This window comes from Escherichia sp. E13S3, assembly GCF_004212325.1.
In the GTDB taxonomy this organism is placed as follows: Bacteria; Pseudomonadota; Gammaproteobacteria; order Enterobacterales; family Enterobacteriaceae; genus Escherichia.
Genome location: NZ_RHJR01000012.1, coordinates 115344 through 230686, shown reverse-complemented (window position 1 = coordinate 230686; position 115343 = coordinate 115344). Strand labels below are relative to the sequence as shown.

At 50.1% G+C, this 115343-nt stretch carries 108 protein-coding genes, 2 tRNA genes, 3 other RNA genes, 2 pseudogenes and 1 other annotated feature (2 of these 116 cut by a window edge); of the genes and pseudogenes, 54 read left to right on the top strand and 61 right to left on the bottom strand.

The genetic code is table 11. The features are described from left to right. Positions 1-300: the final stretch of a fatty acid metabolism transcriptional regulator FadR gene (gene fadR / locus D9597_RS13230; protein WP_130215962.1), read on the top strand. The gene continues 420 nt to the left of window position 1, outside the view; only the last 300 of its 720 coding nucleotides appear in the window; its start codon lies beyond the left edge, outside the window; its stop codon occupies positions 298-300. Between the two features lie 51 nt (positions 301-351). Here the strand turns inward: fadR and D9597_RS13225 are convergent, their stop codons facing one another. After that, positions 352-1884 (bottom strand): SpoVR family protein, encoded by a 1533-nt coding sequence (locus tag D9597_RS13225; protein ID WP_130205627.1) that lies wholly within the window; start codon positions 1882-1884, stop codon positions 352-354. A 329-nt stretch (positions 1885-2213) separates the two neighbouring features. Here D9597_RS13225 and dadA point away from each other — a divergent pair, with 329 nt between their 5' ends. Together dadA and dadX are read left to right on the top strand one after the other, a co-directional pair. Further along, positions 2214-3512, top strand: coding sequence for a D-amino acid dehydrogenase (dadA, locus tag D9597_RS13220; protein WP_130205629.1), 1299 nt, complete (start codon positions 2214-2216; stop codon positions 3510-3512). A gap of 9 nt (positions 3513-3521) precedes the next feature. Further along, positions 3522-4592: a catabolic alanine racemase DadX gene (gene dadX, locus D9597_RS13215; RefSeq protein ID WP_130222845.1), complete on the top strand. Its 1071-nt coding sequence runs from the start codon at positions 3522-3524 to the stop codon at positions 4590-4592. A gap of 56 nt (positions 4593-4648) precedes the next feature. On the opposite strand, the gene D9597_RS13210 is transcribed toward dadX, so the two are convergent. After that, positions 4649-6385: a potassium/proton antiporter gene (locus D9597_RS13210; protein ID WP_064528688.1), complete on the bottom strand. Its 1737-nt coding sequence runs from the start codon at positions 6383-6385 to the stop codon at positions 4649-4651. A gap of 94 nt (positions 6386-6479) precedes the next feature. Continuing rightward, the gene (gene ldcA, locus D9597_RS13205; protein ID WP_130222843.1) at positions 6480-7394 is read right to left on the bottom strand and encodes a muramoyltetrapeptide carboxypeptidase; all 915 of its coding nucleotides are present in this window, start codon (positions 7392-7394) and stop codon (positions 6480-6482) included. A gap of 99 nt (positions 7395-7493) precedes the next feature. Between ldcA and emtA the strand changes: the two genes are divergently transcribed. After that, positions 7494-8105: a membrane-bound lytic murein transglycosylase EmtA gene (gene emtA / locus D9597_RS13200; protein WP_130205637.1), complete on the top strand. Its 612-nt coding sequence runs from the start codon at positions 7494-7496 to the stop codon at positions 8103-8105. 1 nt (position 8106) lies between these two features. Here emtA and D9597_RS13195 read toward each other — a convergent pair whose 3' ends face one another. Continuing rightward, positions 8107-8841: a flagellar brake protein gene (locus D9597_RS13195; protein WP_130222841.1), complete on the bottom strand. Its 735-nt coding sequence runs from the start codon at positions 8839-8841 to the stop codon at positions 8107-8109. A 198-nt stretch (positions 8842-9039) separates the two neighbouring features. Here D9597_RS13195 and D9597_RS13190 point away from each other — a divergent pair, with 198 nt between their 5' ends. Beyond that, positions 9040-9294 carry a GlsB/YeaQ/YmgE family stress response membrane protein gene (locus D9597_RS13190; RefSeq protein ID WP_000511315.1) on the top strand — a complete coding sequence of 85 codons (255 nt, stop codon included), beginning with the start codon at positions 9040-9042 and terminating at the stop codon, positions 9292-9294. Positions 9295-9343: 49 nt separating this feature from the next. On the opposite strand, the gene D9597_RS13185 is transcribed toward D9597_RS13190, so the two are convergent. From D9597_RS13185 to dhaK, 10 genes are all read right to left on the bottom strand, one after another. Then, the gene (locus D9597_RS13185) at positions 9344-11314 is read right to left on the bottom strand and encodes a TonB-dependent receptor (protein ID WP_130222839.1); all 1971 of its coding nucleotides are present in this window, start codon (positions 11312-11314) and stop codon (positions 9344-9346) included. 25 nt (positions 11315-11339) lie between these two features. Next, positions 11340-12194, bottom strand: a complete 855-nt coding sequence (modD, locus tag D9597_RS13180; protein WP_130222837.1) for a ModD protein — start codon at positions 12192-12194, stop codon at positions 11340-11342. Further along, positions 12191-13003 (bottom strand): class I SAM-dependent methyltransferase, encoded by an 813-nt coding sequence (locus D9597_RS13175; protein ID WP_130222835.1) that lies wholly within the window; start codon positions 13001-13003, stop codon positions 12191-12193. The genes modD and D9597_RS13175 overlap by 4 nt, the downstream gene beginning before the upstream one ends. A 9-nt stretch (positions 13004-13012) precedes the next feature. Continuing rightward, positions 13013-13771 carry an ABC transporter ATP-binding protein gene (locus tag D9597_RS13170; RefSeq protein ID WP_130222833.1) on the bottom strand — a complete coding sequence of 253 codons (759 nt, stop codon included), beginning with the start codon at positions 13769-13771 and terminating at the stop codon, positions 13013-13015. Then, entirely contained in the window at positions 13768-14748 is a 981-nt protein-coding gene (locus D9597_RS13165; RefSeq protein WP_130215979.1) for an iron ABC transporter permease, read from the bottom strand. Before D9597_RS13165 ends, D9597_RS13170 begins: the two co-directional genes overlap by 4 nt. Then, positions 14748-15770 carry an iron ABC transporter substrate-binding protein gene (locus D9597_RS13160; RefSeq protein ID WP_130222831.1) on the bottom strand — a complete coding sequence of 341 codons (1023 nt, stop codon included), beginning with the start codon at positions 15768-15770 and terminating at the stop codon, positions 14748-14750. The genes D9597_RS13165 and D9597_RS13160 overlap by 1 nt, the downstream gene beginning before the upstream one ends. Before the next feature lie 337 nt (positions 15771-16107). Beyond that, positions 16108-17805 (bottom strand): alpha,alpha-trehalase, encoded by a 1698-nt coding sequence (locus D9597_RS13155; protein ID WP_130222829.1) that lies wholly within the window; start codon positions 17803-17805, stop codon positions 16108-16110. A 121-nt stretch (positions 17806-17926) separates the two neighbouring features. After that, entirely contained in the window at positions 17927-19345 is a 1419-nt protein-coding gene (dhaM, locus tag D9597_RS13150; RefSeq protein WP_130222827.1) for a dihydroxyacetone kinase phosphoryl donor subunit DhaM, read from the bottom strand. Between the two features lie 10 nt (positions 19346-19355). Next, positions 19356-19988 (bottom strand): dihydroxyacetone kinase subunit DhaL, encoded by a 633-nt coding sequence (gene dhaL, locus D9597_RS13145; RefSeq protein WP_130205657.1) that lies wholly within the window; start codon positions 19986-19988, stop codon positions 19356-19358. A 10-nt stretch (positions 19989-19998) separates the two neighbouring features. Continuing rightward, on the bottom strand, positions 19999-21069 hold the full coding sequence (gene dhaK, locus D9597_RS13140) for a dihydroxyacetone kinase subunit DhaK (RefSeq protein WP_130215987.1): 1071 nt from the start codon (positions 21067-21069) through the stop codon (positions 19999-20001). 227 nt (positions 21070-21296) lie between these two features. Between dhaK and dhaR the strand changes: the two genes are divergently transcribed. Then, the gene (gene dhaR, locus D9597_RS13135) at positions 21297-23216 is read left to right on the top strand and encodes a dihydroxyacetone kinase operon transcriptional regulator DhaR (protein WP_130222825.1); all 1920 of its coding nucleotides are present in this window, start codon (positions 21297-21299) and stop codon (positions 23214-23216) included. A gap of 37 nt (positions 23217-23253) precedes the next feature. On the opposite strand, the gene D9597_RS23125 is transcribed toward dhaR, so the two are convergent. The 3 genes from D9597_RS23125 to pth all read right to left on the bottom strand — a co-directional run bounded on the left by D9597_RS23125 (position 23254) and on the right by pth (position 25412). Then, positions 23254-23430: a hypothetical protein gene (locus D9597_RS23125; RefSeq protein ID WP_165383448.1), complete on the bottom strand. Its 177-nt coding sequence runs from the start codon at positions 23428-23430 to the stop codon at positions 23254-23256. A 189-nt stretch (positions 23431-23619) separates the two neighbouring features. Continuing rightward, entirely contained in the window at positions 23620-24711 is a 1092-nt protein-coding gene (gene ychF, locus D9597_RS13130; RefSeq protein ID WP_064528709.1) for a redox-regulated ATPase YchF, read from the bottom strand. Between the two features lie 116 nt (positions 24712-24827). After that, a complete protein-coding gene (pth, locus tag D9597_RS13125) occupies positions 24828-25412 on the bottom strand; it encodes an aminoacyl-tRNA hydrolase (protein ID WP_000152933.1) in 585 nt (194 codons plus the stop codon). Between the two features lie 277 nt (positions 25413-25689). Between pth and ychH the strand changes: the two genes are divergently transcribed. Next, on the top strand, positions 25690-25968 hold the full coding sequence (gene ychH, locus D9597_RS13120) for a stress-induced protein YchH (protein WP_064528711.1): 279 nt from the start codon (positions 25690-25692) through the stop codon (positions 25966-25968). A 59-nt stretch (positions 25969-26027) separates the two neighbouring features. Here the strand turns inward: ychH and dauA are convergent, their stop codons facing one another. From dauA to lolB, 4 genes are all read right to left on the bottom strand, one after another. Further along, positions 26028-27707, bottom strand: a complete 1680-nt coding sequence (gene dauA / locus D9597_RS13115) for a C4-dicarboxylic acid transporter DauA (RefSeq protein ID WP_130205665.1) — start codon at positions 27705-27707, stop codon at positions 26028-26030. Between the two features lie 124 nt (positions 27708-27831). After that, positions 27832-28779: a ribose-phosphate diphosphokinase gene (gene prs, locus D9597_RS13110; protein ID WP_001298109.1), complete on the bottom strand. Its 948-nt coding sequence runs from the start codon at positions 28777-28779 to the stop codon at positions 27832-27834. 150 nt (positions 28780-28929) lie between these two features. Beyond that, positions 28930-29781 (bottom strand): 4-(cytidine 5'-diphospho)-2-C-methyl-D-erythritol kinase, encoded by an 852-nt coding sequence (gene ispE, locus D9597_RS13105; protein ID WP_130222823.1) that lies wholly within the window; start codon positions 29779-29781, stop codon positions 28930-28932. Beyond that, positions 29781-30404: a lipoprotein insertase outer membrane protein LolB gene (gene lolB, locus D9597_RS13100; RefSeq protein WP_130222821.1), complete on the bottom strand. Its 624-nt coding sequence runs from the start codon at positions 30402-30404 to the stop codon at positions 29781-29783. Before lolB ends, ispE begins: the two co-directional genes overlap by 1 nt. Positions 30405-30617: 213 nt before the next feature. Here lolB and hemA point away from each other — a divergent pair, with 213 nt between their 5' ends. Genes hemA through kdsA form a run of 6 tightly spaced genes read left to right on the top strand, consistent with a single transcriptional unit; the run spans position 30618 to position 35922 of the window. Then, entirely contained in the window at positions 30618-31874 is a 1257-nt protein-coding gene (gene hemA / locus D9597_RS13095) for a glutamyl-tRNA reductase (RefSeq protein WP_130222819.1), read from the top strand. Between the two features lie 40 nt (positions 31875-31914). Continuing rightward, entirely contained in the window at positions 31915-32997 is a 1083-nt protein-coding gene (gene prfA, locus D9597_RS13090; protein ID WP_130222817.1) for a peptide chain release factor 1, read from the top strand. Continuing rightward, entirely contained in the window at positions 32997-33830 is an 834-nt protein-coding gene (gene prmC / locus D9597_RS13085; protein WP_130222815.1) for a peptide chain release factor N(5)-glutamine methyltransferase, read from the top strand. Before prfA ends, prmC begins: the two co-directional genes overlap by 1 nt. Then, positions 33827-34219 (top strand): invasion regulator SirB2, encoded by a 393-nt coding sequence (gene sirB2, locus D9597_RS13080; RefSeq protein WP_021580704.1) that lies wholly within the window; start codon positions 33827-33829, stop codon positions 34217-34219. Before prmC ends, sirB2 begins: the two co-directional genes overlap by 4 nt. A 3-nt stretch (positions 34220-34222) precedes the next feature. Continuing rightward, positions 34223-35032, top strand: a complete 810-nt coding sequence (gene sirB1 / locus D9597_RS13075; RefSeq protein WP_001764444.1) for an invasion regulator SirB1 — start codon at positions 34223-34225, stop codon at positions 35030-35032. 35 nt (positions 35033-35067) lie between these two features. Next, positions 35068-35922: a 3-deoxy-8-phosphooctulonate synthase gene (gene kdsA, locus D9597_RS13070; protein WP_000811058.1), complete on the top strand. Its 855-nt coding sequence runs from the start codon at positions 35068-35070 to the stop codon at positions 35920-35922. A gap of 149 nt (positions 35923-36071) precedes the next feature. Here the strand turns inward: kdsA and D9597_RS13065 are convergent, their stop codons facing one another. From D9597_RS13065 to chaA, 3 genes are all read right to left on the bottom strand, one after another. Continuing rightward, positions 36072-36179, bottom strand: a complete 108-nt coding sequence (locus D9597_RS13065) for a type I toxin-antitoxin system toxin Ldr family protein (protein WP_130216147.1) — start codon at positions 36177-36179, stop codon at positions 36072-36074. A 427-nt stretch (positions 36180-36606) separates the two neighbouring features. Further along, complete coding sequence (locus D9597_RS13060; protein ID WP_064528728.1) at positions 36607-36714, bottom strand: type I toxin-antitoxin system toxin Ldr family protein; 108 nt, start codon at positions 36712-36714, stop codon at positions 36607-36609. 408 nt (positions 36715-37122) lie between these two features. After that, positions 37123-38223, bottom strand: coding sequence for a sodium-potassium/proton antiporter ChaA (gene chaA / locus D9597_RS13055; protein ID WP_130215998.1), 1101 nt, complete (start codon positions 38221-38223; stop codon positions 37123-37125). Positions 38224-38491: 268 nt separating this feature from the next. On the opposite strand from chaA, the gene chaB reads away from it, so the two are divergent. After that, positions 38492-38722: a putative cation transport regulator ChaB gene (chaB, locus tag D9597_RS13050; protein ID WP_130216000.1), complete on the top strand. Its 231-nt coding sequence runs from the start codon at positions 38492-38494 to the stop codon at positions 38720-38722. A 157-nt stretch (positions 38723-38879) separates the two neighbouring features. Beyond that, complete coding sequence (gene chaC / locus D9597_RS13045; RefSeq protein ID WP_130216001.1) at positions 38880-39578, top strand: glutathione-specific gamma-glutamylcyclotransferase; 699 nt, start codon at positions 38880-38882, stop codon at positions 39576-39578. Positions 39579-39629: 51 nt separating this feature from the next. Here chaC and ychN read toward each other — a convergent pair whose 3' ends face one another. Continuing rightward, the gene (gene ychN / locus D9597_RS13040; RefSeq protein ID WP_130222813.1) at positions 39630-39983 is read right to left on the bottom strand and encodes a DsrE/F sulfur relay family protein YchN; all 354 of its coding nucleotides are present in this window, start codon (positions 39981-39983) and stop codon (positions 39630-39632) included. A gap of 184 nt (positions 39984-40167) precedes the next feature. Here ychN and D9597_RS13035 point away from each other — a divergent pair, with 184 nt between their 5' ends. Further along, positions 40168-41562 (top strand): YchO/YchP family invasin, encoded by a 1395-nt coding sequence (locus D9597_RS13035; RefSeq protein ID WP_130222811.1) that lies wholly within the window; start codon positions 40168-40170, stop codon positions 41560-41562. Here the strand turns inward: D9597_RS13035 and narL are convergent, their stop codons facing one another. Beyond that, positions 41563-42213 (bottom strand): two-component system response regulator NarL, encoded by a 651-nt coding sequence (gene narL / locus D9597_RS13030; protein ID WP_000070491.1) that lies wholly within the window; start codon positions 42211-42213, stop codon positions 41563-41565. Beyond that, a complete protein-coding gene (gene narX / locus D9597_RS13025) occupies positions 42206-44002 on the bottom strand; it encodes a nitrate/nitrite two-component system sensor histidine kinase NarX (RefSeq protein ID WP_130222809.1) in 1797 nt (598 codons plus the stop codon). Before narX ends, narL begins: the two co-directional genes overlap by 8 nt. 338 nt (positions 44003-44340) lie before the next feature. On the opposite strand from narX, the gene narK reads away from it, so the two are divergent. The 5 genes from narK to narI all read left to right on the top strand — a co-directional run bounded on the left by narK (position 44341) and on the right by narI (position 52788). Beyond that, the gene (gene narK / locus D9597_RS13020; RefSeq protein WP_130205687.1) at positions 44341-45732 is read left to right on the top strand and encodes a nitrate transporter NarK; all 1392 of its coding nucleotides are present in this window, start codon (positions 44341-44343) and stop codon (positions 45730-45732) included. Positions 45733-46125: 393 nt separating this feature from the next. Beyond that, positions 46126-49869: a nitrate reductase subunit alpha gene (locus D9597_RS13015; protein WP_130222807.1), complete on the top strand. Its 3744-nt coding sequence runs from the start codon at positions 46126-46128 to the stop codon at positions 49867-49869. Then, entirely contained in the window at positions 49866-51404 is a 1539-nt protein-coding gene (gene narH / locus D9597_RS13010; protein WP_130222805.1) for a nitrate reductase subunit beta, read from the top strand. The genes D9597_RS13015 and narH overlap by 4 nt, the downstream gene beginning before the upstream one ends. Then, on the top strand, positions 51401-52111 hold the full coding sequence (gene narJ, locus D9597_RS13005; protein ID WP_130222803.1) for a nitrate reductase molybdenum cofactor assembly chaperone: 711 nt from the start codon (positions 51401-51403) through the stop codon (positions 52109-52111). The genes narH and narJ overlap by 4 nt, the downstream gene beginning before the upstream one ends. Further along, complete coding sequence (narI, locus tag D9597_RS13000) at positions 52111-52788, top strand: respiratory nitrate reductase subunit gamma (RefSeq protein ID WP_001160110.1); 678 nt, start codon at positions 52111-52113, stop codon at positions 52786-52788. The genes narJ and narI overlap by 1 nt, the downstream gene beginning before the upstream one ends. Positions 52789-52971: 183 nt before the next feature. Here narI and D9597_RS12995 read toward each other — a convergent pair. The 7 genes from D9597_RS12995 to D9597_RS12965 all read right to left on the bottom strand — a co-directional run bounded on the left by D9597_RS12995 (position 52972) and on the right by D9597_RS12965 (position 55215). Continuing rightward, positions 52972-53102, bottom strand: a non-coding RNA gene (locus tag D9597_RS12995) — RtT sRNA. 46 nt (positions 53103-53148) lie between these two features. Next, positions 53149-53280: non-coding RNA, RtT sRNA (locus D9597_RS12990), on the bottom strand. 46 nt (positions 53281-53326) lie between these two features. Continuing rightward, positions 53327-53411 (bottom strand) — tRNA-Tyr (locus D9597_RS12985). Positions 53412-53444: 33 nt separating this feature from the next. Next, a non-coding RNA gene (locus tag D9597_RS12980) (RtT sRNA) lies at positions 53445-53576 on the bottom strand. 43 nt (positions 53577-53619) lie between these two features. Further along, positions 53620-53704 (bottom strand) — tRNA-Tyr (locus tag D9597_RS12975). Between the two features lie 160 nt (positions 53705-53864). Continuing rightward, positions 53865-54707 (bottom strand): formyltetrahydrofolate deformylase, encoded by an 843-nt coding sequence (gene purU / locus D9597_RS12970; protein ID WP_130208904.1) that lies wholly within the window; start codon positions 54705-54707, stop codon positions 53865-53867. 49 nt (positions 54708-54756) lie between these two features. Next, positions 54757-55215: a YchJ family protein gene (locus D9597_RS12965; protein ID WP_130208902.1), complete on the bottom strand. Its 459-nt coding sequence runs from the start codon at positions 55213-55215 to the stop codon at positions 54757-54759. 112 nt (positions 55216-55327) lie between these two features. Between D9597_RS12965 and rssA the strand changes: the two genes are divergently transcribed. The 3 genes from rssA (at position 55328) to galU (ending at position 58449) form a co-directional block, all read left to right on the top strand. After that, positions 55328-56239 carry a patatin-like phospholipase RssA gene (rssA, locus tag D9597_RS12960; RefSeq protein ID WP_130222801.1) on the top strand — a complete coding sequence of 304 codons (912 nt, stop codon included), beginning with the start codon at positions 55328-55330 and terminating at the stop codon, positions 56237-56239. 86 nt (positions 56240-56325) lie between these two features. Then, positions 56326-57339 (top strand): two-component system response regulator RssB, encoded by a 1014-nt coding sequence (gene rssB / locus D9597_RS12955; protein WP_130222799.1) that lies wholly within the window; start codon positions 56326-56328, stop codon positions 57337-57339. A 201-nt stretch (positions 57340-57540) separates the two neighbouring features. Continuing rightward, positions 57541-58449: a UTP--glucose-1-phosphate uridylyltransferase GalU gene (gene galU, locus D9597_RS12950; protein ID WP_130208896.1), complete on the top strand. Its 909-nt coding sequence runs from the start codon at positions 57541-57543 to the stop codon at positions 58447-58449. A 143-nt stretch (positions 58450-58592) separates the two neighbouring features. Here the strand turns inward: galU and hns are convergent, their stop codons facing one another. After that, positions 58593-59006 (bottom strand): histone-like nucleoid-structuring protein H-NS, encoded by a 414-nt coding sequence (gene hns, locus D9597_RS12945; protein WP_105289150.1) that lies wholly within the window; start codon positions 59004-59006, stop codon positions 58593-58595. A 601-nt stretch (positions 59007-59607) separates the two neighbouring features. Here hns and tdk point away from each other — a divergent pair. Beyond that, complete coding sequence (tdk, locus tag D9597_RS12940) at positions 59608-60225, top strand: thymidine kinase (protein WP_130208894.1); 618 nt, start codon at positions 59608-59610, stop codon at positions 60223-60225. 318 nt (positions 60226-60543) lie between these two features. Here the strand turns inward: tdk and adhE are convergent, their stop codons facing one another. Next, complete coding sequence (gene adhE, locus D9597_RS12935; RefSeq protein WP_130216022.1) at positions 60544-63216, bottom strand: bifunctional acetaldehyde-CoA/alcohol dehydrogenase; 2673 nt, start codon at positions 63214-63216, stop codon at positions 60544-60546. 478 nt (positions 63217-63694) lie between these two features. On the opposite strand from adhE, the gene ychE reads away from it, so the two are divergent. The 7 genes from ychE (at position 63695) to D9597_RS12900 (ending at position 71552) form a co-directional block, all read left to right on the top strand. Next, positions 63695-64342 carry an NAAT family transporter YchE gene (ychE, locus tag D9597_RS12930; protein ID WP_000616766.1) on the top strand — a complete coding sequence of 216 codons (648 nt, stop codon included), beginning with the start codon at positions 63695-63697 and terminating at the stop codon, positions 64340-64342. Between the two features lie 728 nt (positions 64343-65070). Continuing rightward, complete coding sequence (gene oppA / locus D9597_RS12925; protein WP_130208890.1) at positions 65071-66702, top strand: oligopeptide ABC transporter substrate-binding protein OppA; 1632 nt, start codon at positions 65071-65073, stop codon at positions 66700-66702. A gap of 85 nt (positions 66703-66787) precedes the next feature. Beyond that, on the top strand, positions 66788-67708 hold the full coding sequence (gene oppB, locus D9597_RS12920; RefSeq protein WP_001516507.1) for an oligopeptide ABC transporter permease OppB: 921 nt from the start codon (positions 66788-66790) through the stop codon (positions 67706-67708). Positions 67709-67722: 14 nt separating this feature from the next. Then, on the top strand, positions 67723-68631 hold the full coding sequence (gene oppC, locus D9597_RS12915; protein ID WP_000979659.1) for an oligopeptide ABC transporter permease OppC: 909 nt from the start codon (positions 67723-67725) through the stop codon (positions 68629-68631). 11 nt (positions 68632-68642) lie between these two features. Further along, positions 68643-69656 (top strand): murein tripeptide/oligopeptide ABC transporter ATP-binding protein OppD, encoded by a 1014-nt coding sequence (gene oppD, locus D9597_RS12910; protein ID WP_130208888.1) that lies wholly within the window; start codon positions 68643-68645, stop codon positions 69654-69656. Then, positions 69653-70657, top strand: a complete 1005-nt coding sequence (oppF, locus tag D9597_RS12905) for a murein tripeptide/oligopeptide ABC transporter ATP-binding protein OppF (protein WP_130222797.1) — start codon at positions 69653-69655, stop codon at positions 70655-70657. Before oppD ends, oppF begins: the two co-directional genes overlap by 4 nt. A 49-nt stretch (positions 70658-70706) precedes the next feature. Further along, positions 70707-71552: an ion transporter gene (locus tag D9597_RS12900; RefSeq protein ID WP_130222795.1), complete on the top strand. Its 846-nt coding sequence runs from the start codon at positions 70707-70709 to the stop codon at positions 71550-71552. 55 nt (positions 71553-71607) lie between these two features. On the opposite strand, the gene D9597_RS12895 is transcribed toward D9597_RS12900, so the two are convergent. Together D9597_RS12895 and cls are read right to left on the bottom strand one after the other, a co-directional pair. Continuing rightward, on the bottom strand, positions 71608-71937 hold the full coding sequence (locus tag D9597_RS12895) for an HI1450 family dsDNA-mimic protein (protein ID WP_000366958.1): 330 nt from the start codon (positions 71935-71937) through the stop codon (positions 71608-71610). Between the two features lie 34 nt (positions 71938-71971). After that, a complete protein-coding gene (gene cls, locus D9597_RS12890) occupies positions 71972-73432 on the bottom strand; it encodes a cardiolipin synthase (RefSeq protein ID WP_130222793.1) in 1461 nt (486 codons plus the stop codon). A 142-nt stretch (positions 73433-73574) separates the two neighbouring features. Between cls and D9597_RS12885 the strand changes: the two genes are divergently transcribed. Continuing rightward, positions 73575-73748: a YciY family protein gene (locus tag D9597_RS12885; RefSeq protein ID WP_122983112.1), complete on the top strand. Its 174-nt coding sequence runs from the start codon at positions 73575-73577 to the stop codon at positions 73746-73748. Between the two features lie 54 nt (positions 73749-73802). On the opposite strand, the gene kch is transcribed toward D9597_RS12885, so the two are convergent. Both kch and D9597_RS12875 read right to left on the bottom strand, forming a co-directional pair. Then, entirely contained in the window at positions 73803-75056 is a 1254-nt protein-coding gene (kch, locus tag D9597_RS12880) for a voltage-gated potassium channel protein (RefSeq protein WP_130222791.1), read from the bottom strand. Positions 75057-75358: 302 nt separating this feature from the next. Further along, positions 75359-75655, bottom strand: coding sequence for a YciI family protein (locus D9597_RS12875; protein WP_000967595.1), 297 nt, complete (start codon positions 75653-75655; stop codon positions 75359-75361). Positions 75656-75878: 223 nt separating this feature from the next. Between D9597_RS12875 and tonB the strand changes: the two genes are divergently transcribed. Next, on the top strand, positions 75879-76598 hold the full coding sequence (gene tonB, locus D9597_RS12870; RefSeq protein ID WP_064528843.1) for a TonB system transport protein TonB: 720 nt from the start codon (positions 75879-75881) through the stop codon (positions 76596-76598). A 40-nt stretch (positions 76599-76638) separates the two neighbouring features. Here tonB and yciA read toward each other — a convergent pair whose 3' ends face one another. The 4 genes and pseudogenes from yciA to D9597_RS23330 form a co-directional block, all read right to left on the bottom strand. After that, positions 76639-77037, bottom strand: a complete 399-nt coding sequence (gene yciA / locus D9597_RS12865; RefSeq protein ID WP_130208879.1) for an acyl-CoA thioester hydrolase YciA — start codon at positions 77035-77037, stop codon at positions 76639-76641. Positions 77038-77141: 104 nt separating this feature from the next. Then, positions 77142-77681, bottom strand: a complete 540-nt coding sequence (locus D9597_RS12860) for a septation protein A (protein ID WP_000808667.1) — start codon at positions 77679-77681, stop codon at positions 77142-77144. A gap of 29 nt (positions 77682-77710) precedes the next feature. Further along, positions 77711-78454: a YciC family protein gene (locus tag D9597_RS12855; RefSeq protein WP_130208877.1), complete on the bottom strand. Its 744-nt coding sequence runs from the start codon at positions 78452-78454 to the stop codon at positions 77711-77713. A gap of 27 nt (positions 78455-78481) precedes the next feature. After that, a pseudogene (locus D9597_RS23330) lies at positions 78482-78679 on the bottom strand (YkgJ family cysteine cluster protein); the annotation flags it as partial. Positions 78680-78897: 218 nt separating this feature from the next. Between D9597_RS23330 and ompW the strand changes: the two are divergent. Continuing rightward, on the top strand, positions 78898-79551 hold the full coding sequence (ompW, locus tag D9597_RS12850; protein ID WP_130222789.1) for an outer membrane protein OmpW: 654 nt from the start codon (positions 78898-78900) through the stop codon (positions 79549-79551). Between the two features lie 50 nt (positions 79552-79601). On the opposite strand, the gene trpA is transcribed toward ompW, so the two are convergent. The 6 genes from trpA to trpL form a co-directional block, all read right to left on the bottom strand. Then, positions 79602-80408, bottom strand: coding sequence for a tryptophan synthase subunit alpha (gene trpA / locus D9597_RS12845; RefSeq protein WP_130222787.1), 807 nt, complete (start codon positions 80406-80408; stop codon positions 79602-79604). Next, on the bottom strand, positions 80408-81601 hold the full coding sequence (gene trpB / locus D9597_RS12840) for a tryptophan synthase subunit beta (RefSeq protein ID WP_000209509.1): 1194 nt from the start codon (positions 81599-81601) through the stop codon (positions 80408-80410). The genes trpA and trpB overlap by 1 nt, the downstream gene beginning before the upstream one ends. Positions 81602-81612: 11 nt before the next feature. Further along, a complete protein-coding gene (gene trpCF, locus D9597_RS12835; RefSeq protein ID WP_205712911.1) occupies positions 81613-82974 on the bottom strand; it encodes a bifunctional indole-3-glycerol-phosphate synthase TrpC/phosphoribosylanthranilate isomerase TrpF in 1362 nt (453 codons plus the stop codon). After that, positions 82975-84570, bottom strand: coding sequence for a bifunctional anthranilate synthase glutamate amidotransferase component TrpG/anthranilate phosphoribosyltransferase TrpD (gene trpD, locus D9597_RS12830; RefSeq protein ID WP_000763524.1), 1596 nt, complete (start codon positions 84568-84570; stop codon positions 82975-82977). After that, entirely contained in the window at positions 84570-86132 is a 1563-nt protein-coding gene (gene trpE, locus D9597_RS12825; RefSeq protein ID WP_130222785.1) for an anthranilate synthase component I, read from the bottom strand. The genes trpD and trpE overlap by 1 nt, the downstream gene beginning before the upstream one ends. A gap of 21 nt (positions 86133-86153) precedes the next feature. Further along, positions 86154-86247: a sequence feature (Trp leader region), on the bottom strand. Beyond that, a complete protein-coding gene (gene trpL / locus D9597_RS12820) occupies positions 86224-86268 on the bottom strand; it encodes a trp operon leader peptide (RefSeq protein ID WP_001700591.1) in 45 nt (14 codons plus the stop codon). (Overlaps the previous feature by 24 nt.) Positions 86269-86405: 137 nt before the next feature. Here trpL and rnm point away from each other — a divergent pair, with 137 nt between their 5' ends. From rnm to D9597_RS12790, 6 genes and pseudogenes are all read left to right on the top strand, one after another. After that, on the top strand, positions 86406-87287 hold the full coding sequence (rnm, locus tag D9597_RS12815) for an RNase AM (protein WP_001285663.1): 882 nt from the start codon (positions 86406-86408) through the stop codon (positions 87285-87287). Then, positions 87284-87904 (top strand): L-threonylcarbamoyladenylate synthase, encoded by a 621-nt coding sequence (locus tag D9597_RS12810; RefSeq protein ID WP_001516499.1) that lies wholly within the window; start codon positions 87284-87286, stop codon positions 87902-87904. The genes rnm and D9597_RS12810 overlap by 4 nt, the downstream gene beginning before the upstream one ends. A gap of 27 nt (positions 87905-87931) precedes the next feature. Continuing rightward, positions 87932-89810: pseudogene (locus tag D9597_RS12805) on the top strand (DUF2207 domain-containing protein). A 210-nt stretch (positions 89811-90020) separates the two neighbouring features. Next, positions 90021-90896 carry a 23S rRNA pseudouridine(2605) synthase RluB gene (rluB, locus tag D9597_RS12800; protein WP_001291217.1) on the top strand — a complete coding sequence of 292 codons (876 nt, stop codon included), beginning with the start codon at positions 90021-90023 and terminating at the stop codon, positions 90894-90896. A gap of 169 nt (positions 90897-91065) precedes the next feature. Continuing rightward, on the top strand, positions 91066-92067 hold the full coding sequence (locus tag D9597_RS12795; protein ID WP_130222783.1) for a hypothetical protein: 1002 nt from the start codon (positions 91066-91068) through the stop codon (positions 92065-92067). Positions 92068-92077: 10 nt separating this feature from the next. Next, positions 92078-92386 carry a hypothetical protein gene (locus D9597_RS12790; protein WP_130216042.1) on the top strand — a complete coding sequence of 103 codons (309 nt, stop codon included), beginning with the start codon at positions 92078-92080 and terminating at the stop codon, positions 92384-92386. A gap of 52 nt (positions 92387-92438) precedes the next feature. Here the strand turns inward: D9597_RS12790 and cobO are convergent, their stop codons facing one another. Together cobO and D9597_RS12780 are read right to left on the bottom strand one after the other, a co-directional pair. Then, entirely contained in the window at positions 92439-93029 is a 591-nt protein-coding gene (gene cobO, locus D9597_RS12785) for a cob(I)yrinic acid a,c-diamide adenosyltransferase (RefSeq protein WP_130222781.1), read from the bottom strand. Continuing rightward, a complete protein-coding gene (locus D9597_RS12780) occupies positions 93026-93784 on the bottom strand; it encodes a YciK family oxidoreductase (protein WP_130222779.1) in 759 nt (252 codons plus the stop codon). The genes cobO and D9597_RS12780 overlap by 4 nt, the downstream gene beginning before the upstream one ends. Before the next feature lie 218 nt (positions 93785-94002). Between D9597_RS12780 and sohB the strand changes: the two genes are divergently transcribed. After that, positions 94003-95052 (top strand): protease SohB, encoded by a 1050-nt coding sequence (sohB, locus tag D9597_RS12775; protein WP_130216044.1) that lies wholly within the window; start codon positions 94003-94005, stop codon positions 95050-95052. 35 nt (positions 95053-95087) lie between these two features. Here sohB and D9597_RS12770 read toward each other — a convergent pair whose 3' ends face one another. Next, complete coding sequence (locus D9597_RS12770) at positions 95088-95339, bottom strand: YciN family protein (RefSeq protein ID WP_130208857.1); 252 nt, start codon at positions 95337-95339, stop codon at positions 95088-95090. Between the two features lie 379 nt (positions 95340-95718). On the opposite strand from D9597_RS12770, the gene topA reads away from it, so the two are divergent. The 6 genes from topA to acnA all read left to right on the top strand — a co-directional run bounded on the left by topA (position 95719) and on the right by acnA (position 103183). Beyond that, complete coding sequence (gene topA / locus D9597_RS12765) at positions 95719-98316, top strand: type I DNA topoisomerase (protein ID WP_130222777.1); 2598 nt, start codon at positions 95719-95721, stop codon at positions 98314-98316. 209 nt (positions 98317-98525) lie between these two features. Further along, a complete protein-coding gene (gene cysB / locus D9597_RS12760; protein WP_064527218.1) occupies positions 98526-99500 on the top strand; it encodes an HTH-type transcriptional regulator CysB in 975 nt (324 codons plus the stop codon). A 319-nt stretch (positions 99501-99819) separates the two neighbouring features. Beyond that, positions 99820-99960 carry a YmiA family putative membrane protein gene (locus D9597_RS12755; protein ID WP_214251104.1) on the top strand — a complete coding sequence of 47 codons (141 nt, stop codon included), beginning with the start codon at positions 99820-99822 and terminating at the stop codon, positions 99958-99960. Between the two features lie 2 nt (positions 99961-99962). After that, entirely contained in the window at positions 99963-100133 is a 171-nt protein-coding gene (locus D9597_RS12750) for a hypothetical protein (protein WP_130208853.1), read from the top strand. Between the two features lie 115 nt (positions 100134-100248). After that, complete coding sequence (ymiC, locus tag D9597_RS12745) at positions 100249-100344, top strand: small membrane protein YmiC (protein ID WP_130208851.1); 96 nt, start codon at positions 100249-100251, stop codon at positions 100342-100344. 163 nt (positions 100345-100507) lie between these two features. After that, complete coding sequence (gene acnA / locus D9597_RS12740) at positions 100508-103183, top strand: aconitate hydratase AcnA (protein ID WP_130222775.1); 2676 nt, start codon at positions 100508-100510, stop codon at positions 103181-103183. A gap of 62 nt (positions 103184-103245) precedes the next feature. Here the strand turns inward: acnA and ribA are convergent, their stop codons facing one another. Further along, positions 103246-103836 carry a GTP cyclohydrolase II gene (gene ribA / locus D9597_RS12735; RefSeq protein ID WP_130208847.1) on the bottom strand — a complete coding sequence of 197 codons (591 nt, stop codon included), beginning with the start codon at positions 103834-103836 and terminating at the stop codon, positions 103246-103248. A 168-nt stretch (positions 103837-104004) separates the two neighbouring features. On the opposite strand from ribA, the gene pgpB reads away from it, so the two are divergent. The 5 genes from pgpB (at position 104005) to yciH (ending at position 107658) form a co-directional block, all read left to right on the top strand. Further along, positions 104005-104769 (top strand): phosphatidylglycerophosphatase B, encoded by a 765-nt coding sequence (gene pgpB / locus D9597_RS12730; protein ID WP_130222773.1) that lies wholly within the window; start codon positions 104005-104007, stop codon positions 104767-104769. Positions 104770-104917: 148 nt separating this feature from the next. Further along, a complete protein-coding gene (lapA, locus tag D9597_RS12725; protein ID WP_130208843.1) occupies positions 104918-105226 on the top strand; it encodes a lipopolysaccharide assembly protein LapA in 309 nt (102 codons plus the stop codon). Between the two features lie 6 nt (positions 105227-105232). Beyond that, entirely contained in the window at positions 105233-106402 is a 1170-nt protein-coding gene (lapB, locus tag D9597_RS12720) for a lipopolysaccharide assembly protein LapB (protein ID WP_130222771.1), read from the top strand. Positions 106403-106594: 192 nt separating this feature from the next. Beyond that, on the top strand, positions 106595-107332 hold the full coding sequence (gene pyrF, locus D9597_RS12715) for an orotidine-5'-phosphate decarboxylase (RefSeq protein ID WP_130222769.1): 738 nt from the start codon (positions 106595-106597) through the stop codon (positions 107330-107332). After that, complete coding sequence (yciH, locus tag D9597_RS12710; protein WP_064527234.1) at positions 107332-107658, top strand: stress response translation initiation inhibitor YciH; 327 nt, start codon at positions 107332-107334, stop codon at positions 107656-107658. The genes pyrF and yciH overlap by 1 nt, the downstream gene beginning before the upstream one ends. A 125-nt stretch (positions 107659-107783) precedes the next feature. On the opposite strand, the gene osmB is transcribed toward yciH, so the two are convergent. The 4 genes from osmB to pdeR form a co-directional block, all read right to left on the bottom strand. Beyond that, positions 107784-108002, bottom strand: coding sequence for an osmotically-inducible lipoprotein OsmB (gene osmB / locus D9597_RS12705; RefSeq protein ID WP_000498252.1), 219 nt, complete (start codon positions 108000-108002; stop codon positions 107784-107786). A gap of 266 nt (positions 108003-108268) precedes the next feature. Further along, on the bottom strand, positions 108269-109018 hold the full coding sequence (locus tag D9597_RS12700) for a DNA-binding transcriptional regulator YciT (protein WP_130216058.1): 750 nt from the start codon (positions 109016-109018) through the stop codon (positions 108269-108271). 93 nt (positions 109019-109111) lie between these two features. After that, positions 109112-109285 carry a protein YciZ gene (yciZ, locus tag D9597_RS12695; RefSeq protein ID WP_130208833.1) on the bottom strand — a complete coding sequence of 58 codons (174 nt, stop codon included), beginning with the start codon at positions 109283-109285 and terminating at the stop codon, positions 109112-109114. Between the two features lie 148 nt (positions 109286-109433). Beyond that, the gene (gene pdeR / locus D9597_RS12690) at positions 109434-111419 is read right to left on the bottom strand and encodes a cyclic di-GMP phosphodiesterase (protein WP_130222767.1); all 1986 of its coding nucleotides are present in this window, start codon (positions 111417-111419) and stop codon (positions 109434-109436) included. 53 nt (positions 111420-111472) lie between these two features. Between pdeR and D9597_RS12685 the strand changes: the two genes are divergently transcribed. Then, positions 111473-111595, top strand: coding sequence for a hypothetical protein (locus D9597_RS12685; RefSeq protein WP_130222765.1), 123 nt, complete (start codon positions 111473-111475; stop codon positions 111593-111595). Positions 111596-111658: 63 nt separating this feature from the next. Here the strand turns inward: D9597_RS12685 and D9597_RS12680 are convergent, their stop codons facing one another. From D9597_RS12680 to fabI, 3 genes are all read right to left on the bottom strand, one after another. Next, a complete protein-coding gene (locus tag D9597_RS12680) occupies positions 111659-113593 on the bottom strand; it encodes an exoribonuclease II (RefSeq protein WP_130222763.1) in 1935 nt (644 codons plus the stop codon). Between the two features lie 67 nt (positions 113594-113660). After that, positions 113661-114788, bottom strand: coding sequence for a CMD domain-containing protein (locus D9597_RS12675; RefSeq protein ID WP_130222761.1), 1128 nt, complete (start codon positions 114786-114788; stop codon positions 113661-113663). 143 nt (positions 114789-114931) lie between these two features. After that, positions 114932-115343, bottom strand: partial view of an enoyl-ACP reductase FabI gene (gene fabI / locus D9597_RS12670; protein ID WP_000506490.1) — the 3' portion only. It continues 377 nt past the right edge of the window; only the last 412 of its 789 coding nucleotides appear in the window; its start codon lies off the right edge, out of view — the gene reads right to left on this strand; its stop codon occupies positions 114932-114934.

The following is a 115343-nucleotide window of genomic DNA, read 5'->3' as shown; positions in this document are numbered from 1 at the left end:
TTTGCTGACCTGGATTACAACATTTTCCGCGGTCTGGCGTTTGCTTCCGGTAACCCAATTTACGGTCTGATCCTCAACGGGATGAAAGGGCTGTATACGCGAATTGGTCGTCACTATTTCGCTAATCCGGAGGCGCGCAGTCTGGCACTGGGCTTCTATCACAAGCTATCGGCATTGTGCACTGAAGGCGCGCATGATCAGGTTTACGAAACAGTGCGCCGCTATGGGCATGAGAGTGGCGAGATATGGCACCGGATGCAGAAAAATCTGCCGGGTGATTTAGCCATTCAGGGGCGATAATCCCTTCCGTTTAAAAAGCAAACCCCTCAAACGAGGGGTTTTTTGTTGTTTTTACAGATTTCCCATTCTCGGCGGACAACGTTCCAGCAACTCGACGCTGCCGTCTTCGTTTTGCTGTTCGAGCATCACATCAAATCCCCACAGGCGATGCACATGCTTCAACACCTCTTTACGCCCCCGGTCCAGCGGAGCGCGGTTATGCGGAATGTAGCGCAGCGTCAGTGAACGGTCGCCGCGTAAATCCACGTTCCAGATCTGAATATTCGGCTCCAGATTACTTAAGTTATATTGCGACGATAATCGGTTACGGATCTCCCGATAACCTTCCTCATTATGAATGGCAGAAATTTCCAGATAATTATGGCGATCGTCGTCCAGAACGGTGAAGAAGCGAAAATCACGCATCACTTTCGGTGACAGGAACTGGCTGATAAAACTCTCATCTTTGAAATCACGCATCGCAAAATGCAATGTTTCCAGCCAGTCAGAACCGGCGATATCCGGGAACCAGTATTTGTCTTCTTCCGTCGGCGACTGACAAATCCGTTTAATATCCTGGAACATGGCGAAACCAAGCGCATACGGATTTATTCCGCTGTACCACGGGCTGTTATAGGGCGGCTGGAAAACCACATTGGTGTGGCTGTGCAAAAACTCCAGCATAAAGCGTTCGGTCACTTTCCCTTCATCGTACAGATGGTTAAGGATGGTGTAGTGCCAGAAGGTCGCCCAGCCTTCGTTCATCACCTGGGTCTGTTTTTGCGGATAAAAATACTGGCTCACCTTTCGCACAATACGCAGAATTTCACGCTGCCATGATTCCAGTAGTGGGGCATTTTTCTCCATAAAATAAAGCAGGTTTTCTTGCGGCTCGGAAGGATAGCGGCGCGCTTCGGCGACTGTTTTCTCTTCTTCGCGCTTCGGCAGGGTACGCCACAGCATGTTGACCTGACTTTGCAGATACTCCTCGCGACTTTTCTGCCGGGCTTTTTCCTCCTGGAGAGAGATTTTTTGCGGACGTTTGTAACGGTCCACGCCGTAGTTCATCAGGGCATGACAGGAGTCCAGCAGCTTTTCTACTTCATCAACGCCATAACGCTCTTCGCACTCGGTAATATATTTACGGGCAAAAATCAGATAATCGACAATCGAACTGGCGTCGGTCCAGCTGCGAAACAGGTAATTGTTTTTGAAGAAAGAGTTGTGACCATAGCAGGCATGTGCCATCACCAGCGCCTGCATGGTAATGGTGTTCTCTTCCATCAGGTAAGCGATACACGGGTTAGAGTTAATGACAATTTCATAGGCCAGCCCTTGTTGACCGTGCTTATACAGACGTTCGGTTTCGATAAACTTTTTACCGAATGACCAGTGCGGATAGTTAATCGGCATGCCGACGCTGGAGTAGGCATCCATCATCTGTTCCGAAGTGATCACTTCAATCTGGTGCGGGTAGGTATCCAGCCGATAGAGTTTCGCCACCCGGTCTATCTCTGCAAGGTAAACATCCAGCAGGTCGAACGTCCAGTCGGGTCCATCGCTCAAACGTGTGGTGTCCTTATTCATAGAATCGATCGTCGCCATACGCGCACCTCATTGTTGTCGGCGCTCTCTGTGTGGAGCACCTCATTTCAAGCATAGAACACCTGTTAAAAACCGCGTCGCCGGAGAATTTTTTTCTTTGCGATTTCTTATTATCGGAGTGCCAATAATTAGCTTCTCAACGGAATTTTCTGCTGGATAAAAAGCACGTTCAGCAGGAGATGCCAAAGACAGCATATTCCCGCTGTGTCAGGGAGATGTGAGCTGGCTCACCATAAAAAAGCTGTATGTTGAATAATATTTTCAACTGAGTTATCAAGATGTAATTAGATTATTATTCTTTTACTGTATCTACCGTTATCGGAGTGGCTATGCGAGTTGTCATACTGGGAAGTGGTGTGGTAGGCGTTGCCAGCGCCTGGTATCTGAATCAGGCAGGACATGAGGTCACCGTCATTGATCGGGAACCGGGGGCGGCTCTTGAAACCAGCGCAGCGAATGCCGGGCAAATCTCCCCTGGCTATGCCGCGCCGTGGGCAGCACCAGGCGTGCCTTTAAAAGCGATTAAATGGATGTTTCAGCGCCATGCGCCGCTGGCCGTTCGTCTCGACGGTACGCAGTTCCAGTTGAAATGGATGTGGCAAATGTTACGTAACTGCGACACCAGCCACTATATGGAAAATAAAGGGCGGATGGTGCGCCTGGCGGAATACAGCCGTGATTGCCTGAAAGCATTACGCGCAGAGACAAATATCCAGTATGAAGGTCGGCAGGGTGGGACGCTGCAACTGTTCCGTACCGAACAACAATATGAAAACGCCACTCGCGATATCGCCGTGCTGGAAGATGCTGGTGTGCCGTACAAATTACTGGAATCCAGCCGCCTGGCAGAAGTGGAGCCCGCACTGGCAGAAGTGGCGCATAAACTGACCGGCGGTTTGCAACTGCCCAATGATGAAACCGGAGACTGCCAGCTCTTTACCCAGAATCTGGCGCGGATGGCGGAGCAGGCGGGGGTTAAATTCCGCTTTAATACGCCCGTTGATCAACTACTTTGCGACGGCGAGCAAATCTACGGCGTGAAGTGTGGTGATGAAGTGATTAAGGCCGATGCGTATGTGATGGCGTTTGGTTCTTACTCGACGGCGATGCTCAAAGGCATTGTTGATATTCCGGTGTATCCGCTGAAGGGGTATTCCCTGACCATTCCAATTGCGCAGGAAGATGGCGCGCCGGTATCCACCATTCTTGATGAAACCTACAAAATCGCCATTACCCGTTTCGATAACCGTATCCGCGTTGGCGGGATGGCGGAAATTGTTGGCTTTAACACTGAACTGTTACAGCCGCGTCGTGAAACGCTGGAAATGGTCGTTCGCGATCTCTATCCGCGCGGCGGTCATGTCGAGCAGGCAACTTTCTGGACCGGTTTGCGCCCGATGACGCCAGACGGCACGCCGATTGTTGGTCGTTCACGCTTTAAAAATCTGTGGCTGAATACCGGTCACGGTACGCTCGGCTGGACGATGGCTTGCGGTTCCGGCCAGTTGTTAAGCGATCTGCTCTCGGGGCGCACGCCCGCTATCCCGTATGAGGATTTAAGCGTAGCGCGCTACAGCCGTGGATTTACGCCATCACGCCCGGGCCATTTACATGGCGCGCACAGCTAAGGAATCGAGATGACCAGACCGATACAGGCCAGCCTCGATCTACAGGCATTAAAACAGAATCTGAACATCGTCCGCCAGGCCGCGCCGCACGCGCGCGTCTGGTCGGTGGTAAAAGCGAACGCGTATGGGCACGGTATTGAGCGTATCTGGAGTGCGCTCGGGGCGACTGATGGCTTTGCCTTACTTAATCTGGAAGAGGCCATTATCCTACGTGAGCGCGGCTGGAAAGGGCCGATCCTCATGTTGGAAGGTTTTTTCCACGCCCAGGATCTGGAGATTTATGACCAGTATCGCCTGACTACCTGCGTTCACAGTAACTGGCAGCTCAAAGCGTTGCAAAACGCGCGACTAAAAGCACCCCTGGATATTTATCTTAAAGTGAACAGTGGAATGAATCGGCTGGGCTTCCTGCCCGATCGCGTGTCCACCGTCTGGCAGCAACTGCGGGCGATGGCGAATGTTGGCGAAATGACCCTGATGTCGCATTTTGCCGAGGCCGAGCATCCTGATGGGATTACCGAGGCGATGGCGCGTGTTGACCAGGCGGCGGAAGGGCTGGAGTGTCGACGCTCGTTGTCTAACTCGGCGGCGACGCTGTGGCATCCGGAAGCGCATTTTGACTGGGTGCGTCCGGGAATTGTTTTGTATGGTGCATCACCGTCCGGTCAGTGGCGCGATATCGCCAATACCGGATTACGTCCAGTAATGACGTTAAGTAGCGAGATTATTGGTGTCCAGACGCTGAAAGCGGGAGAGCGCGTGGGCTATGGCGGTCGCTATACCGCGCGTGATGAACAGCGAATCGGCATTGTCGCCGCCGGATACGCTGACGGTTATCCGCGGCATGCGCCAACCGGTACCCCTGTTTTAGTCGACGGCGTACGCACCATGACGGTAGGGACTGTCTCGATGGATATGCTGGCGGTCGATTTAACGCCTTGCCCGCAGGCGGGTATTGGTACCCCGGTTGAGCTGTGGGGCAAAGAGATCAAAATTGATGATGTCGCCGCCGCTGCCGGAACTGTTGGCTATGAATTGATGTGCGCGCTGGCGTTACGTGTGCCTGTTGTGACGGTGTAACTTGCTGTAGCCGGATGCGACCAGCGTCGCATCCGGCGATACAAGACGGATCAAACTTAAGATTCGGCTTCTTCCTCCGCTACCCGAACGCCAATCTTCAGTACTTCATTATCTTCTTTCTCGGCCACCGTCCAGATCATCCCGGCAAACTCCACCTGATCACCGACAACCGGAGCCGCGCCTAACAATTGCTGGACAATTTCCCCCAGCGTTTGCTGTTTATCGCGATACTCCCGACCGTCTTCCAGACCATATATCAGCGCCACATCGGCATATTTGGCACTGGCTTCAAGAATGAAGTCACCAAAGAAACGTTGATCCAGCGCGACTGGCGGTGACTGGCTGAACAGTTTACCGAGCGCCGGGAGATCGCGTTCCCGACCAATCACGCACAAGACGTCGCCTTCACGCAGTCGGGTGCTGCCAGTGGGATGAAGCAACTGGTTATCACGAAACAGTGCCGCAATACGCGTCTCTTTTGGCATATGCAGATCGCGCAGCGCCGCGCCCACGCACCATTTATCGGCACTCAACTGATAAACAAACTGTTCCCACGGGTTTTCCGGATGAATATCAAGGCCAACGCGTGATACCGGGCGTCCGACGGGCGGAACCACCACTTTGGCTTTTTTCGCCGCCCACGAGAGCGATGTTCCCTGTAACAACAGCGAAACCAGAACCACGAAGAAGGCGACATTAAAGAACAGACGCGCATTCTCCAGGCCCGCCATCATCGGGAACACCGCCAGGATAATCGGCACCGCGCCGCGCAGTCCGACCCAACTGATAAATACGCGCTCACGCAAATTGAAGCCACGGAACGGCAGCAATCCGGCAAATACCGAAAGGGGACGAGCGAAGAAAATCATCCATGCGGACAAAATGAGCGCCGGAATGGCAATAGGCAGTAAGTCGCTTGGGTTAACCAACAGCCCAAGTACCAGGAACATGGCGATTTGCGCCAGCCAGGCGAGGCCGTCGAAATTCTGCAGAATGCCGTAGCGGTTGCGAATAGGGCGATTACCCAGCAGAAAACCGCACAGATACACCGCCAGAATACCGCTACCTTCCAGTGCAGTAGTTAATGAGAAAATCAGAATACCGCCACTTAATGCCAGCAATGGATATAATCCGGCGGGCAGGGCGATGCGGTTGATCATTTGCAGTAGTAAATAACCGCCGCCAAGACCTATTACAATGCCCAGACCAAATTGTTGCAGAATATCGACAATGAACATCCAGCTAATATTGCTCTCATGATGCTGGATCATCGCAATCAGGGTAATGGTCAGAAACACGGCCATCGGATCATTACTGCCGGATTCTATTTCCAGCGTCGAGCCAACACGTTCGTTAAGCCCCTTGCCGCCAAGCAGAGAAAATACCGCAGCGGCATCCGTGGAACCGACAATAGCGCCGATTAATAAGCCTTCAATCAAATTGAGATTAAACAGCCACGCCGCCATCATGCCGGTTAAACCAGAAGTAATCAGCACGCCCACCGTCGCCAGTGACAGCGCCGGGCCTAACGCCACGCGAAATGAACTGGCCTGGGTACGCATCCCACCGTCGAGCAAAATAATCGCCAGCGCGAGGTTACTTACCATGTAAGCAAAAGGATAATTATCAAACGGGATGCCGCCGACGCCATCAACCCCCGCCAGCATGCCGATCGCCAGAAAAATAACCAGAATGGGAATGCCAAGACGGGAAGAAAATGAACTAAGTAAAATACTGCTGGTGACAAGGATGGATCCTAAGATGAAAAGGCTAATTATTGTTGTGGCATCCAACGGTCGGTTACTCCTGATTACGCTGTCTCTTATATAAACCCTACCATATTAGCGGCAGAAACAGCGTTTTACTTAGCCCTGAAACGTGATTTTTTTACACTTTAAGAACAGGATGACCACTAATCGTCAACTGTGTGCCTTCCTGGGTGTGATTAAGGATGGCATGTGCGCCCAACGGCAGCGTAACTGTGCGTTGTTCATGACCAAAATCGAGGCCAGTTATGAGTGGAATAGACAGGCGGGAACGCAAGAACGCGTACACCGACTCCAGGTTGTAACCCGCGTCATAATCATTGGGCGTGCTACCACTGAAGCTACCGAGGATAATCGCCTTTTGACGCGGTAAAATTCCGGCATGATAGAGCTGTAACAGCATACGTTCGACGCGGAAAGGGTGCTCGTTAATATCTTCCAGCACCAGAATACCGTTCTCAATTTGCGGCATCCACGGCGTACCAATCAGCGAAATCAGCATCGCGAGATTGCCTCCCCACAACGAGCCTTCGGTCCGACACGTCGGGCCTTCCCCTTGCCATTCAATGGTGAATGTTTCATTGCGTAATGCCAGCCAGAAATGGTGCTCGGTAAAGGCGTTCAGCTCTTCCGCGCCAAAATTCGCCACCAGCATCGGGCCGCTAAAGGTGATGACATTACCCTGGGTCAGCAGTCCACACTGGATGGCTGTGAAATCGCTATGCCCGCAGATCAGCAACGGATTATGTTGTTGGCGAGCAACCAGCGCCTGCCAGTCAATATCCGCCAGTAAGCGGCTGGCGCCGTAACCGCCGCGAACCGCCAGTACGATAGTGTTGGGTGATGTCAGCCCTGCAAGGGAATTAATATCCGCCAGCCGCTCCGTTTCCGTACCTGCAAACCGCTCACAGCGACGGGCAATGACCTCTACGTTATTGACCTGATGACCCGCATCCATCAGGCGTTGAATACCGCGCTGCGCGGCGTGCTGATTAATGCAGTAACCCGACGGGGCGATTAAGTGAAACTGAGACATGGCAATTCCTTGCTGACAACAGAAACGAATTGTATATCATGCCGCTTAGGTGTGCCGTTGTCACCTCAACGGCGATTCCAGGCTATAAGGATAGATGAAGTGAAATTGAGATGGTTTGCCTTTTTGATTGTGTTATTAGCGGGTTGTTCATCAAAACATGACTATACGAACCCTCCGTGGAATGCGAAAGTTCCGGTACAACGTGCAATGAAGTGGATGCCAATAAGTCAGAAAGCCGGTGCGGCCTGGGGTGTCGATCCACAATTGATCACGGCGATTATCGCTATCGAGTCGGGCGGCAACCCGAACGCGGTGAGTAAGTCGAATGCCATTGGTTTGATGCAGTTAAAAGCCTCCACGTCCGGACGCGATGTTTACCGTCGCATGGGCTGGAGCGGCGAACCAACGACCAGTGAGCTGAAAAATCCAGAGCGTAATATCTCAATGGGGGCAGCTTACCTGAATATTCTGGAAACCGGCCCGCTGGCAGGTATTGAAGATCCGAAAGTACTGCAATATGCGCTGGTGGTGTCATACGCTAATGGGGCAGGCGCACTGTTACGGACTTTCTCCTCAGATCGAAAAAAGGCGATCAGCAAAATCAACGATCTGGACGCTGACGAGTTCCTCGATCACGTCGCGAGAAATCACCCCGCGCCGCAGGCTCCACGCTATATCTATAAACTCGAGCAGGCTCTGGACGCAATGTAACTCAGTCGCGTACTTTGTCCGCTTTCTCACGGGCTTCCCGCTCCAGTGAGAAAATAATTCGCTGTAATTGCCGCTCCACCGTCGGGCTGACGTTAAGAAAACGAAAGCTCAGACGGGGAGTGGAGACGGTTTCATTTTTACCATCAATCAATTTACGCTCGCTGATCGTCAGTAACTGGGCATCAAAGTGAAAAATGCCCCATTGTCCCATGTTGACTTCAATCTGTGCGAAGCGCATGCCTTCTTGCAATCCGGCAGGCTTTGCCGTTTCCAGTAATGCGCCCATGCCGCCTAACGACAAATCATACAGGCGAAAACGTAACGTGCTGTTATCCGCCAGTTTGGTCTGGCAAAAATAAGGCGGATGGAGCGGGGCGGAGATGCGGAAATATCGGCGTCGTTGTACAAACCATAAGGTGGGAGGCGGTGCAGTAATAAAGGCCGGAAGCTGCAGGTATTCACTTTGCTGTAATTGTTCAACAGTAAACTCGACTTTCGCACCCTGAGTTTCGGCGGTTATGGTAATGTGCTGCGCCTTAAGCACAGCATTGTTGTCTTCTGCTTGACTGCCGTAATCCAGCACCAGTTTATCCGGGCTTATTGCCAGTATTTTGCTGATCAGTTGACCGTCAGTCCAACTGATACGCAAGGGAATTGCGGCTTTATGCAAATCGCGTAAAACGCCCAGTACTGCTAAAGGATTTTGTTTCAGGAACTGCTCATGGTAGTGACTCACGCGGAAAAACTCCTGACCGACAAACTGTCTTTGGTTTATCGGTGGCGATTAACAAAACTTTATACAAATGCGATTTTTTTTTACATGTCGACTGCAAATCAACCACCAGACGCCCGACATCAAACTTACCCTTGCCTATACTTAGAGCGTTGACGTAAGCATTTCTTGCGTCCTGTTCATAGAAACGAGGGCCTGAACATGGGAATTATTGCCTGGATTATTTTTGGCCTGATAGCCGGCATTATCGCCAAGCTAATCATGCCGGGGCGTGATGGTGGTGGATTTTTCCTGACCTGTATTCTCGGAATAGTCGGTGCGGTGGTCGGCGGCTGGCTGGCGACCATGTTTGGCATTGGCGGCTCCATCAGCGGTTTTAATTTGCACAGCTTCCTGGTGGCGGTGGTGGGAGCTATTCTCGTTCTGGGCGTATTCCGCCTCCTGCGAAGAGAATAAGATTTTCATAAGGCGGATAGCGATACAGATGCCGCTATCCGCTTTCACATCAGAACGTATACTCGACACCTGCCCAGAAATTGCGACCTTCTTCAATAAACCCTTCACTGTAGGCATATTGGGTATCAAACAGGTTATTGACCGACGCATTGACGCTGAAGCCATGACCTAAGGCGTAATCAGCTCGAATGTGGGTCACCGCAAAACCGGCGGCTTTTTGTGAACCGTCACTGTTGCTGTAGCTGGAGGAACGCGCCTCTTCCGACAGTGTTACGCTTAACGGCTCCCACGGTTTGAGAGTCACCCATGCGGTCATGGTCTGCGTTGGCAGATCGGTAATCTTGCCGATGTCTTTGCGTTTAGCGTCAGCGTGGATCAGGGCGTAGCTCAATCCTACATCCAGTATATTGCTGATTTTCCCCTTAATACCGGCATCCAGACCGCTGTAATCTACCGTGCCGCTGTTCTGGTTTTGAATGGTATCGGCATCGATATTGTGCGAGAGGATGGCATCACTCACCCGGTTATAGTAAACGCTGACCTCAAATCCCCAGTCGCGCGTGAAGGCACCATTCCAGGTTAAATCTACCCCGCGCGCGCGTTCCGGTTTGAGCTGTGGGTTAACAATCGCTATCTGGTTATACGCTGGTTTGGACGTGGTATAGCGTTCTTTCAGCGTCGGAAAGCGAGTGCGGTCATAGTACGAAAGCGCCAGCGTGTCTTCATTGGCAAAGTGGTATTTCCCCATCACCTGCCAGTTAAAAGCTGACTGATTGTTGTCGTCATAATGGGTGATGCTGCCATCGTTCTCATGTTTTTTCGCTTCTACGCTATCGCGCCAGTCATAGCTGATTCCCGCCACGACATCGACATTATCGGCGGCAGCCCATTGATATTCACTGGCGAGCGACCAGGTGCGATCTTCATAGCGATCGTAAGCGGCGTGCGGCGCACCTTTTTCCCGGTGTACGTCATCTTTCCAGTTAACGGCAAACGACAGCAGATCGTTTTCACGCACATCGGCTGCCAGTTGTAACCCGGCACCGTCGCTGTAATCGGAATAATGGCTGTAGCTGCCTTTTTTATTTTTCAAATCAGCCAGCGAGTTGTACATCATCAGCGTATTTTCAAAGGTGTCGCGATACAGCCGACTTTTCAAAGTAAAACGCTCGTTTAGCTGGGTCGTTCCCTGATAGTAAAAACTTTCTTTGTCATACTCCGGCCACTGCCAGTAGCGTGATTTCTGACCACTGTTTCCGCTGTATGGCGGGTTATCTTTTTCACCATCCTGCTTAATGTAAGTCAGTGTGTATTCATCGTTTTCGCGTGGTGTAAAACCGAGCTTCACAATGCCGCGTTTATCATCAGCCGATGAGTTAATCATCTTGCCGTGTTTGCCTGCAATATCGTTATTCACACCATGCGGCAGGCCGAGAAAATCCTGCTTTAGCTGGCTACCGCTGACTTGCAAATACCCCAGATCGCTGCTGGCGGCAAATGAAGCATGCATATCGTAGGCATTGTCCTGGCTACGGCTCCATCCCTGGCGATATCCCAGATTTGCTTCCAGAGGTTTCGTTGGCTTCTGGGTGGTGATATTAATGGCTCCGCCCATCTGATTAGGCCCCTGAAGCAGCGACGAATACCCCTTGGAAACTTCGACTGCCCCCAGATTGTTGGTCAGAATCCGCGCCAGATCGAGGTTGCCGTCATAGGGAACATAAATCGGTACGCCGTCGAAATAGACCGGTACCTGACGGCTATCAAAACCACGAACTTTGACCTGTTCTTCGTTGCGGCTGCCTGACTTTTGCAGCACTACGCCAGGGACGACGCTTAATGCCTTAGCGACATTCTGTTTATCCAGGGCCTTCATGGTGGGTTGATCGAGAACGGTGGTCGTCGTCGATGATACGGGGCTGGACCATACGGTCAGCGTGTCGCTCTCCTGAGCGGCTACGGCCTGCTGGGTAAAGGCAAGTGATAATGCTGTGCAGAGATAACGTTTTTTGAGTCTCATAGAATAAATTCCGTTTAACAAAGAATTAAATAGAGGCTGCGGGTTGCAGACTGACTTTGATGTCAGCCGGTGTCGCGTAATAAGGCGCGGAAGTAATAAAAAGGCGAATGCCGCAGTCGAGGTAATTTTTGAGTGTCGTCAGATTAATTCCGCCGGTCAGAGCCAGCGTACAGTGGGGAGCCAGCGACGGCGCTATTTGCGCAATTTCAGTTGCCTGCTGCGGACTAAATTTGTCGAGCTGAAGTACGTCTGGTTGCGCGTGTAACGCGGCGATAGCCTCTTTCGGCGTGTCGGCTTCAACAACAATTTTCTTCTCGGGGGCGTGGCGACGTAACTGAGCGATTGCGCCCGACCAGTCCTGATTGTCAGCAAGAAAATGACGGTGGTTGGCGAACAATAATATGGTTTCCGCACATCCGGCACGGTGAATCAGCCCGCCAGCGGCAATGACAGCTTGTGTTGCCAGCAACCGGGTTCCAGGGATAGCTTTTCGGGTGCAGGCGATATTGCCGTCAGGATAACGTTCACGAAGCAACGCCAGCATTTGCGCGAGATAATCTGAGACGCCGCAACTCCACTCCAGTACGTTCTGGACCGCTTTCCATCCCTGATGAAGTGCTGCAGCGTCGCCGTGGGCATGGATCAGCCGCTGACCTGCATCCGCTTGTGAACCGTCGCTGACCGCGTCATCAATGGTTAACCCCAGCGTGGTTAACATCTTACACGCGAGAGAAACGCCGCTGACGCAGCCGCCCTGGCGGTGAAAAAACGCAATATAGCCAGGCTGGTGTCCAATATTTAATGCCCGCGTGGTCAGGTCACCGCCCTGGATATCTTCCAGAAGTAACGCATCGATTTGTGCCTGAGAAATGAAGATCATCGCAGTGCCTCCGGCGGCACGCTATCCCACCAGATGAGCGCCCAGTCGCGGCTGGCAGGGGCGAGGGCACGAGCATCTTGTTGTTGATACCAGCGATATAACCGTTCACGCTCATCGTCGTTAAGCGCGCCAAGACTCCAGCTGACGTTCTGCTCAAAACGTTCCCAGGTGCTGTTATCCTGTTGGCAATTTTGTCCACGGATAAAATCGACGTGAGCATAAATTCCCATTTGATACAGGACGTTGAGCGCAAAGATATAGTTGGGTAATTCGATCACTTCCCGACCTGCCGCCCGCTGAATGGCCGGGGAGACGAACGAGGTGCTGACCAGATGGGTGGTGTAGACGCGCAGCCGTGCCTGATTATTCAGTTTGCTCATTGCCTGGCGCATATCAGCCACCAGAGTGGATCGGGAAGCCACGGCAATATCGCAGCGTGGCAGGTCACTCCAGTCCTCTTCCCAGGCGCGCTGGATCCAGTGGACATTGTCAGCCTTCAGTGCGGCGGCGCGGCGGGCGGCAACGTTCAGCATCCCCTGACTGTAATCAACGCCATAAACCGTAGTGAGTTTGTCAGCCAGCGCCAGCGATACGGTGCCTGGTCCGCAGCCCATATCGAATAAGGTCTGCGCGCCTTGCAGGTCAATTTTAGCGATCAGTTGTTGCAGGTAGCTGTCCGTTGGCGAGGCACAATTTTCAGCCATTTTCTCCGCCCGTTGATCCCAGTGATCGGGCGTTTTTTCTGTGCGGTGAGCCAGTTTGAGTTGCTGCAGATAAAGGTCTGCAAAATCAATATCATCAATGAGCATGATTGTTCCTTAGCGGCTAATTGCAGAGAGGTGATGATGAATTTGGTCGGCAGAAACCCGATACAGGGCCGCCAGTTTGTTCGTTGTTAACTGTTCGGTCGGTAAGCCTTGTGTTACTCGTCCATCTGGCTCTACCTGAATAATGCTGTCGGCAATGGCGTTGGCATGGAGCGGATGGTGAGTCGACATTAACATTGTCATGCCGTTATTTTTTAGCTGCGCCAGCGTGTCCAGAAGTTGGATCTGATGACCGAAATCGAGGCTGGAGGCGGGCTCATCCAGTAACAACAAGCGCGGTTGTTGGACGAGTGCACGGGCGATTAAAGCCAGCTGGCGTTCACCACCGCTAAGGGTATTCCAGCGTCTTGTCGCCAGATGCAAAATACCCAGCTTTTCCAGTTGTTCCGTTGCTTTCAGGCGTTCTTGCTTACCGGGAACGGAAAAAGCGCCTATGGTGGGGGCCAGGCCCATCAACACCATATCCAGCACACTGAAAGCAAAAATACCGTCGTGCGCCTGCGGTACCCAGGCAATTGCTTGCGCGCGCTGGCGATGGTTAAGTGTCTGAACAGGGATGCTATCCAGTAAGATCTCGCCCTTTAATAACGGAATAACGCCAAGAATGGAGCGCATGAGTGTGGTTTTGCCGCAACCATTGGCGCCAAGCAGACAACAAATTGTTCCTTGCGACAGGGCGAAGGAAACGTCACTTAGCACCGGATGGCGGGAGTAACCCAGAGACGCATGACGGACGGCAAGCAAAGTCACTGGCGACCTCCGCGTAACAACAAAAGCAGGAAAAACGGTGCGCCAACAAAAGCGGTCAGAATGCCGAGCGGGATTTCTGTTGTCCCAATGCTGCGCGCCAGCGTATCGGTAAGCAGGAGCAGAATCGCGCCAGTACACATTGCCATGGGCAACTGTTGCTGATGGTTATGACCGGTCAACAAGCGGGCAATGTGCGGAACGACCAGACCAACCCAACCAATAATGCCCGCTATTGCTACCGTGCTGGCGGTGATTAGTGTGGCGCAGACAATCAATCCTAATCGCAGACGCGCAACATTCAGCCCCAGCGAACGGGCTTCGTCATCAGAAAGCGTGAGTAAATTCATGCGCCAGCGGAGGAATAGCAGAGGAACGGTGCCAGCCAGAATGAGCGGTGCCGCGTAGTAAAGGTCGCGTAAGGTTACCGTAGACAGGCCACCGAGTAGCCAGAAGGTAATCGAGGGCAACTGGGTATAGGGATCGGCCAGCGTTTTAATTAGCGATATCCCCGCTCCACACAGCGTTCCTAACGCAATGCCGACCAGCACCAGCGTGAGCACCGGATCGTGACGAGTCACCCGACATGTAATCAGCCAGACGCCTGCGACCACCAGCAGACCGCCGCAAAATGCATAGAGTTGGATGTAAGCTATCGATAATCCCCACAGGATTGCAGCGCAGGCACCAAGTCCGGCACCGGCGGAGACGCCTAAAATATCCGGTGAAACTAAGGGATTACGAAACATCCCCTGATAGGTGGTTCCGGCGCCTGCCAGCGCAGCGCCCAGTAACAACGCCGCCAGAATGCGCGGCACGCGGATTTGCCAGAAGACAATTTGTTCCTGCACAGGAACATCTTCTTGACGAAGAATTAGCGCCAGCAGTTGCTGTATATCGAGATGATAAGCCCCATTTACGGCGGCAAAAGTGATACTGATAGCTGCCAGCAGCAGAATACATCCGTTCGCGGTTCTCATTAGCTCGCCACCATTTTTTGATAGTCGGCGTCACTTAATGGGCAATGCCAGAACAGTTGAGCGTAACGTTGCATATCGTTTTTAAACTGGCTGTTGACTGCGGGATCCAGCCAGGCGTGGAGTCTGCGCAATCCCAGAAGACGGTTGATTCCCGGCGGGGCATCCAGCCAGCCGAAAGGCAAGCCACTCAAAAACAGGATGCGATGTTCCGCAACGGCTTTTACGCCCTGCCAGAGAGGATCGTTACGGATAAAGTTTGCAGTCACAGCATCCTGAACCAGAATAATATCCGGCTGCCAGCGCAGTAGATTTTCCATGGAAACCTGTGCCAGGCCATGGCGATCGGCTATTTGCGCGACGTTGTGCAAACCTAATAATTCCGCCGCCTCGGTATGCAACGAACCCTGTAAGCCCGTTTCCAGCCCTCGGGGACCGCGCGCAGCATAAAAGCGGAGGTTAGCGGCGGGTGAGGTGGCGAATGCCTGAGCTTCACCAACGAAGCGGCTGGCGAGATTGGCTTGTTCTGCGGTGCAGTGCTCTTCGCCTAATGTTTTGCCCAGCGTTGTTAACTGTTCTGCCGATTGCTCCAGTTTTCCGTTAAGCAATAACCAGGGGATTTGTGTCTGTTCGCTAACCTGCCGTGCCTGGGAGAGCCAGGTTTCATCCGTATTGCCGCAATCAACGACCAAATCGGGCTGCAATGCCATAAGCCCTTCCATTGAAAGCGAACTGGCGCGCCCGGCGAGTCGTCCAAGTTTAGGTAAATGACGTATTGCCGGAGTTAATGGAATTGCCGCCTCGCGAGCAAAGTCAAAAGAAGAAAAACCGACCAGTTTTTCTGGCGCGACAGCCAGCAAAAGCAGATCGGCAGGCGCACCGGCACTGACAATACGCGTAATTTTTTTGGCTTCAGGAAGCGTCAATGAGGCCCAGAATTTAACTGATTGTGCAAAGGACGGCAGATGATGCAGGAACAAGGTAGACGCAAGAGCCTGCGTAAACATCCGTCTGGTTAGTGACATAAGTAATATCCTGACAATTAAAACCGCTATATATTTACATATATATCGGTAAAGATCATGTTTGATGTCAAGATTTGTCTAAAGAAACAGAATGATCTGCTTATTTGCTAAACAACGCTTTGTTCAACAAGAAAATTGTCAGGGAGAATGCGTGAGTGGCGGAAAAATATAAATAGAAGAGTAATGATTAATAAATTGATAATGTAAAATTAATATCTTCTCTGATATAAGAAAATTAAGACATAGACCGTATAATAATCGATGTTTGGTTTTTCGTGGAAAAAAAGAGCAATGCCAATTTTATGCGCACAATGGCATTGCCCGATATACAGTAAAGTTAAGACGTAGGTTCCGCCTCTTTTTGTTTAACCGGCGGTGTGGTTGATTTACTGGTCGGACGCGTTGCCGGAACGTTGTCACACGGTTGCTCTTTCGGGCAGATCAAATCGAGCATTTTCAGCGTGACGCCATTGGTCCAGCCAAAGCCATCCTGCAACGGGTATTCGCCACCGCCACCACCTGTTCCGGTGGTACTGACATCATATTTCTCGACCAGCTTCTTCTCCCGGTCATAAGTGTGCTGAACATTGGTCAGGAAGTGCCAGCTAATGTCCATCGCCACCTCGTTCTGCCCGTAGTTTTGCAACCCTTCTGTCGCGACCCATTGCAGCGGAGCCCAGCCATTTGGCGCATCCCATTGCTGTCCACTTTTCACCGATGTGGTGTTCAGTCCGCCTGGTTGCAACAGATGTGTTTTAGTGGCAGCAGCCATTTTGGTCGCGCGATCTTTTGCCGCTGCATTAACATAAAGCGGGAACAGGGCGGCGGCAGTTAACTGATTGCGCACTTTATCGCTCTTCAGGTCGTAGTCGGCATACCAGCCATGTTGATCGTTCCACAGGTATTTTTCGATCCCTTTCTGACGGGCATCGGCGAGTGTTTCATATTGGCTGGCCATCGCGTTATCCCCGGCGACTTTACTGGCGCGGGAGAGAATTTTCTCCATCTTATACATCAGACTATTGAGATCGACCGGTACGATGCTGGTGGTGCGTAACGTATTTAACTGCTGCGGGTTGTCCATCCAGCGTGAACTGAAATCCCAGCCAGACGCGGCGGCAGAACGCAGATCGCGGTAAATTTCAGTGGCAGGGCGGTTCGGATTACTTTTGGCGGTGGCAATATCTTCTACCCACGACTCCGGGCGCGGCGTATCGTGGTCATCCCAATAGCGGTTAAGAATAGTGCCATCCTTGAGTTTAACAACGCGCTTTTCCTGTTGTCCGGCCTGCAGATTTTCAATACCGTCCATCCAGTACGCGTACTCTTTTTGCAGTTGCGGCAGATATTGTTTCAACGCGTCGTCACCTTCGTGTTGCGCGAGTAACTCCACCATCAAGGCAAAAAAGGGCGGCTGCGATCGGCTCAAATAATAGCTGCGGTTACCGTTTGGAATATGCCCATAAGTATCTATTTCATGACCAAAGTTGGCCACCATGTCCGCCACTTTATCCCAGTGACCGCTTTCGGCAAGCCCCAGCATGGTGAAGTAACTGTCCCAGTAATACACTTCGCGAAAACGACCTCCCGGCACGACATAGGGTTTCGGCAACGGCAACAGAGAATCCCATTGTTCGGTACTTTCGGTAGAACGGGTTAACACCGGCCAAAGTCCGTCAATGTGTTCGCGCAGTGACTGCCCCTTTGGAGGCACATATTTTTCTCCCTCTTTCGGCAGGGTGAAATTGACGTTAACGAAATGGCGCAGATCGAACCCGCTCTGATTCTGCTGCATCCGGTAGTCTGCGAGGATCATTAATGGATCGCTGTTAGGAATGGCATCGGCAAAAGTTTTTTGATCAGGAAAAAGTTTGGCGTTTTGCACATCGTTAAACAGAGGGCCTAACAAAATATCAGGCGATTGTGGCGTCACCGGTGTTTCTTCTGCCTGTGCAGATAGCGCGGCGGCACACAATAATACGGCAGCAGGTATTAACGCCACTTTCTGCGAGCGACGAGGGACAAGTGGTTTCATCAATCATTCTCCTTTGGCGATACCGAACAAAACGGTATTCAAGTATCAGAAAACCTTAGTTCAGGATCGCCGTAAGAGCATGATTGAAATCTTTTTCTGCGAACTGACAGACAAATCTAATTTAACTCTGATGCCTGAAGCATTGTGCTTTTACATCCAGCGTTAGCGTCTCTTCAGGTTGAATCGAATACAGCTTCTCTCCCTGCTGACAAATCCAGCCAATACCCAGTTCACGGGCAATTAGAGCGCTGTGGGATACCGGACTTCCGGCACTAAGGCAGATGCCCTTAACGACTGTCGGATCCAGTTGAAGTACCGTGGAGGGATAAATGTTCTCCGCCAGTAAAATGGTCGGCGCGCTAAACTGAGGGAGTTCTTCTTTTGTCTGTGTCAGGTGGAGCAGGGTGCGATGCAGAAGATCGTCCACATCAATATAGCGAGCCTGCAAATATTCATCATCAATCTGCTGGTATTGCTGGCTAAGTTCTTTAAGAACCTGCTGCCAGGCATACTCCGCCGTGCAATGTTCATGCTGAAGGAGTTCGCTTGCCGCTACCCGCAGTTCAGGATCGTCTAATAGTGTATGGTGACCGGAAAAAATTGCTGCGATATCGTCGAGCCCGCTTGCTTCTGCCTTTGCCGTTAACGTCATCAGATCTAACAACGTGAAGTCAATTGCCTGGCGTAACCGTTCCTGTTCTTCTTCCACGCTCAGTGATGATTTCGCCTGTACTGTGCATAAAACCGGTTGATAATAAAAGGCTTTGCCTGTGACAGGCGGAACTGGACGCAGAGTTGGCGGTGCTATCTCTTCCATTTCACCAAAGTTATCTTCAGCCAACTGGCGAAAAGCGGCTAACGCCTCTTCAGCCTCTGGCCCTTTTGCAATCAGGCGCAGCGTATCGTTACAGCGGACTTGTAACAGCGCAATCTGGTTAATACTCTCCGGTGTTACGCACTTACCGTTTTTCTCCAACAACATGTCTGCATTAAATGTCGATAAGGTATAGACCAGCCGGGAAGCTGGACGGACGTGGAGTCCGTTACGGTTTTTAATCACCACTGCCAGAGAACGGGCTTCTTCATCGTACGAGGGGCATATGTCGGAGATTTCAGTAGCGGATGATGGTAAACCCAGTTGTTCTCGTTTGGCTTCCAGCGCATGCATGGCGTCATGGATGACTTTGTCGATAGCCGCCCCCGAGGCTGCGCTGACGGCGGCTGCTAACGTTCCTTCGACCAACGGTGCAGCGCACAAACGTACTCTCGCGGCGATCTCTGGCGCCAGCAATTCCAGTGCGGTTTCTGCACTCAATAACGCACTCCCCATATCCATCATGACCAACACATGGTCGGCATCGGCAACGGATTCGATGGCTTCCATCACTTTGACGGCATCTGTACCGATGGGATTCTGTGGATCGTCAATTCCTGCGGCAATGGCGATTTTACAACTATCGCCCATTAACATCTGGCGAGCTAATTCACCGACACCTTCTCCCAGTCGGGCGCTATGTGAAACTATGACCAGGTTTACCATCACCAATTCCTTACTCTTTTGCGGCTAACGCCAACATTTGCATCATAAACATCACGGAGGTTGCACCAGGATCCTGGTGACCAATACTGCGTTCACCGAGATAACTGGCGCGGCCTTTGCGGGCTTGCATCGTAATCGTGCTTTGTGCGGCGGATTCCGCGACGCTACTGGCGGCTTCGAGCGCCGCCGGAACAGAAAGGTTTTGCTCACTGGACTGGCGTAACGACTCAACCACTGGCCCCCAGACATCGCACATGGTTTTATCGCCTGGTTCTGCTTTCCCCCGACTGATTACGCCGTCTGCGCCATCACGGAACATCTGATAAAGCTCTATCAACGTCAGGCTTTGACGTGCCTGAGTTGCCTGTGCCGCACGGATAAAGAACGTACCGAACAGTGGGCCGCTGGCACCGCCGACGCTGGAAAGCAACGTCATGCCGGTATTCTTGAGAATGAAACCGATGTCTTTATCCGCGATGGCAGGGAGTTTTTCCACCACTTTGCTAAAGCCACGATTCATATTCAGCCCGTGGTCAGCGTCGCCGATTTCACGATCCAGCCCGGTAAGATAATCGCTCTCTTTGCTGAAAATTTCTCCACAGCGAGTGAGCCAGGTAACAATTTGAGTTCTGCTCAGTGACATGGTTATCTCCTTATTTACCCCAGTTAAGCGCCGGGGTGTGGACCGGGGCGTCCCATAACGCCAGCGTTTCGTCATCAACTTTCAGTAAGGTGATGGAAAAACCGGTCATGTCCAGTGAGGTGCAGTACGCGCCGATTAAATTACGCTCGATAGTCAAGCCAGCTTGCTGGCAACGCGTGGTCAGGCGGTTATAGACGCCATACAGTTCAGAAAGCGGTGTCGCGCCAAGATTGTTGACCAGCGCAATCACGCGATCGCCAGACTGAAGCGGTTGTTTAGTTTGCGTCTCTTCCTGCCAGCTACCTTGTCGATAATCCCAGAAGCGCAGCGTGCGGTGATATGTGCCATTTTCCAGCAGCGTGTCGAACATTTCATCGACAGTTTGATCAAGAGAGGAGAAGGGGCGGCGGTCAATACCCGGCTCACCATGAATGCCGACACCAAATTCCATTTCATTATCTGCCAGCGTAAAAGAAGGTTTGCCTGCAGCAGGAACGGTACAGGCACCGAGGGCGATACCAATAGAGTGGCCCTGATTGTTCAACTTACGCCCCAGTTGTGCACAAGCCTCCAGCGAGTCACCGCGTTCTGCCGCTGCGCCAACAATTTTTTCAATTAATACTGTATTGGCAACGCCGCGCCGCCCGGCGGTATAAAGACTGTCTTTTACTGCAACGTCGTCATCAATGACCACGGTGGTCACTTTTACGCCACTATCGTGCAGTAATTCGGTCGCTGTCTCGAAGTTAAGAATATCGCCGGTATAATTTTTGATAATCAGCAGTACACCTTCGCCACCATCGATTTGCATGGCACATTCAAAAATTTTATCGGGCGTCGGTGAGGTGAAAATTTCGCCAGGACACGCCCCCGAGAGCATACCCTGGCCAATATAACCACAGTGCATGGGTTCGTGTCCGCTGCCGCCTCCCGACAATAACGCCACTTTTCCTGCAATTGGCGCATCGGCTCGGGTGACATACACCGGATCCTGATGCAGTGCCAGCGAAGGATACGCTTTCGCCAGTCCCGCCAGTTGTTCGTTCAGTACGTCTTGCACATCATTGATCAATTTTTTCATTATTTTGCTCCAGCAATTAGGGTAGGGCATGGATGATGTTCAACGACACGGCGACCACTGACTGCCGGTAAATCCATTGTGCATCAGGGAGGGGAAAAGAAAATTAACCCAAATTATGTTTCACAATGAAACATATGCTTTAATAAATGTTCCATAACGGAACAATGCCGAATCTGGATAAGTAAATTTGCGATGCGGAACACCTTTTTGTCATAAGGGCAGCAAATATGAATGACGGTTTTAACAACCAGCAACAGAGCGTATCTCCCTTGATAGCAGCATCCTGGGAGCGATGCCGCAAGCTGATGAAACGGGAGTCATGGAGCGTACCGCATCAGGCTCGGGGCGTGACATTTGCTTCTATCTATCGGCGTAAGGAAGCGATGCTGGCACTCGGGCAAGCGGCACTGGAAGATGCCTGGGAATATATGGAATCGCGGGCGTGCGGACTGTTCATCCTTGATGAAACCGCCTGCATCCTTAGTCGTTATGGCGATCCACAAACGTTGCACCAGCTTAGTGTCCTGGGATTCAATGACGGCACGTATTGCGCAGAGGGAATTATTGGTACTTGTGCGCTATCGTTAGCGGCTATCTCCGGTCAGGCAGTGAAAACGATGGCCGATCAACATTTCAAGCAGGCGCTGTGGGATTGGGCATTTTGTGCAATGCCACTGTTTGACAGCAAGGGCCGATTAACGGGAACGATAGCGCTGGCGTGTCCGGTTGAGCAAACCACCGCAGCCGATTTGCCGTTGACGCTGGCAATTGCGCGCGAGGTAGGAAATTTACTGCTGACAGACAGTTTACTGGCTGAAACAAACCGGCATTTAAATCAGCTTAACGCCTTGCTGGAAAGTATGGACGATGGCGTGATTAGCTGGGATGAGCAGGGTAATTTGCAATTTATCAATGCCCAGGCAGCGCGTGTTTTGTGTCTGGACGCGACGGCAAGTCAGGGAAGGGCGATCACTGAGCTATTAACGCTACCAACCGTATTGCAACAGGCAATAAAGCAAGCTCATCCCCTCAAACATGTGGAAGCGACTTTTGAAAGTCAGCACCAGTTTATTGATGCGGTCATTACCCTTAAACCGATAATTGAAACGCAAGGGACCAGCTTTATTCTGTTGCTCCATCCGGTAGAACAGATGCGGCAGTTGATGACCAGTCAATTAGGAAAAGTCAGCCATACCTTCGCTCATATGCCACAGGACGATCCGCAAACCCGCCGGTTGATCCATTTTGGCCGCCAGGCGGCGCGCAGCAGTTTCCCGGTGTTACTCTGTGGAGAAGAAGGCGTTGGCAAAGCACTGTTAAGCCAGGCCATTCACAATGAAAGCGAGCGTGCGGCGGGTCCCTATATCGCGGTTAATTGCGAGTTATATGGCGATGCGGCGCTGGCGGAAGAATTTATTGGTGGCGATCGAACGGAGAATGAAAATGGTCGTCTGAGTCGGCTGGAACTGGCACATGGCGGCACGTTGTTCCTTGAAAAGATTGAATATCTGGCGGCAGAGTTACAGTCTGCGTTGCTCCAGGTCATCAAACAAGGCGTCATCACAAGACTGGATGCGCGGCGTTTAATACCCATTGATGTCAAAGTGATTGCCACTACAACAGCGGATCTGGCGATGCTGGTGGAGCAAAATCGCTTTAGTCGTCAGCTTTATTACGCGCTTCATGCATTTGAAATTACCATCCCGCCTTTACGGATGCGGCGCGACAGTATTCCGGCGCTGGTGAATAACAAATTGCGCAGTCTTGAAAAACGCTTCTCTACGCGTCTGAAAATTGATGACGATGCGCTTACTCGCTTGGTTTCTTGCGCATGGCCCGGCAATGATTTTGAACTTTACAGCGTCATCGAGAATCTTGCGCTGAGTAGCGACAACGGACGCATTCGTGTCAGTGATTTGCCGGAACACCTGTTTACTGAACAGGCGACAGATGATGCCAGCGCTACACGTCTTTCTACCAGTCTGTCATTCGCGGAAGTTGAAAAAGAGGCGATTATTAACGCGGCCCAGGTGACTGGCGGACGTATTCAGGAAATGTCGGTTTTACTCGGGATTGGTCGCACTACGCTGTGGCGAAAAATGAAGCAATACGGCATTGATGCAAGTCAGTTTAAGCGCCGTGGATAGCGGGAAAGTAGGCACTCTCCCGCGTATGACTTGCTAATTAATAGCGACCATGACTGCCATGATTTGGCCCACCATTTGAAGGTGGCATTGGCTTACCGGAAGCCGCAGGACCACGCGGGCCATCGTTGTGGCGGTGATGATGGTGAGGAACACAAGCACTTAACAGGCTTGCGAAGACAATTGCTAACAGACTGAAGGTAAATGTTTTTTTCATGACAAACTCTTGAACGGTTAATGCACTGTGATTGTTATCACATAAAAGCCGTATTGTTAATATTGCCAGGAGTCTGATTATGAGTTTCGGTAACTCAGAATTGAAAAAAGCAGCGTAGCAGGTGTAAAAAAGCCATTATGTGCGACTCACATAATGGCTCGTTATTAACCGCCAGGATATTACGCGGAATTAGACGTTGAACAGGAAGTTCATCACATCGCCATCTTTAACGATGTAGTCTTTACCTTCTGCACGCATTTTACCCGCTTCTTTCGCACCTTGTTCACCTTTGTAAGTGATGAAATCTTCAAACGAGATGGTTTGTGCGCGGATAAAGCCTTTTTCAAAATCGGTGTGGATTTTGCCAGCCGCTTGCGGTGCAGTTGCACCAACCGGAATGGTCCATGCACGCACTTCTTTCACCCCAGCGGTGAAGTAAGTTTGCAGATTCAGCAGTTTATAACCAGCACGGATCACACGGTTCAGGCCCGGTTCTTCCAGCCCCAGTTCCTGCATAAACTCGTCACGTTCTTCGTCGTCCAGTTCGGCAATGTCTGCTTCAACAGCAGCACAAACCGGAACTACAATAGAACCTTCTTTCGCCGCGATTTCACGTACCTGGTCAAGATACGGGTTGTTTTCAAAACCGTCTTCGTTGACGTTGGCGATGTACATCGTTGGTTTCAGCGTCAGGAAGCTCAGGTAACGAATCGCCGCTTTCTCTTCAGCGCTTAAATCCAGCGCGCGCAGCATGCCTGCGTTTTCCAGCTGTGGCAGGCATTTTTCCAGTACCGCCAGCTCGGCTTTCGCGTCTTTATCGCCACCTTTGGCTTTCTTCTGTACGCGGTGAATCGCACGTTCGCAGGTGTCGAGATCCGCCAGCGCCAGTTCGGTGTTGATAACTTCAATATCGTCCGCCGGGTTTACTTTGCCGGAAACGTGAATGATATTGTCATTCTCAAAGCAGCGAACAACGTGGCCGATCGCTTCGGTTTCACGAATGTTGGTCAGGAACTGGTTACCCAGACCTTCACCTTTCGACGCGCCTTTTACCAGACCGGCGATATCGACAAATTCCATGGTCGTGGGAAGCGTACGCTGCGGTTTTACGATTTCAGCCAGTTGATCCAGGCGAGGGTCAGGCATTGGTACGACGCCCGTGTTCGGCTCGATGGTACAGAATGGAAAGTTGGCCGCTTCAATACCGGCTTTGGTCAGCGCGTTGAACAGGGTAGATTTCCCGACGTTGGGCAAACCGACGATACCGCATTTGAATCCCATGATTTAAATCACCTTAATATCTTAATAATCAACCTGTTATCGCAAACAGATTGCAGAAATGGAAATAACTTTGCCTATTATACACGGCACTCGGCAAAAATGCCGCAGACAACGACTTATTGCGCTTTAAAGGCGTGCAATCGGTTCGTTGCTTTGGTCAAACCATCTGTAAACCACATTTCAGTACAACGCGCCGCTTCGTCGATGGCTTCATCAATTAACTTCTGTTCACTAACAGGTGGTTTGCCTAACACAAACCCGACAACTTTGTTTTTATCGCCCGGATGACCGATTCCGATGCGTAAACGGTGAAAGTTAGGGTTATTACCCAATTTACTGATGATGTCTTTCAGTCCATTGTGACCACCGTGGCCACCGCCCAATTTAAATTTGGCGACGCCCGGAGGCAGATCCAGTTCGTCGTGAGCCACCAGAATTTCGTCCGGATTAATGCGGAAAAAACTGGCCATCGCTGCGACGGCTTTGCCGCTGAGATTCATAAATGTAGTCGGGACTAACAGGCGGACATCTTCGCCTCCGAGGGTAACTCGCGAGGTATAACCAAAGAATTTAGCCTCTTCGCGCAGGGGAGCGCGTAAACGCTCCGCCAGTAAGTCAACGAACCAGGCGCCAGCATTATGTCGCGTTGCGGCGTATTCAGCGCCGGGGTTCGCCAGGCCGACAATCAATTTAATCGTCACGTTTTTTTGTCCTGAGTGAGTACATAACTGGCGCGTAGTTTACTGGTTGCGGCCCCGCTTGACAAAAAACAGCGTGTTAAACGCAGATAACATAATAATTGCCAGTGTCGACTATTAGAAAGTCAAGGTGTTCAGACGGTTATTTGTAAAGTTTTGTTGAAATAAGGGTTGTAATTGTGATCACGCCCGCACATAAGCCACAGGGTGTTGTCTATACTTTACACATAAGGAAGAGGGGTATTCCCTGTTACAACCCAGAAAGTTCCGGAGGTGACACATGAAACGCAAAAACGCTTCGTTACTCGGTAACGTGCTTATGGGGTTGGGTCTGGTGGTGATGGTGGTCGGCGTGGGGTATTCAATCCTCAACCAATTACCACAGTTTGATATGCCCCAGTATTTCGCACACGGTGCAGTGCTGAGTATTTTCGTCGGTGCCATTCTCTGGCTGGCGGGAGCCCGTGTTGGCGGGCATGAACAGGTGTGCGACCGTTACTGGTGGGTTCGCCACTATGACAAACGTTGCCGCCGTAGCGATAATCGCCGTCATAGCTAACAACTAAAGTAGTTTGCTGACCAGTCAGTTTGCGCTGACTGGTCAATTTAATGCCTTTCTTACAGATCAGCCATCGCTGCGCTGCGATTCGGGAAGAACGCCAGACGTCCCGGAATCGGTTGAATACCGGATCGGGCCATTGTACGCAGAGGCTGGAATTCCACGTTACACACGCGCAGTTCACACCCTTCAGGCAGGCGCTTCACAAAACGCTGGAACGCATCAAGACCACCGGCATCAAGCACCGGAACGGCATCCCACTTCAGAATAACAATCCGTTTTCCTTCCAGACGTGATTCCAGGTCGGTGAACAGACCTTCAGCCGCCGCGAAAAACAGCGGGCCAATAACACGCAAGACCAGCACATCATCAGGAACGTCTACTGCCACCGGCGCCAGACGAGTCATACGGGCGATACGGCGCATAAACAGCAACGATGCCAGAACAATCCCCACGCTGATGGCAATAACCATATCAAACAGCACGGTCAGTGACATACACAGCAGCATGACGATGATGTCATCTTTCGGCGCATGACGCAGCAAGTCGACCACTTTGTGCGCTTCACTCATGTTCCACGCCACCATCAACAGCAGGGCCGCCATGGCGGAAAGCGGCAGCCAGGAGAGCAGTGGTGCCAGTACCAGCAGGGCGAGAATAACCAGAATAGAGTGGATCACCGCCGAGATAGGGGAAGTTGCCCCAGCACGGACGTTAGCGGCAGAACGCGCGATGGCAGCAGTAGCGGTAATACCACCAAAGAATGGAGCGATGATATTCCCCAGCCCCTGACCGACCAGTTCACTATTCGCCTTGTGCTTAGTCCCGGTCATACCATCCAGTACGACGGCGCAGAGCAGAGATTCGATTGCCCCGAGCATTGCCATTGAGAAAGCCGCAGGCAGCAGGGTGCGAATAGAATCCCAGGTTAGTGTGAATTCTGAATTAGGCAGGTCCCACGGCAGCACCAGTTGCGGCAGCAGTTGCGGAATACCGTTACCCTGAGAACCATCGGCCAGAACGTAGTGGAATTGCGACCCGATGGTAGCAACATGTCCGCCAAGCAGGTTAACAATCCCCATCACCGCGCAACCAGCCAGCAAGGCCGGAAGGTGACCAGGTAAACGAATACCCAAACGTGGCCAGAAAATCAGAATGCCAAGCGTCACGATACCAATAGCAGCATCACCCACATTAATGGTCGGCAGCGCCATAAATAATGCGCCGACTTTTTGTAGATAATGTTCCGGGACATGAGCCATTTGCAGACCGAGAAAATCTTTAATCTGCATGGTACCGATGGTGATCCCGATACCCGAGGTAAAACCTAAGGTGACGGAAACCGGAATATATTCAATCAGACGACCAAAGCGCGCCAGACCCATCAGGATCAAAAAGATCCCCGACAACAACGTCGCAACCAGCAGGCCTGCCAGTCCAAACTGTTGCGAAACGGGATAGAGAATTACTACAAATGCTGCAGTCGGACCGGAAACGCTAAAGCGCGACCCACCCGTCAGAGCTATGACAATCCCCGCAACGGCAGCGGTATATAAACCGTATTGAGGAGCCACACCACTGCCAATTGCCAACGCCATCGCCAGAGGAATAGCAATAATCCCAACGGTTATCCCGGCAATCAGGTCACGGGTAAACCGTGCGGCAGTGTATTTTTCTTTCCAGCAAGCGTCGATCAGAGCGCGGAAAGGCATCACATGTGAGGAAAATATTTTGTTCACAATAATGTTTCATCCGTGAGCGCATCATCTGTCAACTAAATGGCAGGTGAAGGAGGCATAGGTCATACAAATGGATATTACAGACAAAAAAACCCGCCGCAGCGGGTCTTTGAGCCGGGTTCGATTAATGTTCGAACATGGCAGAGATCGATTCTTCGTTGCTGATACGACGAATCGCTTCGGCCAGCATACCTGACAGGGTCAGAGTACGCACGTTCGGCAGTGATTTGATTTCATCGCTCAGCGGAATGGTATCGCAGACAACGACTTCATCAATTACAGAGTTACGCAGGTTGTTCGCCGCGTTGCCAGAGAAGATCGGGTGAGTCGCGTACGCAAATACACGCTTAGCACCACGTTCTTTCAGAGCTTCAGCAGCTTTACACAGCGTACCGCCAGTGTCGATCATATCATCGACCAGTACGCAGTCACGACCTGCAACGTCACCGATGATATGCATCACCTGGGAAACGTTCGCACGCGGACGACGTTTGTCGATGATTGCCATATCGGTATCGTTCAGCAGCTTAGCGATAGCGCGGGCACGCACAACGCCGCCGATGTCCGGAGAAACCACAATCGGGTTATCCAGATTCAGCTGCAGCATGTCTTCCAGCAGGATCGGGCTACCAAATACGTTATCAACCGGAACGTCGAAGAAACCCTGAATCTGTTCAGCGTGCAGATCCACTGTCAGCACACGGTCAACACCGACGCTGGAGAGGAAGTCTGCAACCACTTTCGCAGTGATTGGTACACGAGCGGAACGGACGCGACGGTCCTGGCGCGCATAGCCAAAGTAGGGGATAACAGCGGTGATACGACCTGCGGAAGCACGACGCAGGGCATCAACCATCACGACTAATTCCATCAGGTTGTCGTTAGTAGGGGCACAAGTGGACTGGATGATGAAAATATCACCACCGCGTACATTTTCGTTAATTTGTACGCTGACTTCGCCGTCGCTAAAGCGACCTACAGCGGCGTCGCCGAGTGAAGTGTACAGGCGGTTGGCAATACGTTGTGCTAGTTCCGGGGTGGCGTTACCAGCAAAAAGCTTCATATCAGGCACGAGAAGAACCTCAGGCATGCGTCCATTGGTGGAAAGAATCTGCCGAAAACTGTGCGGGCCAGGCAATATTCTTTCCAGGCGGTGTATTAAAGAGCGCGATGCAACGTCTGGAACAAGGTGACGTTGTCACCGAAACTCAGCTTGCCCGGCTTAAAGCATGGCTCTGTGCAATGGGGAAAGATTGACACCTTTCGCCACAAAGCCATTGAGCCATTCCGGGGCTTGCTCTAGCACCTGGCGGGCTTCAGACTCTGTATCAAATTCAGCAAAGACACAGGCCCCTGTCCCAGTCAGGCGCGACGGGGCGTATTCTAACAGCCAGGAAAGCACCGCATCAACCTCGCGAAAACGTTTTCTTGCGATAACCTCGCAATCATTGCTGAATTCACATTTTAGCAACGTTTCTATTGACCTTTTTGGCGTGTTGCGCGGGAGTTCGGGATCTTTAAAAATCATTGGCGTAGGAATACTCACGCCAGGGTGCGCAACCAGATACCATTTTTCTGGTGGATTCACCGGCGTTAATATTTCGCCAACCCCTTCGGCAAAAGCAGCATGACCACGGACAAAAACCGGCACATCTGCGCCCAGCGTCAGACCGATTTCTGCCAACTCATCAACATTCAGTCCGCATTGCCACAGATGATTTAAAGCGACCAGAACTGTTGCGGCATTGGATGAACCACCGCCCAGACCACCACCCATAGGCAAACGCTTGTCAATGCTGATATCTGCACCACTTCCTTTCGGAAGACGCCCACTGGCGGCGGCTGCTTTCATCAACAACCGTGCCGCGCGAACAATCAGGTTATCTTCGTGTTCCACACCTTCAACGGGCGTTAACAGGCGGATTTCCCCATCGTTGCGAAGTTCAATGCTGATAGTGTCGCCGTAATCCAGAAACTGAAACAGCGTTTGCAGCGTGTGGTAGCCGTCCGCACGCTGACCGGTAATGTATAAAAACAGATTAAGCTTTGCCGGAGAGGGCCACTGAGTCCGCATTATTTCACTATCCAGTTATCCATTTTTAACTTGATGCGCTGACCGCCTTCGGTGAGTTCCATGTTGGCAGGCATCGCAGGTTGCGTTTTGGTGTCATAACCGCCGTATACCACTTTCCATTTTTTACCGTTCTGACTATAGGTAATTTCGCTCAGGCGGTACTGGTCGTCCAGTTTGTAGTCGGTTGCATCACCTGGCAAACCTAAAATCCACTGGCGCAAACTGTTGAGCGGAATCGGCATTCCGGTCAATTTGCCAATCATCTCTTCGGCGTCATCGGCGGTGTAACGCTGGCCTTTATTGTCCACTAACTGCACATTACCCGGCTGGACATTCAACTCCAGTTCAGTGCTGCCCAATGGGTTAGTCAGCAGCAGACGGTAGCGATCCTGGCCAGTTTGCTGCCAGAAGAAACGGGCATACACTTTTTGTTGGTCAGAAATATAGGCAAATGCACCGCGTGTCTGGTACTGATTCAGGTTGCGCACGTCTTGCTGATGCTGACGCCACTGTGGCGAATCCGGGCTTTTGCCTGGACCTTTAGGCGTCGTAACGGAACAGGCCGTGAGCACGAGAGCAGCCAGCGGTAGCAGGCGGATAAAGCGAAAATCGGGCAGGGGCATAATAATGACAAGTCCTTGAGATACGTTGCAGTTATAACCCTTAATGCTAGCGTTACCGTCAGCCATCGTCTATGTTCAAGTTGTCTTAATTGCCAGAATCTAACGGGTTTAGGCAATTACTCCAAAAGGGGGCGCTCTCTTTTATTGATCCCGCGCATCCTGTATGATGCGAGCAGACTAACCATATCAACGTTGGTATTATTTCCCGCAGACATGACCCTTTTAGCACTCGGTATCAACCATAAAACGGCACCTGTATCGCTGCGAGAACGTGTATCGTTTTCGCCGGATAAGCTCGATCAGGCGCTGGACAGCCTGCTTGCGCAGCCGATGGTGCAGGGCGGCGTGGTGCTGTCGACGTGTAACCGCACAGAACTTTATCTTAGCGTTGAAGAGCAGGATAACCTGCAAGAGGCGCTCATTCGCTGGTTGTGCGATTACCATAATCTCAACGAAGAAGATCTGCGTAATAGCCTCTATTGGCATCAGGATAACGATGCGGTCAGCCATTTAATGCGTGTTGCCAGTGGTCTGGATTCACTGGTATTGGGCGAGCCGCAAATCCTCGGTCAGGTAAAAAAAGCCTTTGCCGATTCACAAAAAGGCCATATGAAGGCCAGCGAACTGGAGCGTATGTTCCAGAAATCTTTCTCCGTGGCGAAACGCGTTCGCACTGAAACGGATATTGGCGCCAGTGCGGTATCTGTTGCATTTGCGGCTTGTACGCTGGCGCGGCAGATCTTTGAATCGCTCTCTACGGTGACCGTATTGCTGGTTGGCGCGGGCGAAACCATCGAGCTGGTGGCGCGTCATCTGCGCGAACACAAAGTACAGAAGATGATTATCGCCAACCGTACTCGCGAACGTGCCCAAATTCTGGCAGATGAAGTCGGCGCGGAAGTGATTGCCCTGAGCGATATCGACGAACGTCTGTGTGAAGCCGATATCATCATCAGTTCCACCGCTAGCCCGTTGCCGATTATCGGTAAAGGCATGGTGGAGCGCGCATTAAAAAGTCGTCGCAACCAACCGATGCTGCTGGTCGATATTGCCGTTCCACGCGATGTTGAGCCAGAAGTTGGCAAACTGGCGAATGCCTACCTTTACAGCGTTGATGATCTGCAAACCATTATTTCGCACAACCTGGCGCAACGTAAAGCCGCCGCAGTTGAGGCGGAAACTATCGTCGCCCAGGAAACCAGCGAATTTATGGCGTGGCTACGCGCACAAAGCGCCAGCGAAACCATTCGCGATTATCGCAGCCAGGCTGAACAAGTTCGCGATGAGTTAACCGCCAAAGCGTTAGCGGCCCTGGAACAGGGCGGCGACGCGCAAGCCATAATGCAGGATCTGGCATGGAAACTGACTAACCGCCTGATCCATGCGCCAACGAAATCACTTCAACAGGCCGCCCGTGACGGGGATAACGAACGCCTGAATATTCTGCGCGACAGCCTCGGGCTGGAGTAGCAGTACATCATTTTCTTTTTTACAGGGTGCATTTACGCCTATGAAGCCTTCTATCGTTGCCAAACTGGAAGCCCTGCATGAACGCCATGAAGAAGTTCAGGCACTGCTGGGTGATGCGCAAACCATCGCCGACCAGGAACGTTTTCGCGCATTATCACGTGAATATGCGCAATTAAGTGATGTTTCGCGCTGTTTTACCGACTGGCAACAGGTTCAGGAAGATATCGAAACCGCGCAGATAATGCTCGACGATCCGGAAATGCGTGAAATGGCGCAGGACGAGCTGCGTGAAGCCAAAGAAAAAAGCGAGCAACTGGAACAACAGTTACAGGTTCTTTTGCTGCCAAAAGATCCCGATGACGAACGTAACGCCTTCCTTGAAGTGCGTGCCGGAACTGGTGGTGATGAAGCGGCGCTGTTCGCTGGCGATCTGTTCCGTATGTACAGCCGCTACGCCGAAGCCCGCCGCTGGCGTGTAGAAATCATGAGCGCCAGCGAGGGTGAACATGGTGGTTATAAAGAGATCATCGCCAAAATTAGCGGTGATGGTGTGTATGGACGTTTGAAATTCGAATCTGGCGGCCATCGCGTGCAGCGTGTTCCTGCGACGGAATCGCAAGGGCGTATTCATACTTCTGCTTGTACCGTAGCGGTAATGCCGGAGCTGCCGGAAGCGGAACTACCGGATATCAACCCGGCAGATTTGCGTATCGATACTTTCCGTTCCTCAGGCGCGGGTGGTCAGCACGTCAACACCACCGATTCGGCAATTCGTATTACCCACTTGCCGACCGGTATTGTTGTTGAATGTCAGGACGAACGTTCGCAGCATAAAAACAAAGCGAAGGCACTTTCAGTGCTTGGTGCTCGTATCCATGCGGCGGAAATGGCAAAACGCCAGCAGGCAGAGGCTTCCACCCGTCGCAACTTGCTGGGTAGCGGCGATCGCAGCGATCGTAACCGTACCTATAACTTCCCGCAGGGGCGTGTTACCGATCACCGCATCAACCTGACGCTCTACCGTCTGGATGAAGTAATGGAAGGTAAACTGGATATGCTGATAGAACCGATCGTCCAGGAACATCAGGCCGACCAACTGGCGGCGTTGTCCGAGCAGGAATAATGGAATATCAACACTGGTTACGTGAAGCAATAAGCCAACTTCAGGCGAGCGAAAGCCCGCGGCGCGATGCTGAAATCCTGCTGGAGCATGTTACCGGCAAGGGGCGCACTTATATTCTCGCCTTTGGTGAAACGCAGTTGACTGAAGAGCAATGTGAGCAACTCGACGCGCTTTTAGCTCGTCGTCGTGCCGGTGAACCTATTGCTCATTTAACCGGTGTGCGTGAATTCTGGTCGTTGCCATTATTTGTTTCGCCAGCGACCTTAATTCCGCGCCCGGATACGGAATGTCTGGTGGAGCAGGCACTGGCGCGATTGCCTGAACAACCTTGCCGTATTCTCGATCTTGGAACTGGCACTGGGGCAATTGCGCTGGCATTGGCCAGCGAACGCCCGGATTGCGATGTTACGGCGGTTGACCGAATGCCTGACGCTGTCGCTCTTGCGAAGCGCAATGCGCAAAATCTGGCAATCAAAAATATCCACATCCTGCAAAGCGACTGGTTTAGCGCGCTAGCCGGGCAGCAGTTTGCGATGATTGTCAGTAATCCGCCGTATATTGACGAGCAGGATCCACATCTTCAACAAGGCGATGTCCGCTTTGAGCCACTCACTGCGCTGGTTGCGGCAGACAGCGGAATGGCAGACATCGTGCATATCATCGAACAGTCGCGTAACGCGCTGGTATCCGGCGGCTTTCTGCTTCTGGAACATGGCTGGCAGCAGGGCGAAGCTGTGCGACAGGCATTTATCCACGCGGGATATCATGAAGTCGAAACCTGTCGGGACTATGGTGATAACGAGCGCGTAACGCTCGGTCGCTATTATCGATGATAAGCTTTACTACGCTGCTTAGCGTTCATCTCATTAGCATCGCGCTTTCTGTTGGGCTCTTAACCCTACGATTCTGGCTACGTTACCAGGAGCATCCACTGGCATTCGCTCGTTGGACGCGCATTGTGCCGCCGGTTGTCGACACGGTGTTATTGCTTAGCGGCATCGCGCTGATGGCTAAAGCGCACATCCTGCCATTTTCCGGGCAGGCTGAATGGCTGACTGAAAAGCTGTTTGGAGTTATCATTTATATCGTTTTGGGTTTTATTGCACTCGATTATCGTCGGATGCACAGTCAGCAGGCGCGCATTATTGCCTTCCCGCTGGCGCTGGTGGTGCTGTACATCATCATTAAACTCGCCACCACAAAAGTACCGTTACTGGGGTAAGTCATGAGATCGTTAGCTGATTTCGAATTTAATAAAGCGCCGCTGTGCGAAGGCATGATCCTGGCTTGCGAAGCAATCCGCCGCGATTTTCCCTCGCAAGATGTTTACGACGAACTGGAGCGTCTCGTTAGTCTGGCGAAGGAAGAAATTAGCCAGCTTCTGCCATTAGAAGAGCAGCTGGAAAAATTAATCGCGCTGTTTTACGGCGAATGGGGGTTTAAAGCCTCACGTGGTGTTTATCGTCTTTCCGATGCATTATGGCTTGATCAAGTGCTAAAAAATCGGCAGGGCAGTGCGGTATCGTTAGGCGCCGTTTTATTGTGGGTTGCTAATCGTCTCGATTTGCCGCTATTGCCGGTGATATTCCCGACGCAGCTTATATTGCGCATAGAATGCCCGGACGGAGAAATCTGGCTGATTAACCCTTTTAACGGTGAATCATTAAGCGAACATATGCTGGATGTGTGGTTAAAGGGAAATATCAGCCCGTCTGCGGAACTGTTTTATGAAGACCTGGATGAAGCCGATAACATTGAGGTTATCCGTAAACTGTTGGATACGCTGAAAGCGTCGCTGATGGAAGAAAATCAGATGGAACTGGCGTTACGCACCAGCGAGGCCTTATTACAATTTAACCCGGAAGATCCGTATGAAATTCGCGATCGTGGGTTGATTTACGCGCAACTGGATTGCGAACACGTTGCGTTGAATGATTTAAATTATTTCGTTGAACAGTGTCCGGAAGACCCGATCAGCGAAATGATACGTGCGCAAATTAACAACATCGCGCATAAACATATTGTGCTGCATTAATTAATCGACACTTTACTTAAGATTAAGGCGATCCTATGAAACAAAAAGTGGTTAGCATTGGCGACATCAACGTAGCAAATGACCTGCCGTTCGTGCTGTTTGGTGGTATGAACGTGCTGGAATCTCGCGATCTGGCGATGCGCATTTGCGAACACTATGTAACCGTAACCCAGAAACTGGGTATCCCTTACGTGTTCAAAGCCTCTTTTGACAAAGCCAACCGTTCCTCCATCCACTCTTATCGTGGACCAGGACTGGAAGAAGGGATGAAAATCTTCCAGGAACTGAAACAGACATTTGGCGTAAAAATTATCACTGACGTTCACGAGCCAAGCCAGGCACAGCCTGTTGCTGATGTGGTAGATGTTATTCAGTTGCCAGCGTTTCTTGCTCGCCAGACTGACCTGGTGGAGGCAATGGCGAAGACTGGCGCGGTAATTAACGTCAAGAAACCACAGTTCGTGAGCCCAGGCCAAATGGGTAATATCGTTGATAAATTCAAAGAAGGCGGCAACGATAAAGTGATTCTTTGTGACCGTGGCGCTAACTTCGGTTACGACAACCTGGTCGTTGATATGCTGGGCTTCAGCATAATGAAGAAAGTCTCTGGCAACTCCCCGGTAATTTTCGACGTTACCCACGCACTGCAATGCCGCGATCCGTTTGGTGCAGCTTCTGGTGGTCGCCGCGCCCAGGTTGCCGAACTGGCACGTGCCGGTATGGCTGTAGGTCTGGCTGGGCTGTTTATTGAAGCGCATCCGGATCCGGAACATGCTAAATGCGACGGTCCATCCGCGCTGCCGCTGGCTAAACTGGAGCCGTTCCTCAAGCAGATGAAAGCGATTGATGATCTGGTTAAAGGTTTCGAAGAGCTGGATACCAGCAAGTAATCTTTTCTGCTTTGAAAACAAAGGCCTTATCGTTCTACGGTAGGGCTTTTTTCATGGTCAAAGAAGACAAAAAAGGCCGCAGGCTGTTACCCCTGCGGCCGGTTTCGGGCGCATATTGCCATCACGGCAGCCTGACGCCCGTTTTCACCTTACTTCCGACTACGCCACCAGCCAACAATCGCTGCGGTAATAATTCCCGCAAGGATCGGTGCTGCCAGGTCGTGCCAGAAAATCATGGCAAACTGCGCGAGCGTCATATAGCCGCCTTGTTGTAATGACAACATTTTGCGGCTATTCTTGAATTGTTGATGGTTCAAGATTAGCCCCCGTTCTGTTGTCAGGTTTGACCTCTCAACGTGCGGGGGTTTTCTCTTTCCAGCAACCAATGCCACCAGGGATAAAGCCCCCGCAACATTGCGCCTCACCGGATAACTCCGGCTTGGTGTCGATATTACGTCTCAATTTATATTCACTTCATCCCTGAAATGTTTGCAATGAAGAGTGCATTCCGGCTTTTCAACAGCAGTTGCAGTTGTTTCATGAGTGCACTGGATGAGCTTCCAGATCTGGTTGCCAGTGTCTACTTGTGGAAGAGATAAATACAAAAAAGGCCGCAGGCTGTTAACCCTGCGGCCGGTTTCGGGCGCATATTGCCATTACGGCAGCCTGACGCCCGTTTTCACCTTACTTCCGGCTACGCCACCAGCTGACAATCGCTGCGGTAATAATTCCCGCAAGGATCGGTGCTGCCAGGTCGTGCCAGAAAATCACGGCAAACTGCGCGAGCGTCATATAACCGCCTTTTTGTTGTAATGACAACATTTCGCGGCTATTCTTGAATTGTTCTGGTTCAAGATTAGCCCCCGTTCTGTTGTCAGGTTTGACCTCTCAACGTGCGGGGGTTTTCTCTTTCCAGCAACCAATGCCGCCAGGGATAAAGCCCCCACAACATTGCGCCTCACCGGATAACTCCGGCTTGGTGTGGATACTACGGCTCAATTTATATTCACTTCATCCCTGAAATGTGCGCAATGCTGTACGCGTTCCGGCTTTTCATCAGCTGTTGCAGTGGTTTCGTGCAGGTTGTGGTACAGGCTCGCAAATCTGATTAACGATCTGTTCAGGTAGTATGAAGAAATACTATAAGCAGATAATTTTTATTATCTCCTCCGATTTCCGCCATCGGAGGAGATATAAATGTCAGGCAAATATTGTCATTAAATAAGCTACAAACAGTGCCAGATGCGCCGCGCCGTTGAGTACGTTAGTACGGCCAGTCGAAAATGAAATATGGCACAGTACCAAAGAGGCTACCATTACCACCATCTCTGGTGCGCCCAGAGCAAACTGCAATTCATTACCCGTCATAAAGGCGATAAGCGTTACGACAGGTACGGTAAGCGAAATAGTCGCTAATACCGAACCAAAGAACAGATTCATCGCGCGCTGGACCTGGTTGCTTAAAACTGCTTTTAACGCGCCTAAACCTTCCGGCGACAGAATCAATAGCGCTACCAGGAAACCGGTAAAGGCCACCGGCGCATTCATGCTGGTGAGCAATGTTTCCAGCGGGCTGGCGTTCATTTTGGTGACCGCAATAACGGCAATTAGATGGATGATTAACCAGATGGCATGCCACAGGCTGCTATGAGCGGACGGTTTGCCATGATGCGGATCGTCATCATCGCTGTCATCTTCATGCTCATAGACAAACAGGCTTTGATGCGTTTTGGTTTGAATCAGCAAAAATACGCCGTACATCGCTGCGGAAATTAATGCCACAAGTAACGCCTGACCGGTCGAAAAATTCGCCGCAGGCAGCGCCATCGGAAATACCAGCACGATTATGGCTAATGGGAACAGGGCAATTAAATACTGTTTAATACCAAACAGATTCATATATTGGGTAGCAAATTTACGTCCACCCAGCAGTAATGAAAAACCAACCAGTCCGCCGGTAACAATCATAATGATTGAATAGAGCGTATCTCGCATTAACGTCGGCGCTGCATCGCCGGTCGCCATTAAGGCTGAAATCAAACTGACTTCAAGAATAACGACGGAAAGGCTAAGAATAAGCGAACCGTAAGGTTCACCCAGACGATGGGCTAGTACGTCCGCATGACGGACAACACTAAAAGCACTGCTTAAAATACCAATAAGAGCAAGAAGGTTGATGCCAATAACCACTGGTAGTGTTTGGCTGCTTCCCCACAGGGACAGCACTACCAGCGCCAGAACCGGGAAAATAAGTGAAGTCTCCTTGTGGCGGGTTTTTACCGCCTCGTGAGCATTTGTCATTATGGTTATCCTTTGCAGATGAATTTGTTGGAAATGTAATAAATAGGCAGGAAAAATAACAGAAAGTGTCAGGATATCGGTAACATTTTACGAAATTTTACCCCGTAGTCGTTTTTTTACTCTTCGGAGCATAAAAATAAGCTACGTGTTTAGACAATGTTTGTATTAGCGTCTCTTGAGGATAGTCTGATGTGAGAATTCTTATGTTCTGGCAAGAGGGGATATTGTTGACCACACTTAATGTTCAATTTTAATAAAGGAGTCAACAATGCCGTATAAAACGAAAAGCGACCTGCCGGAAAGCGTAAAACACGTTTTACCCACTCATGCCCAGGATATCTATAAAGAAGCATTCAACAGCGCCTGGGAGCAATATAAAGATAAAGAAGACCGGCGTGATGATGCCAGTCGCGAAGAGACAGCGCATAAAGTGGCCTGGGCTGCGGTGAAACATGAATATGCAAAAGGCGATGATGATAAATGGCATAAAAAATCGTAAAACTCAGCGGCGAGTTAAAGCTATTCGTGCGGTGTTGCCTTGCAAGTGGTCTGTGGATTGCATATTGTCCCAATAGTGGTTTCAAAATGAGCAGTAAAAATGTCCGGAAGACACCAAAAAGTTGTCACAGGGAAGTATGCAGTGGCGGAGGTGTAAGGTGATAACGCGTGATTTCTTGATGAATGCCGATTGTAAAACGGCATTTGGTGCCATTGAAGAATCACTCTTATGGTCGGCAGAACAACGGGCGGCCTCGCTGGCGGCGACGCTGTCTTGTCGACCTGATGAGGGACCGGTGTGGATCTTCGGCTATGGATCATTAATGTGGAATCCGGCGCTGGAGTTTACCGAGTCGTGCACCGGTACGCTGGTTGGGTGGCATCGTGCTTTCTGTTTGCGGCTTACTGCCGGGCGGGGGACTGCGCACCAGCCGGGGAGGATGCTTGCACTGAAAGAGGGCGGGCGTACCACGGGCGTTGCGTATCGTCTGCCGGAAGAGTCTCTGGAGCAGGAGCTGACCTTACTGTGGAAGCGTGAGATGATTACTGGCTGCTATCTGCCGTCCTGGTGTCAGCTTCATCTTGACGATGGCCGCACCGTCAATGCGCTGGTGTTCATTATGGACCCGCGCCATCCTGAGTATGAGTCCGATACCCGCGCTCAGGTGATTGCCCCGTTGATTGCTGCGGCGAGTGGGCCATTAGGAACCAACGCACAGTACTTGTTTTCCCTGGAACAAGCACTTAACAAACTGGGGATGCAGGATGACGGGCTGAGTGATTTACTGGTGTCGGTGAAAAAACTTCTGACGGAAAATTACCCGGATGGTGTGTTACGGCCCGGGTTTGCCCGATAAAACATGTTAGCAGTGGGGCATCTCTATTATCTTGAGCGCCCCATACTTACGTTAAAATGTGAGCACTTTATCGGCAAGCAGCGTCCATTGCGCCAGTTCTACCAGAGTACCAATTTCCACTCCATCAATCAGTGGTAGTGCGCTGATGCCACGACCATCGGTGCAGGTTTTGCACAATTTCACTGGCACATTTTGCGCCGTGAGGATCTCCAGCATTTGCTGAATGTTATAGCCTTCCCCAGGTTTTTGTCCGCGCAATCCGGCAGTGACCGCATCAGACATCAGGAATAGACGCAGATCCAGGTAGCTTTCCTGCTCTCGTAGCGCAATGGCCAGCCGCAGGCTGTTAAATAAGGATTCGCTCCCGTAGGGTGCGCCATTGGCAACGATCACGATTCTTTGCATTATTTACTCCTGTATTCAGGGAATTAGATGTTCAGTTTCTATCTTACAGCTTGTGTGCTGTCTGACCAATCCGTCACATTTTTTAGGATTTGTCATAAAGCATGCAAAAGTACAAGAAAAATTACCAGTAATCGTTATTCTATAAAGCTGTAGCTGTTCATTTTTATTGGAAATTACTGACGTTTTGAGCCGTTTCGTCCCCCGCATTATCGCAATTTGTTTACTCTTGCTGCTGGCAGGCGGTATAGCTAGCGCACAGTCCTCTTTTAAACAGCAAGCGGCAAATCCTTTTGATAACGACAGTGACGGTCTTCCTGACTTAGGAATGGCTGCGGAAAATCATGATGGTGAAAAACATTTTGCTGAAATTGTGAAAGATTTTGGTGAAACCAGTATGACTGATAAAGGTCAGGACACTGGCGAGCAGGCGAGAGCTTTTGCGTTGGGAAAAGTCCGCGATGCGCTTAGCCAGCAGGTCAATCAGCACGTGGAATCCTGGCTATCGCCGTGGGGGAACGCCAGTGTCGACGTCAAAGTGGATAACGAAGGACATTTTACAGGTAGCCGGGGGAGCTGGTTTGTACCGCTACAGGATAACGACCGTTATCTTACATGGAGCCAGATTGGGCTCACTCAGCAGGATGATGGTCTGGTCAGTAACCTTGGCGCAGGCCAACGCTGGGCGCGTGGCAACTGGCTGGTGGGATATAACACTTTTTATGACAACTTGCTGGATCAAAATCTCCAGCGAGCAGGTTTCGGTGCCGAAGCGTGGGGGGAATATTTGCGGTTGTCAGCAAATTATTATCAGCCTTTTGCCTCCTGGCGTGAACAGACCGCCACGCTCGAGCAACGAATGGCGCGTGGTTACGACTTGACGGCCCGGATGCGGATGCCGTTTTACCAGCATATCAACACCAGCGTTAGCCTCGAACAATATTTTGGTCAGAGTGTTGATTTGTTTAACACCGGCACGGGTTATCACAATCCCGTCGCCTTGAGTCTTGGACTAAATTACACACCTGTCCCACTCGTTACAGTAACCGCCCTGCATAAACAGGGGGAAAGTGGAGAAAGGCAAAATAACCTCGGACTGAATATTAACTACCGTTTTGGCGTGCCGCTCAACAAACAGCTTTCTGCTGGCGAAGTTGCTGAAAGCCAGTCGCTACGCGGTAGTCGCTATGACAATCCGCAGCGAAATAATCTGCCGACTATTGAGTATCGGCAGCGTAAAACCTTAACGGTGTTTCTGGCGACACCGCCCTGGGATCTTAAACCTGGTGAAACCGTGCCACTGAAATTACAAATTCGCAGTCATTACGGTATTCGGCAATTGATCTGGCAGGGAGATACGCAGATGTTAAGTCTGACATCGGGAGCGACAGCCAATAGTGCGGATGGCTGGACGTTGATCATGCCGGACTGGCAAAGTGGGGAAGGGGCGAGCAATCAATGGCGATTGTCGGTAGTGGTGGAGGATAACCAGGGGCAGCGTGTCTCCTCCAATGAGATCACGCTAACGCTTGCCGAACCTTTCGACGCAATGTCGAACGACGAACCGATCTGGGAACCGTAATCAGAAAATACGTTCCTGATGCACCCATACCGCAGCTTCTACACGAGATTTGAGCTTCATTTTTTTCAGCATGTGTTTCACATGCACTTTAACCGTGCTTTCAGTGATGTCCAGGCGACGGGCAATCATCTTATTCGGTAAGCCCTGAGCTATTAGTTTTAGAATGTCGCGTTCACGTGGCGTTAACTGGTTAACATCACGCTCAGTCGTAGCGCGGTTAGCGCGCAGGCTGGCGGCCAGAACAGGGGTTAACGCTTCGCTTAAGACCATTTCGCCAGCGGCAGCCTGATGCAATGCTTTCAGTAAATCTTCTGGCTCCATATCTTTTAACAGATAGCCATCTGCACCACGTTTCAATGCGGTTACCACGTCCTCTTCATGGTTAGAGACGCTGAACACCACAATGCGGCCGGAGAGGGACTTTTCGCGCAGTTTATCCAGCGTTTCCAGACCGTTCATGCCGGGCATATTGAGATCTAACAGGATCAGATCGGGATCAAGAGACTCCGCCAGTTCAATACCCTGTTCGCCATTACTCGCTTCGCCAACCACGGTGATATCTGGTGCCATACTAATAAGCTGTTTTACGCCAGTTCGCAGCATCGGGTGATCGTCAATCAGCAGGATAGTAGCCGGTTCCTGATTACTCATGGGTATCTCCTTGGACGTCTGTGAAAGTTTTTTCGGGAATAAAGGTGACCACCACTTCGGTGCCACCTGATTCACGACGGCGGACGCGGCAATCGCCTCGTAAACTTTGCGCACGGTCGCGCATTATTATCATGCCGTAGTGATTGCTGCGGATGGCATTTTCAGGCACGCCGCAGCCATTATCCTGAACGGTCAGTTTTACCTGATTATCGTTTTGCGCCACCGTAACCACCACCTCACTTGCTTGCGAATGTTTGAGGGCGTTACTTAATGCCTCACGGGCAATTTGCAACAGATGGATTGCCTGATGTGAAGGCACCAGACGTGGCGGCAATTGGTAATTCAGCTTCACCGGGAAGCCAAATTTGGCGCTGTACTCTTCGCAGCTCGCCTCCAGTGCGGGACGTAATCCTGGTTCGGTGAGCTGTAAACGAAATGTGGTGAGTAACTCACGCAACTGCGCCCAGGACGCATTCAGTTCGTTACGGATCTGGCTTAACAGTTCGCGGCTGCTTTCTGGCAGCGCGTCGCCTTGCATCTGTAAACAACTTACCTGCATTTTCATGCAAGAGAGCGATTGAGCAATAGAATCATGCAGTTCGCGCGCAATGGTGGCACGCTCTTCCATCACGATCAACTGCTGCTGGCGCTCCTGATGGCGATCCAACGCCAGCGTGGCGGTGAGCTGTTCAACCAGGGTATCCACCAGTTGTTGTTGATCATGGCTAAGATGACGCCCCTGCGGCAGGGTAGCCAGCAAAATACCATACTGCATATGAGAATCCGCTAACCGCCATTTCAACGTAGTGCCGCGATCGCCAACGGGTAAAACGCCGCGTGGGCAGAGATGGCAGCCTTTATCATCGCAAGTCATATCTGGCTGACAGGTGAACTCCTGATGGTTCTCTTCATCTTCCGTGTCATATACCCGTAGTTCGATATCACGCAACAAGGTTAAATTTTGCAGACCGTTAAGCACAGGCGACAGGCGTTCACACAGCGGAGCGCGGGAATGCAAACGGCGGTTGGCCTGCCACAAAAAAGAGAGAATCTGATTTTTATGCTCCAGTCCGGCAGTTTTCTCCTGTACCCGCTGCTCAAGCACGGCATAACTTTCCGCCAGTTCAGCAGACATATTGTTCAGTGCAGTCCCCAACATCGCCATCTCGTTGCGTCCGCTGATATTCGCTCTCTTGCTAAAATCGCGATGACTGACGGCGCTGGCCATTGCCAGTAATTGTCGCCACGGTTGAAGCAAACGCGCTCGCAGCCAGATAATGGTAAACACCAGTAAAAGCGCCATAAAGACCGCCATTACCCGGTGGACCAGCACAACTGTCTCAATACGCGTTTCGGTGGTGCGATCGAAACCAGAAACCAGCTTATCAAGCCCGGCAACAAACTGGCTGACGTCTGCCGACACCGTTTCGCGGTTTTGTGCACGCAACAGCGCAGGAATCAATTCATTGCGCCAGTAATCCTGTAGCCCCTGTAATTGCGCCAGTTGCCCGTCTCGTTCTGCCGCACGAGTTAACTCGGTGCTAAATGCCGTTTGTTCCATCTCTTTGATTAAGGGCTTGTCATTCTCGCTTAATGGCACAGCCGCCAGCAGACGGTAACTTTGCATGCGCAGCGATCCCGCTTTGTTGATCGCATGGGCGCTGCCCTGAACGCCTTGCACCAGCCAGCCAGAAACTGCCATCCCCGCCAGTCCAATGGCGGTAGAAAGCAAAACAATCAGCGCAACCTGATTAACCAGGGTGAGCGGAGAGAGACAACGTTTAAGCATATAAACCTCTTCCTTCAGGCTTTGAATGAGCAATAACCTTAATGAATGTGACGATACATTCTGGAATGGCAGTATTCTCGGCTATTGGCTGAAGTATACCCATACCCGGAAAGAGTTACTCCTTATTTGCCGTGTGGTTAGTCGCTTTACGTCAGTAAGGGTAGGGATTTTACAGTGTCGTGAAAAATCTCAAAATTTTTATGAAATCTCTGTACTCACTATGGGTAATGATAAATATCAATGATAGATAAAGTTATATTGTCGTTTGATTTACATCAAATTGCCTTTGGCTACAGACACTAAGGTGGCAGACATCGAAACGAGTATCAGAGGTGTCTATGAGTCACTCATCCGCCCCCGAAAGGGCTACTGGAGCAGTCATTACAGATTGGCGACCGGAAGATCCTGCGTTCTGGCAACAACGCGGTCAACGCATCGCCAGCCGTAACCTGTGGATTTCCGTTCCCTGCCTGCTTCTGGCGTTTTGCGTATGGATGTTATTCAGTGCCGTTGCGGTGAACCTACCGAAAGTCGGCTTTAATTTTACGACCGATCAGCTATTTATGCTGACTGCGCTACCTTCAGTTTCTGGCGCATTATTACGTGTTCCATACTCCTTTATGGTTCCAATCTTCGGTGGTCGTCGCTGGACAGCATTCAGCACCGGTATTCTGATTATTCCTTGCGTCTGGCTGGGTTTTGCCGTTCAGGATACCTCCACGCCTTATAGCGTCTTCATCATCATCTCTCTGCTGTGCGGCTTTGCTGGCGCGAACTTCGCCTCCAGTATGGCAAACATCAGCTTCTTCTTTCCGAAGCAGAAGCAGGGTGGCGCGCTGGGCCTGAATGGTGGTCTGGGCAACATGGGTGTCAGCGTCATGCAGCTGGTTGCTCCGCTGGTGGTATCACTATCAATTTTTGCTGCATTTGGTAGCCAGGGTGTAACACAGCCTGATGGCACCGAGCTGTATCTGGCGAACGCGTCCTGGGTATGGGTGCCGTTCCTCGCCATCTTCACCATCGCGGCGTGGTTTGGCATGAACGACCTTGCTACCTCGAAAGCCTCCATCAAGGAGCAGTTACCGGTACTCAAACGTGGGCATCTGTGGATTATGAGCCTGCTGTATCTGGCAACCTTCGGCTCCTTCATCGGTTTCTCTGCGGGCTTTGCCATGTTGTCAAAAACGCAGTTCCCGGACGTGCAGATTCTGCACTACGCCTTCTTCGGACCGTTTATTGGCGCACTGGCGCGTTCTGCTGGTGGTGCATTGTCTGACCGTCTTGGCGGTACCCGTGTCACGCTGGTGAACTTCGTGCTGATGGCGATTTTCAGTGGCTTGCTGTTCCTCACCTTACCGACTGACGGGCAGGGCGGAAGCTTTATGGCGTTCTTTGCGGTCTTCCTGGCGCTGTTCCTGACCGCAGGGCTGGGTAGCGGTTCTACCTTCCAGATGATCTCCGTGATCTTCCGTAAACTGACGATGGATCGTGTGAAAGCAGAAGGCGGTTCTGACGAACGTGCTATGCGTGAAGCGGCAACCGACACAGCGGCGGCGCTGGGTTTCATCTCTGCGATTGGCGCTATCGGTGGCTTCTTTATCCCGAAAGCGTTCGGTAGCTCACTGGCATTAACGGGTTCGCCAGTCGGTGCAATGAAAGTATTTTTGATTTTCTATATCGCCTGCGTGGTGATTACCTGGGCGGTATACGGTCGGCATTCTAAAAAATAAATCGTAATATTTGATTATCCTTTGCGCGGCGTAATGTCGCGCTTTTTTTATTTGTCATTTAGTTACAACATACTTTGAGGGCGATAATTATTTTCAATTGCGTCAATTAAGCACCATTAATATGTCATCCATGGGGGATACTCCTTAATACCCACCTGTATAAAAATCCGAAATGTATAAATGTGAGATAGCATAAAAACCATTAATTTACAGTCTGTTAGATATAAGCCATTAATTACCCTTAAGGAGTATCTTAGGAATTTACTTTATTTTTCATCCCCACCACTCTTGATCGTTATCAATTCCCACGTTGTTTCAGAGCGTTACCTTGCCTTTAAACATTAGCAATGTCGATTTATCAGAGAGCCGACAGGCTCCCACAGGAGAAAACCGATGAGTAAATTCCTGGACCGGTTTCGCTACTTCAAGCAGAAGGGCGAAACCTTTGCCGATGGGCATGGCCAGCTTCTCAATACCAACCGTGACTGGGAGGATGGATATCGCCAGCGTTGGCAGCATGACAAAATCGTCCGCTCTACCCACGGGGTAAACTGCACCGGCTCCTGTAGCTGGAAAATCTACGTTAAAAACGGTCTGGTGACCTGGGAAACCCAGCAGACTGACTATCCGCGTACCCGTCCGGACCTGCCAAACCATGAACCTCGCGGCTGCCCGCGCGGTGCCAGCTACTCCTGGTATCTTTACAGCGCCAACCGCCTGAAATACCCGATGATGCGCAAACGCCTGATGAAAATGTGGCGTGAAGCGAAGGCGCTGCATAGCGATCCGGTTGAGGCATGGGCTTCTATTATCGAAGACGCCGATAAAGCGAAAAGCTTTAAGCAGGCGCGTGGACGCGGTGGTTTTGTTCGTTCTTCGTGGCAGGAAGTGAACGAACTGATCGCCGCCTCTAACGTTTACACCATCAAAAACTACGGCCCGGACCGTGTCGCTGGCTTCTCGCCAATTCCGGCAATGTCGATGGTTTCTTACGCATCGGGTGCGCGCTATCTCTCGCTGATTGGCGGTACTTGCTTGAGCTTCTACGACTGGTACTGCGACCTGCCTCCTGCGTCTCCGCAAACCTGGGGCGAGCAAACTGACGTTCCGGAATCCGCTGACTGGTACAACTCCAGCTACATCATCGCCTGGGGTTCAAACGTGCCGCAGACGCGTACCCCGGATGCTCACTTCTTTACTGAAGTGCGTTACAAAGGCACCAAAACTGTTGCCGTAACGCCGGACTACGCTGAAATCGCCAAACTGTGCGATCTGTGGCTGGCACCGAAACAGGGCACCGATGCGGCAATGGCGCTGGCGATGGGCCACGTAATGCTGCGTGAATTCCACCTCGACAATCCAAGCCAATATTTCACCGACTATGTGCGTCGCTACACCGACATGCCAATGCTGGTGATGCTGGAAGAGCGCGACGGTTACTACGCCGCGGGTCGTATGCTGCGCGCTGCCGATCTGGTGGATGCGCTGGGCCAGGAAAACAATCCGGAATGGAAAACTGTCGCCTTTAATACCAATGGCGAAATGGTTGCGCCGAACGGTTCTATTGGCTTCCGCTGGGGCGAGAAGGGCAAATGGAATCTTGAACAGCGCGACGGCAAAACTGGCGAAGAAACCGAGCTGCAACTGAGCCTGCTGGGTAGCCAGGATGAGATCGCTGAAGTGGGCTTCCCGTACTTTGGTGGCGACGGCACGGAACACTTCAACAAAGTAGAACTGGAAAACATTCTGCTACACAAACTGCCGGTGAAACGCCTGCAACTGGCTGACGGCAGCACCGCCCTGGTGACCACCGTTTATGATCTGACGCTGGCAAACTACGGTCTGGAACGTGGCCTGAACGACGTTAACTGTGCAACCAGCTATGACGATGTGAAAGCTTACACCCCGGCCTGGGCTGAGCAGATTACCGGTGTTTCTCGCAGTCAGATTATCCGCATCGCCCGTGAATTTGCCGATAACGCTGACAAGACGCACGGTCGTTCGATGATTATCGTCGGTGCGGGTCTGAACCACTGGTATCACCTGGACATGAACTACCGTGGTCTGATCAACATGCTGATTTTCTGCGGTTGTGTCGGTCAGAGCGGGGGCGGCTGGGCGCACTATGTAGGTCAGGAAAAACTGCGTCCGCAAACCGGCTGGCAGCCGCTGGCGTTTGCCCTTGACTGGCAGCGTCCGGCGCGTCACATGAACAGCACCTCTTATTTCTATAACCACTCCAGCCAGTGGCGTTATGAAACCGTGACTGCGGAAGAACTGCTGTCGCCGATGGCGGATAAATCCCGCTATACCGGACACCTGATCGACTTTAACGTCCGTGCAGAACGCATGGGCTGGCTGCCATCTGCGCCGCAGTTAGGCACTAACCCGCTGACTATCGCTCGCGAAGCAGAAAAAGCCGGGATGAATCCGGTAGATTACACCGTGAAATCCCTGAAAGACGGTTCCATCCGTTTTGCGGCAGAACAACCAGAAAACGGTAAAAACCACCCGCGTAACCTGTTCATCTGGCGTTCTAACCTGCTCGGTTCTTCCGGTAAAGGTCATGAGTTTATGCTCAAGTACCTGCTGGGGACGGAGCACGGTATCCAGGGTAAAGATCTGGGGCAGCAGGGCGGCGTGAAGCCGGAAGAAGTGGACTGGCAGGACAATGGTCTGGAAGGCAAGCTGGATCTGGTGGTGACGCTGGACTTCCGTCTGTCGAGCACCTGTCTCTATTCCGACATCATTTTGCCGACGGCGACCTGGTACGAAAAAGACGACATGAATACTTCGGATATGCATCCGTTTATTCACCCGCTGTCTGCGGCGGTCGATCCGGCCTGGGAAGCGAAAAGCGACTGGGAAATCTACAAAGCTATCGCCAGGAAATTCTCCGAAGTGTGCGTCGGTCATCTGGGTAAAGAAACCGACATCGTCACGCTGCCTATCCAGCACGACTCTGCCGCTGAACTGGCACAGCCGCTGGATGTGAAAGACTGGAAAAAAGGCGAATGCGACCTGATCCCCGGTAAAACTGCACCGCACATTATGGTCGTAGAGCGCGATTATCCGGCAACTTACGAACGCTTTACCTCTATCGGTCCGTTGATGGAGAAAATCGGTAACGGTGGTAAAGGGATTGCCTGGAACACCCAGAGCGAGATGGATCTGCTGCGTAAGCTCAACTACACCAAAGCGGAAGGCCCGGCGAAAGGTCAGCCGATGCTGAACACCGCCATTGATGCGGCGGAGATGATCCTGACGCTGGCACCGGAAACCAACGGTCAGGTAGCCGTAAAAGCCTGGGCTGCCCTGAGCGAATTTACCGGTCGTGACCATACGCATCTGGCGCTGAATAAAGAAGACGAGAAGATCCGCTTCCGCGATATTCAGGCACAGCCGCGCAAAATTATCTCCAGCCCGACCTGGTCTGGTCTGGAAGATGAACACGTTTCTTACAACGCCGGTTACACCAACGTTCACGAGCTGATCCCATGGCGTACGCTCTCTGGTCGTCAGCAGCTGTATCAGGATCACCAGTGGATGCGTGATTTCGGTGAAAGCCTGCTGGTTTATCGTCCGCCGATTGACACCCGTTCGGTGAAAGAAGTGATGGGGCAGAAATCCAACGGTAATCCGGAAAAAGCGCTCAACTTCCTGACGCCGCACCAGAAGTGGGGGATCCACTCCACCTATAGCGACAACCTGCTGATGCTGACTTTAGGTCGCGGTGGTCCGGTGGTCTGGCTGAGTGAAGCCGATGCCAAAGATCTGGGTATCGCCGATAACGACTGGATTGAAGTCTTCAACAGCAACGGTGCACTGACTGCCCGTGCGGTTGTCAGCCAGCGTGTTCCGGCAGGGATGACGATGATGTACCACGCGCAGGAACGTATCGTTAACCTGCCTGGTTCGGAAATTACCCAACAGCGTGGTGGTATCCATAACTCGGTCACCCGTATCACGCCGAAACCGACGCATATGATCGGCGGCTATGCCCATCTGGCATACGGCTTTAACTACTACGGCACTGTAGGTTCTAACCGTGATGAGTTTGTTGTAGTGCGTAAGATGAAGAACATTGACTGGTTAGATGGCGAAGGCAATGACCAGGTACAGGAGAGCGTAAAATGAAAATTCGTTCACAAGTCGGCATGGTGCTGAATCTCGATAAGTGCATCGGCTGCCACACCTGTTCAGTTACCTGTAAAAACGTCTGGACCAGCCGCGAAGGCGTGGAATACGCGTGGTTCAACAACGTGGAAACCAAGCCGGGCCAGGGCTTCCCGACTGATTGGGAAAACCAGGAAAAATACAAAGGTGGCTGGATCCGTAAAATCAATGGCAAACTGCAGCCGCGCATGGGTAACCGCGCCATGCTGCTGGGTAAAATCTTCGCTAACCCGCATCTGCCGGGGATCGACGATTATTACGAGCCGTTCGATTTTGACTATCAGAACCTGCATACCGCGCCGGAAGGCAGCAAAGCGCAGCCGATTGCCCGTCCGCGTTCGCTGATTACCGGCGAACGGATGGCAAAAATCGAAAAAGGGCCGAACTGGGAAGATGACCTGGGCGGTGAGTTTGACAAGCTGGCGAAAGACAAGAACTTCGACAACATCCAGAAGGCGATGTATAGCCAGTTCGAAAACACCTTCATGATGTATTTGCCGCGCCTGTGCGAACACTGCCTGAACCCGGCATGTGTGGCGACCTGCCCGAGCGGTGCGATTTACAAGCGTGAAGAAGATGGCATCGTCCTGATCGACCAGGACAAATGCCGTGGCTGGCGTATGTGCATCACCGGATGCCCATACAAAAAAATCTACTTCAACTGGAAGAGCGGTAAGTCTGAGAAGTGCATCTTCTGTTATCCGCGTATTGAAGCCGGTCAGCCGACGGTGTGTTCAGAAACCTGTGTCGGTCGTATCCGTTATCTCGGCGTGCTGCTGTACGATGCGGACGCCATTGAACGTGCGGCCAGCACCGAGAACGAAAAAGATCTCTACCAGCGTCAGCTGGACGTGTTCCTCGATCCGAACGATCCGAAGGTCATCGAGCAGGCGATTAAAGATGGTATCCCGCTGAGCGTTATTGAAGCTGCGCAGCAGTCGCCGGTTTATAAAATGGCGATGGAATGGAAACTGGCGCTGCCGCTGCATCCGGAATATCGCACACTGCCGATGGTCTGGTACGTGCCGCCTTTGTCTCCGATTCAGTCTGCAGCAGACGCTGGCGAGTTGGGCAGCAACGGTATTTTGCCAGACGTCGAAAGCCTGCGTATCCCGGTACAGTATCTGGCGAACCTGCTGACCGCAGGCGACACCCAACCGGTACTGCGTGCGCTGAAACGCATGCTGGCGATGCGTCATTACAAACGTGCTGAAACCGTTGACGGTAAAGTTGATACCCGTGCGCTGGAAGAGGTCGGTCTGACCGAAGCCCAGGCGCAGGAAATGTATCGTTATCTGGCGATTGCTAACTACGAAGATCGTTTTGTGGTGCCGAGCAGTCATCGTGAACTGGCGCGGGAAGCCTTCCCGGAGAAAAATGGCTGCGGCTTTACCTTTGGTGACGGCTGCCACGGTTCAGATACCAAATTCAATCTGTTCAACAGCCGTCGTATCGATGCCATCGATGTGACCAGCAAAACGGAGCCGCATCCATGATCGAACTCGTGATTGTATCGCGTCTCCTTGAATATCCGGATGCTGCCTTATGGCAGCATCAACAGGAGATGTTCGAGGCGATTGCCGCGTCGGAAAATTTGTCGAAAGAAGATGCCCATGCACTGGGCATTTTCCTGCGCGATTTAACGGCGATGGATCCGCTGGATGCCCAGGCGCAGTACAGCGAACTGTACGATCGTGGTCGCGCCACGTCACTGTTGCTGTTCGAACATGTTCACGGTGAATCCCGCGATCGTGGTCAGGCGATGGTGGATTTACTGGCGCAGTACGAGCAGCACGGCTTGCAGTTAAACAGCCGCGAATTGCCGGACCATCTGCCGCTGTATCTGGAATACCTGGCGCAGCTGCCGCAAAGCGAAGCCGTGGAGGGTTTGAAAGACATTGCGCCGATTCTGGCATTGCTGAGCGCGCGTCTGCAACAGCGTGAAAGCCGTTATGCCGTGCTGTTTGATCTGCTGCTGAAACTGGCGAATACCGCTATCGACAGCGACAAAGTGGCGGAAAAAATTGCCGATGAAGCGCGCGACGATACGCCGCAGGCGCTGGATGCTGTCTGGGAAGAAGAGCAGGTTAAATTCTTTGCTGACAAAGGCTGCGGTGATTCAGCAATCACTGCTCATCAGCGTCGCTTTGCCGGTGCCGTCGCGCCGCAATATCTGAATATCACCACCGGAGGACAGCACTAATGCAATTCCTGAATATGTTCTTCTTTGATATCTACCCGTACATTGCCGGGGCGGTCTTCCTGATTGGTAGTTGGCTGCGTTATGACTACGGGCAGTACACCTGGCGCGCGGCATCCAGCCAGATGCTGGACCGTAAAGGAATGAACCTGGCGTCGAACCTGTTCCATATCGGGATTCTGGGGATTTTTGTCGGTCACTTCTTCGGTATGTTGACGCCGCACTGGATGTATGAAGCCTGGCTGCCGATTGAAGTGAAACAAAAAATGGCGATGTTTGCTGGTGGTGCCAGCGGCGTGCTGTGTCTGATTGGTGGCGTGCTGTTGCTGAAGCGTCGTCTGTTCAGCCCACGCGTGCGTGCAACCACTACCGGAGCGGATATCCTGATCCTGTCGCTGCTCGTTATCCAGTGCGCGCTGGGCCTGTTGACCATTCCGTTCTCCGCCCAGCATATGGACGGTAGCGAGATGATGAAACTGGTTGGCTGGGCGCAGTCGGTAGTGACCTTCCACGGTGGCGCTTCTCAACACCTTGATGGTGTCGCGTTTATCTTCCGTCTGCACTTGGTGTTGGGGATGACGTTATTCCTGCTGTTCCCGTTCTCGCGTCTGGTGCACATCTGGAGCGTACCGGTGGAGTATCTGACACGTAAGTATCAGCTGGTGCGCGCTCGCCACTAAGCGAATTTTAGTTCACATAGACCCTGCTTCGGCGGGGTTTTTTTATGGGCACGGTGCGGGGTGAGTTGTCGGATGCGCTTCGCTTATCCGACCTACAGGGGAGGATATTGTAGGTCCGGTAAACGCGGTGCCATTGGGCAAAATTAGCTCGGAGTAACAGGTTTTGAGTATTTCAGGAAGCGATGGTGGTGGGGGAGGATTACTCAGCGCTACGCGCTTCGCCCTGCGGGTCGTAGCCTGCGGCAACGCTCTCTCGCTGACGCTCGAGTCGAACCTTGGTCGAAGCTTCTCATCCTTCCCCGCATGGGCAGAATATGAAACGATATCGATAAGTTTGAAATGAGTTTTATCAGGAAGTAATGGTGGTGGGGGAAGGATTACTCAGCGTTACGCGCTTCGCCCGGCGGGTCGTAGCCTGCGGCAACGCTCTCTCGCTGACGCTCGAGTCGAACCTTGGTCGAAGCTTCTCATCCTTCCCCGCATGGGCAGAATATTTAATTATGGATTTGTAAGGGAATTCAGGGGTTTTTGAAAGTGATGGTGGTGGGGGAAGGATTCGAACCTTCGAAGTCGATGACGGCAGATTTACAGTCTGCTCCCTTTGGCCGCTCGGGAACCCCACCAGAGGTAATTCATATTGTAGGTAATGCTTGAGATGGTGGTGGGGGAAGGATTATTCGTCGCCTCGCTCCTCACCCTTCGGGCCGTTGCCTGCGGCAACGTTCTCTCGCTTTCGCTCGAGTCGAACCTTAGTCGAAGGTTCTCACCCTTCCCCGATGAGTGCAAACTTTCACAATCTCACCGAAGTTACCACATCGCTGTGGTGAATAATGGTGGTGGGGGAAGGATTCGAACCTTCGAAGTCGATGACGGCAGATTTACAGTCTGCTCCCTTTGGCCGCTCGGGAACCCCACCACGGGGTAATGCTTTTTACTGGCCTGCTCCCTCACTGGGAAGCGGGGCGCATCATATCAAATGACACGCCGCTGTAAAGAGTTACGTTGAGAAAAATGAACTGGTTGCGTAATTTTCATCCGTAACGGATTAAAGCCAACCAGTTCTATTTTGCCAGCGATTAAAGAATAATCGTCCGGTTACCGTAAACAAATACACGCTGTGCCAAAACCTGGTAAAGCGCGCGGCTTAATACGTTTTTCTCAACATCACGACCTGCACGCATCATGTCTTCGGCAGTGTAGGTGTGATCCACATGAATGACATCCTGCATGATGATTGGACCTTCATCCAGATTGTCATTTACATAGTGTGCTGTTGCGCCAATAATCTTCACGCCGCGTTCATAAGCCTGATGATAGGGACGTGCGCCGATAAACGCTGGCAGGAATGAATGGTGAATGTTGATGATTTTGTTCGGAAAGCGAGCGACAAACTCCGGCGTCAATACCCGCATATATTTCGCCAGCACCACATAATCAGGTTGATGCGCTTCAATGGCATCCGCCATCTTCTGATCGTGCTCGTTGCGGCTTAACCCTTCATGGCTCACCAGTTCAAACGGAATATCAAAACGTTCCACCAGAGAACGTAAGGTCTCGTGGTTACCAATAACCGCAGCGATTTCAACATCCAGTCCACCGTAGTTGGCTTTCATCAGCAGATCGCCCAGGCAATGCGCTTCTTTGGTCACCAGAATGACTATGCGGCGGCGACCTGCGGGATTCAGTTCACGCACCGAACCTTCTGGCAAAGCGCTATCGAGATCCGCCAACAGGGTGGAATCATTAAAAATACCCTCCAGTTCCGTGCGCATAAAAAAGCGCCCGGTACGGTGGTCAACAAATTCATTGTTCTGCACGATATTTAACTCGTGCTTGTAGCAAATATTAGTAATACGCGCGATCAGACCTTTTTGATCCGGGCAAATAGTACGCAGAACTTTACGTTGGAGTGAATGCATTGCTGGAAAAACCTTGTTGAGAGTGTTTGCTAAACCGTACCGTCAACCTTTATTGGCCGCAGCACTTTTTAAATTTTTTACCTGAACCACAAGGGCAGGGATCGTTGCGACCAAACTGCGGACGTGTACCATCAATATAGTACCATTGACCGTTTTCTTTCAAAAATCGCGAACGCTCAATAATCGCCCCGGATTTACCCTTCTCAGTAAAACGAGCGACAAAACTGACATAACCTACGTCGTCACCTTCATGATATGAACGTTCAAATACGGTCAAACCTAACCATTCGGTATGTGCAAATCCGGCAATTAATTCAGCACGTAACACAGAGGCGCCACAGGATGGATGCCAGGTTTTAATTAAATAATCTGCGTCGTGCATCACAAAAGCGCAGTAACGCGAACGCATAAGACGTTCGGGATCTGGTGCAACCTTTTCACCAGACACATAAGGGTGGCAACATAGGCTATACTCGACAGCACTACCACAGGGACAAAGCTTAGACACAAATAATCTCCCTGGAAACAATAACGGCGTTTTAACCGCCGGAGTAGCACTATGTTAACCGAGCGGTAGCGATGTGGCTACGGCTGCATTCCAGGGGACGCTTTCAGGAACAATGAGAAAAGTAAAAATAGGGCTGGCGCTGGGATCCGGTGCTGCACGAGGATGGTCGCATATTGGCGTCATTAACGCGCTTAAAAAAATGGGCATTGAAATTGATATCGTCGCAGGATGTTCAATTGGTTCGCTGGTAGGCGCAGCCTATGCCTGTGGTCGATTATCTGCGCTGGAAGAGTGGGTTACCTCTTTTAGCTATTGGGATGTTTTACGACTTATGGACCTCTCCTGGCAGCGCGGTGGACTGCTGCGCGGAGAGCGTGTGTTCAATCGATATCGTGAAATAATGCCAGAAACAGAAATCGAGAATTGTTCACGCCGCTTCGCTGCAGTCGCCACCAATCTAAGCACAGGGCGCGAATTATGGTTTACCGAAGGTGATCTCCATCTCGCTATTCGTGCATCCTGCAGTATTCCGGGCTTGATGGCACCGGTCGCACATAACGGCTACTGGCTTGTTGATGGCGCAGTCGTTAATCCCATTCCTATCTCTCTTACTCGTGCGTTGGGCGCAGATATCGTAATTGCGGTTGATCTCCAGCACGACGCTCACTTAATGCAGCAAGATCTTCTTTCATTTAATGTCAGTGCTGAAAATGGCGAGAGTGAAGATGATCTACCCTGGCATGCGCGGCTGAAAGAGCGGCTAAGTAGTATTACTGCGCGTCGAGGCGTCACGGCACCGACAGCAACAGAGATTATGACGACCTCTATTCAGGTATTGGAAAACCGCCTTAAAAGAAACCGTATGGCAGGGGACCCGCCTGATATTCTGATTCAACCCGTTTGCCCACAGATTTCCATGCTCGATTTTCATCGTGCGCAGGCTGCCATTTCGGCAGGACAATTGGCGGTTGAGAAGAAAATGGATGAGCTTTTACCGCTAGTTCGAACTAACGTTTTGACCTGATTTTTTATCTACACTTAAGTTAATTCTGACAGGCACTGATGGCAATAGCATGCCACTATTGAATAAAGCCAGTCAGGGGAGAGAACATGACGCAGCCATTGGCCGGAAAACAGATTCTCATAGTTGAAGATGAGGCGGTATTTCGCTCGCTTCTGGATTCGTGGTTTTCCTCATTGGGAGCGACAACGGTACTGGCGGCTGATGGGGTGGATGCCCTTGAGCTACTGGGCGGTTTCACACCCGATCTAATGATATGTGATATTGCAATGCCGAGAATGAACGGCCTGAAACTATTGGAACATATTCGCAACCGGGGTGACCAAACGCCTGTCCTGGTGATTTCCGCTACGGAAAACATGGCAGATATCGCCAAAGCGTTACGTCTGGGCGTGGAAGATGTTTTGTTAAAACCAGTTAAAGATCTCAACCGTCTGCGCGAGATGGTTTTTGCGTGTCTCTATCCCAGCATGTTTAATTCGCGTGTAGAGGAAGAAGAACGGCTTTTTCGCGACTGGGATGCGATGGTGGATAATCCCACCGCGGCTGCTAAATTATTGCAAGAATTACAACCTCCGGTTCAGCAGGTGATTTCCCATTGCCGGGTTAATTATCGCCAACTGGTGGCCGTTGATAAACCGGGGCTGGTGCTTGATATTGCAGCTCTTTCGGAAAACGATCTGGCTTTTTATTGTCTCGATGTAACTCGCGCCGGACATAATGGTGTCCTTGCCGCCTTGTTATTACGCGCGCTGTTTAATGGGTTATTACAGGAACAGATTGCCCACCAAAATCAGCGTTTGCCAGAGTTGGGTGCGTTATTGAAGCAGGTAAATCATTTACTGCGGCAGGCCAATCTGCCTGGTCAGTTCCCGCTATTAGTCGGCTATTATCATCGTGAATTAAAAAATCTCATTTTGGTTTCCGCTGGTCTGAATGCAACGTTAAATGCTGGTGAACACCAGATTCAAATCAGTAATGGCGTTCCGTTAGGAACATTAGGCAACGCCTATTTGAATCAATTGAGCCAGCGATGTGATGCCTGGCAATGTCAAATTTGGGGAACAGGTGGAAGACTGCGCTTGATGTTGTCTGCGGAATGAGCAAACGATTATATGGGATAAAATTGCATTACGCGCTGGTGTCGGCTGGTGGTACTATCGTCGCCATTCGTTTAAGTAATTGTCTTAATTATGTTAACTCGCCTCCTTTTCAGAACCAGGCCTCGTCAGGGTACTGATATACTGGGATGCGACACAGAAATATGAACACGTTCAATACACGAACAGTCCAGGAGAATTTAAATGGCTGCCATTAATACGAAAGTCAAAAAAGCCGTTATCCCCGTTGCGGGATTAGGAACCAGGATGTTGCCGGCGACGAAAGCTATCCCGAAAGAGATGCTGCCGCTTGTCGATAAGCCATTAATTCAATACGTCGTGAATGAATGTATTGCGGCTGGCATTACTGAAATTGTGCTGGTCACTCACTCATCTAAAAACTCTATTGAAAACCATTTCGATACCAGTTTTGAACTGGAAGCAATGCTGGAAAAACGTGTAAAACGCCAGTTGCTTGATGAAGTGCAGTCCATTTGTCCACCACACGTGACTATTATGCAAGTTCGTCAGGGACTGGCGAAAGGTTTGGGACACGCAGTATTGTGTGCCCATCCGGTAGTTGGTGATGAACCTGTGGCTGTTATTTTGCCTGACGTTATTCTGGATGAATATGAATCCGATTTATCGCAGGATAACCTTGCAGAGATGATTCGTCGCTTTGATGAAACTGGCCACAGCCAGATAATGGTGGAGCCTGTTGCTGATGTGACGGCATATGGTGTTGTGGATTGCAAAGGTGTGGATTTAGCGCCTGGCGAAAGTGTACCGATGGTCGGTGTGGTAGAAAAACCGAAAGCAGATGTAGCGCCGTCTAATCTTGCTATTGTCGGCCGTTATGTTCTCAGTGCTGATATTTGGCCGCTGCTGGCAAAAACCCCTCCGGGAGCAGGTGATGAAATTCAGCTCACCGACGCGATTGATATGCTGATCGAAAAAGAAACGGTTGAAGCCTATCATATGAAAGGGAAGAGCCATGACTGCGGTAATAAATTAGGTTACATGCAGGCCTTCGTTGAATACGGTATTCGCCACAACACTCTGGGTACTGAATTTAAAGCCTGGCTTGAAGAAGAGATAGGCATTAAGAAGTAACATCTATCACGATGTTTTCTACGAAACGGCATTGAGTGATCAATGCCGTTTTTTTATAGCGTATTCTTATCAGAGAGTCTTAAAACGGACAATAAAAAATCCCGCCAATGGCGGGATTTTAAGCAAACAGAATCAAGAAAAGATTATTGCTTGATCAGGAAATCGTCGAGGGATTTACCTTGCTCATCCATTGCTTTTTTGATTACAGCTGGAGTACGGCCCTGGCCAGTCCAGGTTTTGGTTTCGCCGTTTTCGTCAACGTAGCTATATTTAGCCGGACGCTGTGCGCGTTTAGCTTTGGTGCCAGATTTAACAGCAGCAATGCTATTCAGCAGTTCGTTCGGGTCAATACCGTCAGCGATCAGCATTTCACGATATTGCTGCAGTTTACGAGTACGCTCTTCAACTTCAGCAGCAGCTGCGCTTTCTTCTTCGCGACGTTCGTTAACAACAACTTCTAATTTTTCCAGCATTTCTTCCAGCGTTTCAAGTGTACATTCTCTTGCCTGCGCACGAAGAGTACGGATGTTGTTCAGAATTTTAAGTGCTTCGCTCATTGTAGTAATCTCAAACTTATATTGGGGTGGTTTGTTGAGGTAATAATAGAGCCTTAAATTCAGTTGTGCAATAGCCAGGAATGTAAGGAATTCAAAAATGTTCTTTATTTCGTACCGACAATAAATATCTTTTCATAAAATTAGCCAGAAATGACGTGGCATATAGCCCTATTTACATCGATGCTTTCGCATCACTTAAGGTTAAAACTTCCTGATTCATGTCACATTTTATGTGGAGATTAACATGCGCTGGAGCCTTTTCACTCTTGGGTATTAGCCCTGTTTATGAAAATCCCCTATTAAGTGAATGATGAAAAGTAGAACAGTCGCAATAAGTGCAAGGACTTCGTATTGCTCTTTCCTGGAGGCCAACAGGGGTTATTACGTGCGCAACAGGTTAAAGATTGTGAATAGTTACCAAGAGTCATTTACGCGTTTATAACAAGCAAGGCCGTGGTAAAGATAGCTCTGAAGGATTATGCCAGCCATTCGTAATGGATGACGAATATACTACTTCTGTGCGCACTGTTACGCTGTAAAACTGACGAATTATGATAAACTCCTGCCAACTTTATTTCATATCATTGAGGGCCTGTGGCTGATGGCGCAGCTATATTTCTACTATTCCGCAATGAATGCGGGTAAGTCTACGGCATTGTTGCAATCTTCATACAATTACCAGGAACGCGGTATGCGCACTGTCGTATATACGGCAGAAATTGATGATCGTTTCGGGGCAGGGAAAGTCAGCTCGCGTATAGGTTTGTCATCACCTGCAAAATTATTTAACCAAAATTCATCATTATTTGATGAGATTCGTGCGGAACACGAACAGCAGACAATTCATTGCGTACTTGTTGATGAATGCCAGTTTTTAACCAGACAACAAGTATATGAATTATCGGAGGTTGTCGATCAACTCGATATACCCGTACTTTGTTATGGTTTGCGTACCGATTTTCGCGGTGAATTGTTTGTTGGTAGCCAATACTTACTGGCATGGTCAGACAAACTGGTCGAATTAAAAACTATTTGTTTTTGTGGCCGCAAAGCAAGCATGGTGCTACGTCTTGATCTGGCGGGTAGACCTTATAACGAAGGTGAGCAGGTGGTTATTGGTGGTAATGAGCGTTACGTCTCGGTTTGCCGTAAACACTATAAAGAAGCGTTAGAGATTGGCTCTTTGACGGCGATTCAGGACAATCATCGGCACGACTAATAAATTTTTCTTTACTGACAGGGTGAATAGGGCGCTTTTCTCCTGTCAGTCCGTTTTACTAACTTCTTCCGAGTCATCATCCTTTCTCTATTCTTAATCATCACTCAACGTACCACAGAACGATTTTAGTGCGTCGATGCCTCATTACCTACGAGGTAGAGTTATTTGTCGACAATCTCGCTTTGTGCTCGTTTTCCGACAATACAAACATGATGAATTAATACAGCTGGATTATTTGACTTTACATAGCCGTTCTTTGTCTGAAACAAAAAAACGGCCCCGAATGGGACCGTTTATGATGTTATACAGAGCTACCGATTAAGCGGATTTTTTCGCTTTTTTCTCTGCTTTAGCCGGAGCTGCTTCTTTAGCAACGGTTGCGCCTTCTACGTAATCACGACCGTAGTAGGTGTCCAGTAGAATCTGTTTCAGCTCGGAGATCAGCGGATAACGCGGGTTAGCGCCGGTGCACTGGTCATCGAATGCATCTTCAGACAGTTTATCAACGTTTGCCAGGAAGTCTGCTTCCTGAACGCCAGCTTCACGGATAGATTTCGGAATACCCAGCTCAGCTTTCAGCGTTTCCAGCCATGCCAGCAGTTTCTCGATCTTAGCAGCAGTACGGTCGCCCGGAGCGCTCAGACCCAGATGGTCTGCAATTTCAGCATAACGACGACGAGCTTGCGGACGGTCGTACTGGCTGAATGCAGTCTGCTTGGTCGGGTTGTCATTCGCGTTGTAGCGGATAACGTTACAAATCAGCAGGGCGTTTGCCAGACCATGCGGAATGTGGAACTGAGAGCCCAGTTTATGTGCCATTGAGTGACATACACCCAGGAAGGCGTTAGCAAACGCGATACCTGCGATAGTTGCCGCACTGTGAACACGTTCACGCGCTACCGGGTTTTTAGACCCTTCGTGGTAGGACGCTGGCAGATATTCTTTCAGCAGTTTCAGCGCCTGCAGAGCCTGACCATCAGAGAACTCAGAAGCCAGTACAGAAACATATGCTTCCATGGCGTGAGTTACTGCGTCCAGACCACCGAAAGCACACAGGGACTTCGGCATATCCATAACCAGGTTGGCGTCAACAATCGCCATATCCGGGGTCAGAGCATAGTCTGCCAGCGGATATTTTTGGCCAGTTGCGTCATCGGTTACAACCGCGAACGGTGTAACTTCAGAACCGGTACCGGAAGTTGTGGTGACTGCGATCATTTTCGCTTTCACGCCCATTTTCGGGAACTTGTAGATACGTTTACGGATGTCCATAAAGCGCAGCGCCAGTTCTTCGAAATGAGTTTCGGGATGTTCGTACATAACCCACATGATTTTCGCAGCATCCATCGGGGAACCACCACCCAGCGCGATAATCACGTCTGGTTTGAAGGAGTTCGCCAGTTCTGCACCTTTACGAACAATGCTCAGAGTCGGGTCAGCTTCAACTTCGAAGAACACTTCAGTTTCTACGCCAGCTGCTTTCAGTACAGAAGTGATCTGGTCAGCATAGCCGTTGTTGAACAGGAAGCGGTCAGTCACGATGAGCGCACGTTTGTGGCCATCAGTAATCACTTCATCCAGCGCGATTGGCAGAGAGCCACGGCGGAAGTAGATAGATTTCGGAAGTTTGTGCCACAACATGTTTTCAGCTCGCTTAGCAACGGTTTTCTTGTTGATCAGGTGTTTCGGACCAACGTTTTCAGAGATGGAGTTACCACCCCAGGAACCACAACCCAGAGTCAGGGAAGGCGCGAGTTTGAAGTTGTACAGGTCACCGATACCGCCCTGAGAAGCCGGGGTATTGATCAGGATACGGGCAGTTTTCATTTTCTGACCGAAGTAAGAAACGCGTGCCGGCTGGTTATCCTGGTCGGTGTACAGGCAAGATGTGTGACCGATACCGCCCATAGCAACCAGTTTCTCTGCTTTCTCTACCGCGTCTTCAAAATCTTTCGCACGGTACATTGCCAGAGTCGGGGACAGTTTTTCATGAGCGAATGGTTCGCTTTCATCAACAACAGTCACTTCACCGATCAGAATCTTAGTGTTTTCTGGTACAGAGAAGCCTGCCAGTTCAGCAATTTTATAAGCTGGCTGACCAACGATAGCTGCGTTCAGCGCGCCATTTTTCAGGATAACGTCCTGAACAGCTTTCAGCTCTTTGCCCTGCAGCATGTAGCCGCCGTGGGTGGCAAAACGCTCACGTACAGCATCATAAACAGAATCAACAACAACAACAGACTGTTCAGAAGCACAGATTACGCCGTTGTCGAAGGTTTTGGACATCAGCACGGATGCAACTGCACGTTTGATATCAGCAGTTTCATCAATAACAACTGGGGTGTTGCCTGCGCCTACGCCGATCGCCGGTTTACCGGAGCTGTATGCAGCTTTAACCATGCCTGGACCACCGGTCGCAAGGATCAGGTTAATGTCAGGGTGGTGCATCAGTGCGTTGGAGAGTTCAACAGACGGTTGATCGATCCAGCCAATCAGATCTTTTGGTGCACCAGCAGCAATAGCAGCCTGCAGAACGATATCAGCAGCTTTGTTGGTTGCATCTTTAGCACGCGGGTGTGGTGAGAAAATGATGGCGTTACGGGTCTTCAGGCTAATCAGAGATTTGAAGATAGCGGTTGAAGTCGGGTTAGTTGTTGGAACGATACCGCAGATAATACCGATTGGTTCAGCGATAGTGATGGTACCGAAAGTGTCGTCTTCAGACAGAACACCGCAGGTCTTTTCATCTTTGTAGGCGTTATAGATATATTCAGAAGCAAAGTGGTTTTTGATCACTTTATCTTCAACGATACCCATGCCGGATTCGGCAACGGCCATTTTTGCGAGTGGGATTCGAGCATCTGCGGCAGCCAGAGCGGCGGCGCGGAAGATTTTGTCTACTTGCTCTTGAGTGAAACTGGCATATTCACGCTGGGCTTTTTTTACACGCTCTACGAGTGCGTTAAGTTCAGCGACATTAGTAACAGCCATAATGCTCTCCTGATAATGTTAAACTTTTTTAGTAAATCATCTGCTCGAATACGAGAGTATAGTCAGTGCGATGATGATTTGCTTAACCTTTGAAAATCAAAATCTTACTCGTGCTCACACTCACTTGTGATTTACTAAAAGAGTTTAAACATTAGAGTCATTAATCTCTAATGCGTCACTTCCAGGTGGCGTAAGCAAGATTACTCACTTCTGGGTACCGATTAAGTGATCCAGATCAAAATTTCGCGAAGCTGACACCTTTCAGCTCCGCTTTTAGCCATAATAGCTAATAGTTAATAAATTGTAGTATTAATTGTTGGCTACCTTAGCATGTTTTGTACGACTAGATAACAATAATGAATGATAGTAATTTTAGATAGTTAGGAGGTGAAAAATGCTGACAAAAGGCGTATTGTCAGCACGTATTTTTACCCTTGTTTAAAGATAACATTATCCGGCTTTTGCTTCGGAGCTAACCGTGATTCAGACACTTTTTGATTTTCCCGTTTATTTTAAGTTTTTCATCGGGTTATTTGCGCTGGTTAACCCGGTAGGGATCATCCCCGTGTTCATCAGTATGACCAGCTATCAGACTGCGGCAGCGAGAAACAAAACAAATCTGACCGCCAACTTGTCTGTAGCCATTATTTTGTGGATCGCACTGTTTCTCGGCGACACGATTCTGCAACTTTTTGGAATATCTATTGATTCGTTCCGCATCGCAGGCGGCATACTGGTCGTGACAATTGCAATGTCGATGATCAGCGGTAAGCTTGGTGAGGATAAACAGAACAAACAAGAAAAATCAGAAACCGCAATTCGTGAAAGCATTGGCGTTGTACCGCTCGCATTACCTCTGATGGCAGGACCAGGGGCAATCAGTTCAACCATCGTATGGGGAACGCGTTATCACAGCATTGGTTATCTGTTCGGTTTTTTTGTAGCAATCGCGTTGTTCGCTTTATGTTGCTGGGGGCTATTCCGCATGGCACCCTGGCTGGTGAGGGTTCTGCGTCAGACTGGCATCAACGTCATTACCCGGATTATGGGGTTATTGCTAATGGCATTAGGGATTGAATTTATCGTCAATGGTATCAAAGGGATTTTCCCTGGTCTGCTCAATTAATTCCTTTCATATGAAACGGAGTCATGATGCTCCGTTTCTTTCATCATTATTTTTACTGCAACCCAACGCAGTTAACAAAAGAAATAGATAATTTTTTTCCCATTTTACAGATGGTTATAAGACTATCCTTATCTGGCGATCCGCATCATCATGTTATTTTCATCACATCATAATCCTGGGCCTTGCTGAAGAATAATTGAAATGATATTAGTAATTCTACTGCCTTTGGCAGAGAAAAGTGCTAAATAGCATTCAATTGTTAAATTATTGTGCGCATTTTCTGTCTGGACTATAACCGGAAAAGGCAGTATTGCTTTCTTTAGTTATATCCCTTTGTTTTTAAATTATTTTATTGATTGGATAACGAGGGGTATACGTACTGGTATGGTTAGTAAAAGAGAATTGCGTAACAATTTTGCAAAATGTATTGGCGGGCAAGAAGGGCATTTGATACTTTTCGGCCAACCGTTTGGCGATTTTTATTGGCAATGAGAATGATTTGCGATTAAAAGACGCTGCAAAAAATAATGTGTCTCGACAGGGGAGACACAGTAAGAATCGACATAAGGTGGTCATCTGAATCACCAGAATAAATAAAGTCGGTGATAGCAATTAGTAACGATAAAGCAACCTGGCAGCAAAAAGTCTCCGAGCTGTACAGGTATCCTAATCCGGGATTACACATGCTGGTAAAAACCAGTAATTATAATGAGGGAGTCCAAAACACAATGACCAACATCACCAAGAGAAGTTTAGTGGCAGCAGGCGTTCTGGCTGCGCTTATGGCAGGGAATATCGCACTGGCAGCTGATGTACCTGCAGGAGTCACACTAGCGGAAAAACAAACGCTGGTACGCAACAATGGTTCTGAAGTTCAGTCATTAGATCCGCACAAAATTGAAGGGGTTCCTGAGTCTAATATCAGCCGTGACCTGTTTGAAGGTTTGCTGGTTAGCGATCTTGATGGTCATCCGGCCCCTGGCGTGGCTGAATCCTGGGATAACAAAGACGCTAAAGTCTGGACGTTCCACCTGCGTAAAGATGCGAAATGGTCTGACGGCACGCCAGTCACGGCACAAGACTTTGTGTATAGCTGGCAACGTTCTGTTGATCCGAACACCGCTTCTCCCTACGCAAGCTACTTACAATACGGGCATATTGCGGGTATTGATGAAATACTGGAGGGGAAGAAACCAATTACCGATCTCGGTGTTAAAGCCCTCGATGACCACACATTAGAAGTCACCTTAAGTGAACCTGTTCCGTACTTCTATAAGTTACTGGTTCACCCATCTACTTCCCCGGTGCCAAAAGCCGCTATTGAGAAATTTGGCGAAAAATGGACCCAGCCAGGCAATATCGTTACTAACGGCGCCTATACATTAAAAGATTGGGTTGTTAACGAACGTATCGTTCTTGAGCGCAGCCCGACCTACTGGAATAACGCTAAAACGGTAATTAACCAGGTGACCTATTTACCGATCGCTTCTGAAGTCACCGATGTTAACCGTTATCGTAGCGGCGAAATCGATATGACTTATAACAACATGCCGATCGAACTGTTCCAGAAACTGAAAAAAGAAATCCCGAACGAAGTTCACGTTGATCCATACCTGTGCACTTACTATTACGAGATTAACAACCAGAAACCGCCATTCAATGATGTGCGTGTGCGTACCGCACTGAAACTGGGTATGGATCGCGATATCATTGTTAATAAAGTCAAAGCGCAGGGCGATATGCCGGCCTATGGTTACACGCCACCATATACCGATGGCGCAAAACTGACGCAACCAGAATGGTTTGGCTGGAGCCAGGAAAAACGTAACGAAGAAGCGAAAAAACTGCTGGCAGAAGCGGGCTATACCGCAGACAAACCGCTAACGATTAATCTGTTATATAACACGTCCGATCTGCATAAAAAGCTGGCGATTGCCGCCTCTTCACTGTGGAAGAAAAATATCGGCGTGGACGTTAAACTGGTTAACCAGGAATGGAAAACATTCCTCGATACCCGCCACCAGGGTACTTTCGATGTGGCCCGTGCAGGCTGGTGTGCAGACTATAATGAACCAACTTCCTTCCTGAACACCATGCTGTCGAACAGTTCGATGAACACCGCGCATTATAAGAGCCCGGCCTTTGACAGCATTATGGCGGAAACCCTGAAAGCTACAGACGAGGCGCAGCGCACGGCGCTGTACACGAAAGCAGAGCAACAGTTGGATAAAGATTCGGCCATTGTTCCGGTTTATTACTACGTGAACGCGCGTCTGGTAAAACCGTGGGTTGGGGGTTATACCGGTAAAGATCCGTTGGATAATACCTACACCCGAAATATGTACATTGTGAAGCACTAATGGCAATGCGTGGGGCAGGTGTATCCTGCTCCACGGTGTCTGCTTTTTATCGCATTACAGAAGGCACAGGCCAGAAGGTACGGCAATGTTAAAATTTATTCTACGTCGCTGTCTGGAAGCGATTCCGACGCTATTTATTCTTATTACTATTTCGTTCTTTATGATGCGCCTCGCGCCGGGAAGTCCCTTTACCGGCGAACGTACGTTACCGCCAGAAGTAATGGCCAATATTGAAGCGAAATATCATCTTAATGATCCCATCATGACGCAGTATTTCAGCTATCTGAAACAACTGGCTCATGGCGATTTCGGCCCTTCATTTAAATATAAAGATTATTCGGTCAATGACCTGGTCGCATCCAGTTTCCCCGTTTCAGCAAAACTGGGCGCTGCTGCATTTTTCCTCGCAGTGGTACTGGGCGTTAGTGCTGGCGTTATTGCCGCATTAAAACAAAACACCAAATGGGACTATACCGTCATGGGATTGGCTATGACGGGAGTGGTTATACCAAGCTTTGTCGTTGCGCCATTATTAGTCATGATATTCGCGATCATTTTGCATTGGCTACCGGGCGGTGGCTGGAATGGTGGGGCGCTGAAATTTATGATCCTGCCGATGGTTGCCTTATCACTGGCTTATATCGCCAGTATTGCGCGTATCACCCGTGGATCGATGATTGAAGTTTTACACTCGAACTTCATTCGTACCGCACGCGCGAAAGGTCTGCCCATGCGGCGCATTATTTTCCGCCACGCATTAAAGCCCGCGTTGCTACCGGTGCTTTCTTATATGGGACCCGCATTTGTTGGCATTATCACCGGTTCTATGGTTATCGAAACCATTTACGGTTTGCCGGGCATCGGACAATTGTTTGTTAATGGTGCCTTGAACCGTGACTATTCATTGGTGTTAAGCCTGACCATTCTGGTTGGTGCTTTAACCATTTTGTTCAATGCCATTGTCGATGTGCTATATGCGGTTATCGACCCGAAAATCCGTTACTGATACTGGAGCTCGCGATGATGTTAAGTAAGAAAAACAGCGAGACGCTGGAGAATTTCAGTGAAAAGCTGGAGGTCGAAGGCCGCAGTTTATGGCAGGACGCACGTCGACGTTTTATGCATAACCGTGCAGCAGTGGCCAGTCTGATTGTACTGGTGCTTATTGCACTGTTTGTTATCCTGGCGCCGATGCTCTCGCAATTTGCCTATGACGACACCGACTGGGCGATGATGTCCAGCGCCCCGGATATGGAATCTGGTCACTACTTTGGTACTGACTCTTCCGGTCGCGATCTGCTGGTGCGCGTTGCCATTGGTGGGCGCATCTCATTAATGGTTGGTGTTGCTGCAGCGTTGGTGGCAGTAGTCGTAGGAACGCTTTATGGTTCACTTTCCGGTTATCTTGGCGGCAAGGTGGATTCCGTAATGATGCGCCTGCTGGAAATCCTCAACTCCTTTCCGTTCATGTTCTTCGTCATTTTGCTGGTGACCTTTTTCGGCCAAAACATCCTGCTGATTTTCGTAGCGATTGGGATGGTTTCCTGGCTGGACATGGCACGTATCGTGCGTGGTCAAACCCTTAGTCTGAAGCGCAAAGAGTTTATTGAGGCGGCACAAGTTGGCGGTGTATCTACGCCCGGCATTGTGATTCGCCACATTGTGCCGAACGTGCTTGGTGTGGTAGTGGTCTATGCCTCTCTGCTGGTACCCAGCATGATCCTCTTTGAGTCTTTTCTTAGCTTCCTGGGACTGGGTACGCAAGAGCCATTAAGTAGTTGGGGCGCATTGCTCAGTGATGGTGCGAACTCGATGGAAGTCTCTCCGTGGTTGCTGCTATTTCCGGCAGGTTTCCTTGTGGTGACACTGTTTTGTTTCAACTTTATCGGCGATGGCTTGCGTGATGCCCTCGACCCGAAAGATCGTTAAGGAGTGCAGCCATGAGCGTAATTGAAACTGCAACCGTGCCGCTCGCACAGCAACAGGCTGACGCACTGCTGAACGTGAAAGATTTGCGAGTGACATTTAGTACCCCGGACGGTGACGTCACGGCGGTCAATGATTTAAATTTTTCCCTGCGTGCCGGGGAAACGCTGGGTATCGTTGGCGAATCTGGCTCCGGTAAGTCGCAAACCGCGTTTGCTTTAATGGGGCTGCTGGCGGCTAACGGACGCATTGGTGGATCGGCAACCTTTAATGGGCGCGAAATCCTCAATCTGCCAGAACGTGAACTTAATAAACTGCGCGCTGAACAAATCTCGATGATTTTTCAGGACCCGATGACCTCGTTAAATCCATACATGCGCGTCGGCGAGCAGTTGATGGAAGTGCTGATGCTGCATAAAGGTATGGGCAAGGCCGAAGCGTTTGAAGAATCGGTACGAATGCTCGATGCGGTGAAAATGCCAGAAGCGCGTAAGCGCATGAAGATGTTCCCTCATGAGTTTTCTGGCGGCATGCGTCAGCGTGTGATGATTGCGATGGCGTTGCTGTGTCGACCTAAATTGCTGATTGCCGATGAACCGACTACTGCGCTGGACGTGACAGTACAGGCGCAGATCATGACGCTATTGAATGAACTGAAGCGGGAATTTAATACTGCCATTATCATGATCACCCACGATCTCGGTGTGGTTGCGGGGATCTGTGACAAAGTTCTGGTGATGTACGCTGGGCGCACGATGGAATATGGCAACGCGCGCGATGTCTTTTATGAACCCGTTCATCCTTATTCTATCGGTTTACTCAATGCGGTGCCGCGTCTTGATGCGGAAGGTGAAACTATGTTGACCATCCCGGGTAACCCGCCAAACCTGCTACGTTTGCCGAAAGGTTGCCCGTTCCAGCCGCGTTGTCCGTATGCGATGGAGATTTGCAGTAGCGCGCCGCCGCTGGAAGAGTTCACGCCAGGCCGACTGCGTGCCTGCTTTAAACCGGTGGAGGAACTGTTATGAATGCTGTAACCGAAGGAAGAAAAGTCCTCCTCGAAATTGCCGATTTGAAAGTGCACTTTGAGATCAAAGATGGCAAACAGTGGTTCTGGCAACCGCCGAAAACCCTTAAGGCCGTTGATGGTGTGACGCTCAGGTTATATGAAGGGGAAACGTTGGGCGTCGTAGGGGAATCAGGTTGTGGAAAGTCCACCTTTGCCCGTGCCATCATCGGTTTGGTCAAAGCTACCGACGGTCATGTTGCCTGGTTAGGTAAAGAGTTGCTGGGCATGAAGCCCGATGAATGGCGTGCCGTTCGCAGTGATATTCAGATGATTTTCCAGGACCCGTTGGCATCGCTAAACCCGCGTATGACCATCGGCGAGATCATCGCTGAACCGCTGCGTACCTATCATCCGAAAATGTCACGCCAGGAAGTTCGCGAGCGCGTGAAGGTGATGATGATGAAAGTCGGCTTGCTACCTAACCTGATTAACCGCTATCCGCATGAGTTCTCAGGCGGTCAGTGTCAGCGTATCGGGATTGCGCGTGCGCTTATCCTCGAACCGAAGCTGATTATCTGCGACGAACCGGTGTCGGCACTGGATGTGTCAATCCAGGCGCAGGTGGTGAATTTACTCCAGCAGTTGCAACGTGAGATGGGATTGTCATTAATTTTTATCGCTCACGATCTGGCCGTGGTAAAACACATTTCCGATCGCGTGTTGGTGATGTATCTCGGCCATGCGGTAGAGTTGGGGACGTATGATGAGGTCTACCACAATCCGTTGCATCCCTATACCAAAGCATTGATGTCGGCAGTCCCCATTCCAGACCCTGATCTGGAGAAGAATAAATCTATCCAGTTACTGGAAGGGGAATTACCGTCGCCCATCAACCCGCCTTCTGGTTGTGTGTTCCGCACTCGTTGCCCGATTGCCGGTCCGGAGTGTGCCAAAACACGACCTGTGCTGGAGGGGAGTTTCAGACATGCCGTTTCTTGCCTGAAAGTCGATCCGTTATAAACCGTTTAAGGGCTGGCAAATTGCCGGCCCTTTTTCATGGGAGGCGCAGGTGACAGGATATCTTTCAGGCTATCGCCAGCGGGTTTATCATTTTCTTTTTGATCGGCATACAAAAACCGGGAGAAGATGCGAGGCACTGTTTGGTTTCCTCGCACTGTTAAGCGTAGGCGTTGTTTTCATAGAATCCGGCATTGGATCGCAATTTCAGTTAACCTACGACGAATGGCATGTCTTTGTCTGGATAGAACTGTTCTTTACCTTCGTCTTCACGATCGAGTATTTCCTGCGAATATTAACCTGGCCGAATCCGGTACGTTATGTTTTTAGCTTTTGGGGATTTATCGATCTGACCACCATTTTGCCGCTGTATGTCATCTGGCTATGGCCTGAAATTGGTTTTACTTATTTATTTGCCTGGCGAGCGATGAGAGCTATTCGCGCGTTGCGAATTTTACGCCTTCTTCGTTTTATGCCAGCCTTAAACAGTTTATGGCGGGCGATAAAAAATGCCCGACATCAGTTGATTCTTTTTTATGCTTTTATTGCCATTGTGATGATCGTCGCTGGGGCGTTAATGTATGCCATAGAAGGCGCATCAAACGGATTTAACTCGCTGGGTACAGCGGTTTACTGGGCGATAGTGACCGTGACCACCGTTGGATATGGCGATATTACGCCGCATACTGAGGCAGGAAGGATGGTGGCCTCGGTATTAATCTTGATTGGCTACTCAGTCATTGCAATTCCGACGGGGATTATTACTGCGCAACTCACCAGTGAACTTGAACAGACTAAAAAACTTCTCTGTTGTCCTAAATGCAATACCCAACATCATGCACACGATGCGAAGTATTGTCGTATTTGTGGCAATGAACTGGGAGGAGGGGAAAGGTAGATGTGTAAAAGGAAGAACGGATGTGACGCAGCTACGTCACATCCGATGGCAAGCGTTATTCCCGCCAGATAATATGGCATAGTTTGTGATCTTTTTCGCGGCATAACAAAATACGGGCGAAAATATCGTTGATTTCGCCATCTTCACTGTCTGCCAGACCAATCACCACTTCGGCAAAAAAGTCCGGGTTCAAGTCGAAATCAACATGTTCCTGCCAGTCTTCCGCCGGATCAAATAACTCTGCACCACCGCGCTCTTCAAACTGCAGATTGAACAACAGAACATCAGCCGGATCGAGATTATCAGCGGCCAGTTCGAGAAAAATATCGTAGGCCTGCTCAAGCGTTTCATCTTCAGTCAGGCGATTGTTTAAATCCATATCCATAGTCACTACCTGTTTAATCTCTGTTGGCGACGTTTTACAGCAACGGGCTGAAGAAGTAAAACAGTCGCTCGGCGACACGTTGCCAGAGTGGACGTTTTAACCACAGCCGCGCATCGAGCAGACGCGAACGAGAAATGTAGTCGTCCTGAACGGCAGCCAGATCGGCACCAAAACCTTTATCGTCGATAGCCAGCGTGATTTCAAAATTCAGCCACAGACTACGCATGTCGAGGTTAACGGTGCCAACCAGACTTAATTCGCCATCGACCAGCACGCTCTTGGTATGCAGTAACCCACCTTCAAACTGATAAATCTTAACCCCAGCAGCAAGTAGTTCTGTAAAGAATGCGCGACTGGCCCAGCCTACCAGCATTGAGTCATTTTTCCTCGGCAAAATAATACTGACATCAACCCCGCGTTGCGCCGCCGTGCAGATTGCGTGAAGTAAATCATCGCTGGGGACGAAGTAGGGCGTCGTCATGATTAAATATTCACGAGCTGAATAAGCTGCAGTCAGCAAAGCCTGGTGGATCAGGTCTTCCGGGAATCCCGGGCCGGAAGCGATGGTATGAATCGTATGACCGCTGGCCTGCTCGAACGGCATAATATTGACATCAGGCGGTGGTGGTAAAATACGTTTTCCCGTCTCAATCTCCCAGTCGCAAGAGTAGATAATTCCCATCGCGGTGGCGATAGGGCCTTCCATGCGAGCCATCAGATCAATCCATTGTCCTACGCCCGCATCCTGTTTGAAGAAGCGCGGATCGACCATATTCATGCTGCCGGTGTAGGCAATGTAGTTATCGATCATGATCATCTTGCGGTGCTGGCGCAGGTCCATGCGGCGTAAGAATACGCGCATCAGGTTAACCTTTAAGGACTCGACCACTTCGATACCGGCATTTCGCATTAACTCTGGCCACGGGCTACGGAAAAAAGTAACACTCCCTGCAGAGTCGAGCATTAATCGGCAATGAATACCGCGTCGTGCTGCGGCCATCAAAGATTCTGCCACCTGGTCTGCCATACCGCCTGGTTGCCAGATATAAAACACCATCTCAATGTTATGGCGAGCGAGTTGAATGTCGCGGATTAACGCCTGCATCACATCATCAGACTCGGTCATCAGTTGCAGTTGATTACCCTTGACCCCGGCGATCCCCTGACGACGCTCACAGAGCTTGAATAACGGTCCAGCGACGCTGCTATTTTCTTCAGCAAAAATATGCTTACAGGCTTTAAGATCGTTAAGCCATTTCGCCGTGGAAGGCCACATCGCTCTGGCGCGTTCGGCACGGCGTTTGCCTAAGTGGAGTTCGCCAACAGCCAGATAAGCAATAATTCCGACCAACGGCAGAATGTAAATGATCAACAGCCAGGCCATGGCGGAGGGAACTGCGCGTCGTTTCATTAGAATGCGTAAAGTTACGCCTGCAATGAGCAACCAGTATCCCAGAATGGCCAACCAACTCACCAACGTATAAACGGTTGTCATAGATTAGAAATCCTTTTGAAAGCGCATTGTTATGAGTTTACGCATATGGATTCATCTGGCAAATAAAAACGCGGTAAAAGCACTGGTCAGCGTCGGGACCGGGGGTATAATGACCGCTCTGTTATTGCATAGAGTAGTTAACATGAAGCGGAGTAGAACGGAAGTGGGGCGCTGGCGCATGCAGCGTCAGGCTAGCCGACGGAAATCGCGTTGGCTTGAGGGGCAGTCACGCCGAAATATGCGGATCCACAGCATCAGGAAGTGCCTTCTAAACAAACAGCGAAACTCGTTATTGTTTGCGATCTACAATATCTAAATGTTCTGGGCACCAACGCGGTGCCCATTAAGATTATCTTTCCGCCGTTAAAATCTATTTTTGCGCAGATTCATTGTTGTCAGTTTTGGCTTCGTCGTCATTGTTATCGCTGAAAATGCCATGCCCGGAGTTCAGCAACATCGAGACGAGCATGTCATTATTAATTTCTTCCCCATTGAGAATACGCGCCAGTATCTCGCTACCAAATAGCTGCGGTGAAAGAATAATATCCGGATGCACCATCTTAATCTTATTCAGGTTTTTGCTATCACTGACGGCAAGCACGGTTTTAACATCTTTGCTCATATCTTTCGCCGACAGAACGACAAAAGCATTATCGGCGTCATTATCACTTAACGCCAGAATAGCCCGACAGTGATCAATTCCCGCTTTTTTTAGTACTGAACTGTCATTGCTGTCACCGGGGATAACATCGGCATTGTCACCGAGTCTTTGTTCAAGCTGTTTTATGTCATCCTCTGGCAGGTTGCTGATAACCGTGACGTTTTGTCCGCGTTGATTCAGTTGCAGAATCGTGTTGATTGCCAGAATGGAATGCCCGCAAACAATAAAGTGATCTTTACGACGCATTGTATGATTGTTTCCTTTCACAAGTTTATTGAATCCTCCGCGGATAAGCGGGCCGAAAATCGAGGTCATGGAGGTGGCAAAAACGGTAATACCGGAAATAATGACCGAAATAGTAAACAGGCGCGCTGATTCAGAAACCGGGACGATATCGCCGTAGCCCACGGTTGACATAGTTTCTATCGAAAAATAGAACGCGGTCATTAGACTCTCTATTCGCGGATTAAAACCTTCGCTTAAATAAAGGGCGCCGTAGGTAGAGTAAAACAGTAACGTCGTAAAACTAATAAAAGCAAAAATTGTCCCGGCTGCAGCACTACTGTGAGAGAAGTCTTTACGCAGCACCAACAAAATTATCAAGGTAAAGATGCAAAAACCAATGCTGAATTTCAGCCAGGGATAAAAGTGCAGGGTGTAAATCAGCGTTATCAGCAATAAAATGATACTGATAGCCCATGCCAGCTTTGCCCGAAATAGCAAGCCGATCGAGTTCAAAACAAGAAAGACGCCGAGCATAAACAGTGGCGCATTGGCCAGCAAGGAGAGGTCAAGTTCTGAAAACGCCTGGATATGGAAAATATCGAGCAGATTGACCGACATGCCATAAATTGTTTTAAAAATAAGCAATCCATTTGAAAGGACCGCCAGCGCGATAACATCGTGCCGCAGGGTCACCCATAAATTTACCGCTGTTTGCTTGAATGTAGCCCAGTGACTCACTGATACCTCTGTAACCACAATTTTGTTTAATTATCTTCACGCGTACAGAATGTGAAAAACATGCGGCACGTGAATGTGTTAAACCATAGTAGATGACTTTATCCGCAGCAATCAAAGGTTTTGATTGATCAAAACCGAATCAGGCAGAGAAATTTTGTCATTTTTAGACGGAGATGCCGAGGGTATATAGGGAGATACAGATAAAGTTATTATCTGTTTGTGGTGGTGGATTGGGGGCATCGGTAAATATAAAGAAAAAACAAGAGCACGGTTTCTGTCACCGCGCCCCTGGATGTTGATATTCAGAACACTTTCTTAAAGGGTTTCACGGAAACGTGCTCATAGACTCCCGCTGCCACGTACGGATCGGCATCTGCCCATGCCTGGGCTGCTTCCAGCGATTCAAATTCAGCAATAACGGTTGAGCCAGTAAATCCTGCGGCGCCTGGATCGTTACTGTCTACCGCTGGCATTGGACCGGCGGTCAGCAGACGCCCTTCATCATGCAGTAACTGCAAACGCGCTAAATGTGCCGGACGAACGGAAAGGCGCTTTTCGAGGCTATCGGCTTTGTCTTGAGCGTAAATAACATACAACACGGGCACAACTCCTTGTTCGGAAAAGTTATAAAGTACGTTATTTGAAAGGGCGAAGATCTGCAACGGAAAGATGATGTCTTTGTTAAGGCGTCACTAAAAGTAAGGTTAACAGCGCCAAAAATTGCGTTTTCACTGATCCTGATCGCCTTGCCTTATTGAATATGATTGCTATTTGCATTTAAAATCGAGGCCTGGTTTTTTTACTGAAACGATTATGACTTCAATGACCCTTGATTTACCTCGCCGCTTCCCCTGGCCGACGTTACTTTCGGTCTGCATTCATGGTGCTGTTGTGGCGGGTCTACTCTATACCTCGGTACATCAGGTTATTGAACTACCTGCGCCCGCGCAGCCGATTTCTGTCACCATGGTTGCCCCGGCCGAACTTGAGCCGCCACAAGCCGTTCAACCGCCGCCGGAACCAGTGGTGGAGCCAGAACCGGAGCCTGAGCCGATACCAGAACCGCCAAAAGAAGCTCCGGTAGTCATTGAAAAGCCGAAGCCGAAACCTAAGCCAAAACCGAAGCCGGTGAAAAAGGTACAGGAGCAGCCGAAACGTGATGTCAAACCGGTAGAGTCACGTCCGGCGTCACCGTTTGAAAATACGGCACCAGCTCGCCCGACATCAAGTACGGCAACGGCTGCAACCAGCAAACCGGTCACAAGTGTCGCGTCTGGTCCACGGGCATTAAGCCGTAATCAACCGCAGTATCCGGCGCGCGCGCAGGCACTACGCATTGAAGGGCAGGTTAAAGTTAAATTTGACGTCACACCGGATGGTCGCGTGGATAACGTACAAATTCTTTCAGCCAAACCGGCGAACATGTTTGAGCGCGAAGTGAAAAACGCGATGCGCAGATGGCGTTATGAGCCGGGCAAACCCGGAAGTGGGATTGTGGTAAATATCCTGTTTAAAATTAACGGCACCACCGAAATTCAATAACCTGAAAATCAAAAGCCTCCAACCTGGAGGCTTTTGACTATTACTCTACAGGTAAGGCACGAGGCTTTCCTTCAGGGTCGACGGCAACATACTTAAATAACGCTTCCGTCGCTTTATAGCGCTGCCCAATCGGCTCAGACGCCACTTTTTTCACCCATACTTCAATATTAATGCTGACTGATGTCGTCCCTTTTTGGAGACAGCGCGCATAGCAGCACACCACATCACCAACCGCAACTGGTCGTAAGAAAGTCATTCCTTCAACCCGCACGGTCACGACGCGACCGTGGGCAATTTCTTTTGCCAGAATGGCACCGCCAATATCCATCTGCGACATCAACCAACCACCAAAGATATCGCCATTGGCATTGGTATCGGCAGGCATGGCTAAAGTACGTAAAACAAGATCGCCCTGAGGGACGTTAGGTGTTGTAGACATGGTAAAACCGACATAAAAGGAAAATCACAGGCGCGATGCTACTATGATTTTCCAAATGAGAACAGAGGATATGCAGCGCCGGCCCCGAAGGGCCGGCAGACAGATTATGATTTATCTTCCTGCGGCATATGGCGGTAGATATAAATACCGCTTAACAGTGTGAAGATTAAGGTGAGGGCGGTCAGACCGAACACTTTGAAGTTGACCCAAATGTTTTGCGGTAGCCAGAATGCGATGTAGATATTCGCCAAGCCGCAAAGAATAAAGAAGACTGCCCAGGCCAGATTCAGTTTCGACCACACCGGCTGCGGTAGAGTGAGTTCTTTACCCAGCATGCGCTGAATCAGCGGCTTTTTCATTACCCATTGGCTAACCAACAAAGCACCGGCAAACAGAGCGTAGATGACAGTGACCTTCCATTTAATAAACTCATCATTGTGGAAGAACAGCGTCAGACCACCGAAAACAACCACCAGAACGAAGGTGATCAGGGCCATCTTCTCAACTTTCCGGAAGCGAACCCAGCTATAAATAAGCACAATCGCCGTGGCGACGATGAGCGCCGCAGTTGCCGCATAGATGTCATAAATTTTGTAGAACGCGAAGAAGACAACCAGCGGTAAAAAATCAAGAAACTGCTTCATTTTACGATTCCGTAATCAAATACTTCAGGTTATTGGCGAATCAACATGTACAGGCGGAACAGATAGATAAGCAATACGGCTGAAATCAGGTTGCTTAAGGTATTCGCCAGTACGGCACCAATTTCCGGGGTTAATGCGGCAAACGAAGAGGCAAACAGCAGCAACAGTGTTTTTGCCAGTAACCAGCTTAGTACTGCAGGTGCCACCAGACGCATATTCGCCCATGTCAGCCGCATACTGCTGCGCATAGAGGCGAAAACGCCCATTTTATCCTGCACCAACATCACCGGCGCCAGTGCCAGTAAAATGGCCATTAAAATTCCCGGAACGACCACCAGCATGATGCCAATCTGTACTAAAAGGGTAGTCAGAAAAATCAGAATAAATAACTTTGGCAATATCGGCGCACTGGCACCAATAGCGCGTAGCGCACTGACTCTCTGACCCGCGGACACCAGTTGGATGATTAATATTACGCCTCCGGCGAGTATGGCGTTACCGATTAATCCTGAAAAAGTGGACGCAGCGGAAGCACGCAGCAAAATTTGTTGCTGTTCCGGGGACATATTTTGCACCAGATCGAACAACCCACCGCCGCCACTAACGGGCGCGCCGTCATTGAGCTGCGCAAGCTGTGCGTCACTGGGTGAGAAAACATGTCCTAACACCACTGTGATAAATGCACAAAGCAACGATACCAACAGAATGGTCATAAATTGATTACGGAAGAAATTTCCGGTGTCACGGTATACGGACTGCGCCGTGATAGACATGCACTCTCCTTGAGTTTTATGCAGGTGTTAATTAGCGGGCAATTGTACCCTGGTTATCCCTTCAGTGGCAGCATCACGACTTGTATGGAAAAGCATATCTTTGTAAAGCGCAGGTAATCCACAGCGTGCGTGGGTGCGATCACAGGATCCATTGCTTTCTCCGGACACGACAAATTCCTGACAAGCAGAAGGGCTGTTTGCATAAATACCGCAACTTACCGCCTGCTTAAAAGGCCAATAAGGTAGCAAAAGAATACTTTTGGAGATGGAAAGCATTCAAATTGATTTGAATCACATTAACCAGGATTTGCGATACAACTTCTAAATTAATCCAGATCAATAAATGGTCATTTAGCGAATGCAATGTGATCTATGTAGGATCATTTGTTACTCCAATGTAGGTATATTCGTCACGTTTTTATAACCATAACGACGGAGCGAATATGAAAAAATTAACAGTGGCGGCATTGGCAGTCAGTACACTTCTCTCTGGTAGCGTCTATGCTCACGAAGCAGGCGAGTTCTTTATTCGTGCAGGTTCGGCAACGGTACGTCCAACGGAAGGCGCGGATGGAACTCTGGGAAGCCTGGGTGGCTTTAGCGTGACCAATAACACCCAACTGGGCCTGACCTTCACCTATATGGCGACTGATAACATTGGTGTGGAATTGCTGGCGGCATCGCCGTTTCGTCATAAGGTTGGCACAGCCACAACTGGAGATATTGCGACAGTCCACCATTTACCGCCAACACTGATGGCACAATGGTATTTTGGCGATTCCGGCAGTAAATTCCGTCCTTACATTGGTGCGGGTATTAACTACACTACCTTTTTTAATAATGACTTCAATGACACCGGTGAAGGTCTTGGTTTATCCGACCTTAGTCTGAAGGATTCATGGGGCGTGGCGGGACAAGTAGGTCTGGATTATCTCATCAACCGTGACTGGTTGCTTAATATGTCGGTCTGGTACATGGATATCGACACTGAGGTGAAATATAAATCCAATGGCGCAGTGCTGCCTGCAGGACGCTATTCTGACAACGTACGCCTCGACCCATGGGTATTTATGTTCTCTACGGGTTACCGCTTCTAATTTTTTACCATCAATAAACCGCCAGATATATTCTGGCGGTTTGTCTCAAATTAACTTCGTGTAGCTGCTTTCATCGGTTGTACAAAAGCTTTCAGTGCTTCCAGCATTTTTTCTGGCTGATTAATATGTTGCTCGATGATTTTAACAATTGCAGAACCAGAAATCGCGCCCGCAGCTCCTGCATCAATTGCTGCTTTTACCTGATCTGGGGCGAAAATACCAAAGCCCTGCAATGGAGGCGCAGCATTGTATTCTTTCAGCTTCGTGACCAGATGATTGAGCGGTAATGCCGCGCGGTTTTCCGCTCCGGTCACGCCCGCACGCGACAGTAAATAGGTGTAACCACGACCGTAAGAGGCAATCTGGCGTAGCAAATCATCATCAGCATTCGGCGGGCAGATAAAGATAGGCGCGACATTATGACGGAGTGCTGCCTGGCGGAAGGGCGCAGACTCTTCCACTGGCACGTCGGCAACCAGCACCGAATCGACGCCGACTTTTTCACATTGAGCGTAAAACTCATCAATGCCTTTGTTAAACACCAGGTTGGCATACATCAGCAGGCCAACAGGAATGGTCGGATGTTTTTGACGAATCAGTGCCAGCATCTCAAAGCACTGCGCCGGGGTCACACCCGCCGCAAAGGCACGCAGTGTGGCGTTTTGAATCGTCGGGCCATCTGCCAGTGGGTCGGAGAAGGGGATGCCTAACTCCAGCGCGTCAGCACCGGCTTCGATCAACGTATCGATAATTTTCAGCGACTGCTCAATGCCCGGATCACCGAGTGTGACGAAAGGAACAAATGCGCCTTCTTTGCGCTCCTTCAGCTGGGCAAACAGAGATTCGTAGCGTTCCATCAGATTTCCCCTCGTGCTTTCAAAATATCGTGAACGGTGAAGATGTCTTTATCGCCGCGACCGGAAAGGTTAACCACCAGTAGCTGCTCTTTTTCCGGGTTTTCGCGCATCATTTTCAGCGCATGGGCCAGAGCGTGGGAGGATTCCAGCGCCGGGATAATCCCTTCGTGCAGGCACAGCGTTTTAAAGGCTTCCAGTGCTTCATCATCGGTAATTGAAACATAATCAGCGCGACCGATGCTGTTGAGATATGCGTGTTGCGGGCCGACGGACGGGAAATCCAGCCCGGCAGAAATGGAGTAAGATTCTTCAATCTGCCCGTCTTCGGTCTGCATCATCGGCGCTTTCATACCGAAATAAATGCCCACGCGACCATGTTTTAATGGTGCGCCGTGCTCGCCGGTTTCGATACCGTGACCACCAGGCTCTACGCCAATCAGGCCGACGTCGGTTTCGTTGATGAAATCAGCAAACATGCCAATGGCATTCGAACCGCCGCCAACACAGGCGATAACGGCATCCGGCAGGCGACCTTCTCTTTCCAGAATCTGTGCTTTGGTTTCTTCGCCAATCATCCGCTGAAACTCACGCACAATGGTCGGATAAGGATGCGGGCCGGCTGCGGTGCCCAGCATATAGTGCGCGGTTTCATAACTGCCGGACCAGTCGCGTAGCGCCTCGTTACAGGCATCTTTCAGCGTCGCGGAACCGCTATGTACCGGGATCACTTCCGCCCCCATTAAGCGCATACGAAAAACGTTAGGCGACTGGCGTTCAACGTCTTTGGCACCCATATAAATACGGCATTTCAGGCCGAGCAGGGCGCTGGCAAGTGCCGAGGCCACGCCATGCTGACCAGCACCGGTTTCGGCGATGATTTCGGTTTTACCCATCCTCTTCGCCAGTAAAGCCTGGCCCAGCACCTGGTTGGTTTTATGCGCGCCGCCGTGCAGCAAATCTTCGCGCTTCAGATACAGCGTGGTGTTCGTGCCAGCCGTAATGTTCTGGCATTTGGTCAGCGCGGTTGGGCGCCCGGCATAGTTTTTCAGCAGGTCGTTGAACTGGGCCTGAAATTCAGGATCTTTTTGCGCGCTGACAAAAGCTTCTTCCAGCTGGCGCAGAGCAGGCATCAGGATTTGTGGCACGTACATGCCGCCAAACTCACCAAAATACGGGTTAAGTAATGTTGTCATTGTTCCTTTCCTTAATATGCGCGCAGCGTCTGGAAAACCGAGGCCAAAAGACGTGCGTCTTTGATGCCCGGTTGCGACTCTACAGCAGAATTAAAATCAAGCCCGGCGCAGCCGGTTTGTGCCGCTTCCACGCAGTTATCTGCGCCTAAGCCACCCGCCAGCAGGACGTTGCCAAGCGATTGACCGTTTAACAGTGACCAGTCGAAACGTTGCCCGCTTCCACCCTGGCCGTTGTCGAAAACATATTTATCGACGTGCTGAAAATCGCGCGCGGGAAGAGTTTCACCGACGCTCAATGCTTTCCAGATGGCAACGTTAGCGGGCAGCACGTCACGCAGTGCGTCGATATATTGCTGATCTTCATTACCATGCAGTTGCACTGCTGCCAGCGATAACGCGTTAGCTTTGTCCACCACATCGGCAATATCGTGATTGCGGAATACGCCAACGTATTGCAACGGTGCCGCAGCCATCACTTCCTGCGCCTGTTCAACGCTGACGCAACGCGGTGACGTTGTAACAAATATCAATCCACCGTAAATCGCGCCCGCGTCATAAGCGGCTCTGGCATCTTGTGGGCGAGTCAGGCCACACACTTTATTCTCACCCAGCAACACCCGGCGCACGGCGGCGTTCAAATCGTCATGGGCCATCAACGCCGAACCAATTAAAAAGCCGTTAGCGAAGTGGCTTAACTCACGTACCTGAGCGTAAGTATTGATGCCGGATTCGCTGATTACCGTCACGTTGTGTCCCAGTTTCGGCGCAAGCTCGCGGGTACGGTTGAGATCAATCGACAAATCACGCAGATCGCGGTTGTTGATGCCGACAACTTTTGCCCCCAACGCAATGGCGCGATCCAGCTCCTCTTCATTACTGACTTCGGTCAGTACGCCCATTTCCAGACTGTGGGCGACGGCAGCGAGCTGGCGATATTGTTCGTCGTCCAGCACAGAAAGCATTAATAAGCAGGCATCGGCCTGGTAATAGCGCGCCAGATAGATCTGGTAAGGGTCGATAATAAAGTCTTTACATAAAATCGGCTGCGGGGCGATTTGGCTGACGATGGGGAGGAAATCAAAGCTCCCCTGGAAATATTTCTCATCGGTCAGCACCGAAATTGCCGAAGCGTAATGTTTATAAATCGAGGCAATGCGTGCCGGATCGAAATCATCACGAATCACGCCTTTTGACGGCGACGCTTTTTTGCACTCCAGAATAAACGCCGTGCGCGCGCCTTGTAGCGCATCATAAAAATGTCGCGTGCTCGGCTGAACCTCATTCTGAAAACTGGCCAGCGGTTGCTGCTGTTTGCGGGCTTCTACCCAAATCGCCTTGTCTGCGACGATTTTCGCTAAAACGGTTTGCATCATTTACCCTCGTGCCGCCAGTGCGGTGACTCTGTCGTAAGCGGAACCACTGCGCAGTACCTCAAGAACGGTTTGCGCATTGGCTTGCAGATCTTCATGGCCATGCAGGCGCATTAACATGGCGACGTTCGCAGCGACGGCTGCTTCATGGGCGGCGTCGCCTTTACCTTGTAACAAGCGTGTTAAAATGTCACGGTTTTCTTCCGGTGTTCCGCCTGCCAGTTGCTCCTGGTGGTAGGGCGTCAGGCCAAAATCTTCAGCGGTCAATTGATAGCTCTTAATTTCGCCGTCATGCAGCTCGGCAACGATTGTCGGCGCGTGTAATGAAACTTCATCCATCCCGCCGCTGTGCACCACCGCCGCGCGTTGATACCCCAGCACGCGCAAGGTTTCGGCAATCGGCAGCACCAGTTCCGGGCTGTAGACACCAATTAACGCCAGTGGAGGATGCGCCGGGTTAATCAGTGGCCCCAGCACGTTGAACAGGGTGCGAGTTTTCAGTTGCTGGCGAACCGGCATCGCGTGGCGGAATCCGGTGTGATATTTCGGCGCAAAGAGGAAACAGACGCCTAACTCATCCAGCGCCTGGCGCGATTTATCGGCATTCATATCAAGATTAATACCGAACGCCGCCAGCAGATCCGACGAGCCAGATTTACTGGAGACGCTGCGGTTACCGTGTTTCGCCACTTTCAGCCCACAGGCCGCGGCGACAAACGCACTGGCGGTAGAAATATTGATACTGTTGCTGCCGTCACCGCCGGTACCGACGATATCGGCAAACAGATAATCAGGGCGCGGGAACGGCGCGGCGTTTTCCAGCAGCGCGGTTGCTGCTCCGGCGATTTCGTTTGGGTGCTCGCCGCGAATTTTCATGCTCACCAGCGCCGCCGCCAGCTGTTCTGGCTTCAGCTCGCCACGCACCACCGCTGAAAAAAGCTGGTGGCTTTCTTGTTGGCTAAGCGTCTGCGCCTGATACAGTTTTTCCAGAATCGGTTGCAGCGTGTTGGTTGGCTCTAGTTTCTGCTGCGCCCAGGCCAGCGTTTGTTCCAGCAGGCGAGCGCCCTGGGTAGTGAGAATGGATTCCGGATGGAACTGGAATCCGCAAACGCGATCCGCATCGTGACGCACCGCCATCACCATGCCATTAAAATGGGCGTTGATGGTTAAACCTGCCGGAATGTTACTGCCAACCAGCGAGTGATAACGCGCCACCGGCAGCGGGTTTGTTAATCCGGCAAACATCGCCTGACCGTCATGTTCAATGCTCGACGCTTTACCGTGAAGAATTTCGCCCGCCTGACCGACATAGCCCCCGTAAGCTTCGACAATCGCCTGATGTCCGAGGCAAATGCCAATGATTGGCAGCTTGCCACGCAAGCGGGTGAGCAGTTCTGGCATACATCCCGCTTCACTCGGCACCCCTGGCCCCGGAGAAAGCATCAGCACCGGATTGCTCATGGTCGCCAGACGTTCAATTAAGGTCTGCGCCGGAATATGGTTGCGGTAAATCACCACGTTATGACCATTGCTGCGCAACTGATCTGCCAGGTTGTAAGTAAAAGAGTCGATATTATCGAGCAGCAGAATGTCAGCCATTAGAACGTCTCCTGTGCATGATGCGCGGTGGCAATAGCGCGCAGTACAGCGCGGGCTTTATTACGGGTTTCGTCGGCTTCCGACTGCGGAACAGAATCAAGGACTACGCCAGCACCGGCTTGCACGGTGGCGATACCGTTTTCCACCAGCGCCGAGCGGATGACAATGCAGGTGTCGAGATCGCCATGCGCGGTGAAATAACCTACCGCGCCGCCGTAGCTGCCGCGGCGACGACCTTCCGCCTCGGCAATTAACTGCATAGCGCGTACTTTCGGCGCACCGCTTAACGTCCCCATATTCATACAGGCGCGATAAGCGTGCAGGGCGTCAAGATCGTGACGCAGTTCGCCGACTACGCGAGAGACGAGGTGCATCACATAGGAATAACGGTCAACCTTGGTGAGATCGGCGACGTAGCGGCTGCCAGGGGTGCAAATGCGTGCCAGATCATTACGGGCGAGATCCACCAGCATCAGATGTTCAGACAGCTCTTTATGGTCGGTACGCATCTCCAGTTCGATGCGGCTGTCGAGATCTCTGTCCAGTGAACCATCGGCGCGACGACCGCGTGGGCGTGTTCCGGCAATCGGGTAGATCTCAATCTGGCGGTTGGTGGCGTCATACTTGAGCGAACTTTCCGGCGACGCGCCAAACAGGGTGAAATCATTATCCTGCATAAAAAACATGTACGGGCTGGGATTACTCTTTTTCAGCACGTAATAGGCCGCCAGCGGTGACGGGCAGGGCAGAGAGAAACGGCGAGATGGCACCACCTGGAAAATTTCTCCGGCGCGAATCGCTTTTTGCAACAAACGCACTACGCCACCGAACTCTTCATCGCTCTGATTACATTCACAACGCATATGCGGCACGGAAACCACCGGCAGCGGCGGCGCGGCTTCGGTCAGTTGCTGACGTAGTTCGTTCAGGCGAGCAGTGAGACGTTGTTTTTCTTCTTCATTCGGAGCAAACAGGCTGGCCTGAATGCGGGTGCTTTTTTTCTGATGGTCAATCACCATCAGCGTTTCAGCGAGATAAAAACAGAAATCAGGGCAGTTATTTTCCGCTGACAATTGCGGTAAATCTTCAAACCCCGCAACAAGGTCGTAAGAGAACAGGCCGCCGAAGAACATTGCTTCTCGTTCTTCCTTCGGTACATTCAACAGATTCTGCAATAAGCGGAAAGCGTCAAAAACCGAAAGGGAGCATAAGCGAGCGTCTTCATCCAGCAGTGGACTGACAGGGGGGAAGCGCAGCACACGGCAGTTTGGTGATTGTTCATTTTCCACACCCGCAGGCAGGGCGTTATCCAGTAGTGTCAACAGGGCTTCGCCATTGCGTGAGAGTGCTTTAATTGTGACAGTGTCACCTAATGCTGTAATGCGTAGCGCACTGTCTACCAGCAGCAGGCTTTTTAAATCATCTTTGCTGTCGATATCTGCGGATTCCAGCAGCAGCGTTGCCGGACGATCCCCACACATCTGGTGAAAAAGCGCGGTCGGGTTGTCGCGATAAGCGCCTTCGCAGGTTAGCAGTTCGAGAGTCGGTTTTTGTGTTTGCATTGTTATTCTCTAATTTTGTTCAAAAAAAAGCCCGCTTATAAGGCGGGCTGGGTATCTGATTGCTTTACGCATGGTGAATACACTGCCCGTTTCAGGAAGTGCGCCACCAACCTTTCAGTACGAAAATCGCTTTCATTGTCGATACCCTTTTTACGTGAACTTGCGTACTAGTTAACTAGTTCGATGGTTAATTGTCAACAGCTCATTTCAGAATATTTGCCAGAACCGTTATGATGTCGGTGCCAAAAACATTATCCAAAACGGGAGTGCGCCTTGAGCGACACGAATTACGCAGTGATTTACGACCTGCACAGCCACACCACAGCTTCCGATGGCTGCCTGACGCCAGAAGCATTGGTGCACCGTGCAGTCGAGATGCGCGTTGGCACCCTGGCGATCACCGACCATGACACCACAGCTGCAATCGCGCCAGCAAGAGAGGAAATTTCACGTTCGGGACTGGCGCTGAATCTTATTCCCGGCGTGGAAATTTCCACGGTCTGGGAAAATCATGAAATTCATATTGTCGGGCTGAATATTGATATTACTCATCCGCTAATGTGTGAGTTCCTCGCGCAGCAGACAGAACGGCGCAATCAGCGGGCGCAGCTAATTGCCGAAAGACTTGAAAAAGCGCAAATACCAGGGGCGCTGGAAGGCGCGCAACGACTGGCGCAGGGCGGCGCGGTGACGCGCGGTCATTTTGCGCGTTTCCTGGTGGAGTGCGGCAAAGCCAGTTCAATGGCGGATGTCTTTAAAAAGTATCTGGCGCGCGGGAAAACCGGATACGTTCCGCCACAGTGGTGTACAATAGAACAAGCTATTGATGTCATTCATCATTCTGGCGGTAAGGCGGTGCTAGCTCATCCTGGGCGGTACAATCTTAGTGCTAAATGGCTGAAAAGATTGGTTGCGCATTTTGCCGAACACCACGGCGACGCGATGGAAGTCGCGCAGTGCCAGCAATCGCCCAATGAACGCACCCAGCTGGCGACACTTGCCCGCCAGCATCATTTATGGGCATCACAAGGATCTGATTTTCATCAGCCATGCCCGTGGATCGAACTGGGTCGTAAACTCTGGCTGCCCGCAGGCGTTGAAGGCGTCTGGCAGCTATGGGAACAGCCGCAGAACACCACAGAGAGGGAATTATGAGCCAGTTTTTTTATATTCATCCTGATAACCCGCAGCAACGTCTGATCAACCAGGCGGTGGAGATCGTGCGTAAAGGCGGGGTGATTGTTTATCCAACTGATTCCGGCTATGCGCTCGGCTGTAAAATTGAAGATAAAAACGCGATGGAGCGTATTTGTCGTATTCGCCAGCTGCCGGACGGTCACAACTTTACCCTGATGTGTCGCGATCTTTCTGAACTCTCGACCTATTCATTCGTGGATAACGTTGCGTTTCGTTTAATGAAAAACAACACGCCGGGCAACTATACCTTCATCCTGAAGGGGACGAAGGAAGTGCCACGCCGTCTGTTGCAGGAAAAACGCAAAACCATTGGGATGCGTGTGCCTTCTAACCCGATTGCGCAGGCGTTGCTTGAAGTTTTGGGCGAACCGATGCTTTCCACATCGCTGATGCTACCGGGCAGCGAATTTACCGAATCCGATCCGGAAGAAATTAAAGACCGTCTGGAAAAACAGGTGGATTTGATTATCCACGGCGGCTATCTCGGGCAGAAACCGACAACGGTCATTGATCTTACCGATGATACGCCGGTCGTGGTGCGTGAAGGCGTAGGTGATGTGAAGCCTTTCTTATAACAAATTGCGTTCCACGGATGGAAGACTATGGCAGGGATATATCGCTGCATTTTGCTGTTGATAGTTGGGCTTTTTTTCTCTTCGTTGAGTTATGCGAAAAACACGGAGCTCCCTTCATATGAAGAAGGGAGCTCGCTCTTTGGTGTTGAAGCCACTCTGCAACTGGATGGGGTGCTCGACATCAAAGAGAACATTTATTTTCAGGCGCGAGCAGCTTAAGCACGGATTTTCTCGTGATTTACCGCGACTATGGATGCAGTCTAATGGGGACGCTGCACTGCTGAACTATCGTATTGTTGGCGTCACCCGTGACGGCGTTCCTGAACCCTGGCATCTTGACTGGCATATCGGGTTAATGAGTATTGTCGTGGGCGATAAACAACGTTTCTTGCCTCAAGGCGACTATCATTATCAAATTCATTATCAGGTTAAAAATGCTTTCCTGCGCGAGGGTGATTCTGACCTGCTAATCTGGAACGTGACCGGTAACAACTGGCCGTTTGAAATCTATAAGACTCGATTTTCACTCAAGTTCTCTAATATTGCGGGTAATCCATTTAATGAAATCGATCTCTTTACCGGAGATGAGGGCGACACATATCGAAATGGCCGCATCCTTGAGGACGGAAGAATTGAATCCCGCGATCCGTTTTATCGTGAAGACTTCACGGTACTCTACCGCTGGCCTCATGCCTTGCTGGATAATGCCCCGGCACAACACACGACGAATATTTATAGCCATCTTTTTTGGCCCTCAACATCGTCTCTTATCATTTGGTTACCGTGTTTGCTCCTGGTATGTGGATGGTTATATCTCTGGATGCGCAGGCCGCAATTTACGCCGGTAGATGTGATTGAAACCGATGTCATTCCGCCAGATTACACGCCCGGCATGTTACGTCTCGATGCGAAACTGGTTTACGACGATAAAGGTTTTTGTGCCGATATCGTAAATCTGATTGTGAAAGGAAAAATTCATCTGGAAGATCAGTATGACAAAAATCAGCAAACCCTGATTCGTGTTAATGAAGGCGCGACCAGAAATAATGCGGTATTACTGCCCACCGAACAGTTATTACTGGAAGCGCTATTTCGTAAAGGCGATAAGGTCGTCCTTACGGGGAGGCGCAACAGAGTCTTACGCAGAGCATTTTTACGGATGCAGAAATTTTATCTGCCGCGTAAAAAGTCTTCGTTTTACCGACCTGATGCGTTTTTGCAATGGGGCGGAATGGCGATATTGGCGGTCATTCTCTACGGTAACCTGAGTCCCGTAGGTTGTGCAGGAATGAGTCTGGTGGGCGATATGTTTATTATGATCTGCTGGCTTCTTCCTTTTTTATTTTGTTCCCTTGAGCTTTTGTTTGCCCGCGATGATGACAAGCCTTGCGTTAATCGTGTAATCATCACTTTGTTTTTACCACTGATTTGTTCAGGCGTGGCCTTCTATTCTCTCTATATCAATGTCGGAGATGTATTCTTTTACTGGTATATGCCAGCGGGTTATTTTAGCGCTGTTTTCCTGACCGGTTATCTCACTGGCATGGGGTATATTTTTCTGCCAAAGTTTACTCAAACTGGGCAGCAACGTTATGCCCACGGTGAAGCTATCGTTAACTATCTTGCGCGTAAAGAGGAGGCAACACACAGTGGGCGGCGGCGGAAAGGGGAAACACGGAAACTGGATTACGCGTTGTTAGGTTGGGCTATATCGGCAAATTTGGGGAGGGAATGGGCGTTACGCATTGCCCCTTCGCTTTCTTCGGCGATTTGTGCCCCAGAGATTGCCCGTAACGGCGTTTTATTATCATTGCAGACGCACCTGAGTTGCGGGGCCTATACCAGTTTGTTGGGGCGGAGCTATTCCGGTGGTGGTTCTGGCGCTGGTGGCGGAGGCGGTTGGTAACCAAATCGACGTTAATCGAAACAAGCTTTAACCATAAAGATAGTGTAGTATGTTGCGCCTCAAAGCCAGGCCGATAAACGTCGAGTCGTTTACTTAAGGCCTGAAGAGTTCAAACAGACTTTACTATCAGTGAGTCAGATGTAAGTTCTGACTCATTGTTGCACAAAAGCATATCAGACGCCTGGGAAGGCGACACCAAAAGGAAGCTCAATGAGCGAAAAGTTACAGAAAGTGCTGGCGCGTGCCGGCCACGGTTCTCGCCGTGAAATCGAATCTATTATTGAAGCCGGTCGTGTGAGTGTTGATGGCAAAATTGCTAAACTCGGCGATCGCGTTGAAGTTACCCCTGGGCTGAAAATCCGTATCGATGGTCATCTGATTTCGGTACGTGAGTCCGCTGAACAAATTTGTCGCGTTCTGGCCTATTACAAGCCGGAAGGTGAGTTGTGTACACGTAATGACCCGGAAGGGCGTCCGACCGTGTTCGATCGTCTGCCGAAGCTGCGCGGTGCGCGCTGGATTGCCGTGGGTCGTCTGGACGTTAATACCTGCGGTCTGTTGCTGTTTACCACCGATGGTGAACTGGCAAACCGTTTAATGCACCCCAGCCGTGAAGTTGAACGTGAATATGCCGTGCGTGTATTTGGTCAGGTTGACGACGCGAAACTGCGCGATTTAAGTCGTGGCGTGCAACTGGAAGATGGTCCGGCAGCCTTTAAAACCATCAAGTTCAGCGGTGGTGAAGGGATTAACCAGTGGTACAACGTGACTCTGACCGAAGGTCGTAACCGTGAGGTTCGTCGTCTTTGGGAAGCGGTTGGTGTGCAGGTAAGTCGCCTGATCCGTGTGCGTTACGGTGATATTCCACTGCCGAAAGGTCTGCCACGCGGCGGCTGGACAGAGCTGGATCTCGCCCAGACTAACTATCTGCGTGAACTGGTGGAACTGCCGCCAGAAACCAGCTCTAAAGTCGCTGTAGAAAAAGATCGTCGTCGCATGAAGGCAAATCAAATTCGACGTGCGGTGAAACGCCATAGCCAGGTCAGCGGTGGTCGTCGTTCTGGCGGACGTAATAATAACGGTTAATTTTAGATAAGTATAAAATAAAGGCCCTGCGGGGCCTTTTCTTCATTTGAAGCATGATAAATAGTCGCAGTATTTTAATTTAATTTCATACTTGCTTATGAATAATACCCGGAAATAGCCACATTACTATTTAATTATCTGAGATAAACTCAACGTCAAGAGGTGGGTTATGATTAGATATAGTGGAATATTTCTATCGCTGTTAATGCTTTCAGGTTGTGCAACTGAAGCATTGAAAAACGAACAAGCTGAAACTGTTATTACTGCGGGTAACAAAGCAGTAGCGGCGAATGCAAGTTTCTTTAAACAATACTATGCTTCTCGTGAAAACTTCCTTGTTAATTTCTACGCGACTAATCCGGATTGTGCCCTGCGACCTGATTATACCATTGATATAGGCGGTGATGGGAATGGCGGAAAATTATGCCAGCGTTCAGGGCCAAATACAAAACAAGTACAATTAGTCCCTTTCGAGAAAGAAAAATTACTGGCTTCAATGGAAGTCATTAATAGCATGAGCGCTTATGTGGAACTTCTGACAGAGGATATGGCAACTACGGAAAGTCAGCAAGTGGCATTACTTAAACAGGCTCTGGATCACGCAAACAACGCACAAACACTACTTGGTATTTCACATAGCAAAGATTTAGCTCAATCTGCAGCAGCGGTTAAAGATTTGGTAAATTATTTCAATGAGTTATATATAATTAAAGTCAATTCTGGAAAAATAGGCAAAACGGTAGATGAAAACTGGGTAAGACTTATAAAGAACATGGCAGTTTTGCGCAATGATATTTATACAAAAAGCAATAAGATTGAAAATTATACCTTTGCGAATGTGCATGATAATATGTTTTATTATAATACGGCATCTAAAAACTCTAAGAATACAGAGTTTAACACTCTGAAAAACAGGAAGGAGTTTCTAAGTTTAGTAATCAATGTGAATGAAACCAGACTACAGGCATCGGCACCTGCCATGCCTGCGATTGAGGCTTTAAATGCCTTTATAGATAAGGGTGATTATCTGAAAAGCTTATACGTTAATAAAACACGTACGGCAGCTGAACAAAAAAGATTAAATGAAATATTACGCGCACAAGTAATTAGTGGATTAAAGGCGTCTGAGGGGCTGGCAAAACTACTTATTGCTAGCGGAATAATGTTATAGGAGGCTTTTTATGAACGATGTACAAAATCGTAGAATACTGGCATTACTCGACATGCTGTATAATACCTTGGGCAACAAAACCACATGCAAGGTTTGTCATAAATATTTTATCCTTATCCTCTCGGTTATGAACAATCTGACGATTAACTATGGTACTGAAACCTCACCAGAGTTAAGCGGAATCAGTTATGAAGATGCGAATGTGCTAATTACGGAACTGATATTATTTATTGAAGATGTTGACGCTGAGAATCATGAAGCATATCCGGGACATTTGAATGAGATTAAACGAATTCTGAATTTCGCTATTGCCGCTTGAATATAATTATGATTAAAGCACCTCAAGAGGCAATCTTTTGAGGTGCTTTCACTTAGTAGTCAATCCCGATTTGCGCCTTAACACCTGCATCAAACGCATGTTTGACGGGGCGTAATTCACTGACGGTATCTGCCAGTTCAAGTATATCCCGATGACAGCCACGACCCGTAATAATCACCGTTTGTTGATGTGGACGATCATTTAAGGCTTGCATCACTTCTTCCAGTGGCAAATAGTCATACGCCACCATATACGTCAGCTCATCGAGCAAAACCATATCCAGTGAGGAATCAGCCAGCATCCGCTTTGCATGTTGCCAGACTTCACGGCAGGCGGCGGTATCAGACTCGCGATTTTGCGTATCCCAGGTAAAGCCCGTTGCCATCACCTGAAACTCGACGCCATGTGGCTCCAGCAGATTGCGCTCGCCGTTAGGCCAGGTGCCTTTAATAAACTGCACGACGCCCACTTTTTTTCCGTGACCAACTGCGCGTGTTGCCGTACCAAATGCCGCGGTGGTTTTGCCTTTTCCATTGCCGGTAAAGACGATGACAATGCCACGCTCATCCTGCGCTTGCGCCACGCGAGCATCAACTTTCTCTTTAACACGCTGCTGACGCTGTTGGTAGCGTTCATCACTCATTGGGAAATTCCTGGTTTGCGGCCCGGTTGGGCGTCAAAGGTCATGCCGGTTTTACGGCGGCTGTCATCGCCCATCAGCCATAAATAGAGTGGCATGATATCGGCGGGGGTTTTGAGTTTCTGTGGATCTTCGGTGGGGAAAGCACTGGCACGCATTGCAGTACGTGTACCACCTGGGTTAATACAGTTCACACGCAGGCGCTGCTGGTATTCATCGGCCAGCACTTGCATCATTCCTTCGGTGGCAAATTTCGACACCGCATATGCGCCCCAGTTGGCTCGTCCCTGACGTCCAACGCTTGATGAGGTAAAGACCAGCGAACCCGCGTCAGATTTGAGTAATAAAGGAAGCAGTGCCTGGGTGAGCATAAAGGTGGCATTAACGTTGACCTGCATGACGTCCTGCCAGACCTGCGGATTTTGCTCGCGCATTGGGCAAACATCGCCGAGCAATCCGGCGTTATGCAGCACGCCGTCCAGACGCGGGTAATTAACAGCAATACGCTGTGCCAGTTGTTGGCAGTCTTCGGACGTACAGGTCAGCAAATCGAGAAGAAACCATTGCGGCTGGCGTCCTGTCTCTTCGAACATGCTCTGGGCCACCTGACGTAATTTTTCTTCGTTCCGGCCCAGCAGAATGACCGTCGCGCCATAGCGCGCATAAGTTAAGGCGGCTTCACGACCAATGCCGTCGCTGGCGCCTGTCACCAGGATAATACGATCATTGAGTAAATCTTGTTTTGGTTGGTAATGCATGGCTACTCCCCGACGACATCAACAGTCGCGCTGCCAGTGTACTTTATGACTTTGGGGTTTTATGCCTGAAACAGGAGGGCATTTCAATCAGCCTGGGGCGATAACGCCGTAAAATGAATACTTTGTCATACTTTCCCTGCAATAACATCTCTGCGAGACGGCTTAACATGCCTGTTGTAAACTGTGAGCCAAAGCGTTGTTTAACCAAGGTGGGACTCGTGGAATTGTTGTCTGAATATGGTTTGTTTTTGGCGAAAATCGTCACCGTTGTGGTGGCGATTGCGGCTATTGCCGCCATTATTGTCAATGTTGCTCAACGTAATAAACGCCAGCGTGGCGAGTTACGGGTCAACAATCTCAGCGAACAGTATAAGGAGATGAAAGAAGAACTGGCTGCGGCGCTGATGGATCCACATCAGCAAAAACAGTGGCACAAAGCGCAGAAGAAAAAGCACAAGCAAGAAGCGAAGGCAGCGAAAGCAAAAGCCAAACTGGGCGAGGTGACAGCCGAAAGCAAGCCTCGAGTCTGGGTGCTGGATTTCAAAGGCAGCATGGACGCGCATGAAGTGAACGCGCTACGTGAAGAGGTCACTGCGGTACTCGCGGCATTTAAACCGCAGGATCAGGTCGTTCTGCGTCTGGAAAGCCCCGGTGGCATGGTACATGGTTACGGCCTGGCGGCTTCACAGTTGCAGCGCCTGCGCGATAAAAATATTCCTTTAACCGTTACGGTAGACAAAGTGGCTGCCAGCGGCGGTTACATGATGGCCTGTGTGGCGGATAAAATTGTTTCAGCGCCGTTTGCAATTGTTGGCTCTATTGGTGTTGTGGCGCAAATGCCCAACTTTAACCGCTTCCTGAAAAGCAAAGATATTGATATCGAACTGCACACTGCCGGGCAGTATAAGCGCACACTGACAGTGCTGGGTGAAAACACCGAAGAAGGGCGCGAGAAATTCCGCGAAGAACTGAACGAAACTCATCAGTTATTTAAAGATTTTGTGAAGCGTATGCGTCCGTCTCTGGACATTGAAATGGTGGCAACCGGTGAACACTGGTACGGACAACAGGCGGTGGAGAAAGGCCTGGTTGACGAAATCAATACCAGTGATGAAGTGATCCTTAGCCTGATGGAAGGTCGTGAAGTGGTCAATGTACGCTATATGCAGCGTAAACGGTTGATCGATCGATTCACTGGCAGCGCGGCAGAGAGCGCCGACCGATTGTTGCTACGCTGGTGGCAACGCGGGCAAAAACCGTTGATGTAAAAGATAAACGCGAGGGTAAAACCTCGCGTTTTGCTTTAATCGACCAGATGGTATTTTTCCGAGAGCACATGGGCCAGGTGTTTGAACATATTAAACACCGCGGTGCTTTTCGCTGTCGGCAATCCTTGTTCATCTAAAAAATAATCGCCGCTAAACACCAGCACGCCATTACGCTGCGTGACGCCGGTGGCTTCAATCCCTGCGAGCGTATCCTCATGCTCACGTATGATTTTGTTAGCCTCTTTCAACAGCGTTTCGCGGTCGATGGGTTGTGTCTCTTTGTTCATTATTTACTCCTTAAACAAGGACATTAGTCTACGCCAGGCATGGCTTGCAGACAAATATACCACGCTGACGGCAAGAGCGCCTTACTGGCAACTTTGGATTTTGCATGCTAATAAAGTTGCGTAACGGATTTTATCAGGTACAGTGTGACGCTTTCGTCAATCTGGCAATAGATTTGCTTGACATTCGACCAAAATTACGTCGTGCTATAGCGCCTGTAGGCCAAGACCTGTTAACTCAGTCACCTGAATTATCGTGAACAGAGTCACGACAAGGGGTTGATATCCGCAGAGAGCGAGTCCATATCGGTAACTCGTTGCCAGTGGAAGGTTTATCAATGTGCGACGCATTCCTGGAAGAATCAAATTAGGTAAGGTGAATATGGGTAAAGCTCTTGTCATCGTTGAGTCCCCGGCAAAAGCCAAAACGATCAACAAGTATCTGGGTAGTGACTACGTGGTGAAATCCAGCGTCGGTCACATCCGCGATTTGCCGACCAGTGGCTCAGCTGCCAAAAAGAGTGCCGACTCTACCTCCACCAAGACGGCTAAAAAGCCTAAAAAGGATGAACGTGGCGCTCTCGTCAACCGTATGGGGGTTGACCCGTGGCACAATTGGGAGGCGCACTATGAAGTGTTGCCAGGTAAAGAGAAGGTCGTCTCTGAACTGAAACAACTGGCTGAAAAAGCCGACCACATCTATCTCGCAACCGACCTTGACCGCGAAGGGGAAGCCATTGCATGGCACCTGCGGGAAGTGATCGGTGGTGATGATGCGCGCTATAGCCGAGTGGTATTTAACGAAATTACGAAAAACGCGATTCGTCAGGCATTTAACAAGCCAGGTGAGCTGAATATCGATCGTGTTAATGCCCAGCAGGCGCGTCGCTTTATGGACCGCGTGGTGGGGTATATGGTTTCTCCGCTGCTGTGGAAAAAAATTGCTCGTGGTCTGTCTGCCGGGCGTGTGCAGTCGGTGGCGGTCCGCCTGGTGGTTGAACGTGAGCGTGAAATTAAAGCGTTCGTACCGGAAGAGTTCTGGGAAGTGGATGCCAGCACGACCACGCCATCCGGCGAGGCATTGGCTTTGCAGGTGACCCATCAGAATGACAAACCGTTCCGTCCGGTCAATAAAGAACAAACTCAGGCTGCGGTAAGTCTGCTGGAAAAAGCGCGCTACAGCGTGCTGGAACGTGAAGACAAACCGACAACCAGTAAACCTGGCGCTCCTTTTATTACCTCTACGCTGCAACAAGCTGCCAGCACCCGTCTTGGTTTTGGCGTGAAAAAAACCATGATGATGGCGCAGCGTTTGTATGAAGCAGGCTATATCACTTACATGCGTACCGACTCCACCAACCTGAGTCAGGACGCGGTAAATATGGTTCGCGGTTATATCAGCGATAATTTTGGTAAGAAATATCTGCCGGAAAGTCCGAATCAGTACGCCAGCAAAGAAAACTCACAGGAAGCGCACGAAGCGATTCGTCCTTCTGACGTCAATGTGATGGCGGAATCGCTGAAGGATATGGAAGCGGACGCACAGAAACTTTACCAGTTAATCTGGCGTCAGTTTGTTGCCTGTCAGATGACCCCGGCGAAATATGACTCCACGACGCTGACCGTTGGTGCGGGCGATTTCCGCCTGAAAGCACGCGGACGTATTCTGCGCTTTGATGGCTGGACGAAAGTAATGCCTGCGCTGCGTAAAGGCGATGAAGATCGTATTTTACCGGCGGTCGATAAAGGCGACTCCCTGTCGCTTGTTGAACTGACTCCGGCACAGCACTTTACCAAGCCGCCAGCCCGTTTCAGCGAAGCCTCGCTGGTTAAAGAACTGGAAAAACGCGGTATTGGTCGTCCGTCTACCTATGCGTCGATTATTTCGACCATCCAGGATCGCGGCTATGTGCGTGTGGAAAACCGTCGATTCTATGCGGAAAAAATGGGTGAAATCGTAACCGATCGCCTGGAAGAAAATTTCCGCGAATTAATGAATTACGACTTCACCGCGCAGATGGAAAACAGTCTCGACCAGGTGGCAAATCACGAAGCAGAGTGGAAAGCTGTACTGGATCACTTCTTCTCGGATTTCACCCAACAGCTTGATAAAGCGGAAAAAGATCCGGAAGAGGGCGGTATGCGTCCAAACCAGATGGTTTTGACCAGCATTGACTGCCCTACCTGTGGCCGCAAAATGGGTATTCGTACAGCGAGCACCGGGGTATTCCTTGGCTGTTCTGGCTATGCGCTGCCGCCGAAAGAGCGTTGCAAAACCACCATTAACCTGGTGCCGGAAAACGAAGTACTGAACGTACTGGAAGGCGAAGACGCTGAAACTAACGCCCTGCGCGCCAAACGTCGTTGCCCGAAATGCGGCACGGCGATGGACAGCTATCTCATCGATCCAAAACGTAAGTTGCATGTTTGTGGTAATAACCCAACCTGCGATGGTTACGAGATCGAAGAGGGCGAATTCCGCATTAAAGGTTATGACGGTCCGATCGTTGAGTGTGAAAAATGTGGCTCTGAAATGCACCTGAAAATGGGGCGTTTCGGTAAATACATGGCCTGCACCAACGAAGAGTGTAAAAACACGCGTAAGATTTTACGTAACGGCGAAGTGGCGCCACCGAAAGAAGATCCGGTTCCGCTGCCAGAATTAGCGTGCGAAAAATCGGATGCTTATTTCGTGCTGCGTGACGGCGCTGCTGGAGTGTTCCTGGCTGCCAACACCTTCCCGAAATCTCGTGAAACGCGTGCGCCGCTGGTTGAAGAGCTTTATCGCTTCCGCGACCGTCTGCCGGAAAAACTGCGTTATCTGGCGGAGGCTCCGCAGCAAGATCCAGACGGTAATAAGACAATGGTTCGCTTTAGCCGTAAAACCAAACAGCAATATGTCTCTTCGGAAAAAGACGGAAAGGCAACTGGCTGGTCAGCATTTTATGTTGATGGCAAATGGGTTGAAGGGAAAAAATAACCTTTAAGTCTGTCGGGTTTTTATAAACAAAGGGTCGCAAAAGCGGCCCTTTTTCATTGCATATTATTTTTTCTACACACCTATACACTAAAGCTATAAATGATATAGTGGTTATAGTTATCACTTTTTTTATTATTAAATCGTATTAGTCACCCGCCAGGTGTGGCGAAAAAACGATGTTCTGATGGCGTCTAATTGGATGGTTTAACATGAAATTACAACAACTTCGCTATATTGTTGAGGTAGTCAATCATAACCTGAATGTCTCCTCAACGGCTGAAGGACTTTACACATCACAACCCGGGATCAGTAAGCAAGTCAGAATGTTGGAAGATGAACTGGGCATTCAAATTTTTTCCCGTAGCGGTAAGCACCTGACGCAGGTAACCCCCGCAGGGCAGGAAATTATTCGTATTGCTCGTGAAGTGTTGTCAAAGGTCGACGCCATTAAATCGGTAGCCGGTGAACACACCTGGCCTGATAAAGGTTCGCTATATATTGCCACTACCCATACTCAGGCACGTTATGCGCTGCCAAATGTCATTAAAGGCTTTATCGAGCGTTATCCTCGCGTTTCTTTGCATATGCATCAGGGCTCGCCGACACAAATTGCTGATGCAGTCTCTAAAGGTAATGCCGATTTCGCAATCGCCACGGAAGCCCTGCATTTATATGAAGATTTAGTGATGTTGCCGTGCTACCACTGGAACCGGGCCATTGTGGTAACCCCGGATCATCCTCTGGCGGGCAAAAAGGAAATCACGATTGAAGAACTGGCGCAGTATCCGCTAGTAACCTATACCTTCGGCTTTACCGGCCGTTCCGAACTGGACACAGCGTTTAACCGCGCAGGCCTGACGCCGCGAATTGTCTTCACAGCAACTGATGCTGACGTCATTAAAACCTACGTTCGTCTTGGGCTGGGAGTAGGGGTCATTGCCAGCATGGCGGTCGATCCGGTTTCAGACCCCGATCTGGTGCGTGTCGATGCACATGATATCTTCAGCCACAGCACAACTAAAATTGGTTTTCGCCGTAGTACGTTTTTACGCAGCTATATGTATGATTTCATTCAGCGTTTTGCGCCGCATTTAACGCGAGACGTCGTTGATGCCGCCGTAGCACTGCGTTCCAATGAAGAAATTGAAGTCATGTTCAAAGATATCAAATTGCCAGAAAAATAATTACCCACGTTATTTCCGGCATCTTTTTATGTGACAAAGGTGCCGGAATATATTCTCTATTCCTTTTTATTTGTTAGTCGCTCACAATATAAATATCCACAAAATTTTTATGGCAAATCGAGCATAAAGTAGTGTCTATTTATCCGCGTTGCAAACTCCACTCTTCAAATATCTATTTCAGGTCAAAAGATTGAATTATTCACTGGAAACGATTCGTAAATTCGCTGGATTTTTGACTAAAGTTTCATTAGGATTTGTCCTATCATTTGATTAATTATAGCAATCGTTTAGCGTCTTTCTGATAAGTGATGGCGATTATATGAGGTTAGCAATGCCTTCTGGAAATCAGGCCCCCCGCCGGGACCCTGAATTAAAACGCAAAGCCTGGCTTGCGGTATTTCTTGGTTCTGCGCTCTTTTGGGTGGTTGTTGCACTGCTGATTTGGAAAGTGTGGGGATAACTATGGTCGTTCAGGAGCAACATCAGGAACCGTCACCATTATGTCAGCAGAATGACAATGCAACGGAAACGAAACGGGATTGTTCCGTCGTTATACCCCATAGCTGGAAACTAACACCGCAACAGCAAGCCTTTATAGAGATGTTTGCTGAAGATGATCAGCAGAAACAATAATTATCATCATTCTTGTTACCCAATATATTAATGAATATAACGGCTTTTAATACACCACAGCAATAACCGGTTGAGTTATCTCAACATAAAGTAATAACAGTTAAGGGTGTAGCCTATGATCACTACAAATACGAAATACTGGTCCTGGATGGGCGCATTTTCTCTGTCGATGCTCTTCTGGGCCGAACTCCTCTGGATCGTTACTCACTGATCCCTGACCTCGCTGCGGCGGGGTTTTCTTTTGCGTTGCCACAAGGTTTCTCCTCTTTTATTAATTTGGGTTGTTATCAAATCGTTACGCGATGTTTGTGTTATCTTTAATATTCACCCTGAAGAGAATCAGGGCATCGCAACCCTGTTATTAAGGAGGAGCTATGTCGTCAACCCTACGAGAAGCCAGTAAGGACTCGTTGCAGGCCAAAGATAAAACTTACCACTACTACAGCCTGCCGCTTGCTGCCAAATCACTGGGCGATATCACCCGTCTGCCCAAGTCACTCAAAGTTCTGCTCGAAAACCTGCTGCGCTGGCAGGATGGCAATTCGGTCACCGAAGAAGATATTCATGCGCTGGCGGGATGGCTGAAAAATGCCCATGCCGATCGCGAAATTGCCTACCGTCCAGCCAGGGTGCTGATGCAGGATTTTACCGGCGTACCTGCTGTTGTTGATCTTGCGGCGATGCGGGAAGCAGTAAAACGTCTCGGTGGCGATACCGCGAAGGTGAATCCGCTCTCACCGGTCGATCTGGTGATTGACCACTCGGTTACCGTCGATCGCTTTGGCGATGATGAGGCATTTGAGGAAAACGTACGCCTGGAAATGGAGCGCAACCACGAGCGTTATGTGTTTCTGAAATGGGGGCAACAGGCGTTCAGTCGTTTTAGCGTTGTGCCACCAGGCACTGGGATTTGCCACCAGGTGAACCTTGAATATCTCGGCAAAGCGGTGTGGAGTGAATTGCAGGAGGGGGAATGGATTGCTTATCCGGATACGCTCGTCGGCACCGACTCGCACACAACCATGATTAACGGTCTTGGTGTGTTGGGCTGGGGCGTTGGTGGAATCGAAGCGGAAGCGGCGATGTTAGGTCAGCCAGTTTCCATGCTTATTCCTGATGTGGTGGGCTTTAAACTCACCGGTAAACTGCGTGAAGGTATTACTGCCACCGACCTGGTGCTGACCGTTACTCAGATGCTACGTAAACATGGCGTAGTAGGTAAATTCGTCGAATTTTACGGTGATGGTCTGGATTCACTGCCACTGGCGGATCGTGCAACCATTGCCAATATGTCGCCGGAATATGGTGCGACCTGCGGCTTCTTCCCAATCGATGCTGTCACTCTCGATTACATGCGGTTAAGCGGCCGTAGTGAAGACCAGGTTGAACTGGTTGAGAAATATGCTAAAGCGCAGGGGATGTGGCGGAACGCAGGTGATGAACCGGTGTTTACCAGTACGCTTGAATTGAATATGAACGACGTAGTCGCTAGTCTTGCCGGTCCAAAGCGTCCACAAGATCGTGTTGCGCTGCCTGATGTGCCAAAAGCTTTTGCCGCCAGTAACGAACTGGAAGTCAACGCCACGCATAAAGATCGCCAGCCGGTCGATTATGTTATGAACGGGCATCAGTATCAGTTGCCTGATGGTGCAGTGGTTATTGCTGCGATAACGTCGTGTACCAATACCTCTAACCCCAGCGTGCTGATGGCGGCCGGATTACTGGCGAAAAAAGCCGTCACCCTGGGGCTGAAACGACAACCGTGGGTCAAAGCGTCTCTCGCGCCTGGCTCGAAAGTGGTTTCTGACTATCTGGCAAAAGCCAAACTGACGCCGTATCTTGATGAACTGGGCTTTAACCTTGTGGGCTATGGTTGTACCACCTGTATTGGTAACTCTGGTCCGTTGCCCGATCCTATCGAAACCGCGATCAAAAAGGGCGATTTAACCGTTGGCGCGGTGCTGTCTGGCAACCGTAACTTTGAAGGACGTATTCATCCGCTGGTTAAAACCAACTGGTTGGCTTCGCCGCCGCTGGTGGTTGCCTATGCACTGGCGGGCAATATGAATATCAACCTGGCTTCCGAACCTCTGGGGCACGATCGTAAAGGCGATCCGGTATATCTGAAAGATATCTGGCCATCGGCTCAAGAGATTGCTCGCGCTGTTGCGCAAGTCTCCACTGAAATGTTCCGTAAGGAGTACGCGGAAGTTTTCGAAGGGACTGCGGAGTGGAAGGAGATTAAGGTTGTACGATCAGATACCTACGGATGGCAGGATGATTCGACCTACATTCGCTTATCGCCTTTCTTTGATGAAATGCAGGCAACCCCTGCGCCAGTGGAAGATATTCACGGCGCGCGAATTCTGGCAATGCTGGGTGATTCGGTTACCACTGACCATATCTCTCCGGCAGGCAGCATTAAGCCTGATAGCCCCGCGGGTCGATATCTACAAGGTCGTGGTGTTGAGCGTAAAGATTTTAACTCCTACGGTTCGCGTCGTGGTAACCATGAAGTGATGATGCGCGGCACGTTCGCCAATATTCGCATTCGTAACGAAATGGTGCCTGGTGTTGAAGGGGGGATGACGCGCCATCTACCAGGCAATGATGTTATCTCTATTTATGATGCGGCGATGCGCTATCAGCAAGAGAAAACACCGCTGGCGGTAATTGCCGGGAAAGAATATGGGTCAGGTTCGAGTCGAGACTGGGCGGCAAAAGGCCCGCGTCTGCTCGGTATTCGCGTGGTGATTGCAGAATCGTTTGAACGTATTCACCGTTCGAATTTAATCGGCATGGGTATTTTGCCGCTGGAGTTCCCGCAAGGTGTGACGCGTAAATCGTTAGGGCTGACGGGGGAAGAGAAGATTGATATTGCCGATCTGCAAAATCTGCAACCTGGCGCTACGGTTCCTGTGACACTAACGCGAGCTGATGGTGTGCAGGACGTTGTGCCGTGCCGTTGTCGTATCGACACTGCAACAGAATTAACCTATTACCAGAACGACGGTATTTTGCATTATGTCATTCGTAATATGTTGAAGTAATTCAGCTTTATTTGCCGGATGTGGATCATCCGGCAAATATATTAAGTCTGTAGCGAACAGGGTTATTTGTTGAACAAATGGCCCATTTTCTCGGCTTTAGTATCGAGATAGTGTTCGTTATTTGGGTTACGGCCAACAATCAACGGCACGCGCTCAACAATGTTGATACCTGCTTCGGTCAGAATTTCGACTTTTTTGGGGTTGTTGGTTAACAGACGGACTTCATTAACGCCCAGTAACTTGAACATGTCGGCGCAGAGGGTGAAATCACGTTCATCAGCGGCGAAACCTAACTGATGATTGGCCTCTACAGTATCGTAACCTTGATCCTGTAACGCATAAGCACGGATTTTATTCAACAAACCGATGTTACGTCCTTCCTGACGGTGGTACAGCAAAATACCACGGCCTTCTTCGGCAATATGCGTCAGTGCCGCTTCAAGCTGGAAGCCGCAATCGCAGCGCAAGCTGAACAGGGCATCACCGGTCAGACACTCAGAATGGACGCGTGCCAGGACAGGAGTATGTCCTGAAATGTCGCCATAAACTAACGCGACATGATCGTGTCCGGTTGCCAGTTCTTCAAATCCCACCATCAGGAAATCGCCCCAGGGGGTTGGCAGTTTGGCTTCTGCCACACGTTTAAGCTGCATGAAATTCTCCAGATAATGCTGGTTCTGTATTGGCTTATTTTGCCATAACGCGAAGGGGTTCTCCTAATCACGACGCGCCAATCGTTCACTGAATGGCACAAATCTGTCAATTTTTACTGGAGCAGGCATTTTCAGTTATGATTGTGGGAATTATAAAAAGGAGAGGCCATGCGTTCGATTGCCAGACGTACCGCAGTGGGAGCTGCACTATTACTTGTAATGCCGGTAGCTGTATGGATTTCTGGCTGGCGTTGGCAACCAGGAGATCAAAGTTGGCTGTTAAAAGCGGCCTTTTGGGTCACTGAAACCGTTACTCAGCCTTGGGGCGTCATTACACATCTGATTTTATTCGCTTGGTTTCTCTGGTGTCTGCGTTTTCGCCTCAAAGCCGCAATTATGCTGTTTACCATTCTGGCTGCGGCGATCCTCATTGGACAAGGCGTGAAATCCTGGATAAAAGATAAAGTTCAGGAGCCGCGCCCCTTTGTGATATGGCTGGAAAAAACACATCATATTCCGGTTGAGGAGTTCTACACTTTAAAACGTGCGGAACGCGGAAGTTTAGTGAAAGAACAGTTGGCTGCAGAAAATAATATACCGGGCTATTTACGCTCTCACTGGCAGAAAGAGACGGGATTTGCCTTTCCTTCCGGTCACACGATGTTTGCTGCCAGTTGGGCGCTGCTGGCCGTTGGGTTACTGTGGCCGCGTCGGCGAACGTTCACCATTGCACTCTTGCTGGTTTGGGCCACGGGAGTCATGGGAAGCCGCCTACTGCTCGGGATGCATTGGCCGCGTGATTTGGTGGTGGCTACATTGATTTCGTGGGCGCTGGTGGCGGTGGCAACCTGGCTTGCACAACGAATTTGTGGGCCATTAACACCACCTCCGGAAGAAAATCGTGAGATAGCGCAACGAGAAGAAGAAAGTTAACGCTGGTTGATTTTCTGATTTTCGCCCTTAAATCACCAACAATGCACGTAGTTGCCATTTCGCAGTCGGCGTGAAAATGGTACTTTAAAGGGCTATTGCGGTAAGTTGACCATAATTTATGCGCTCTAACCACATAACGGGAAGTAATGTGAAATATTTACTCATTTTCTTATTGGTGTTGGCGATTTTCGTGATTTCGGTCACGTTAGGTGCGCAGAACGATCAACAGGTGACGTTTAACTATCTGTTAGCGCAAGGGGAGTATCGTATCTCTACTTTGCTGGCGGTATTGTTTGCTGCGGGTTTTGCTATCGGTTGGTTAATTTGCGGACTGTTCTGGCTGCGAGTTCGTGTTTCTCTGGCGCGTGCTGAACGTAAAATAAAGCGACTGGAAAACCAGCTTTCACCCGCGACTGATGTGGCGGTAGCGCCGCATGCGTCAGTGGCGAAGGAATAACCTTCTATGCTGGAGTTGTTGTTTCTGCTTTTGCCTGTAGCCGCTGCCTATGGCTGGTATATGGGCCGCAGAAGTGCGCAACAAAACAAGCAAGATGAAGCCAATCGCCTGTCACGTGATTACGTGGCGGGGGTTAACTTTCTGCTTAGCAATCAACAAGATAAGGCGGTGGACCTGTTCCTCGATATGCTCAAAGAGGATACCGGCACCGTTGAAGCCCACCTTACGCTCGGAAACTTGTTCCGATCCCGTGGCGAAGTCGATCGTGCAATTCGCATCCACCAAACTTTAATGGAAAGCGCCTCGCTGACCTATGAACAGCGCCTGTTGGCAATTCAGCAACTGGGGCGTGATTACATGGCTGCCGGATTGTACGATCGTGCGGAAGATATGTTTAATCAATTGACTGATGAAACTGACTTCCGTGTTGGCGCTTTGCAACAACTCCTGCAAATCTACCAGGCCACCAGTGAATGGCAAAAGGCGATCGATGTCGCCGAACGTTTGGTTAAACTGGGTAAAGATAAACAGCGGGTCGAAATAGCTCATTTCTATTGTGAATTAGCTCTTCAATACATTGCCAGCGAAGATCTCGATCGTGCCATGACGTTGCTGAAAAAAGGGGCGGCGGCCGACAAAAACAGCGCGCGCGTATCCATCATGATGGGGCGTGTGTTTATGGCCAAAGGCGAGTACGGCAAAGCCGTCGAAAGCCTGCAACGCGTTATTTCTCAGGACAGAGAACTGGTCAGCGAAACGCTGGAAATGCTGCAAACCTGCTATCAGCAACTGGGTAAAACTGCCGAATGGGCAGAGTTTCTCCAGCGAGCGGTGGAAGAAAATACGGGTGCTGATGCTGAACTGATGCTTGCTGACATCATTGAATCGCGTGACGGGAGCGATGCAGTTCAGGTTTATATTACGCGCCAGTTGCAACGTCACCCAACCATGCGCGTGTTCCACAAATTGATGGATTACCACCTCAATGAAGCGGAAGAAGGGCGTGCAAAAGAGAGCCTGATGGTGCTGCGCGATATGGTTGGTGAGAAGGTACGCAGTAAGCCGCGTTATCGCTGCCAGAAGTGTGGTTTTACCGCTTATACCCTTTACTGGCATTGTCCGTCCTGTCGGGCCTGGTCGACCATTAAACCAATTCGTGGTCTGGACGGCCTGTAGTTTTAAAAAAAATCAACTTTAGTTACAACATACTAATAGCTGTTATCAACAAATGTGCTTCGGTAACTCCTGTATGGAAAAGCCTGACAGGGGAGAAATCGCAACTGTTAATTTTTTATTTCCACGGGTAGAATGCACGCCGTTTACCTTTTTCGCGCCACTTCCGGTGCCCATCATCAAGAAGGTCTGGTCATGACGTTAACTGCTTCATCTTCTTCCCGCGCTGTTACGCGTTCTCCCGTCGTTGTTGCCCTTGATTATAATAATCGTGATGCTGCGCTGGCATTTGTCGACAAAATCGACCCACGCGATTGTCGTCTGAAAGTTGGCAAAGAGATGTTTACGCTGTTTGGGCCACAGTTTGTCCGTGAACTGCAAGAGCGTGGTTTTGATATCTTCCTTGACCTGAAATTTCACGACATTCCCAACACAGCAGCGCACGCCGTGGCCGCAGCGGCTGACTTAGGTGTGTGGATGGTGAATGTTCATGCCTCTGGCGGGGCGCGTATGATGACCGCAGCTCGTGAGGCGCTGGTTCCGTTTGGCAAAGACGCGCCGTTGTTAATAGCGGTAACTGTGCTGACTAGCATGGAATCAAGCGATCTGGCGGATCTCGGCGTGACACTGTCACCAGCGGATTATGCAGAGCATCTGGCGGCGCTGACACAAAAATGTGGTCTTGATGGCGTGGTGTGTTCTGCCCAGGAAGCCGTTCGTTTTAAACAAGCGTTTGGTCAGGACTTCAAACTGGTTACGCCGGGTATTCGTCCGCAGGGGAGTGATGCTGGAGACCAGCGCCGTATTATGACGCCAGAACAGGCGCTGGCAGCTGGGGTTGATTATATGGTGATTGGTCGCCCGGTGACGCAATCTGCGGATCCAGCGCAAACGCTGAAAGCGATCAACGCCTCGTTACAGCGGAGTGCATAATGAGTGATTCCAACAGCCGTCTGGTCTATTCAACGGAGACTGGACGTATCGATGAACCGAAAGTAGCCCCTGTACGCCCTAAAGGTGATGGCGTTGTGCGTATTCAACGTCAAACCAGCGGCCGCAAAGGTAAGGGTGTTTGCCTGATTACAGGTGTTGATCTCGATGAAGCTGAACTGATAAAGCTAGCGGCAGAACTGAAGAAAAAATGCGGCTGCGGAGGGTCAGTAAAAGAAGGAATTATCGAAATTCAGGGAGATAAGCGTGATTTATTAAAATCAATGCTTGAAGCGAAAGGCATGAAGGTAAAACTCGCCGGCGGTTAACAAAAAAAGCCACGAAAATATTCGTGGCTTTCGTTTATTTTACTGTGTGTATTATTCAGTTATTTCGTACTGAACAGAGTTAAGCGTATTATAATTGCGAGTCGCTAATCGACATTTATTTACGATTATTTACCGACCTGGTGACCGATAATACCACCGACTGCTGCACCGCCTAACGTACCCAGCGTGCTGCCATCAGTCAGTACTGCGCCACCTAAAGCACCTGCACCCGCACCGATTGCGGTATTACGATCTCGTTTAGACCAGTTAGAACAGGCACTCAGAGACATAGCCAGCGTAATCGCCAGAACAGCCGCGGTCATTTTTTTGCTCGTTACAAACATAATACTCTCTCCTGAATTTATGATTCACGGAAGTAAGCTCTCTTTAACTATAATAGTTAAGACGCTTTCTGAAAAAGTTATTTTCCGTGAAATCCTCTCGCGCAGGGTTATATCACGCAGGTGACAGTCACTTCCTGTTATATCGCTAATGTTAAGTTTACAACTTTGAAGTTTTAAGGACAGGTAAATAGTCTTAATTAACAACCAGGAATCATCTTAGAGCGGATGATTTGCGAAAGTGCAAATCATCCGTAGAGGAGGGGAAATTAATTGTTGATGACGTGAACCGTCAGTCTATTATGCTCAAGATGCAACAGGTGGCTGGCAGGTATCTTCGAGTCGGTAATGACCCGTTTGATTTTCTCAACAGGGCCGATGGAGTAAGAATGTACGGCACCAAATTTTGAGCTGTCCGTCAGAACTATTGCTTCGCACTCTTTTTCCAACACGGCATTGACTACGTCGGTACGCATCATGTCGCGTCCAGTAAATCCAGTTTCAGGTTGCCAGCCATCAATACCAATAAATGCCTTACTGAAATGAACCTGCTGGATACACTGACGTGTCAGAGGGCCAACCATGCTTTCGCTTTTTTTCTGGTACACGCCACCAAGTAGAATGACTTCACAGGGCGCGTCTTTCAACAAATGCGCAATGTAGCTGCTAACCGTAATGATGGTAACATCTTTCTTCTGTTCGCCTAACGTGCGAGCCAGAAGGGCATTGCTGCTGCCATTTTCAATAAAGATAGTTTCACCTGACTGAACCAGAGAGGCCGCAAACTCGGCAAGTTCACGCTTCAACGTATAATTACTCATCATCCGGGTTTCAACATCATCGCTATCAAGCGAAACTGCAAAACCATGCGCGCGGCGCAGATAACTCAGTTTTTCGAGGGTGTTGAGATCCTGGCGAATAGTAACTTCAGAAACACCAGTGGCTTTTGCCAGTTCGGTTACGCTAACCTGACCCTGGTCAATGACCATCTGTAGAATTGTTTGTTGTCGGGAATTCATCGCTGTAATTCTTATAACGTTATAATATTCAATAAAAAAGCTGACGCGCCTGGCATCCTTTTCTGCTAAATGGAAAGCCTGAAAGCACGACTGTTAAATCTCCCACGGTGCCTTCGGGATGTCTGGCGTAGATGCAGCAACCTGGCGCAAGAGTTCTGCTTTTAGTATCTCGAGATTATGGATCGCAGAGTGGTGATCGCCCGCCACAAGGATATCTAACACAATATCAATACGTTCGGCAACGCGCTGGGCATCAAATTCAGACATGAGGGCATCCTTATGGCAAATAAAGGCAAAAATGAATAATGCAAAAATTGCCACTAAAAGAGAAGCGTATAGTGGCAAAGGCTAATTATCATTCGGAAATGTGATAAATAATGAGATTATGTATCGTTAAATGTTTATATCCGTCTCTTTATGACCGCTTTAGATAACGTTTAAACCAGCGCTCGAAGGCCACGGCAGGCATTGGTTTGGCAAACAAAAATCCCTGCCTCTCATTGATGCCGTTTTTGGTTAAAAAGGCATCTTCTTTTGTGCTTTCCACGCCTTCTGCGATGACTTGCAGATTCAATGCCTGGGCGACGGCGACAATCGCGCGCACTAATGACTGCGAGACAGGTTGTTTGTGAATATTACGGACAAAAGCCTGGTCAAGTTTAATCGCATCAATGGGAAAGCGGGCAAGTTGCGAAAGCGAAGAATAGCCGGTGCCAAAATCATCCAAATGCACTTGCGCGCCTAACTGACTAAATTGCTGGATAACGGAGAGGGCGAGTTCATCATTTTCTATCAGACAGCTTTCAGTTAACTCGATATCAATAGGGCAGTATTCAAAATTCAGTTTTTGAAGAACCTGCTTCAGATCGGTAAAAAGAGTTTGATCGGCAAACTGGCGCGCAGAGATGTTAACCGCTACCCGCAGATTAATGCCTTTATCACGCCATTTCGCCACCTGACGCACCACATCGAGAATCACCCAACGTCCTAATGGAACAATTAGTCCAGACTCTTCGGCATAGGAAATAAAGTCTAACGGGGGAATGAGTCCGCGTTCAGGCGACTGCCAGCGCACCAACGCTTCCAGGCTTCGTACTTCACCGCGCCAGGTGATTTTCGGTTGATAATGAATCACTAACTGATCGTTTTCCAGCGCCTTACGCAGGTTGGTATCAAGCCAAAGATATTCGAAAACCCGTTGGTTCATTTCTGGCGAAAAAACACAGAACTGTCCGCGCCCACCTTCTTTTGCGGTGTACATTGCGGTATCGGCATGGCGAATAATGGCAGCGCTGTCCATACCATGTTGTGGCGAAAGTGAAATACCGACTGAACAGCCGGTATAGACTTCAATTAAACCAATGCGGAAGGGTTGGCGAAGTCGGGTTAAAATACGCGATGCCATCGCTTCCAGTGCGCTTTGTGAAGTATTGGGTGCTAGTACCAGAAACTCATCCCCGCCAGGACGCGCCAGCACCTGATCCTGTTCAAGGCAGCTTAAAATGGCCAGTGACACCTCACGTAATAACTGGTCGCCAAATAAATGCCCGTAAGCGTCGTTTACCTTTTTAAAATTGTCTAAATCAAGATATACAACACCAACCTTACAGTCGTTAGCTTGATCAATGGCATGATCGATTAACGCCTGCATGGCGTTACGATTCGGTAGTCCAGTGATGCTGTCGGTATTTGCCAGTATGCGAAGTCGTTCCTGGGCGCGACGCTCTTCGGTAATATCGGTGCCGGAACAGATTAAATAGATCTCATTTTTGCCGCTACCGCTGTGCACAAATTTGTTGCGAAACAGAAATAGCCGTTGACCTTTGCGCGTTGGTATCCAGAGCTCAATTTCATAAGCATTACCGCTGCGAAAAAAGCCACGGTTATTGCGGCTGGATGCTGCAGCTTCACGACGGCTCATAAACAGCTTAAATACGCTTTGCCCAATGACATCGTGCTCTTTGAAACCTGTGTATTCTTCACATAATCGGTTAAACCGTTGGATATTTCCCCGGCTGTCAAGAATGACTATCGCGGAATGAGCTTCAGACACTACCTGTTCAGCAAAAGAGAGTCCATGCGATAAATCGCGGGCTACTGCCAGTGTGTCATGCCATGCAGACGCGTTGCCGCCCCATTCGCGCTTATTGATTTTTCGTCCAACCAGATGCACAGAAAGATCGCTCTCATTGACGGTCAGACTCATCATCAAGCTGGAAGTGATGACCGTCATTTCCCTGATGCGAGCAGCCTGTTCGGCAGATAACTGCAAAGTACGTTCAGGTTCTGTGGTTTCGGTGGTGGAAAAGCGCAAAACATCGCTGCTTTCCGATAAACGCCAGTATGGATTGTGCGATCCGAGAAAGTTGTACAACGTTGTGGACTCCCTAACTGTTTTCATGAAGCGTGTCTTCCGGTTAACAGCGGAGTTCGCGATTAAAAGAAAGGTCCAACATGAATTACATAAAATTAGCGATGGCTAAACGTATTGTTTTATTTATATATTTATTTGTAATCCAGTTTTGGAAAAACGCCAGTTTACAAACGAAAGTCTGTGAAAAAAATCTGGGGGGATAAAAATGAATGCGGAGACGAGTCAAGTAAACGGCCCATCCGTAATGAATGGGCCGCAAAAGAATATTACGCTACCGGACGAGCAATAATGCTGCGAGTTTCCATACGAACTTCGGCAATAGTGACGTCGATAACATCGGTTACCTTGTAAACCGTTTCACCTTTAATTTGCACGGTGCCATTTTCCTGACTGCAAACCAGTTCATCACGCACAGCGTGTAAGAAAGGCGCAGGAATAAAAGCGATAGCGCCGTTATCAACCAGACGCACACGCATGCCGCCACGGCTGATATCGACAATTTCCGCCGCAAAACGGGTGTCGGTCCCGGCTTTGTCTTTCAGGAAGCGTGCGTATAACCAATCACCGACATCACGTTCCGCCATCCGGTTAAGACGACGACGCTCTGCCATTTGGACGGTGATTTCATCCTGCGGACGCGTCGCCGTTTCGCCTTTAATGATCGCTTTTAGCAGACGATGGTTGATCATATCGCCATATTTACGGATCGGTGAGGTCCAGGTGGCATACGCTTCCAGGCCGAGGCCAAAATGAGGGCCTGGTTCAATGCTGATTTCGGCAAAGGATTGGAAACGACGAATACGGCTGTCGAGGAAACCGGTCGGTTGCGCATCCAGTTCGCGACGCAGTTTGCAGAAACCATCCAGCGTGAGCACTTCTTCAGCATCGACATGCAGACCGTGCGTTTTTAGCAATGCTGCCAGCGCTTCAGCATTTGCCGGATCAAAGCCCATATGCACGTTATAGATGCCAAAACCGAGCTTATCGCGCAGTACGCGGGCCGCACAAATGTTAGCGGCGATCATCGCTTCTTCGACAATACGGTTGGCAATGCGACGAGGCTCGGCGACGATATCCAGCACTTCACCTTTTTCATCGAGAATAAAACGGTAATCCGGGCGATCTTTAAACACCAGTGCATGGTTATGGCGCCACTCGCCGCGACGTTGACAAATTTGCGCCAGGAGGCGAATTTGTTCGGCAATGGCCTCATTTTCTGGCTGCCAGTCGCCGGTGTTTTCCAGCCAGTCGGAAACCTGGTCATAAATCAGTTTCGCTTTGGACTCGATGGTTGCGGCAAAGAACTCGATATTGTCTTCAATGGTGCCATCTGCGGAGAGCGTCATCCGACACGCCAGTACCGGGCGAACTTCATTGGCGCGCAGTGAGCAGAGATCGTCGGAAAGCTCACGCGGCAGCATTGGGATGTTGAAACCTGGCAGATAGTTGGTGAATGCACGAACTTTTGCCGCTTTGTCCAGTTTACTACCTTCTGCAATCCACGCGGTTGGATCGGCAATCGCCACGATCAGTTGCAGTTTGTCATCCGGGAGCGCCTTCGCGAAGAGGGCGTCATCCATATCTTCCGTGCTGGCGCTATCGATGGTGACAAAATCCAGTGCAGTCAGATCTTCGCGCACCAGACCTTCGTCGAGCATTTCAGTAGCAACGCCGTTCGGCGCTTCTTTTTCCAGGTTATGACGCGCCAGAGTTACCCACCACGGCACGAAGTGATCGTCGCCAAAAGTGATGTACTGCGTGAGTTCTGCATAGAAAGAACGATCGCCTTTCAATGGATGACGGCGCATTTCGGCAACTGCCCAGTCGCCTTCTTTGAATTCATGTGTCAGGCCACGGGCTGCGCGGCAAGGAATGGCATCTTTCAATAATGGATGATCAGGGACAATGGCCAGACGGTCATTCTTGCCCTGAACTTTACCCACGAAGCGGGTTAGAAAAGGTTCAACCAGTTCTTCTGGTTCGGCAGATTCACGATCTTTTTCGCTGTGGATGACTGCGATAATTCTGTCGCCATGCATCACTTTTTTCATTTGCGGCGGCGGAATGAAATAACTTTTCTGTGCATCGACTTCCAGGAAGCCAAAGCCTTTTTCAGTGGCTTTTACCACCCCTTCAGCGCGGGGCGTCTGGGAATGCAGTTGCTGTTTAAGCTGCGCTAGCAGCGGGTTGTCCTGAAACATAATTGTCTATTTTGGTGGCCATTAGAGCGGCTGACAGTTTTACGCGATTCTGTCTGACGCAGCAAGGTTAATATGTTTCACCCAACGCGATTTTTAAGCGATTGATCCAGCCACAAAGCCCGCTCCATACCAACAAATTAATAACCTGCGTTGATGATATTTCGTGTTCGAGTAATGGGCTGAACTGGGCGGCGCTAAAGCGATCGGGTGCTCGGGTCAGCCATTGTATCGCCTGAACGGTAGCGCGCTCAACACAATGGCTATCAGCCCACCGATTAATTTCATTTTCGCCCTGACGTAGAATGAGGATTGCCTCTTTATATTCTGCTGTTGAATATGTTTGGCTAGCGAAGCAAGCGGTGCTGCCATTAATCCGCGCGGTTAACAACGTCGCAAGTTGATGGTTGGTTTTGGCGCTAACCAATGTGCTGGCGAATAGCTCCTCAAGGCGTGAAAGTAGAGCTGGGTGAAGATTGAGTATTTCGGTCAGTTGGCTGAGTTCAACCGACGAACTATTCACCGCATCTTCAGGTAATTTTTCTACGGCGTAGCAGGTACGCCAGCGAGTTGATTCATTCGCAAACAGTGAGGCATCGGCGTAGTTTTGCATCTCCAGACCGGGTAGCCAACGAACGGGTTGCTCGAGATAAGCCTGCAATGTGGCAATCACTCGCGCCTGAAAACCGACAAAGCCAATAATTTGGTTAATGAACACACAGTCCCAGGCGGTAAGGCCGACATCTTTAAGATGCTCACGGGACCGACCGTCGATAATAGATGGAGAGAAGGCCAGTTGGCGGGCATATTGTGTGATTTGCGCCAGCCGATGATTACTTTCCCTGGAGGGATCCGGTCCGGGAAGTGGTGTCAGGCGCGCGGAATAGTAGTTGCACAACCGCTGGACGCCGCAGACCTGAGCAACCGTCAGGGCTGTAGACAGGCGTTCATAAGCGGTGAATGTCTGCAAGCGGGTCACGGCCAGCTGATCCGGGAACAACGCTCCGGCGAGTGCACGTGCGGGTGCCAGCCATGACTGAAAGGGGGCCAGCGTTTGTTCCTCAAGAATCACGTCGAGCAAAAAAGGGTCGTTGACCTTTGCGGCTTCGGGTACAAGTGGCAGAACGTTATGCTCTGAAGTGCTGGATTGGATTTCATGATACCAGTGGCTTTTGCCTGAACTATGGCGTTGTTCCATGGGCGCTCCTTGGTCATAACGGAAATCGTTATCCTGACGCAAGGCGGGAAGGGGAGAAAGACGGATCGGCGATAACAAATATCAGAAAGGTATAACAGAGAAAATGGGCGGCAGAACGCCGCCCATCTTGACCAACAGAACGATTATTTCAGTTCCAGTTCGTTCATTGCAGCGATGCTGAAACCGCCGTCAACGTGGACCACTTCACCGGAGATACCGGCAGAGAGATCGGAGCACAGGAACGCTGCGGAGTTACCCACATCTTCGATGGTAACGGTACGACGAATCGGCGTAACGGCTTCGCAGTGTGCCAGCATTTTACGGAAGTCTTTGATGCCGGAAGCGGCCAGCGTACGGATCGGACCTGCGGAAATGGCGTTAACACGCACACCTTCCGGCCCCATCGCGTTAGCCATATAGCGCACGTTAGCTTCCAGAGATGCTTTTGCCAGACCCATAACGTTGTAGTTCGGGATAGCGCGCTCAGCGCCCAGGTAGGAAAGGGTCAGCAGAGCAGAGCCCGGATTCAGCATGGAGCGGCAAGCTTTTGCCATT

Excerpts from the sequence above, each read along its gene's own strand:
- D9597_RS13225 (WP_130205627.1), bottom strand. The coding sequence starts at position 1,884 with ATGGCGACGATCGATTCTATGAATAAGGACACCACACGTTTGAGCGAT.
- dadA (WP_130205629.1), top strand. The coding sequence starts at position 2,214 with ATGCGAGTTGTCATACTGGGAAGTGGTGTGGTAGGCGTTGCCAGCGCC.
- dadX (WP_130222845.1), top strand. The coding sequence starts at position 3,522 with ATGACCAGACCGATACAGGCCAGCCTCGATCTACAGGCATTAAAACAG.
- ldcA (WP_130222843.1), bottom strand. The coding sequence starts at position 7,394 with ATGTCTCAGTTTCACTTAATCGCCCCGTCGGGTTACTGCATTAATCAG.
- D9597_RS13190 (WP_000511315.1), top strand. The coding sequence starts at position 9,040 with ATGGGAATTATTGCCTGGATTATTTTTGGCCTGATAGCCGGCATTATC.
- D9597_RS13185 (WP_130222839.1), bottom strand. The coding sequence starts at position 11,314 with ATGAGACTCAAAAAACGTTATCTCTGCACAGCATTATCACTTGCCTTT.
- modD (WP_130222837.1), bottom strand. The coding sequence starts at position 12,194 with ATGATCTTCATTTCTCAGGCACAAATCGATGCGTTACTTCTGGAAGAT.
- D9597_RS13175 (WP_130222835.1), bottom strand. The coding sequence starts at position 13,003 with ATGCTCATTGATGATATTGATTTTGCAGACCTTTATCTGCAGCAACTC.
- D9597_RS13165 (WP_130215979.1), bottom strand. The coding sequence starts at position 14,748 with ATGAGAACCGCGAACGGATGTATTCTGCTGCTGGCAGCTATCAGTATC.
- D9597_RS13160 (WP_130222831.1), bottom strand. The coding sequence starts at position 15,770 with ATGTCACTAACCAGACGGATGTTTACGCAGGCTCTTGCGTCTACCTTG.
- D9597_RS13155 (WP_130222829.1), bottom strand. The coding sequence starts at position 17,805 with ATGAAACCACTTGTCCCTCGTCGCTCGCAGAAAGTGGCGTTAATACCT.
- dhaM (WP_130222827.1), bottom strand. The coding sequence starts at position 19,345 with ATGGTAAACCTGGTCATAGTTTCACATAGCGCCCGACTGGGAGAAGGT.
- dhaL (WP_130205657.1), bottom strand. The coding sequence starts at position 19,988 with ATGTCACTGAGCAGAACTCAAATTGTTACCTGGCTCACTCGCTGTGGA.
- dhaK (WP_130215987.1), bottom strand. The coding sequence starts at position 21,069 with ATGAAAAAATTGATCAATGATGTGCAAGACGTACTGAACGAACAACTG.
- dhaR (WP_130222825.1), top strand. The coding sequence starts at position 21,297 with ATGAATGACGGTTTTAACAACCAGCAACAGAGCGTATCTCCCTTGATA.
- D9597_RS23125 (WP_165383448.1), bottom strand. The coding sequence starts at position 23,430 with ATGAAAAAAACATTTACCTTCAGTCTGTTAGCAATTGTCTTCGCAAGC.
- ychF (WP_064528709.1), bottom strand. The coding sequence starts at position 24,711 with ATGGGATTCAAATGCGGTATCGTCGGTTTGCCCAACGTCGGGAAATCT.
- ychH (WP_064528711.1), top strand. The coding sequence starts at position 25,690 with ATGAAACGCAAAAACGCTTCGTTACTCGGTAACGTGCTTATGGGGTTG.
- ispE (WP_130222823.1), bottom strand. The coding sequence starts at position 29,781 with ATGCGGACTCAGTGGCCCTCTCCGGCAAAGCTTAATCTGTTTTTATAC.
- lolB (WP_130222821.1), bottom strand. The coding sequence starts at position 30,404 with ATGCCCCTGCCCGATTTTCGCTTTATCCGCCTGCTACCGCTGGCTGCT.
- hemA (WP_130222819.1), top strand. The coding sequence starts at position 30,618 with ATGACCCTTTTAGCACTCGGTATCAACCATAAAACGGCACCTGTATCG.
- prfA (WP_130222817.1), top strand. The coding sequence starts at position 31,915 with ATGAAGCCTTCTATCGTTGCCAAACTGGAAGCCCTGCATGAACGCCAT.
- prmC (WP_130222815.1), top strand. The coding sequence starts at position 32,997 with ATGGAATATCAACACTGGTTACGTGAAGCAATAAGCCAACTTCAGGCG.
- sirB2 (WP_021580704.1), top strand. The coding sequence starts at position 33,827 with ATGATAAGCTTTACTACGCTGCTTAGCGTTCATCTCATTAGCATCGCG.
- sirB1 (WP_001764444.1), top strand. The coding sequence starts at position 34,223 with ATGAGATCGTTAGCTGATTTCGAATTTAATAAAGCGCCGCTGTGCGAA.
- kdsA (WP_000811058.1), top strand. The coding sequence starts at position 35,068 with ATGAAACAAAAAGTGGTTAGCATTGGCGACATCAACGTAGCAAATGAC.
- D9597_RS13065 (WP_130216147.1), bottom strand. The coding sequence starts at position 36,179 with ATGACGCTCGCGCAGTTTGCCATGATTTTCTGGCACGACCTGGCAGCA.
- D9597_RS13060 (WP_064528728.1), bottom strand. The coding sequence starts at position 36,714 with ATGACGCTCGCGCAGTTTGCCGTGATTTTCTGGCACGACCTGGCAGCA.
- chaA (WP_130215998.1), bottom strand. The coding sequence starts at position 38,223 with ATGACAAATGCTCACGAGGCGGTAAAAACCCGCCACAAGGAGACTTCA.
- chaB (WP_130216000.1), top strand. The coding sequence starts at position 38,492 with ATGCCGTATAAAACGAAAAGCGACCTGCCGGAAAGCGTAAAACACGTT.
- ychN (WP_130222813.1), bottom strand. The coding sequence starts at position 39,983 with ATGCAAAGAATCGTGATCGTTGCCAATGGCGCACCCTACGGGAGCGAA.
- narL (WP_000070491.1), bottom strand. The coding sequence starts at position 42,213 with ATGAGTAATCAGGAACCGGCTACTATCCTGCTGATTGACGATCACCCG.
- narX (WP_130222809.1), bottom strand. The coding sequence starts at position 44,002 with ATGCTTAAACGTTGTCTCTCTCCGCTCACCCTGGTTAATCAGGTTGCG.
- narK (WP_130205687.1), top strand. The coding sequence starts at position 44,341 with ATGAGTCACTCATCCGCCCCCGAAAGGGCTACTGGAGCAGTCATTACA.
- D9597_RS13015 (WP_130222807.1), top strand. The coding sequence starts at position 46,126 with ATGAGTAAATTCCTGGACCGGTTTCGCTACTTCAAGCAGAAGGGCGAA.
- narH (WP_130222805.1), top strand. The coding sequence starts at position 49,866 with ATGAAAATTCGTTCACAAGTCGGCATGGTGCTGAATCTCGATAAGTGC.
- narJ (WP_130222803.1), top strand. The coding sequence starts at position 51,401 with ATGATCGAACTCGTGATTGTATCGCGTCTCCTTGAATATCCGGATGCT.
- narI (WP_001160110.1), top strand. The coding sequence starts at position 52,111 with ATGCAATTCCTGAATATGTTCTTCTTTGATATCTACCCGTACATTGCC.
- purU (WP_130208904.1), bottom strand. The coding sequence starts at position 54,707 with ATGCATTCACTCCAACGTAAAGTTCTGCGTACTATTTGCCCGGATCAA.
- rssA (WP_130222801.1), top strand. The coding sequence starts at position 55,328 with ATGAGAAAAGTAAAAATAGGGCTGGCGCTGGGATCCGGTGCTGCACGA.
- rssB (WP_130222799.1), top strand. The coding sequence starts at position 56,326 with ATGACGCAGCCATTGGCCGGAAAACAGATTCTCATAGTTGAAGATGAG.
- galU (WP_130208896.1), top strand. The coding sequence starts at position 57,541 with ATGGCTGCCATTAATACGAAAGTCAAAAAAGCCGTTATCCCCGTTGCG.
- hns (WP_105289150.1), bottom strand. The coding sequence starts at position 59,006 with ATGAGCGAAGCACTTAAAATTCTGAACAACATCCGTACTCTTCGTGCG.
- tdk (WP_130208894.1), top strand. The coding sequence starts at position 59,608 with ATGGCGCAGCTATATTTCTACTATTCCGCAATGAATGCGGGTAAGTCT.
- adhE (WP_130216022.1), bottom strand. The coding sequence starts at position 63,216 with ATGGCTGTTACTAATGTCGCTGAACTTAACGCACTCGTAGAGCGTGTA.
- oppA (WP_130208890.1), top strand. The coding sequence starts at position 65,071 with ATGACCAACATCACCAAGAGAAGTTTAGTGGCAGCAGGCGTTCTGGCT.
- oppB (WP_001516507.1), top strand. The coding sequence starts at position 66,788 with ATGTTAAAATTTATTCTACGTCGCTGTCTGGAAGCGATTCCGACGCTA.
- oppC (WP_000979659.1), top strand. The coding sequence starts at position 67,723 with ATGATGTTAAGTAAGAAAAACAGCGAGACGCTGGAGAATTTCAGTGAA.
- oppD (WP_130208888.1), top strand. The coding sequence starts at position 68,643 with ATGAGCGTAATTGAAACTGCAACCGTGCCGCTCGCACAGCAACAGGCT.
- oppF (WP_130222797.1), top strand. The coding sequence starts at position 69,653 with ATGAATGCTGTAACCGAAGGAAGAAAAGTCCTCCTCGAAATTGCCGAT.
- D9597_RS12895 (WP_000366958.1), bottom strand. The coding sequence starts at position 71,937 with ATGGATATGGATTTAAACAATCGCCTGACTGAAGATGAAACGCTTGAG.
- cls (WP_130222793.1), bottom strand. The coding sequence starts at position 73,432 with ATGACAACCGTTTATACGTTGGTGAGTTGGTTGGCCATTCTGGGATAC.
- D9597_RS12885 (WP_122983112.1), top strand. The coding sequence starts at position 73,575 with ATGAAGCGGAGTAGAACGGAAGTGGGGCGCTGGCGCATGCAGCGTCAG.
- tonB (WP_064528843.1), top strand. The coding sequence starts at position 75,879 with ATGACCCTTGATTTACCTCGCCGCTTCCCCTGGCCGACGTTACTTTCG.
- yciA (WP_130208879.1), bottom strand. The coding sequence starts at position 77,037 with ATGTCTACAACACCTAACGTCCCTCAGGGCGATCTTGTTTTACGTACT.
- D9597_RS12860 (WP_000808667.1), bottom strand. The coding sequence starts at position 77,681 with ATGAAGCAGTTTCTTGATTTTTTACCGCTGGTTGTCTTCTTCGCGTTC.
- D9597_RS12855 (WP_130208877.1), bottom strand. The coding sequence starts at position 78,454 with ATGTCTATCACGGCGCAGTCCGTATACCGTGACACCGGAAATTTCTTC.
- ompW (WP_130222789.1), top strand. The coding sequence starts at position 78,898 with ATGAAAAAATTAACAGTGGCGGCATTGGCAGTCAGTACACTTCTCTCT.
- trpA (WP_130222787.1), bottom strand. The coding sequence starts at position 80,408 with ATGGAACGCTACGAATCTCTGTTTGCCCAGCTGAAGGAGCGCAAAGAA.
- trpB (WP_000209509.1), bottom strand. The coding sequence starts at position 81,601 with ATGACAACATTACTTAACCCGTATTTTGGTGAGTTTGGCGGCATGTAC.
- trpCF (WP_205712911.1), bottom strand. The coding sequence starts at position 82,974 with ATGATGCAAACCGTTTTAGCGAAAATCGTCGCAGACAAGGCGATTTGG.
- trpD (WP_000763524.1), bottom strand. The coding sequence starts at position 84,570 with ATGGCTGACATTCTGCTGCTCGATAATATCGACTCTTTTACTTACAAC.
- trpE (WP_130222785.1), bottom strand. The coding sequence starts at position 86,132 with ATGCAAACACAAAAACCGACTCTCGAACTGCTAACCTGCGAAGGCGCT.
- D9597_RS12810 (WP_001516499.1), top strand. The coding sequence starts at position 87,284 with ATGAGCCAGTTTTTTTATATTCATCCTGATAACCCGCAGCAACGTCTG.
- rluB (WP_001291217.1), top strand. The coding sequence starts at position 90,021 with ATGAGCGAAAAGTTACAGAAAGTGCTGGCGCGTGCCGGCCACGGTTCT.
- D9597_RS12795 (WP_130222783.1), top strand. The coding sequence starts at position 91,066 with ATGATTAGATATAGTGGAATATTTCTATCGCTGTTAATGCTTTCAGGT.
- D9597_RS12790 (WP_130216042.1), top strand. The coding sequence starts at position 92,078 with ATGAACGATGTACAAAATCGTAGAATACTGGCATTACTCGACATGCTG.
- cobO (WP_130222781.1), bottom strand. The coding sequence starts at position 93,029 with ATGAGTGATGAACGCTACCAACAGCGTCAGCAGCGTGTTAAAGAGAAA.
- D9597_RS12780 (WP_130222779.1), bottom strand. The coding sequence starts at position 93,784 with ATGCATTACCAACCAAAACAAGATTTACTCAATGATCGTATTATCCTG.
- D9597_RS12770 (WP_130208857.1), bottom strand. The coding sequence starts at position 95,339 with ATGAACAAAGAGACACAACCCATCGACCGCGAAACGCTGTTGAAAGAG.
- topA (WP_130222777.1), top strand. The coding sequence starts at position 95,719 with ATGGGTAAAGCTCTTGTCATCGTTGAGTCCCCGGCAAAAGCCAAAACG.
- cysB (WP_064527218.1), top strand. The coding sequence starts at position 98,526 with ATGAAATTACAACAACTTCGCTATATTGTTGAGGTAGTCAATCATAAC.
- D9597_RS12755 (WP_214251104.1), top strand. The coding sequence starts at position 99,820 with ATGAGGTTAGCAATGCCTTCTGGAAATCAGGCCCCCCGCCGGGACCCT.
- D9597_RS12750 (WP_130208853.1), top strand. The coding sequence starts at position 99,963 with ATGGTCGTTCAGGAGCAACATCAGGAACCGTCACCATTATGTCAGCAG.
- ymiC (WP_130208851.1), top strand. The coding sequence starts at position 100,249 with ATGATCACTACAAATACGAAATACTGGTCCTGGATGGGCGCATTTTCT.
- acnA (WP_130222775.1), top strand. The coding sequence starts at position 100,508 with ATGTCGTCAACCCTACGAGAAGCCAGTAAGGACTCGTTGCAGGCCAAA.
- ribA (WP_130208847.1), bottom strand. The coding sequence starts at position 103,836 with ATGCAGCTTAAACGTGTGGCAGAAGCCAAACTGCCAACCCCCTGGGGC.
- pgpB (WP_130222773.1), top strand. The coding sequence starts at position 104,005 with ATGCGTTCGATTGCCAGACGTACCGCAGTGGGAGCTGCACTATTACTT.
- lapB (WP_130222771.1), top strand. The coding sequence starts at position 105,233 with ATGCTGGAGTTGTTGTTTCTGCTTTTGCCTGTAGCCGCTGCCTATGGC.
- pyrF (WP_130222769.1), top strand. The coding sequence starts at position 106,595 with ATGACGTTAACTGCTTCATCTTCTTCCCGCGCTGTTACGCGTTCTCCC.
- yciH (WP_064527234.1), top strand. The coding sequence starts at position 107,332 with ATGAGTGATTCCAACAGCCGTCTGGTCTATTCAACGGAGACTGGACGT.
- osmB (WP_000498252.1), bottom strand. The coding sequence starts at position 108,002 with ATGTTTGTAACGAGCAAAAAAATGACCGCGGCTGTTCTGGCGATTACG.
- D9597_RS12700 (WP_130216058.1), bottom strand. The coding sequence starts at position 109,018 with ATGAATTCCCGACAACAAACAATTCTACAGATGGTCATTGACCAGGGT.
- yciZ (WP_130208833.1), bottom strand. The coding sequence starts at position 109,285 with ATGTCTGAATTTGATGCCCAGCGCGTTGCCGAACGTATTGATATTGTG.
- pdeR (WP_130222767.1), bottom strand. The coding sequence starts at position 111,419 with ATGAAAACAGTTAGGGAGTCCACAACGTTGTACAACTTTCTCGGATCG.
- D9597_RS12685 (WP_130222765.1), top strand. The coding sequence starts at position 111,473 with ATGAATTACATAAAATTAGCGATGGCTAAACGTATTGTTTTATTTATA.
- D9597_RS12680 (WP_130222763.1), bottom strand. The coding sequence starts at position 113,593 with ATGTTTCAGGACAACCCGCTGCTAGCGCAGCTTAAACAGCAACTGCAT.
- D9597_RS12675 (WP_130222761.1), bottom strand. The coding sequence starts at position 114,788 with ATGGAACAACGCCATAGTTCAGGCAAAAGCCACTGGTATCATGAAATC.